At 50.3% G+C, this 96,260-nt stretch carries 65 protein-coding genes and 1 riboswitch; of the genes, 27 read left to right on the plus strand and 38 right to left on the minus strand.

What is annotated here, in order from left to right; translation table 11 throughout:
- Positions 1 to 145: 145 nt before the first annotated feature.
- The 6 genes from IXB28_RS15435 to IXB28_RS15460 all read right to left on the minus strand — a co-directional run bounded on the left by IXB28_RS15435 (position 146) and on the right by IXB28_RS15460 (position 6,020).
- Positions 146 to 955, minus strand: a complete 810-nt coding sequence (locus IXB28_RS15435; RefSeq protein WP_215619506.1) for a DUF3598 family protein — start codon at positions 953 to 955, stop codon at positions 146 to 148.
- Positions 956 to 1,143: 188 nt separating this feature from the next.
- Complete coding sequence (locus IXB28_RS15440; protein ID WP_215619507.1) at positions 1,144 to 2,598, minus strand: tetratricopeptide repeat protein; 1,455 nt, start codon at positions 2,596 to 2,598, stop codon at positions 1,144 to 1,146.
- Positions 2,599 to 2,618: 20 nt separating this feature from the next.
- On the minus strand, positions 2,619 to 3,212 hold the full coding sequence (locus IXB28_RS15445) for a DUF4178 domain-containing protein (protein ID WP_216863057.1): 594 nt from the start codon (positions 3,210 to 3,212) through the stop codon (positions 2,619 to 2,621).
- Positions 3,213 to 3,223: 11 nt separating this feature from the next.
- Entirely contained in the window at positions 3,224 to 4,810 is a 1,587-nt protein-coding gene (locus tag IXB28_RS15450; RefSeq protein WP_215619508.1) for a polyamine aminopropyltransferase, read from the minus strand.
- Positions 4,810 to 5,040, minus strand: a complete 231-nt coding sequence (locus IXB28_RS15455; protein ID WP_215619509.1) for a hypothetical protein — start codon at positions 5,038 to 5,040, stop codon at positions 4,810 to 4,812. The genes IXB28_RS15450 and IXB28_RS15455 overlap by 1 nt, the downstream gene beginning before the upstream one ends.
- A 5-nt stretch (positions 5,041 to 5,045) precedes the next feature.
- Positions 5,046 to 6,020, minus strand: a complete 975-nt coding sequence (locus IXB28_RS15460; RefSeq protein WP_215619510.1) for a hypothetical protein — start codon at positions 6,018 to 6,020, stop codon at positions 5,046 to 5,048.
- Positions 6,021 to 6,065: 45 nt separating this feature from the next.
- Here IXB28_RS15460 and IXB28_RS15465 point away from each other — a divergent pair, with 45 nt between their 5' ends.
- Complete coding sequence (locus tag IXB28_RS15465; protein ID WP_246559819.1) at positions 6,066 to 6,344, plus strand: DUF350 domain-containing protein; 279 nt, start codon at positions 6,066 to 6,068, stop codon at positions 6,342 to 6,344.
- Between the two features lie 510 nt (positions 6,345 to 6,854).
- On the opposite strand, the gene IXB28_RS15470 is transcribed toward IXB28_RS15465, so the two are convergent.
- Positions 6,855 to 8,705: a response regulator gene (locus IXB28_RS15470; RefSeq protein WP_215619511.1), complete on the minus strand. Its 1,851-nt coding sequence runs from the start codon at positions 8,703 to 8,705 to the stop codon at positions 6,855 to 6,857.
- A gap of 288 nt (positions 8,706 to 8,993) precedes the next feature.
- On the opposite strand from IXB28_RS15470, the gene IXB28_RS15475 reads away from it, so the two are divergent.
- The 3 genes from IXB28_RS15475 to IXB28_RS15485 all read left to right on the plus strand — a co-directional run bounded on the left by IXB28_RS15475 (position 8,994) and on the right by IXB28_RS15485 (position 12,463).
- A complete protein-coding gene (locus IXB28_RS15475; protein WP_215619512.1) occupies positions 8,994 to 9,692 on the plus strand; it encodes an MBL fold metallo-hydrolase in 699 nt (232 codons plus the stop codon).
- Positions 9,693 to 9,898: 206 nt separating this feature from the next.
- Positions 9,899 to 10,096, plus strand: coding sequence for a heavy-metal-associated domain-containing protein (locus IXB28_RS15480; protein WP_215619513.1), 198 nt, complete (start codon positions 9,899 to 9,901; stop codon positions 10,094 to 10,096).
- 78 nt (positions 10,097 to 10,174) lie between these two features.
- Positions 10,175 to 12,463: a heavy metal translocating P-type ATPase gene (locus tag IXB28_RS15485; RefSeq protein WP_215619514.1), complete on the plus strand. Its 2,289-nt coding sequence runs from the start codon at positions 10,175 to 10,177 to the stop codon at positions 12,461 to 12,463.
- A gap of 17 nt (positions 12,464 to 12,480) precedes the next feature.
- On the opposite strand, the gene IXB28_RS15490 is transcribed toward IXB28_RS15485, so the two are convergent.
- Positions 12,481 to 12,981, minus strand: a complete 501-nt coding sequence (locus tag IXB28_RS15490; RefSeq protein WP_215619515.1) for a GNAT family N-acetyltransferase — start codon at positions 12,979 to 12,981, stop codon at positions 12,481 to 12,483.
- A 367-nt stretch (positions 12,982 to 13,348) separates the two neighbouring features.
- On the opposite strand from IXB28_RS15490, the gene IXB28_RS15495 reads away from it, so the two are divergent.
- Positions 13,349 to 13,702, plus strand: coding sequence for a hypothetical protein (locus IXB28_RS15495; RefSeq protein WP_215619516.1), 354 nt, complete (start codon positions 13,349 to 13,351; stop codon positions 13,700 to 13,702).
- 122 nt (positions 13,703 to 13,824) lie between these two features.
- On the opposite strand, the gene IXB28_RS15500 is transcribed toward IXB28_RS15495, so the two are convergent.
- The gene (locus IXB28_RS15500; protein WP_215619517.1) at positions 13,825 to 14,649 is read right to left on the minus strand and encodes a 6-phosphogluconolactonase; all 825 of its coding nucleotides are present in this window, start codon (positions 14,647 to 14,649) and stop codon (positions 13,825 to 13,827) included.
- 155 nt (positions 14,650 to 14,804) lie between these two features.
- On the opposite strand from IXB28_RS15500, the gene IXB28_RS15505 reads away from it, so the two are divergent.
- Entirely contained in the window at positions 14,805 to 17,609 is a 2,805-nt protein-coding gene (locus IXB28_RS15505; protein ID WP_215619518.1) for a UPF0182 family membrane protein, read from the plus strand.
- A 181-nt stretch (positions 17,610 to 17,790) separates the two neighbouring features.
- Positions 17,791 to 19,767 (plus strand): sensor histidine kinase, encoded by a 1,977-nt coding sequence (locus IXB28_RS15510; protein ID WP_215619519.1) that lies wholly within the window; start codon positions 17,791 to 17,793, stop codon positions 19,765 to 19,767.
- 92 nt (positions 19,768 to 19,859) lie between these two features.
- Here IXB28_RS15510 and IXB28_RS15515 read toward each other — a convergent pair whose 3' ends face one another.
- From IXB28_RS15515 to dusB, 3 genes are all read right to left on the minus strand, one after another.
- Positions 19,860 to 21,143 carry a glycosyltransferase family 4 protein gene (locus tag IXB28_RS15515; protein WP_215619520.1) on the minus strand — a complete coding sequence of 428 codons (1,284 nt, stop codon included), beginning with the start codon at positions 21,141 to 21,143 and terminating at the stop codon, positions 19,860 to 19,862.
- Between the two features lie 887 nt (positions 21,144 to 22,030).
- Positions 22,031 to 22,678 (minus strand): DUF3318 domain-containing protein, encoded by a 648-nt coding sequence (locus IXB28_RS15520; protein WP_215619521.1) that lies wholly within the window; start codon positions 22,676 to 22,678, stop codon positions 22,031 to 22,033.
- Between the two features lie 34 nt (positions 22,679 to 22,712).
- Positions 22,713 to 23,810 carry a tRNA dihydrouridine synthase DusB gene (gene dusB / locus IXB28_RS15525; RefSeq protein ID WP_215619522.1) on the minus strand — a complete coding sequence of 366 codons (1,098 nt, stop codon included), beginning with the start codon at positions 23,808 to 23,810 and terminating at the stop codon, positions 22,713 to 22,715.
- Between the two features lie 200 nt (positions 23,811 to 24,010).
- Here dusB and IXB28_RS15530 point away from each other — a divergent pair, with 200 nt between their 5' ends.
- Positions 24,011 to 24,889 carry a DMT family transporter gene (locus tag IXB28_RS15530; protein WP_215619523.1) on the plus strand — a complete coding sequence of 293 codons (879 nt, stop codon included), beginning with the start codon at positions 24,011 to 24,013 and terminating at the stop codon, positions 24,887 to 24,889.
- Between the two features lie 13 nt (positions 24,890 to 24,902).
- Here the strand turns inward: IXB28_RS15530 and IXB28_RS15535 are convergent, their stop codons facing one another.
- The 7 genes from IXB28_RS15535 to IXB28_RS15565 form a co-directional block, all read right to left on the minus strand.
- A complete protein-coding gene (locus tag IXB28_RS15535) occupies positions 24,903 to 25,853 on the minus strand; it encodes a hypothetical protein (protein WP_215619524.1) in 951 nt (316 codons plus the stop codon).
- Between the two features lie 89 nt (positions 25,854 to 25,942).
- The gene (locus IXB28_RS15540; RefSeq protein ID WP_215619525.1) at positions 25,943 to 26,890 is read right to left on the minus strand and encodes a lysylphosphatidylglycerol synthase transmembrane domain-containing protein; all 948 of its coding nucleotides are present in this window, start codon (positions 26,888 to 26,890) and stop codon (positions 25,943 to 25,945) included.
- A gap of 65 nt (positions 26,891 to 26,955) precedes the next feature.
- Complete coding sequence (locus tag IXB28_RS15545; protein WP_215619526.1) at positions 26,956 to 28,554, minus strand: hypothetical protein; 1,599 nt, start codon at positions 28,552 to 28,554, stop codon at positions 26,956 to 26,958.
- A gap of 85 nt (positions 28,555 to 28,639) precedes the next feature.
- Complete coding sequence (locus IXB28_RS15550; RefSeq protein ID WP_215619527.1) at positions 28,640 to 29,626, minus strand: glycosyltransferase family 2 protein; 987 nt, start codon at positions 29,624 to 29,626, stop codon at positions 28,640 to 28,642.
- A 126-nt stretch (positions 29,627 to 29,752) separates the two neighbouring features.
- Positions 29,753 to 31,273: a hypothetical protein gene (locus tag IXB28_RS15555; protein ID WP_215619528.1), complete on the minus strand. Its 1,521-nt coding sequence runs from the start codon at positions 31,271 to 31,273 to the stop codon at positions 29,753 to 29,755.
- Positions 31,274 to 31,404: 131 nt separating this feature from the next.
- Entirely contained in the window at positions 31,405 to 32,133 is a 729-nt protein-coding gene (locus IXB28_RS15560; protein ID WP_407659217.1) for an ROK family protein, read from the minus strand.
- 95 nt (positions 32,134 to 32,228) lie between these two features.
- On the minus strand, positions 32,229 to 33,035 hold the full coding sequence (locus tag IXB28_RS15565; protein ID WP_215619530.1) for a creatininase family protein: 807 nt from the start codon (positions 33,033 to 33,035) through the stop codon (positions 32,229 to 32,231).
- A gap of 246 nt (positions 33,036 to 33,281) precedes the next feature.
- Positions 33,282 to 33,386, plus strand: a riboswitch (Glutamine riboswitch).
- A 44-nt stretch (positions 33,387 to 33,430) separates the two neighbouring features.
- Here IXB28_RS15565 and IXB28_RS15570 point away from each other — a divergent pair.
- The 4 genes from IXB28_RS15570 (at position 33,431) to IXB28_RS15585 (ending at position 36,956) form a co-directional block, all read left to right on the plus strand.
- Positions 33,431 to 33,601: a DUF4278 domain-containing protein gene (locus IXB28_RS15570; RefSeq protein ID WP_215619531.1), complete on the plus strand. Its 171-nt coding sequence runs from the start codon at positions 33,431 to 33,433 to the stop codon at positions 33,599 to 33,601.
- Positions 33,602 to 33,956: 355 nt separating this feature from the next.
- Complete coding sequence (locus IXB28_RS15575; RefSeq protein WP_246559821.1) at positions 33,957 to 35,156, plus strand: sensor histidine kinase; 1,200 nt, start codon at positions 33,957 to 33,959, stop codon at positions 35,154 to 35,156.
- Positions 35,157 to 35,337: 181 nt separating this feature from the next.
- The gene (locus IXB28_RS15580; protein WP_246559822.1) at positions 35,338 to 36,090 is read left to right on the plus strand and encodes a pseudouridine synthase; all 753 of its coding nucleotides are present in this window, start codon (positions 35,338 to 35,340) and stop codon (positions 36,088 to 36,090) included.
- Positions 36,091 to 36,164: 74 nt separating this feature from the next.
- Positions 36,165 to 36,956 carry a helix-turn-helix domain-containing protein gene (locus IXB28_RS15585; RefSeq protein ID WP_215619532.1) on the plus strand — a complete coding sequence of 264 codons (792 nt, stop codon included), beginning with the start codon at positions 36,165 to 36,167 and terminating at the stop codon, positions 36,954 to 36,956.
- Between the two features lie 79 nt (positions 36,957 to 37,035).
- Here the strand turns inward: IXB28_RS15585 and IXB28_RS15590 are convergent, their stop codons facing one another.
- The gene (locus tag IXB28_RS15590; protein WP_215619533.1) at positions 37,036 to 38,394 is read right to left on the minus strand and encodes a sensor histidine kinase; all 1,359 of its coding nucleotides are present in this window, start codon (positions 38,392 to 38,394) and stop codon (positions 37,036 to 37,038) included.
- Positions 38,395 to 38,684: 290 nt separating this feature from the next.
- On the opposite strand from IXB28_RS15590, the gene IXB28_RS15595 reads away from it, so the two are divergent.
- Genes IXB28_RS15595 through IXB28_RS15605 form a run of 3 tightly spaced genes read left to right on the plus strand, consistent with a single transcriptional unit; the run spans position 38,685 to position 41,912 of the window.
- A complete protein-coding gene (locus IXB28_RS15595) occupies positions 38,685 to 40,076 on the plus strand; it encodes an aldehyde dehydrogenase (protein ID WP_215619534.1) in 1,392 nt (463 codons plus the stop codon).
- A gap of 51 nt (positions 40,077 to 40,127) precedes the next feature.
- Positions 40,128 to 41,468: a glutathione-disulfide reductase gene (gene gorA, locus IXB28_RS15600; RefSeq protein ID WP_215619535.1), complete on the plus strand. Its 1,341-nt coding sequence runs from the start codon at positions 40,128 to 40,130 to the stop codon at positions 41,466 to 41,468.
- 21 nt (positions 41,469 to 41,489) lie between these two features.
- Positions 41,490 to 41,912 (plus strand): hypothetical protein, encoded by a 423-nt coding sequence (locus IXB28_RS15605; RefSeq protein ID WP_215619536.1) that lies wholly within the window; start codon positions 41,490 to 41,492, stop codon positions 41,910 to 41,912.
- Between the two features lie 37 nt (positions 41,913 to 41,949).
- Here the strand turns inward: IXB28_RS15605 and IXB28_RS15610 are convergent, their stop codons facing one another.
- The 3 genes from IXB28_RS15610 to IXB28_RS15620 form a co-directional block, all read right to left on the minus strand.
- Positions 41,950 to 44,556, minus strand: a complete 2,607-nt coding sequence (locus IXB28_RS15610; protein ID WP_215619537.1) for a CHAT domain-containing protein — start codon at positions 44,554 to 44,556, stop codon at positions 41,950 to 41,952.
- The gene (locus IXB28_RS15615) at positions 44,553 to 48,185 is read right to left on the minus strand and encodes a two-partner secretion domain-containing protein (protein WP_215619538.1); all 3,633 of its coding nucleotides are present in this window, start codon (positions 48,183 to 48,185) and stop codon (positions 44,553 to 44,555) included. The genes IXB28_RS15610 and IXB28_RS15615 overlap by 4 nt, the downstream gene beginning before the upstream one ends.
- 224 nt (positions 48,186 to 48,409) lie before the next feature.
- Entirely contained in the window at positions 48,410 to 49,318 is a 909-nt protein-coding gene (locus tag IXB28_RS15620) for a LysR family transcriptional regulator (protein ID WP_215619539.1), read from the minus strand.
- Positions 49,319 to 49,889: 571 nt separating this feature from the next.
- Here IXB28_RS15620 and IXB28_RS15625 point away from each other — a divergent pair.
- Both IXB28_RS15625 and IXB28_RS15630 read left to right on the plus strand, forming a co-directional pair.
- On the plus strand, positions 49,890 to 51,236 hold the full coding sequence (locus IXB28_RS15625; RefSeq protein ID WP_215619540.1) for an AAA-like domain-containing protein: 1,347 nt from the start codon (positions 49,890 to 49,892) through the stop codon (positions 51,234 to 51,236).
- Between the two features lie 663 nt (positions 51,237 to 51,899).
- Complete coding sequence (locus IXB28_RS15630) at positions 51,900 to 53,168, plus strand: hypothetical protein (protein ID WP_215619541.1); 1,269 nt, start codon at positions 51,900 to 51,902, stop codon at positions 53,166 to 53,168.
- A gap of 191 nt (positions 53,169 to 53,359) precedes the next feature.
- On the opposite strand, the gene IXB28_RS15635 is transcribed toward IXB28_RS15630, so the two are convergent.
- Positions 53,360 to 54,265, minus strand: coding sequence for a calcium-binding protein (locus tag IXB28_RS15635; RefSeq protein WP_215619542.1), 906 nt, complete (start codon positions 54,263 to 54,265; stop codon positions 53,360 to 53,362).
- A gap of 566 nt (positions 54,266 to 54,831) precedes the next feature.
- Entirely contained in the window at positions 54,832 to 55,074 is a 243-nt protein-coding gene (locus IXB28_RS15640; protein WP_215619543.1) for a helix-turn-helix domain-containing protein, read from the minus strand.
- A 1,254-nt stretch (positions 55,075 to 56,328) separates the two neighbouring features.
- On the opposite strand from IXB28_RS15640, the gene IXB28_RS15645 reads away from it, so the two are divergent.
- Complete coding sequence (locus tag IXB28_RS15645) at positions 56,329 to 59,127, plus strand: CHASE2 domain-containing protein (protein WP_215619544.1); 2,799 nt, start codon at positions 56,329 to 56,331, stop codon at positions 59,125 to 59,127.
- Here IXB28_RS15645 and IXB28_RS15650 read toward each other — a convergent pair.
- The gene (locus tag IXB28_RS15650) at positions 59,036 to 59,695 is read right to left on the minus strand and encodes a DUF928 domain-containing protein (protein WP_215619545.1); all 660 of its coding nucleotides are present in this window, start codon (positions 59,693 to 59,695) and stop codon (positions 59,036 to 59,038) included. The two genes, IXB28_RS15645 and IXB28_RS15650, sit on opposite strands and share 92 nt — an antisense overlap.
- A 2,377-nt stretch (positions 59,696 to 62,072) precedes the next feature.
- On the opposite strand from IXB28_RS15650, the gene IXB28_RS15655 reads away from it, so the two are divergent.
- Complete coding sequence (locus IXB28_RS15655; RefSeq protein ID WP_215619546.1) at positions 62,073 to 63,041, plus strand: LysR family transcriptional regulator; 969 nt, start codon at positions 62,073 to 62,075, stop codon at positions 63,039 to 63,041.
- 205 nt (positions 63,042 to 63,246) lie between these two features.
- On the opposite strand, the gene IXB28_RS15660 is transcribed toward IXB28_RS15655, so the two are convergent.
- Both IXB28_RS15660 and IXB28_RS15665 read right to left on the minus strand, forming a co-directional pair.
- Positions 63,247 to 63,570 carry a hypothetical protein gene (locus tag IXB28_RS15660; RefSeq protein ID WP_215619547.1) on the minus strand — a complete coding sequence of 108 codons (324 nt, stop codon included), beginning with the start codon at positions 63,568 to 63,570 and terminating at the stop codon, positions 63,247 to 63,249.
- A 210-nt stretch (positions 63,571 to 63,780) separates the two neighbouring features.
- Positions 63,781 to 65,151: an aminopeptidase P family protein gene (locus tag IXB28_RS15665; RefSeq protein WP_215619548.1), complete on the minus strand. Its 1,371-nt coding sequence runs from the start codon at positions 65,149 to 65,151 to the stop codon at positions 63,781 to 63,783.
- 68 nt (positions 65,152 to 65,219) lie between these two features.
- Here IXB28_RS15665 and IXB28_RS15670 point away from each other — a divergent pair, with 68 nt between their 5' ends.
- Both IXB28_RS15670 and IXB28_RS15675 read left to right on the plus strand, forming a co-directional pair.
- Complete coding sequence (locus IXB28_RS15670; protein WP_215619549.1) at positions 65,220 to 66,452, plus strand: molybdopterin molybdotransferase MoeA; 1,233 nt, start codon at positions 65,220 to 65,222, stop codon at positions 66,450 to 66,452.
- Between the two features lie 264 nt (positions 66,453 to 66,716).
- On the plus strand, positions 66,717 to 68,783 hold the full coding sequence (locus IXB28_RS15675) for a hypothetical protein (protein WP_215619550.1): 2,067 nt from the start codon (positions 66,717 to 66,719) through the stop codon (positions 68,781 to 68,783).
- 83 nt (positions 68,784 to 68,866) lie between these two features.
- Here IXB28_RS15675 and IXB28_RS15680 read toward each other — a convergent pair whose 3' ends face one another.
- The 4 genes from IXB28_RS15680 to IXB28_RS15695 are packed head-to-tail and all read right to left on the minus strand — an operon-like array spanning position 68,867 to position 73,757.
- A complete protein-coding gene (locus IXB28_RS15680) occupies positions 68,867 to 69,664 on the minus strand; it encodes a DUF928 domain-containing protein (RefSeq protein ID WP_215619551.1) in 798 nt (265 codons plus the stop codon).
- On the minus strand, positions 69,661 to 72,069 hold the full coding sequence (locus IXB28_RS15685) for a CHASE2 domain-containing protein (protein ID WP_215619552.1): 2,409 nt from the start codon (positions 72,067 to 72,069) through the stop codon (positions 69,661 to 69,663). The genes IXB28_RS15680 and IXB28_RS15685 overlap by 4 nt, the downstream gene beginning before the upstream one ends.
- Before the next feature lie 9 nt (positions 72,070 to 72,078).
- The gene (locus IXB28_RS15690; RefSeq protein ID WP_215619553.1) at positions 72,079 to 73,077 is read right to left on the minus strand and encodes a DUF1822 family protein; all 999 of its coding nucleotides are present in this window, start codon (positions 73,075 to 73,077) and stop codon (positions 72,079 to 72,081) included.
- Between the two features lie 41 nt (positions 73,078 to 73,118).
- Positions 73,119 to 73,757 carry a sigma-70 family RNA polymerase sigma factor gene (locus IXB28_RS15695; RefSeq protein ID WP_215619554.1) on the minus strand — a complete coding sequence of 213 codons (639 nt, stop codon included), beginning with the start codon at positions 73,755 to 73,757 and terminating at the stop codon, positions 73,119 to 73,121.
- Positions 73,758 to 74,986: 1,229 nt separating this feature from the next.
- Between IXB28_RS15695 and IXB28_RS15700 the strand changes: the two genes are divergently transcribed.
- From IXB28_RS15700 to IXB28_RS15725, 6 genes are all read left to right on the plus strand, one after another.
- Entirely contained in the window at positions 74,987 to 76,084 is a 1,098-nt protein-coding gene (locus IXB28_RS15700; RefSeq protein ID WP_215619555.1) for a pre-peptidase C-terminal domain-containing protein, read from the plus strand.
- A gap of 547 nt (positions 76,085 to 76,631) precedes the next feature.
- Positions 76,632 to 80,090 (plus strand): two-partner secretion domain-containing protein, encoded by a 3,459-nt coding sequence (locus IXB28_RS15705; RefSeq protein ID WP_215619556.1) that lies wholly within the window; start codon positions 76,632 to 76,634, stop codon positions 80,088 to 80,090.
- Positions 80,091 to 80,095: 5 nt separating this feature from the next.
- Entirely contained in the window at positions 80,096 to 82,660 is a 2,565-nt protein-coding gene (locus IXB28_RS15710; RefSeq protein WP_215619557.1) for a CHAT domain-containing protein, read from the plus strand.
- Between the two features lie 254 nt (positions 82,661 to 82,914).
- Entirely contained in the window at positions 82,915 to 85,479 is a 2,565-nt protein-coding gene (gene nirB, locus IXB28_RS15715) for a nitrite reductase large subunit NirB (protein WP_215619558.1), read from the plus strand.
- 67 nt (positions 85,480 to 85,546) lie between these two features.
- Positions 85,547 to 85,918: a nitrite reductase small subunit NirD gene (gene nirD / locus IXB28_RS15720; RefSeq protein ID WP_215619569.1), complete on the plus strand. Its 372-nt coding sequence runs from the start codon at positions 85,547 to 85,549 to the stop codon at positions 85,916 to 85,918.
- A gap of 782 nt (positions 85,919 to 86,700) precedes the next feature.
- Positions 86,701 to 87,000, plus strand: coding sequence for a hypothetical protein (locus tag IXB28_RS15725; RefSeq protein WP_215619559.1), 300 nt, complete (start codon positions 86,701 to 86,703; stop codon positions 86,998 to 87,000).
- A gap of 149 nt (positions 87,001 to 87,149) precedes the next feature.
- Here the strand turns inward: IXB28_RS15725 and IXB28_RS15730 are convergent, their stop codons facing one another.
- The 6 genes from IXB28_RS15730 to IXB28_RS15755 all read right to left on the minus strand — a co-directional run bounded on the left by IXB28_RS15730 (position 87,150) and on the right by IXB28_RS15755 (position 96,130).
- The gene (locus IXB28_RS15730; protein WP_215619560.1) at positions 87,150 to 89,708 is read right to left on the minus strand and encodes a CHAT domain-containing protein; all 2,559 of its coding nucleotides are present in this window, start codon (positions 89,706 to 89,708) and stop codon (positions 87,150 to 87,152) included.
- Positions 89,709 to 89,901: 193 nt separating this feature from the next.
- Positions 89,902 to 91,326 carry a ferredoxin:protochlorophyllide reductase (ATP-dependent) subunit N gene (locus IXB28_RS15735; RefSeq protein WP_215619561.1) on the minus strand — a complete coding sequence of 475 codons (1,425 nt, stop codon included), beginning with the start codon at positions 91,324 to 91,326 and terminating at the stop codon, positions 89,902 to 89,904.
- A gap of 110 nt (positions 91,327 to 91,436) precedes the next feature.
- The gene (locus IXB28_RS15740; protein WP_215619562.1) at positions 91,437 to 91,793 is read right to left on the minus strand and encodes a DUF5331 domain-containing protein; all 357 of its coding nucleotides are present in this window, start codon (positions 91,791 to 91,793) and stop codon (positions 91,437 to 91,439) included.
- A 156-nt stretch (positions 91,794 to 91,949) separates the two neighbouring features.
- The gene (gene bchL / locus IXB28_RS15745; RefSeq protein ID WP_215619563.1) at positions 91,950 to 92,813 is read right to left on the minus strand and encodes a ferredoxin:protochlorophyllide reductase (ATP-dependent) iron-sulfur ATP-binding protein; all 864 of its coding nucleotides are present in this window, start codon (positions 92,811 to 92,813) and stop codon (positions 91,950 to 91,952) included.
- Between the two features lie 762 nt (positions 92,814 to 93,575).
- Positions 93,576 to 95,276, minus strand: a complete 1,701-nt coding sequence (gene leuA, locus IXB28_RS15750) for a 2-isopropylmalate synthase (protein WP_215619564.1) — start codon at positions 95,274 to 95,276, stop codon at positions 93,576 to 93,578.
- Between the two features lie 557 nt (positions 95,277 to 95,833).
- Positions 95,834 to 96,130 carry a pentapeptide repeat-containing protein gene (locus IXB28_RS15755; RefSeq protein WP_215619565.1) on the minus strand — a complete coding sequence of 99 codons (297 nt, stop codon included), beginning with the start codon at positions 96,128 to 96,130 and terminating at the stop codon, positions 95,834 to 95,836.
- Positions 96,131 to 96,260 lie beyond the last annotated feature (130 nt).

The raw sequence follows: 96,260 nt of genomic DNA on the forward strand, positions 1-96,260 counted from the left end.
GGTGACAGGGGTTGAAAAGATACTGACTGGCTTTGGAAAAGAGTTTGTAATTAATTTCGTATAGGTACTTATTATTTGAGTGCAAACGTCTAGGCATGTTTAATGGCTGGAGCTTGCATCCCTTTTGTCTGTCTCCATCGCCAAGTTAGGCAATTTTCTCTTCCCTAATCCAGGTTTGCTGTCCCCAGCTACCATCGGCTTCATATTCACGGGTTAGCCGCAGTCTGATGTTCGGCTCAATTAGCCAGCCGACTTCGCAACGAAAGGCCGTATTACGTTGGATGGTTTGGGGACAAAGGGATGACCCCCCATTGGGTAAACACAACAGCTGATAGCCTGTTTCAAATAGGAGACGCGACCCTTGGACCTTGGCTATGGATTGGCCGGTGGCAGGCCCTGCCCGCCAGGTTTGTAGAACCGTATCCGCCGATTGTTTTGAGACGTTTAGTTCCGTTGTAAAGGGCTGGGACACGGACCAGTCACGGCGGTAGACAATGGCTTGTCCCCGCCAGGTACCGACCAGCTGATCCATGGAAAGTGGGGCGCGGATTCGGTCAGCCTGTCCCTCACGGGTCTCACGGATTAGGATAATGTCCGCCAGTGCACCGCCGGGGTTAAATAATTGCACGAGCCTGAAGCGGGCGTTGGGCAGGGTGAGGCCAAATTCGGTGCCAAACTGGGAAAAGGGACTCCACTGTGTAGAACCTTTGGTAAAAGAACCATCTTCGCAGAAGAGACTGCTTTGGTTGATGCTGGCAAATTCTGTTTTTGTCTCCTGGGGAGGCTGACCCGTTGGGTAGCGGGTCACCTGAAAGCGGGCACTAGTTTCGCTAGTTCTTTCTAGGGTTAAAATCGATGGGACATTACTCACCTCGGTGCCATCGGGGGTGAGCTTGGTAAAGCTCCCTTTCCAGGTGCCTTCATTTTTGAACAGGTTTTCCCATTGATTTGGCATCGGAGCTGTTAAGAAACTACTTCACGGTTTAGGTCTGAAAGGCTTGTTAAGCCATGATTTCAAGCAACAAGGCCATGATTTTAATTTTTAACAAGCCCATAGTCGGTGAGCAAAGCGGCTCTTCTATTGTGGGCCATGGCAGAGAAATTAGCTAAGCCACCCCATGGGCCGCCTAGGGGTTAGGCAACCTAAGGCTCACGGCGGCAGAGTTCGACTTCGTTCGCCAGAATGCGAACATCGTAGTTCGCTAAGAAATCTTGCCCCAGCAGCCCGGCAGAAAAGTTAGCCGCGATCGCAACATGCACATTCATCGCCACCGCTGCCTGTACCCGCATCGACCGCACCCAGCCATTACTAATGGGAATGGCAGACTCCCCAGGAATCCGCAAAAAGCCCCCCGGCGTGCCCTTAATCTCTAGCCGCGCTGCCATAGCCCCTGTGATGATGGTGCGGGGCAAATCCTGTTGCATCACCATGTCAAACGACTGCCGATCGTTAAATCTCACCTCGATCACCGGCATCCCCGACTGCATTGCCTTAATGGGTACCCGCACCACTCGCCCCGCATCGGTCTCCGCCTTTTCCCGGTCCAGCTCTTGCCGAATCGCCTCCGCCCGATCTGCGGCCACCTTCTGGGCCTGCCAATTGCCCTGGTCTAACCACAGCGACGCTGCTTGACGATAGTCTTCTAGGGCTTCTTTGCCAGATTGTACCGAGGCCCGTAACCCATACAGCTCGGCCGTTGGCCCCATGGCAATGGCATTGGAATAGTCTTTGAACGCATTCTCTCCATCGCCCAGTTGTTGATAGGCTTGCCCCCGCAGTGCCAATCGGTCCACGGTTGCTTCTGTTTTAATCAAGGCTGTTAACGCCGTCATGGCTCCGTAGGCATCACCCAATGCCAGTCGAATTTTGGCGCGCTTTACCTGGATCTGTGGATCCTCCGGAGCCAGTTGTTGCACCTTGGCCAAATCCCGTGTTGCGGCTTCATATCGATGCATTTGGGCCTGCACATAGGCGCGATCGCATAGCGCTTCCCCATGCTCTGGCTCCATGCCCAATAGCCAATTTAGATCGTCCAGCGCCTGCCGCAAAAAGCCCTGGGCCACTTTCTCCCTGGCCCGCTGTAAATAGTCTGTGGGCGAGACGAGTCCCCCTGGGCTGGGGGAGACCACGGGTTTATTTAGCTCCGCCTGTAGCTGGTTGGCCTGGGCCAAACAATCCGCCGCATTGGTCTTATCTTTTTGGGCCAGATATAGCTTGGTGGCGGCCTTATAGGCCATCATCGCCTGGTGCTGTTGCCCCATCTGGCGGTGCACCTTGCCCAAGAGTCTCTGGGCTGCGGCCAGGGTTGGGTCTAGTTTCAGGGCCTGTTGGGCATCCAAAATAGCCGACGACGGGGTGGGGGTGGTGACATAGGCCAGGGCCCGAGCGAGATAGGCCAGGGCCGTGGGGTCTCGTTGAATCACTTTGGTGTAGTCTGCGATCGCCCCCGCACTATTCCCAATTTTCAACCGAATGCGCCCCCGCAATTCATAGGCTTCAGGGTGTTGCCCATTGGTCAAAATCACCCGATCCAACAGCGCCAGGGCCGTACTAAACTCGCCCCGTTCCACATAGTCCAATGCCTGTTGATAGCTCATTGTTTCTTTCTGAAATTTCCCTAGCCCATGTCCGCATTGTGCACACTCTGTCCGTCCCCCGGCAGAATGGTAATATCCCGAGGCTGAATGGCTTTACCCACGGTCACCTCAAATTCCCCCGACCAATTTTCAATCGACAACAGTTTCTCATTGGGCCCCTCATACTCAAAGAACCGGCATTGTTCCACCGTGGGTCGCTGGTTTGCTCGAATTCTTGTCATTTGGGCCGTGCCAGACTCAGTACAGCGGTAGGTCTCCCCTTGAAACTCGAGTTCCTTAGGCGGTTCGGGGGTGCTAATGGTCAAGGCCTTAGTCGGTGTCATTAGGGCGACTTCTAGCCAGTCATCTTCTTCCACCGATAGCCACACTCGCGTGCCCCCATCTTGCAACAGATATTCCTGCCACGTAAACCCATCCTGTTCATAGATCAGCTGTCCTTCGACCACCCAATCGTTCCCCTGGTACTGCACAATATCTCCCAGCTGCAGGTCAAACAGGGTGCGCTGTTTCGACGGGGCTCCCGTTTGTGCCGGCACCGCCTGTTGTTGCCGCATAAACAGAAAAATACCGATGCCGACAATAAGAACAATCAGTGCACAATAGACAATAAACATAATAAAATACCTCAGTTGTACCAGGCCCAGCGAGGGTCGGATTGATATTTAACAATAATCGGATTAGCTAAACGGTTGACTTTGACGGTGTTCACCTGAATGTCCTTGGGCAGTGTAAACAGCTTGTGCATCAAGGACGAGGTCAAAAACTGGGTAGATACGGGTAACTCTAATGCGTCTGTATCCACGGGGCGATGCGAGGCCATCACAAATCCCCAAGGGCCAAAGCTAGGCACCGAGACCATGTAGGGCGCCGTCGTCAGGTTTGCGGTTTTTAAGGTTTCGGCAATACAGGCAAATACTTTAGGGGCAAAAAACGGGCTGGATGCCTGGGTCACAAAAATCCCCTGGTCTGCTAACTGTTGTTGAATTTGTTGATAAAACCCTTTGGAATATAATTTGGCAATGACGGCCTGATCGGGATCGGGGAAATCGGCCACAATTACATCAAATTTGTCATGGTCTTGTTCGGAGAGTTGGGAAACAAACTTAAAGGCATCTCCATGTATTATCTGCACCCGCGGATCGCTAAAGGCGGCTTGGTTGGCTTCGACCAGCGCCGGATAACGCTGCGCCAAGTTAACCACCGACGGATCCAACTCGATAACCAGCACCTGTTCTACTTCAGGCCATTTCAAAATCTCTCGCAACGCCATGCCATCCCCGGCCCCCAACAACATGATCCGGTGGCGGTCAGGATTAGCGCTCATCGCTGGGTGGATTAAGGCTTCATGGTAGCGGTATTCATCCCAAGTAGACAGTTGCAGGTCCCCATCCAGGAATAACCGCACATCCTTAGCCTGCCGGGTAACCACAATCCGCTGATAGGCAGACTGGGTGCGCAACATAATGGGGGCACCGTAGAGATTGTCTTCTAAGCGGTTACCCAGGGGTAATGCCACTAGGGAAAATGCACAGAGCCCAATACCCACCAGGCCTCCCCACCGTCGCCAGTGTTTCATCTGGGGGAAATTATTGCCCAGGATAAACACCATGCCCGCTGGCAATGCCCCAATGAGGGCGGCGGCTGGAAACAGCCCCACGGTGGGCAGCAAAATGGCCGGGAAGGCCAAAGACCCCACTAAGGCCCCCACATAGTCCCAGGCTAAAACCTGGGCGATGGCATTGCGCAAATCCTGGTCTAACTCCACCAGTCGGGTCAGCAAAGGCACTTCCATGCCGGCCAACATACCCAGTAGCAAGGTGGCCACCCCCAGGCCAATCCACACCGGACCGCCCGCCACAAATAGGGCAAATAACCCGAGGGGGAGCAGGGCCGTTAGGGGGGCAATTAACAGCTCCACCTTTAGGAAGTTGGTCAGCAGGTAGTGGTGCTGCTGGGTGCGATCGCCCTGGGCAAAAATAAACTGACTCAAATAGGACCCAATCCCCATGGCGGCTAAAAAGCCCCCCACGGCCACACCATAGGCCAGGGCCTGGTTCCCCACCAAATAGCTAGCTAAAGTACCCAGCAACAACTCTGCCGCTAATCCACAGCTAGACGAAACCGCAGCCGTGGCCAGCAGTAACCAAAACTGTTTCCGACTCAAAAACAGCGACTCTGAAAACTCTGGGCGTTGCGCAGCAAATTGTTCCATTATTTACCCGAGGAGTTGCCACCCCCACGAAAACCACCATAGGCAGAGCGAGTTGATAACGGCTCAAACTGCCCACTCCGATAGGAGCCAAAATGCACCATGCGATGTCGAGGTCGATATAATGGCTGGTTCGTTTGCCGCAAATGCAGGGCAGATGCCTGACTGTAGGCACCGACAACAGAAGCCCCAGCCACAACATAGGCCAAAATAGCAAAGACTTTCGTTAGCATAGAATTTAACCTTGAATATGAATAATATCTGGCTCAAGTATGGTGTGGGCGCCCTCTTGCACGGTTAACCGAGTTCGATCGACAGACCGATCAGGCACCACCTCCACATAAAAACGATAGGAATCTTTTGGTTCCAATAGAAAAAACGTCCTTAAACTTTGGCGATAAGATTCATTTATCTTGCTGCCACGGTTTATCTGAAACTGATGGGAATAGACCTCTTCACCATCTTTATCTTGTATCGAAAAATCAATGGTAAATCGACTGGGGGATGTTTCATCTGATACAACGGCCACAGTCGCCCTAATTAAATTGTTAGCGCCCCCCATCACTCCACGACCGCCTAAATCGCTATCCCCAATTGACTTTTGGATGACCCGTTTACCCGAGGTATAGACTGAGTAGGTCGTAAACCCGCTTAAGAGAAAAGTGGCTAGGGTCCCGATAAAAAAATAGCGGGTATCCACCACACCATTTTTTACCACTACATTTAGGGTGGCAGACGAATCCACCTCTTCTCCTGCCGTGGTGCCATATTCCAACACCGACAGCTCAATGGTAATGGGCTCTCCTGTTTTGGAACGAATATCCAATCCACCCTTCACATCCTGTTCCGACCAAGTCCCCGATTCCCCATCTTCTCGCCAGGTACCCGACTCTTTCCAGGCTTGCTTCATGGCTGAAGCCAACAAATTTCCCTGGGAGTCAATTAAAGCAATTTCGTAGGTTATCCAGCGGTTAGAGGGAATGTCAGCAGCAACATCGATACGCAGGGCACCAATGGGACTTTTCTCTAGCTCAATCGGGTCTAGAGCGATAGCTTCTTCTGGAGAAAGATTAATGGCTTGATTGACCAGTGTTTTTTGAAAAAAAACTGAAATAAGACCTGCACATACGATTAAGCCTAGGGCACCTAATGCGATGAGGGGAGAAAAATCACGGAACCGCTTAATTTTTCGAGTTTGCACATCAACAGGCATAGAACCTGGCTTCTATAACTAACTTTACGTAGATGCTGCGACCTGATGGTACTATACCCTTGTTTCGAGCGCCAAGAACAGGTCGCGGAAAGTAACGGAAATTCACGAGAGATTCACACCATGGTAATGCAACAGCTGGCAGCAACGGTTGGATGGTCCTTTGTCGGGGTTGTATTGTTTTACTTGGGCATTCGCCTGTTTGACTTGCTAGATCCCATTGATTATCAGGCCGAAATTCGCAATGGCAATATGGCTGCGGGTGTTATTCTCGCAGCCGTTGTTGTATCTATTGCAACAATCATCATCTCAGTGATTGTCTTTTAGCCATACAAAATTAATCAGGAGACGGAATCTAGCTCTCTCTCCTGCTAGCCCCCAACAGATGCCCAAGCCAATACAGTCCTATTTCGATACATCCAAAAAAGGCTAGATTCTAAAATTATTCTTAGAACGGTAACGTTCACAAAGCCATGGGACAACTAAAGCAAGGCATGGAGTCCCTTACCTAAGATTTGTCTGATGGGGGTAATGGCCACCATGCCTGTGTGCCCGCGGCATTCAACGTTAAGCCGCTAAAAGGGTTCTACAGAGTAGGCCAATCGTTGTTACACAATATAGTAAGCAAAGGCTATTAAACAGCCACATTAGCCCAATCATGGAAAAATTGAGCCATGGATTGGAATTAATCTGAGTCGAAACGTTCATAGAAACAATATCTACTTTGCTCTAGCCATAGTACTGGTGGAATCAAGGTCGGTTCTATATTCACTAAAAAGTTGAGGTTTGTTTAAATTTATTTACCATAGGCCTGCTGAACCGAAACGGTATCCTGATTTAGGGCTGCACATGTTGTAGATAGCTCAAAACCCGCAGGGGCAAATCTGTTACCATCATGGACTTGGGGATAAAATCATCGGCCCCGGCCTTAAACGCGTTTTTTTTGCGGTCCATATCTTCATGGACAGTCAAAAATAGAATGGGCAGCTGTTGCCATCGGGCATCGGCGCGCAGCACCTGACATAGCTCTAGCCCATTGGCCTTGGGCATGTCGATATCTAGCACTAGGACATTGGGTTGAACCCGTTCTAGCTGGGCCAGCAGTTGGGTCGGATCCTCGAGGGTAAATAATTGAATGCCCCAGGGTGAGAATGTGACTTTTAGGAAGTCCAACACCTGGATATCATCATCTACAACCATTACCCTAAAATCACTTCGTTGCTTTTGTAGTAACTGCTGTAGGGTTTTGATAATCTGTTGAGGTGAGGTGTCAGGGGATAAAAAACAATCCACACCCTGTTGCACCCAGGTTAATCGTTGTTGAAAATCTTCCATCTTAGAAACAACTAAAACTGCCACCTTGTCTTTGGCTTTCGTCAACTGGTCTAAGAGCGCCAGGGTACCCGAACTATCAGGTTCTTTGTCCGGACACCAGATAACCAACCCGTCTGGCGTTTTTGATTGAATCTTGTTTTTCGCCTGCAGTAGGTCAGGAACAATTTCAATATTTAGCCCCGCATTATTGCCCAATGGGACCAATGTGGGGCCAAACTCGCTGGACTGGCCCAAAGCTATGATGTGAGGAGATTCCAGTTGCTCTGTGGAGAAGGTGAAATCGCTGTTTGCTTGGTGGAGATGCTGTTTTAGGGTCTCTATTAAAACAACCGCCCTTGTTGTTTCTGCTGGATCTAAAGATGTCTTCTCCTGCAACAATTGCTCTAATTCACGGGCAAGGCGAGAGCCATCGGCAAGACCAAAACAACCAAGGGCACCCACTAGTTTATGGGCTTGGGATTGACCGGCTTGTCTTAGCTCTGGATTTAGCTGACCGCAGTTGAGGGCACCCACGGCGGCATCTAGCACCGTCAGCCGTTCTTGCATGGTGTCTTGGTGGGCGGTCCAAGTCTTGGCAATGGCCGTAGCTATATCGGTTGAGTTAACGGACTCAGAAGGGATTGATGGGGCAGCTGATGGGGCTGGTGTTTGATTGTTTAGGGATTTGAGACGATAGCCAAGGCCATAAATGGTTTCGATAAAATCCTTTGGTGCACCTCCCGCCTTTAGCTTTTGGCGCATTCCCTTGATGTGGGTCCTCACCGCATCGCCGCTGGGCGGATCTTCAAATACCCAGAGGTTTTCAATGATGGCATTGAGGCTAAATACCCGACTGGGATGACGCACCAGCAGTTCTAGAATGGCGTATTCCTTGGGGGTCATGTGGAGCTGATGGTCTCCATAGTGCACATCAAACGTGTCTGGGGTGATCGACAACGGTCCCCAATGTAGTGTTGAGGAGGCCTCTTGGGCATCTCGCCGTAGCAGGGCCCTGATGCGAGCGCACAGTTCATCAAAATCAACGGGTTTGACCATGTAGTCATCGGCCCCGGCATCCAACGCGTGGACTTTATCTTGGCTATTGTCCTTGGCTGTCAGCATCATAATGGGGCAGGTGATTGCCTGCTGCCGAAGCTGCCGGCAAAGGGAAATGCCATCAATATCCGGCAACAGCATGTCGAGGATGATGACATCGTAGGTAAAAAGATCTAGAAAATCTTTGGCTGTGGCTCCATCGGTGGCAATATCGACGGCATAACGCTGTTTGATCAGACGCTCCATCAGCGTCCCCAGCAAAACCTCGTCATCATCAATGAGCAATAGCCGCATGGTAAGCGCTGAGAGCCATGTCATTATCAGAGAATTCCTCAATTTTAAGCCATCCTAGTTAAAGCCCAGGAGAGTTGTTAGAAAACAATATGTTGCAGTGGATCTACGGAGTCTAGGTACACGGAGTCTAGGGACGGCGTTATTGCTCAAATATGGCGACAGCTAAAACTGGCGAGTTGTTGTCAGTGCTACAACATCTAGAACAGATCTGCTTGAAAATCTTTAGGTGGTGCCTATTTCAGTGATTACTAAATAATCCCCTTAAAATTGCGGCATACGGCTATTCATTTTTTATTTCCAGGAATATTAAATATGTTATTTCGGCAGCTCTTCGATCCAGACTCTTGCACCTACACCTATCTAATTGCTGATATTGGGACTAAAGAGGCAATTTTGGTTGATTCGGTGCGTGAACAGGTAGATCGCGATCTGAATCTGCTCAAAGAGTTGGATTTAACCCTGCGCTACTGCGTAGAGACCCATGTCCATGCGGACCATGTGACCGGTGCTGAACGGTTGCGCAGGGCAACGGGCTGTTTGACGGTTGTGCCTGAGTTCGCTCGCGTTAGCTGTGCCAATCGACATATTAAAGACGGTGAGCGTTTACGGCTGGGGCAAGTTTTGGTAGAGGCGATCGCAACCCCCGGCCATACCGACAGCCACATGGCCTACTTGATCAATCAAGACCGCATCCTCACCGGCGATGCCCTATTTATCCGGGGCTGCGGACGCACCGACTTTCAACAGGGGGATGCGGGGCGGCTATACGATTCCGTCACCCAGCGCTTGTTTGCCCTCCCCGAAACGACCCTAGTGTATCCGGGCCATGACTATCGGGGCCATACGGTTTCGAATATTGCTGAGGAAAAACAATGGAACCCTCGCTTTGCCGGTCGCGATCGCACCAGCTTTATTACATTGATGCATGGCTTGAATCTGCCCAATCCTAAAAAGATGATGGAAGCGGTGCCCGCCAACGAAAACTGCGGCAAAACCATGGTGGCTGCCTAGGGCTTTACCGCTTTGCCTCGGCAAAGGCCCCACTAAAATACTATGGGTCTTAACGGGTTGCCCTGTCCTATCCATTAGGGCGGGGCATTGTATTGGGGCCGCCCCATGATCGCCAGGCCCTATTACAATTTATCCCCACCCCCTAGACTCTCTAGCCAACTAGAGGGTTTATCCTGGGCCATATGATGTCTATCGATGCCTGGCCCATGACGCTTCAACTAACGGTTCCCAATATGGCCTGCGATGCCTGCGCCAAAAATATTACCAATGCCATCAAAACCCTTGATGAGCAAGCAACGGTGACCGCTGACCCCAAAACTAAATTGGTCAACATTGAAACAGAAACCGCCGAAGCATCGGTGCGAGATGCCTTAGAAAAAGCGGGGTATCCACCGGCGGCTTAGGCTGCCGCCCCGATGTTCTGCCCCGATGTAAGCAAGTCCTACAATGCCTGATTTGGCCGCTGACCCAAGGAGAATGCCATGACCACCGCCACCCTCACCCTTAGGGGCATGAGCTGTGCTGCCTGCGCCACAAATGTTGAAGCGGTGATTCGCCAGGTGCCAGGGGTGCATGGTGCCCAGGTAAACTTTGCCGCCGAGCAAGCCAGCATTGATTTTGATGAGCGCAGTACGAGCCTCCGACTGATTCAGGCAGCGGTGGTCGATGCGGGGTACCAAGCGATTGATCACCCCATCAGCATGGAGGACGAGCGGCAGCAACATCGGGCGCACCAGCGGCAGCTGCTAACGCGGGTGATGGTGAGCGGTACGGTGGGGGCGATTTTGGTGGTGGGGTCCTTGCCCGCCATGGTAGGGATAGCCATTCCCGGTTGGCCCATGGTGTTCCACAACCCTTGGCTACAGCTGGTGCTGGCCACTCCGGTGTTGTTTTGGTGTGGCCAATCATTTTTTGTGGGAGCTTGGAAAAGTGTGGCCCACCGAGCGGCCAACATGAATACCCTGGTGGCCTTGGGCACCGGCACGGCCTATCTCTATTCCTTATTTATCACCGTATTTCCCCAAGTTTTATTAGATCGGGGGATGTCGCCTGATGTGTATTACGAAGCTGCCGTCGTGATCATCGCGTTGTTGTTGCTGGGGCGATATCTCGAAAATCGCGCCAGGGGACAAACATCGGATGCAATTCGACAGTTGATGGGGCTACAGCCCCAGGTGGCCCAGGTGATCCGTCAGGACACAGCGATGACGATTCCCATCGATCAGGTGGTGGTGGACGATATTGTGGTGGTTCGCCCGGGGGAGAAGATTCCGGTGGATGGCACCGTGGTATCTGGGGGGTCCACCGTGGATGAGGCCATGGTCACCGGAGAACCCATGCCGGTGGAAAAACACCCCGGCGATACAGTTATTGGGGCCACCCTGAATAAGACGGGCAGCTTTCGATTTCGGGCCACTCGCGTTGGCCAAGAGACCATGCTGGCCCAGATTGTTCAGCTGGTGCAGGCGGCCCAAGGGTCAAAGGCACCGATTCAAAAGCTGGCGGATCAGGTGACCGGCTGGTTTGTGCCGGTGGTGATGGCGATCGCACTGCTTACATTTCTGCTGTGGTTTGGTTTCACCGGCAACATTACCCTCGCGTTACTCACCACCGTGGGCGTGTTGATTATTGCTTGTCCCTGCGCCCTGGGGCTAGCCACCCCCACATCCATTATGGTGGGCACGGGCAAGGGGGCAGAGCGAGGCATTTTAATCAAAGATGCCGAGAGTTTAGAACAGGCCCATCGGCTGCAAACCATTGTGTTAGATAAAACCGGCACCCTCACCCAGGGGCAGCCTGCGGTCACCGACTGGGTGCCGGTAAACCCCAAGCGCGCTCACCCCGTTGCGGTGGCCCCATCTAGCCCTCGATTTAGCCCCGTCAGCCCAGGGGTTAACATGGGCAAGATCCTTGAGCTGGCGGCGGCTGTGGAAAATTGCTCAGAACATCCCCTGGCCACCGCCGTGGTTAGCTATGCCCAGGTCCATGGGGTCACCACCCTGCCCGAGGTAGAAAAATTTGAGGCGGTTGTTGGCCAGGGCGTGCAAGGTATTGTCCAGGAGCAACAGGTATACATTGGTACTGAAAGCTGGATGCAGTCCCTAGGTGTGAACACCCAGGCCCTCCAAAGCCAGCGCCAGGCCTTGGAAAATGCGGCCAAAACCACCATCTGGATTGCCATTAACCACCAAGCCGTGGCCCTGCTCGGCATTGCGGATCAGATTAAGCCCACGTCGCCAGCCACCGTTTTAGCCCTACAGCGCATGGGCTTAGATGTGGTGATGCTCACCGGCGATAACCCGCAAACCGCAGCGGCCATTGCAAAATCCGTCGGCATTCAGCGATATTTTGCCAGCGTCCGCCCCGCCGAAAAGGCGACCTACATACAACAGCTACAGTCCGAAGGGAAACGGGTGGCCATGGTGGGGGATGGCATTAACGACGCCCCAGCCCTAGCCCAGGCCGATGTGGGCATGGCCATTGGCACCGGCACCGATGTTGCGATCGCAGCCAGCGATATCACCCTAATTTCTGGCGATCTCCAGGGGGTGGTCACAGCCATTCGCCTAAGCAAAGCCACCATGGCCAACATTCGCCAAAATTTGTTCTTTGCCTTTATCTACAACACCGTGGGGATTCCCATCGCCGCAGGCATTCTCTATCCCCTCTGGGGCTGGCTGCTAAATCCCATGATTGCTGGGGCTGCCATGGCCTTTAGCTCGGTCTCTGTGGTCACCAACGCCCTGCGTCTTAGAAACTGTCGTTGTTAGACCAGGGTGCCATTGCACTAAAGAGATTTTTCAAGCCATTCCACATCCCAGTATTGGCCAAATTTGCGGCCCACTTCCCCATAGCGACCAACGCTATGGAAGCCAAATTTGTGATGCAGGGCAATGGATTCAGGATTGGGCAACGTAATGGCCGCATAGGCCCGGTGCACATCCTCATCCGCTAAGGAATCCAACAATTTTGCGTATAGCTGCGTGCCGATGCCCAGCCCCTGGGCATCGGGACTCAAATAGATGCTCGTCTCCACCGATGTGTCATAGGCGGCCTTATCCCGCAGCTTGCTACTGGTGGCATAGCCCACAACCTGCTGATCTTTTTCAGCCACCCACATTCGGTGACGTCCGTCGGTCCCATAGTGGCGCCACCACCGTTCCCGCCGTTGATCAACGGTGTAGGGTTCAATGTCAAATGTGATCACCGTGTTCAAAATATAGTGGTTATAAAGCTGGGTGAGAGGAAAAAGGTCGCTGGCCTTAGGCAGGCGAATACTAGTAACCATAAGGGATCTACCCGTTGAATCTGGCGACAATCAGTGTTCAGAATACCATCAGGAAATAGGGAGCATTCATAAATGTATGGCCATTGGAATCCGTATTTTTACGGAATTGGCCATGTATTTCTGTATTTTTTTCCTGTCCACAGGTGCTTCGACAGAATGCTGAACTATGTCAAGGTCAACAGCCCATAGGAGTTCCACTTTGCAGCTCGTTAATCAATGGTTCACTCGAATGTTTTGGATGAACAACCCTATCGCCGACGATGGAGTTGGGTCATATCAGTATGGTCGTGGCCCGTGGGAAATACTCTTCCAAGCAATAACCCATGCCTGGAATATGCTCGTCCGTTTTACCTGGGAGCCCTTCACCATGGTTAGTCAGTCTTCTGTTCAGGATTATGCGCCCCTTGAAGTCTTACCAGATTATTATCTCAACTGTGATAGTGCCAAGCGACTTTGGCAAGATTGGCGGGTGCTAAGGCGATTGTTTACACGTCGCGACCACAGTCGTGATTTGTTGCTTCAAGGTGAATCTGGCTGGTTGCCAATCCATGGAATGGCGCTGCAGCGACAGCTACTCACCGTGACAACAGATGAGGGCGAAACAGTATTAGATCTCAGTGAGCCTGTGGTTTGGCTTAGCCGCGCCAACCCTGCGAACACTCAAATTTCCCAAGAACCAACATCCACTGCGGGCAAAACCCTGCTGTGGAATCCAGTTTAGTCACCCTGAACTCTGGTGGGTTAGGCCCCTAAATCAACAGTGGAACCCAGTTTAGTCACCCTGAACTTTGGTGGGTTAGGCCCCTAAATCAACAACGGCATCTTTTTGAATCTGGCAGTCAGTCAATGGGGGAAATGTTTCTCTTCAAGGCTGGCTGCTTTCTGTGCTAGTTGGTACGTGGCCTCATCCGTGAGCAGACGATGGTGACCGCCGAGTCTTAGCATTGAAGCGGGGCAGGTGGCTGCAGGGACCATGGTTAAGAGCTGGTGTAGGATCGCGGCTTTGGATTGTCCAAATACGCAACAAAGTGTATGTCGGGCACTGCTAATGGCGCTGAGGGTGAGGGTGAGGGCGTGGGTGGGCACATCTTGGAGTTGCTCAAAGTGTTCAGAGGTGAGCTGCTGTTGGCGATTGGGATGATCTAAACGCACCAGCTTGACCCAACGGGGATCGTTGAAGTTGGCAACGGCTGGATCGTTAAAGGCTAAATGGCCATTGTTGCCCACACCCAATAGACAGAGGTCAATGGGGGCCTGGGTGAGCAAACGGGTGTAGCGATCGCATTCTGCCATGGGTTCCAACGCATCCCCATGGAGATAGTGGAAGGCCTTAAACGGTAGCCATTGGGCGATGTGCTGCCGCAAATAGTAGCCAAAACTAGCGGGATGTTCGGACGGTAGCCCCAAAAACTCATCCAGGTGTAACCCCACAACCCGCGACCAGTCGACGGTGCGGTCCTGGCGTAGATAATTCAACAGCCCCAGCTGGGAACGGCCTGTGGCAAAGACAACGGTGGCCGTCGCCTGCTGCTGCAAGGTGTGGGTTAGCTGGGCAATGATCTGCTGAGCGGCCGCTTGGGCCAACATATCTGGATCAAGACAAATCTGTACCTGGAGATTATCAACCTGCTTGATGCGACAGACCGTCGGGGTTTGAATCGTTCTCATGGTGGTAGACGCCCAAAACTCAGCGCCATAAAAGTTAAAACTTGATCATAGGTCAAACCCTTGCCCCTATTGGTTTTCCTGTGGCGACTTAAAATAACACTCTGGGATTCGTTAGCTTGCGCTAAGCTTTTTAGCGTTACCTGACAGGCTAAAGCATGAGTGCAAAGTGGTTGTGGCTAATTCTCGGGGGATTTATTGCGATTATTTTCTCCGGTTCGATTGTGCACTTGACGACGGAGATATGGTGGTTTGACTCCGTTGGCTTTGCCGATGTGCTGTGGACTCGACTGCGTTGGCAAGCTGCGATCGCACTGCTCGCCTTTATCCTGTGGTGGTTAGTCCTGTTTATCAACTATGCCGTTGCCCAACGCCTCACCCGCGATCGGCCCCTGCGGGTCATTCAAAATTCCCAATGGGATCCCTATTTACCAGGCATCATCCGCTACACCAGCCTCGGTCTAATTACCCTATTGGCCCTAACGGCCGCCATCAACGGCGTTGAAACCTGGCAGGATGTCCTCAAATTCCTCAACCCCGTGGCCTTTGGCACCCAAGAGCCTCTGTACGGACGGGATGTTAGTTTTTACATTTTTCGACTGCCGCTATTTGAAATTTTGCATCGCGCAGCCACCGAGCTACTCATATGGAGCCTGGTGCTATCCGCCTGTATCTATGGCGTAAAAGGAGAGATTCGGCCCGAACGCGGTTGGAAATATTTTCTCACCGGGGAAGTTAAAACCCACTTTTGTGTTCTACTGGCAGCCTTAGCCGTTATCTTTGCCCTAGGCTTTTGGCTGGCCCGCTATGAATTGCTCTATTCACCTACAGGCGTAGTGTTCGGTGCTGGCTACACCGACGTCAATGCCCGCATGCAGGCCTATGGCATCATGGGCTTTATCACCATTGCCGTTGGCATTTTATTTGTTGCCTCCCTATGGCGCAGCGGTTTTCTCCTACCCATCACCGCCATTAGTCTCTACACCATCGTCTTTTTGTTGATAACAGGCCTATACCCCTGGGGCCAACAAAAATTTATTGTAGAACCCAACGAGCTACGCAAAGAATCCCCCTACATTGCCGATAACATTGAGCTGACGCGCCAGGCCTATGGTCTGTCAACGGTGCAGCAAGAATCCTTTGAGGTGAAAAACCAGCTCGATGGTGCGGCCCTAGCTCGCAATAGCAGCACCATCGACAATATTCGGCTGTGGGACTATCGCCCGCTGCGAAGTACCTATGGCAGTTTACAAACCCTGCGCCCCTACTACCGGTTTCAAGATATCGACATCGATCGCTACACCTTTGGCGATGACTATCGCCAGGTGATGCTCTCCCCCCGAGAACTGGTGGATGACGCCCTGCCCGCCCAAGCCCAAACCTGGGTGAACCAACACCTGATCTACACCCACGGCTACGGGTTGGCCATGAGCCCGGTGAACAAAGTCACCGAAGACGGTTTGCCGGAATTGTTTATCAAGGATTTGCCCCCCAAAAGCTCCGTCGATCTCACCGTGGAACAACCTCGAATTTACTACGGTGAGGCCACCGACCGATATGTTCTCACCGGCACCGATCAAGCAGAATTTGACTATCCCCTGGGCAACGACAATGCCCAATATAACTACACCGGTGTTGGGGGGGTGGCCATTGGGTCATCCCTAAAGCGGCTGGCCTACGCCTACAACCTGGGAGACTGGCAGCTGCTGTTATCCAACTCCCTCGGCGAAAATTCTCGCATTCACTACCATCGACTGATCCAAGATCGCATTCGCCAGCTCGCCCCCTTTCTTTCTTTAGATAGCGATCCCTACCTAGCCGTCATTAACGGTCGGCTGCAGTGGATTGTGGATGCCTACACCCTCAGCAACCGCTATCCCTATTCTGAACCCCTGTGGCGAAGCAACGGCATCCAGTCCGTGATTCAAAGCCGGGCCATGAACACCATTGTTCAAAATCGCACCAACTACATCCGCAACCCGGTCAAAGCCGTTGTAGATGCCTACGACGGCACCTTAAAACTCTATGTTGTTGATGACACCGATCCAATTTTGGCGTCATTCCAAAAGAGTTTTCCCAGTTTATTTGAGCCCTTAGAAAATGTCCCCGATGGCCTACAGGCCCATTTTCGCTATCCCCAAATGTTGTTTAAAATCCAGGCTCAGATCTATCGCGCTTACCATATGGATCGGCCAGATGTATTTTACAACCAGGAAGATCTCTGGGACTTTCCCACCCAGATTACCCGGGAAGAGAATTCGGAAACCCTAGAACCCTACTATGTGATCATGAAGCTTCCCGAGGCCGAGGAAGAAGAGTTCATGTTGATTGTGCCCTTTACTCCGGTGGGCAAAAACAACATGGTGGCTTGGATGGCCGCTCGCTGCGATGGGGCCAACTATGGCAAGCTGCTGGTCTATGAATTTTCTCGTCAGGCCCTGCTCTATGGCCCACGACAAATTGACTCCCGCATTGATCAAGATACGGAAATCTCTCAGCAGCTCACCCTATGGAATCAGGAGGGGTCCGAAGTCTTTCGTGGGGACCTACTGGTGATTCCCATAGAGCAGTCTCTGCTCTATGTGGAGCCCGTTTACCTACAGGCGCGGGGGCAAAACGATAATAGTAATGCCATCCCTGAACTGAAGCGGGTAATTCTGGCCTATAAAGATTCCATTGTGATGGAAAAAACATTGGAAGATAGCCTGACGAAACTGTTTGGGCAACGTCCGGCCGCCCCACCCCCGGCAAAGGCAGAGGCAGAGGCCGGAACAGCGGCCCCGGCCCCACCCACCATCTCTACTAATCAACAAACTTTGATAAATTCGGCGTTAGAAGCCTACACCCAAGGCCAGCAGGCGCTACAAAAAGGAGATTGGCAAGCCTATGGAGCGGCCCAAAAGCGCTTGGGGACGTTGTTAGAACAATTGAATAAGATAGACGAGACTAAGGCAGAAGAGTAGAGCAGGCAATGTCTGAGGCCGCAATTATCAACATTTCATAAACTGAGCTTCACCAAACCTTAGCAACGCCAAAGTTTTAACCCTGTCCTCCTGACGCCCCTGGGATGGTCTGGAAAATGAGTCATGTCCACTATTTTCCAACACCAGCTCCTCATCACCCAGTCAGGGAAGCCAAATAAGCGTGAAACGTCGATCTAAAAGCCTGCTGCTACGACTCATTACTCCCCTTTCGTTACTATCGGCTGCTACGGTGCTGGCGATTTCTGTCAGCACGTATTTCTCAGCTCGAGAAGCGTTGAAGCAGTCCTTATACGATCGCCTGAATGTGGCAATTACCCTGAAAGAAGAGGAATTGACACAGTGGTTCGAAGCCCAACGCAGCGATATTTTGCTGTTGGCTCGGTTGCCTGAAATTCAAGTTCAAACTGCCGTCCTTTTATCCAGTTTGGAAACCAAGGATGACGAAGTCGATGAGGGTTTTGCGGTCCCTGCGGATGGTGCCCTCAGGGAGATTGCTAAGCAACAGCTGAGTAACTATCTGCGAGATATCCTAGGCCTCAAACCTGATTTAGCTGAGGTCTCCATTGCCACTGACACTGGCAAGGTGCTGTTTTCCACCAATCAGGCTTTAGAAAATTCCCAACAGTCCCTCAGCGATAATACGGTCACCTACTTTGCCGATGCATCGGTAAAAATTCAGCCGGTTCTATATACATCTGAGGTCACTAATGCCACGGCCATTACCTTGGCAACACCCATTTTGGATGGGGAAAACAACCGCATTGGTGTGTTGCTGGTCACCTTAGACCTACAGGATGTGGATTCCCTGATTCAGGATCGTACGGGGTTAGGTAAGACGGGGACCACCTATTTAGTAGGACAGGTGGAAAATAAGAATCGCTTTTTGGCGTCGGAAGAGGCAAAGACCGTAACGGGCAATATTAATAGTTTTGCCATTGATGCTGCGATCGCAGGCGAAAGTGGATCCGGACTCTATCAAAACTACGCCGGCAAACCTGTGATTGGTGTTTACCGATGGTTGGATGGCCAAAGTCTGGCCCTCTTAGCCGAAATCAATCAGCGCGAGGCATTTGCCCCCGCCCAGGCCCTGGCTCGCAACATTATATTGATCGGAGTTGTTGCCACCGGGCTATTGCTATCGGGCATTTACATCCTGTCTCGGCGCATTACCGAACCCATTAGCGAAATTACCGAGGCCACCATTAATGTACAAAACGGAGAGCTTGAACAGTCCCTAACGGTGATGGGCCAAGATGAAATTGGAGCCCTTGCCCAAGCCTTCAACCACATGTCCCGCAAGCTAAAGCAATCATTTACCAAGCTAGAAGATAAAAATCAGACCCTAGAACTGCAAGTACACCAGCGCACGGTGGAACTAAAAGATGCCAGGGCCGAGGCCGAGGCTGCGACCCGCACCAAAAGTGCCTTTTTAGCCAACATGAGCCACGAACTGCGCACCCCCCTCAACAGCATTATTGGCTATGGCGAAATGCTCGAAGAAGACATGGAAATGATGGGGGACCTGAGCCTTTTACCTGATCTACGTAAAATCCAGGGTTCCAGCCGACATTTGCTCAGTCTGATCAACAGTGTTTTAGATCTAGCCAAAATTGAGACCGGCCGCATGGAACTCCACCTAGAGTCCGTGGATATTGCAGATCTCGTAGATGAGGTGATCACCGCCATTAGCCCTGCCGTGGACAAAAAAGCTAACTTTCTCACCCTCAAAAATCAAAGTGCCATTGCATCGATTGAAACCGATGCCAACAAGCTGCGCCAGTGTTTACTAAATTTACTGGGCAATGCCAATAAGTTCACCGACAAAGGACGCATTAACCTAATTGTGTCCACCCCTCACTATGAGGATGAAACCTATCTTGAATTCACCGTTGAAGATACCGGCATTGGGATCGATCCAGACCAGTTAGAACACGTGTTTGAAGCCTTTAACCAGGCAGATGTCTCCTCCACTCGCCGTTACGATGGCACTGGCCTCGGGTTAACCATCACCCGTGAGTTCGCCTACATGCTGGGCGGTGCAGTCACGGCCAAAAATCGGCCTAGCGGTGGCGCTATTTTCACCATCCGCATTCCCCAGGTGATACCAACGGTTCAGCGTCAACCCGTCACGGTTTAGTCAGCCATTACCAAACCAAAAAAGGTCCAAGGAAGCTGCCACGCATTCCTTGGACCTTTTCGCACCGTAGGCTTGCTGAGGGCAGCAGGTTGCTAAGACTTAATAGAAATATTTTTAGGTTGCAAAACCGGTGGAATAGCGACATCCACATCATCCACAAGGCTGGCTAGCAGAGACTCATAGCCTTCCAAAGCTTGCTCAAAGGAATAGTTAGCAACAGCATAGGCACGACCCCGCTTACCCAGTTCCGCACACCGTTCCGGATGTTCATAGAGTTGCTGAATGGCGTTGGCTAAGGCCCTTGGTTTTTCCGGTTCCACAACGATGCCGCCGTTGCTTTCCCGGACCGCTTCAGCCGCTGAGCCAGTTTCAGGCACAGAAGCCACAATCGGGCGACCGCTGGCCATCAGTACCATGGTTTTAGATGGCATATTAAAGCCCACAACACTGGCTTTTTGCATAATCAAAGAAACATCTGCCGCCGCCAACATCGTGGGCAACATTTCCCGAGGCGTAAACGGCAATAGGGTGACATTTTTCACATCCAATTCAATCTGCAAATCGCGCAGATCGTAGAGCTGCCGCTGCTCTCCCACAATGACAAACTCAATATTGGGGATATGCTCCAGCATTTCGGCGGCATAGATAATTGCCCGGGCCCCTTGGGTCCGGGCAATATTGCCTGAATACAGAACAATAAACTTATCCTCTAAACCATTGTCCCGGCGAAACTGATTGTCGTGTTTGGCGAGAGGGCTAATAAAGTGCACATCCACCCAGTTGGAAATGCGCTTCATCTTGCTGGGGGGAACGCCCTTAGTAATTAGATTTTTGGAAAAACTATCCGTAATCACCCCAATCCGTGTAGCACTGGCGTAGGCAAACTTTTCTAGCACCTCAAAGATGCGAATCGCCATGCGGTTGCTAATCAGTCCGGTGCGCACCGCCGCCTCAGGCAAAATATCCTGCAGGCTCAGCACCGTGGGGCAACCGTAAATGAGCTTGAGTAAAGCGACCGGAATACAGGCCGGTAAAGAGGGGCTGGTAAATAAAATGATGTCCGGTCGCCATCCCTTCAGGGCCTGGAAAAAACTCAGCAACGCAAAACTGCCGTCCAGCAAAATGCGAGTCAGTACACCGGGGTTGGGATGGATGGCCACATAGCAACGCTGAATCTTAACGCCGTTGCGTTCTTCCTCGCGATAAAGCTGACCACGGTAATCAGGATAAATCTTGCGTTCAGGATAGTTAGGCATGGCCGTCACCACCCGGACCTCATGCCCCTTGGCCACCAATCCTTCTGCCAGCTCGGTCATTAAGGGGGCAATCCCAATGGGCTCAGGATGGTAATTGTACGAATATAAAAGTATACGCATGGAAATCGCTCTGACTACTGATGTCGCGGTCAACAAATAAGCAACAAGCGCAAGAAAGGCTCAAATTTAAGAGGACCAGACTTCGAAGCTTTGGCTAGCTTCATTAACACAGTTCTACAGTGTGCCCAAGGTGTCTTTCGCAAATATGCCCGATGGGCAGCACGCTTCTGATGGAAATGGATACGCTAAGGATTCCCCAAAGGACTTTTAAAGATCCAAAAGGTTAGTAGACAGCACCTAATAATAAATAATGGAGCCTAGTCACCCTAAGCAGCATCAGCAGATTCCCCGTAGCTAACTTAAAGACACGAAAGAGCTAGTAACGTTGCAGGATTTATGGTTTGCAACAATGCTACGGAACGGTAGATATCAAAGACATATCAAAGCAGTCATTACCTCAACAAGATAAGGAACAAGTGATACATCTACGGAATTACTTCAATATTAATTTATGAAAATCGTGAAAGATTTTACACAACGTTTAGATTGCCAAATCAGACAGGGCGTTTAACTCTACGAAAGCGTTAGTTTTGAATTGCATTTAACAGTAACCACATGTTTTACAAGAACCTAATAAATGCATCAAAGTTCCTTTAAGCAATGATTCATGGTGCAAAGACAATCCATCAATAACTCTTCATATAGTAGAACTTCAAAAGTTGACTGCACATACCCTGTAGTCATCTTTACGATACCAGAGTAAAAATCTCTAGAAAAGTAGATAAATTCTTCACAAAAAAATGGATTTAATCTACGCAGAGTTTAAACTCTAACTGCATATTTTTTTAATGTATGGGGCACTACAATAAACCACCCCCGGGATTAGGGCTGAGCGGCTAATCACGGGGGTGGTTTGTAGTTATGATATTGAGCTGCTGGTCAGGGCCTTAATAGGCGCGGGATGTATCTCGATCCGAACGGATCCGATCCTTCGCTCGATTAGCACTACGCTTTAGGGCTTCAAGGCGTTTCACGTAGCGATCGCGCTGCTTTTTCTTCGGTGTTTGCTCAATCAATGTTTTGAGGGCACTGCCCAAACTCTTGTAGGCATTGGGGAGGGAATAGCCAAACCGAGTTGCCAGGGCAATGGCCTTCTCATCAGCATCCATCGACTCGCGCAAGGTTTTTTCAGCGTTATTGCGCTTATACAAGCGCCAGCCCGAAATACTACACAGACCTAGCGCCAGCATTAACAACAGACCGTCCTGGACCCACAGTTCGCCCACGGCACCGCCCAGACCAATGGCTAAGGCTGCCATTTCCCAGCCATCGCGGGGAATCGTATCGTTCTGCACCCGGGCAACCTCGTGCCAAAACAACAGGTTTCGCTGATCGATGGCAAGCTGTTCCCATTTGGGCAGGTCGATTTGCACTTCCACCTGGTCCTTACCTAGCTCTTCAGAAGTAATCAACGGTGGGCCAACATCCATAGCGGGTTCTACCGTAACCCAGCTTTGCAGTTCTGGAGGCAGCAAACTACGTAGGCGACGAAGTTCACCCATATCTGCTCTGGAACTGTAAGTGGCGTATGACATACTGATGATTGACTCGGAAACGCTCAGAAAATGCTTATACTATAGCGGGCTTTCGGGGGCTATGGTGGCAAACTTCTGGAGAGATTACCGTAATTGCCCCGTCGAGTAATCCGCAGCCTTCCTCTACTGATTCAATCCGACACAGACGTTCCCGGAGTTCTGCGGCACCATCAAAGCCTTTGGCATACCAGGCCATGTGTTTGCGGGCCTGGCGAATGCCGCTTTTACCCTTGTATTCCGCCAGCATAATCAGGTGTTCCTGGGCGCAGCGCAGCCGTTCTACTACGGTGGGTGGCGCTAACCGCTTGCCCGTTTTCAAGAAATGGTCAATCTCCCCGACCAAAAAGGGATAGCCCAGGGTGCCACGGGAGCACATCACCCCATCGGTTTGGGTTTGCTCTAGGCAATCGATGGCCGCATCCACCGAAAAAATATCGCCATTGGCAATCACGGGGATCGATACCGCCTGTTTGACCTTGGCAATCCAATGCCAGTCGGCGGTGCCGTTGTAGCCCTGGGAGCGGGTGCGGCCATGGAGGGTGATCATCTGGGCCCCGGCCGCTTCTAGGCGGCGACCAAACTCCACCGCGTTAATGTCATCCTCTGACCAGCCAATGCGGGTTTTGGCAGTGACCGGCACCGCCACCGCCGCGCTGACGGTTTCAATGATGCGGGCGGCGGTATCCGGATCCCGCAATAGGGATGAGCCACCGCCATTTTTAGTGATTTTATTCACCGGACAGCCCATGTTGATGTCGATGGTGTCTGCCCCCTGGTCCACCGCTTTTTTGGCTGCCTCTGCCAAAAACTCAGGCCGTCGATCAAACAGCTGAATGCTAATGGGGCGCTCGTCCGGGTCCACTTCCATCACCTTTGGCAGTTTGCGCACGTGGTGCAGTTCAGCGGCGCTGACCATTTCGGTGTACATCATGGACTGGGGCGCATAGCGACGCACCAGCCGACGAAATACCAAATCAGTGACGCCAGACAAGGGGGACTGGAGTACTCGACTATGCACATCGACGGTGCCGATTTGTAGGGGAGTGGCCAGGCGAGCTTTGAGGGTCGGGGATAGCCCGTTACTTTGACGCTGTGGCTGAGCCGTCTGATCCAGATTGAGGGCAACTGACATAGGTTTTGTCTAGGCCATATATGGAGGTCAGCCTTTAGCAGGCAGAGGCTATCTCCTTGCTAAAGGCTGACCCTTAGATTCTACATTCCTATCTATGCGCCATCTTTCCGCACACCCAATCCGGCCAAACTTCTAACCGGCAGGCAGTTGTGTAGGATGCCATTAATTTAGGACCGACCACATAACCAATAACTTAACCAATGTTTCAAGGGGAAATTGCGGCGCTGAGTGCGGCCGGATTGTGGGCATTTGCCACATTGATGTTTGGCCGATTGGGGAAGCAGCTGCCCCCACTGGTGTTGAACTTAGTTAAAGGGGCCATGGCCATTGGGTTGATTGTGCTCACCCTGGCGGTGCGGCAGCAGCTATTGGCGTCATTGCCCATTAGGTCGGTGGTGCTGCTGCTAGTCAGTGGTGTGGTGGGGATTGGGTTGGGGGATACGGCCTACTTTGCCACGGTCAACGCCCTGGGGGCACGGCGGGCGCTGCTGTTGGAAATGTTGGCCCCGCCCATGGCGGCGCTGATGTCGCTTATTTTTTTGCAAGAGCAGCTGGCGGTGGTGGCCTGGGTGGGCATGGCCCTGACCATAGGGGGCATTGTTTGGGTGGTGAGTGAGCGCAGCCCAAAAGCTGAAGGTACGGGCTCACCCATGGGGGTTATTTTTGGCATTATGGCCGCCCTGGGGCAGTCCATTGGCAGCGTACTGTCGCGGGCGGCGTTGGCCGATACGGTTGTGGATCCGCTGTGGAGTAGTTTGTTGCGACTCTCGGCGGGGCTGGTGTGTATTGGTGGACTATTGCTGTGGCGTAGGCAGACGGTTGCCCCCAATGGGATCCGGTTCTCTAGTCGGTTGCTGGGGGGCGTTGCGATCGCAGCCTTTTTCGGCACCTATTTAGCCATCTGGCTCCAACAGATTGCCCTCAAACATTCCCCCGCTGGCATCGCCCAGTCCCTACTGGCCACCAGCCCCATTATGGTATTGCCCATGGCCCTCATCATCGGAGAACGGGTTACCCCACGTGCCATCTGCGGCGCAGTTGTTGCCCTCCTAGGCATCTGGTTATTGTTTAGCCATTAGGTCTGTTTTGTGACTACTCCACAGAGCCATCTTTAGCCACAACATCTCCTGCCCAAGTCAGTCTCTTGCCAGTGGCCACCAATCCATTCGCCCTAAACAAAGAACTACCCACAGAGAGCTCACCATCCCACACCGGCTTCGCCACATCTACTACCCAGGGTCGATACTTCGCCTGGAAGGCCACAATCGTTTGGTTAACTTGCGCTTTAATTTTGGGGTCGATGTGAGTCGCTGTGGCAGGTGAGAGTTGCAGCTGAAAGCAAACAACCTCAGCTAGTTCAGCTAGCGCTTCATGGGCACCCTGAACCATTTCACTGTGGTCCAACTGGGCCAAAATTAGCTCTGGGCTTAATGCCTGGGCGGGTTTCCCTACAAACTGTTGAGCGATGGTGTCAACCGCCGCCTTTACACCGTCAACACGGCTTAGCCTTTGATATCGCACCAAACGCGTAATTAGCCGTTTAACTGGTTGATTAATTCTCTCCCCAATGGCTGGAATTGGTTGCGATAGGTGATCGCCAAACGTTTCTAGGGCATGGCACAACAAATATTTGCGTTCAGGCAAGCTAAGAACGTGTCTCGGCTGTTCCTTATCCAATAAAACAACCGCCGCTTGCACCATGGCGGTAAACTCTTGCGCCGATAGTTTCGACGATATTCTTTGCAGATAGGTGCGAACAAATGCAACTAGAGTCTTTTCTGCCTTGGTTAAACGCCCCTTGGCCCTTTGGACAATGGCCTGCAACTCTGAGGTCGGTTCTAATGGCGGTTCTAATGGCTGACTTTGCTGGGCATCGAAGGCGACCTGTGGGCGCACATCGTCGCCTTCGATGTCCATGACAGCCCTCAACGCTGATAGGGTGGCCTGGAGCTCCACCTCAGACTTGCAGGGACCCAGTGTCTGTTCAAAAAGCTGTATTGCCTGGAGCAGCTGATCAGAGTTCGGCTTGAACTGGGTTGCCATAATGGTTGAGCGCGGGACCACACCCCAAGACTATACCGACCCACTAGCCAAAAGTTCAATAGATTAGGCAGGGCGGTAGTCTAACTAATTCATGCTTTCTTGAATTGTTTAACCGTGCTCAAATACTGATTGAGAAAGGGTAAACCACCGATGGCGGGCAAGAAATAGCGCGATGTGCAGAGCACGCCCAAGGCAGCTCCGGTGGCGGCACTAAAGTAGGGGGCATAGAGGGCCACCAAGGCGGCGTCGCGGGTGCCGACACCAGCAAATGTGAGGGGGAGCAGACCGGCCAAAATTGCGAGGGGGGCCAGGGCAAAACTAATCACCGGGGGAGCCCAGGCATTGAGGGCCAATATAAATAGCCAGATTTGCAACAGGTGCAAAAACCACACAAAAATGGACATGCCAGCAATGCGGGATAGCTGGGCCGGATTGCCCCAGAAATAATCGTGCATTTCATCCCAGGAATCCTGAAACGAAGCCAGCTTTTTGCCAATTTTGCCCGGAGCAATTTTGCGCATGGTGGTAAACCCCAGGCGGGCAAACCCTTTAGACCCCAGCATCAATAGTCCAAAGACCAGTCCCCCTAGAATACCCACGGTCATGGTCCAAAAAAAGACATCTTTTTGGGGATATAGCAACAGACCAAAGGCACACCACAGCAGCAGCGACAGCATATCGCAGGCTTTTTCAAAGATCACGATGGATAGGGACAGGGTGCCGCTGAGGTTGCCTCGCTCCTTCATAAAGTAGGACTTGGCAATGTCTCCCATTTTGGAGGGCAGCACCATATTTAATACGCTGGCGGCCAAAATCAGTTTGTTGGCTTCCCAGATATTTAGCTTGGCCTGCACCGGAATGAGCTGCTTGAGTCGCCAGCCAGTGAAAAAGGTAATGGGGATAACCATGCCCAAACTAACCACCATCCAAAAAGGGTTGCAGTCTCGAAAGACTTTTAACAGTTCTGGAAAGTTAACCTTGTTGTACAAGATCACCAAAATCAGCGTACTAACGGCGATGGAGATAAAGCGTTTCATTGGAAATTAGGGAATGGGGGTAGGGTGGGCACGGTCCACCGAGCAGGGGAGAATGGGGAATGGCGCTACAGCTGTCGCTCCACCTCCAATGGCTGGCCCGAGGCAAGCGCCGTCATTTCACCGGTGAGATCTTTCCAGGGCTGCAGTTGCCCTGTTTGGAATGTACGGCTCATGACAACATAAATTGAGGTTTGGTCGCTACCGATGCCAGCGGCCAGCACATTTTTCCAACCGCTGGTGGCCACTAAGCGATCCTTTAGCTGCCAGTGGTCACCCTGCCATTGGAAGCTGCGCTGGAACCGGAAAGGAGCATCGTTCTTGCCGGTGATCAACATTTTCTGCAACAGCTTGCGGATCAGGTTGGGGAAGAATCGCCCCACCGTTAACATCACCACCCGCAAAATCATTAAATTCAAGGGCGTCATTTGTTTTTGTTTGGCCCAGCCCAACGGCCCTTCGATGGTGATGGCGTCGTCTTGAATGTCGTATTGGTAATCGCCCACCAGGTGACCAACGGCGTTTTTGACTTTGCCGCTGTCTTTTACCTGCAGTGAGAACTGGGTGTCGGAAAGGACGAGTTTGTTCTGGCGGAAGAACTTAAAGGCCCCGCCTTTGTTGAGGGCCAGGTAGAGTTTGGTGTCGCCTCGCTGGTCGATGAGGATGCGGGCATTGGGAAACCACACGCGGCCCTCGTGGGGGGGCTTTGTGGGGGGACGCACATCGACAAAGTCCTGCCAGGTGAGTAGGTAGTTCCAGGTGTGGTGGCCGACAATGTGGTCGTCGGCATAGCAAGAGCCGCAGCCATTGGCCAACCCTTTGAGAAACCGATCGTTGATGCTGAGGGCTTCGGGCATCCAGCGGCCCACTAGCTCAAACCCGTGGGGGAAATAGTTGTAGGTGTTGCGGCTGGTGTATTCGCCGCCGTAGGAACCGTCGGGGTGGACAAAGTGACTGGCCAATCGCACGCCGTTTGCGATCGCATCCCGCAATCGGTCGTCTTTGCGATCGCCCAGGTCATACACCCGCGCCAAACAGGCAATGGTTAAGGTGTGGTACCCCGGATCGCAGCCCTCATACTCCTGGAACCAGCCTTCCGAATTTTGCCAGGACAGCACCTGTTCCAACCGTTGTTGAATCGCCCCCTGCCACTTTTGGGTATTGAGCACCCGCGAGGCCATTTCTAAACAGAGCACAATCAAGGCCTGGTGGTTGGTTAAGCGACCGCTTTCCTGGTGATGGGCCAACCAATCTGCCCGGGTTTCAAAGAATTTTAGGGCCCGCTGATTGTCTAGCTTAAGGAGACGGTAGCTTTCCAAACAGGCCAACAGTGAAAACGCCGCCGCCCCGCCCGCCCGCTCAAAGGGAAAATAATCGTCGCAGGAGCCATCGGGGTGGGCGCTTTTCGCCGCAAACTCAATGCCCGCCTCGACCCAGGCCTTAATATTGGGCTGCTGGTGATAGGGATTGTCCGGCAGGGGCATGGCATATACCAGGGCCAGGGGCCACACAAACTCCTGGGACATGCCGCTGGGAAAATCAATGATTTTGTACTGCCAATAGTTGCGGTCAAAGCAGCCGTAGTTGGGACTGTGGGGGTTGCGGTCCTGCAGCGTCAGAATTTTAGGAATCTGATCTAGGGCGGCTTTGGCAAATAGGTCTTTCATTGGTAGAGGGAATGGGGGGTAGGGTGGGCACGGCCCACTAGCTGGAAGACTCGGGCTATCGGGCAGGTATGGCCCGCCCCAAGAATTACGACCGCATCTCTTTTTTGCGGGTCATTTTCACATGGTCCTCAATTTCGGCACGGCGCAGCCGCAGTTGAATATCTTCTAGCAATTTACGGTTCGCCGACATTAAATCGGCCATCAGCCCAAAGATCCAGCACTGCACCCCAATCAAAATTAGGATGGCGGACAAAATCAAACTGGGCACGTGGCTGCGGCCGGTTTGTTCAAACGTTGTCACGTACAGCCAAATCCATCGCACCCCGATTAAGGTGCCGAAGCTGAGGGGAATCGCTCCCAAAATTGTGAAAAAGGATAGCGGACGATAGGTGACAAAAATGCGCAAAATGGTGAACAACGACCGCTGCACATAGGACGCAATACTTTTGACCAGCCGGGAGGGCCGTAGATAGCCGTTGGTGCGAATGGGCACCGATGCCACCGCCATGCCCTTTTGGCCCGCTTGAATAATGGTTTCTAGGGTGTAGGTGTATTCGTTAAAGACATTTAGCTGCATGGCGGCGTCGCGGCTGATGGCGCGAAACCCGCTGGGGGCATCGGCAACGGGGGTTTTGCTGGCCATTCGTACGGCCCAGCTCCCCAGCCGCTGCAGCATTTTTTTAATGGGCGAAAAGTGCTTGATTTCCATGATGGGGCGTTCTCCCACCACAATTTCGGCACTGCCATTGACGATGGGCTCAATCAGTTTGGGGATATCTGCCGCACAGTACTGATTGTCCGCATCGGTATTGACAATGATGTCGGCACCGGCCTTGAGGCAGGCGTCTAAACCGGCCATGAACCCCCGCGCTAGACCTTGATTGTGGTCAAAGTTGACGATGTGGTCCACGCCCCATTCCTTGGCCACATCCACCGTGCGATCCATGCTGCCGTCGTTGATGATTAACCACTCTACGGTGTCCACACCGGCTACTTGGCGCGGCAGTTCCGAAAGGGTGACCCCCAGGGTGTTTTCTTCGTTGTAACAGGGAATTTGAATAATCAGTTTCATGGAAGTTTGTATGGGCCGGGGCGAGGGTTAGGTGTTTATATAGCGAGGGTTTGGGCGATGGCTAAGAGCTATCAGGTCGGCAGCTTAGCGTTAGCGACATGCCGCAGATTGGCAATGCCGATTACATTAAAAGTCAATTTGGGTTGATTTTAGCCGAATGGGTGGATTCAACCCGGTCTGCCAGCTGTAGCGCAGTAGCCACAACCCCAGGCTGACCATCAATAGCGCGATCGCAATACCAATCCAGGTGGGAATGCCCGCCACCGGCAAAAACCACCACCACACCGCCACAATTCGCAGCAGTTCTGACGTAACCAACTGCCCCGGCGGCGGCGGCGCCCCCACATTGCTAAAAATCTCCTGCACTGGCGTACTAAAGGCATCCGCCAGCTGCCGTCCCGCCGCCGCCCAGAGATTAAAAATCGGCGCCTGGGCCGGTGGGGCATCCCACAGGGACACGGTTTGCATCAAAATAGCCGTGCTCTCGTCGGCAAGTTCGGCAAAATACCGTTGGTAGTACACCACCAGGGTGGGGGCATTCACTAAAAATCCCAGAATAATTAACCCCACAGCGGGCATGTGCCAGCGTTTACCCAGCAGCCCCACCGCCACCATCAAAGCGGGAATAATCGGCACCAAAAAACGCGGACCCCAATTCCAACCATTGAAGGCCCAGCCGCTATGGAGTAGCCAAAAGGCCGCCACAATGCCCCCCAGGGCGACAAATTCTAGTTTGCGCCGCTGCCACAGTACCCACAGCCCCCCTAGGGCCAAAAGCGTGGGGGGGCAATACCAAAACATACCGCCGCCGCTGCCGGGGCTAATCCACTGGCCCAAGGCCCGCAGCAAAAAGCCATCAAACCCGAGCTGCGACGTATCTTGCCCCGAGGACGTAAAGCTGCCAAACCGCACATAGTTATAGGCCAGGTAGAGGCCAACGCCCACCACCGTACCGATGCATGGCGCCAGGACCCGCTCCCAGCTGTAGCGCTTGAGTAAAAAATAAAAGGCCACAATCGGCCCCAAAAGAATGCCGGCCGGTTTGGCCGCAATGGCTAACGCAGCCAATAGCCCGGTGCACCAGTGCTCCCAGCGGGTGGTGCCAAAGGCCACATAAAGACAAAGGGTAATGATAAAGCCGAGCAGCGGTTCGGCGAAAAATTCCCTGGCATAGACCAAGGCCGTGGTGCCAAAGGCATAGCCCAACGCCGCCACAAAAGCACCGCGCCGCTGCCCCCCCAGCCGTAGGGTCAAACCATAGACCAAAACCGCCGTTGCTGCCGTCAGCAAAATGTTTAGCACCAACCCACAGGTACCTGCGGTGTATTGCAGCGGTAAGTTTAAGGCATTGCCTACGGTCAGGCCGACCCAGACGAAGGGGGTCGCCATCACCGGCAACAGCGGATAGCGGATGGAATAGAACTGCCCATCGGGGCCCTGTATGCCACCCGCGCCCTCCGGGATGGAAAAATTTCCTTTTTCGATCAATGAGCGGGACATGTGGAGCATGTCGGTGCCGTCTAAGCCCCAAATCCCCGGTTTTAGAAAGGCTAGATAGATCAAGCAAACTGCCAGAAACAAGGCAATGGCCGGCAGTCCAAAAATCGGACGCAGCTCTTTCGATGGGTCCTGTCCCTGGACATTCATACTCAGTTTTATCAACGGCGACTTGTCTATCCCATAGTGCCCGCTGCCTTCGTGCTAAACAGCAGTTTCCCCTCCGTTTTTATTAAATTCAATTGATACTGTGAAGGAATGCGATGCTGCCAGGGGGATTCCTACTGGTCTTGCCAAAGCGCAATGCCCCCCAGTAGCCCCAATCGATTGGACACGATTTGGGCATTTTCCGGGAGCTTGAAGGTGATGTTTTTGGTTTCACCGCCGCCGATGTAGAGGCGATCGTAGTTAAACAGATGGTCCAAGGATTCCATGGCCTTTTCCAGGCGTCGGTTCCACTTTTCTTTGCCCGCTTTTTCTAGGGCGGCACGGCCGAGCTGCTCTTCGTAGGTTTGGTTCTTGCGGAAGCGGTGGTGGGCCATTTCCAAATTGGGGACTAAATGGCCGTTGACAAACAGGGCAGAGCCAAAGCCGGTGCCCAGGGTCACCACCATTTCCACCCCCTCACCAGAAATAGCCCCAAAGCCTTGAATGTCGGCATCATTTGCCGCTTTCACCGGGCAGTTGAGCTGCTGGGCCAAGGTGTCAGCCAGGGGATAGCCAATCCATTTTTTGTCGAGGTTGACGGCGGTGTGGGTAATGCCGTGGCGCACCACCCCCGGAAACCCTACGGAAACTCGGTCAAAGGCGGGCTGGGTGGTGGCCAGCTTTGCGATCGCATCGATGACGGCTTCTGGGGTGGCAGGCTTAGGCGTTTTCAGCCGTTCCCGCTCCCCTAAGGGCTGCCCCTGGGCGTCCAGCAGCATGACCTTAATGCCGCTGCCGCCGATGTCAACCGCTAACGTCGTCACGGTTTGGGTGTGCTCAGACTGGTTTTGAGAATTATCCATGGGCTGAGTGGCAGGTTGCTTCGCAGTCAGCATAAAAGCTCCTTAGGTCGTGTAAACCGGATCACAAAAGGATATCTTCCCCATTCTGCCTGTCATTATTCTTGCCAGCGCTGGGGTGGTTCGAACCGATAAATTTCTTCCAAAACTGTTACCCAACCCGCCGCCACCTGGGCCAAGATTTTTTTGCCCTTTTCCGCTGTAGCCACGGTGGCATCCCCCACAACGCCACTTTTAGAAATGTCACGGGTGCTCCAGCCAAACGGCAGGGCCCCTTCCAAACTCAATAGTCCATCCTTTTGTTTAGGCGGATACTCCTTCAGAGCCTTATCCATCTTGACCTGGTCTGGCAAAATAGCCAGCATGGCGCTGGTTTCCGCATCTCCAGCATGGATGCCGTGGTCCCGCTCTTGAGGACTGAGCAGCTCTCCCACCTGGTGGGGGACATTCCACACAAAATGGGGAAATAGCCAAAAATCGGGGCGCTGCTGGTGCATGTCCCGAGCGGCAATCTCCAACACCTGGGGTTGCCCGCCGTGGGAATTTAACAGCACCAGCTTACGAAATCCAGCCCGATAGACACTTTCCGCCACATCCATCAGCACCGTCACCAAGGTGGTTGCCGATAGGGTAATCGTGCCTGGAAACCCCCAATGTTCATTGGATTTGCCATAGTACAGAGGGGGCAAACAGTAGACCGGAATTGAGGGGTCTAGCTGCTCCAATGCCTGTCCAATCACCGCCATACCCAGGGCTGCATCCACCGCTAGGGGCAAGTGGGGACCATGTTGCTCAATGGCACCCACCGGTTGCACAATGACCACCTTGTTCTTGTCGACCATTTGGTCAATATCCTGCCAGGTGAGGTAAGGATAAAACCGCTGGGGGGGAATCGTTTGATGCATAGTTATGCCTAGGTACCGATTGAAGAGCGAAACCTAATAAGATTGCAGGCGATTAACCATACATCTCCTAGCCACATCGCTCAGTATCGCTCAATTAAATATCTGTAGCTGTTTTTTTAGACAGGTATTTGTCAGAATACCCGTCATTCTTAAATTAGGACGCGCTCAATGTCCAATCTCAAAAAAAAGAACCATAAACTGTTGACAGTCCAAAATAGTTTCTGTATATTTAGATACAGAAATGAAAACGTTCATTCCTCTCCGGATTAATTGCATCTACCGGTTGCCATTGGTCCAGTCAGGAACGGAAGTAGGAAGGGGGGCTGTGCCTCCGGACCGAAGGAACGCGCCTCATCTTAACTCTCTACGCTACTGAATTTAAGGAGGCGAAATCCATGCAACTGTCTTACCGTGGAGTTAAATATACTGTTCCCCAGCGCAACGTAACTGTGGAAGATGGCGATACTGCTTGCTATCGCGGCGCATCTTACCGAGTCAAAAAAGCTGTGGGAGCTGCCCATAGCACCATTAGTGGTTTAAGATATCGCGGCGCTCAAGTTCGCTAAGATTCTATTTAATGTCTAGATCAATAGATTAGGCGTAAGCCTCTTTTGGTCCGCATGTCTTTTTATTAGCCCCCTTTCTTCGGTAAGGGGGCTTTTTTGTGGGAATCCCCCCGGCCTCATTTCGTTGACGCGCTTGCCTTATTCCCTGGAATCAGCAACAGATTTTATTATTTTGAACGCGCTACAACATTCTAAAAAACCTATCCTGTAGCAGTTCTGCGGTTTTTGCTTTGCTGGGGTATTATTCTGAGAGCAGTCATTCTTGTACTTTGTGCTCTCTTTTTTGGCAGGTTTATCAATCGGATTATTCTGTCTGTTGGTTACCCGTCTGCGCTCCGGTGCAAGGCGTAAGGCTTTGCTTGAGCGATTTAGCATTGAACCAGAAGCCCAATTTTTTTCCTACGAGGCTCAGATTGCCAGCGCAATCTCCAGCCAGTCGTCTACTCTGAACGACTTACAGGCCGAGGTAAATGACATTAATGGGGTACTACAGCGGGCCCCCATGGGGTATCTGAAGGTAGATCAAGAAAATCGGTTGTTATGGTGTAATGCGAAGGCCAGGTACCTACTGGGCATTGAACAGGTAGATTACGATGCCCCCAGGCTGCTATTGGCCATTGCCCGTTCCTATGAATTAGATCAGCTGGTAGAACAAACTCGCACCACCCAAACGGACTGTAAAAAAGATTGGACATTTCGTTCTATTTCGCCCGATCCGGCCCACGCATTGGAGCGTCCGGCCTATCCCCTCAGTGGCTATGGCATTCCTCTGCGCCAGGGAAATGTGGGTGTGTTTTTAGAAAATCGACAGGAAGCCGTGATGTTAGCGCAGCAGCGCGATCGCTGGACCTCTGATGTCGCCCACGAACTAAAAACCCCCCTCACCTCTATTCGACTGGTGGGGGAAACCCTGCGCAACCGTATCGATCCCGCCCTGGTCACCTGGGCGGATCGGCTCCTGCGGGAGGTCAATCGGCTCAGTGCCTTGGTGGATGACATGCTCAGCCTGAGTCATTTAGAACAGCAGCCACCCCAGCGCTTGGAAGATACGGATCTCGTCAAGCTGATTTACCAGGCTTGGCAGAGTTTGGAGCCCCAGGCCAAACTACACGATAAAAATCTGGAGTATCTCGGACCAGACTGTGCCATTGCCGCTTTAAATCGGGGGTTGGCCTATCGCATGGTGCTCAACCTGTTGGATAACGCCCTCAAATATAGCCCTGCCAATCAGACCATCTATGCCAAAATCCAGACGGCATCCCAAGGGACGATGGCCGGTCTACAGTTGGATGTATTTGACTGTGGTTCGGGGTTTTTAGAAAAGGACTTGCCCTTTGTCTTTGACCGTTTTTATCGTTCTGATAAATCCCGTACTCGGTCGGATACAAACGAAAATGGCACGGGGCTGGGCCTATCCATAGTGCATAAAATCGTTGAGTTTCATCGGGGCACAGTCCAAGCCCAAAACCACCCTGACACTGGTGGCGCTTGGTTAAAAATATGGCTACCCAAAAAACTCACCACATCAGATATGGACTATAGTGTGTCAGAGTAACGAGTTTCCTACGTAGAATTGCGGAAACTATATTTAAATTGCCTGATTTGTAGGTGCGAGGTTGTGTATAGGTAAGTGTAAAAATTGATATGGCATGCACCATTGATATGGCGTTCACCATTGATATGACATTCACCTAAAGTTTATTGTTCACGGTTTGAATTTGTAGGTTAATTAGCGTTTGTCTAAGCAATCATTACCCCAACCATCTTCCGATGAAAAGCTGCAAAAGCTCCTGTCCCAATGGGGGGTGGCTTCCAGGCGACAGGCCGAGCAGCTGATCATGGATGGGCATATCACCGTTAATGGGGTTAAGGCCCATATTGGTCAACGGGCTAATCCAGCGATAGATGATATTCGCATTGATGGTCGTTCCCTCAAACTCGAAAATCGGCCTGGCAAATGTTATCTACTGCTCAATAAGCCTCGGGGGGTGATGTCTACCTGTGACGACCCGCAGGGGCGTAAAACCGTGCTTGATTTACTGCCAGCTGAATTTGGAGATGTTCGTCTCCATCCTGTCGGTCGTTTGGACGCCGACTCAACCGGGGCCCTATTGCTCACCAACCATGGTCAGTTAACCCAAACCTTGACCCATCCCCGCCACCATATTGCCAAGACCTATCGAGTCACCGTAGAGGGGTGCCCAGCGGCTAAAACTGTTGAACAATGGTGTCAAGGGGTTAGTTTAGGCGGGCGTATGACTGCGCCTGCTAAGGTTAAGATATTGAATCGCAAACCACCCGCTCTTGTGGAAGTGATTTTGCGAGAGGGACGTAATCGTCAGATTCGTCGTGTGGCAGAGCAATTGGGCCATCCGGTGCTGAGGCTGCACCGCACCGCCATCGGCGATATCCATGTGGGGGATTTGCCCGTGGGCACCTGTCGAGAACTGACACCAGAAGAAGTTGAAAAACTCCTGGATCTTCTCTGACATTGGCTTCAAAGCCTCGTATGCTGGAACCACGCTGGCAATGTGCTTAAATTATTGAGATATATATCGATCCTATGAAACGCCAAGGCTACACGAGTAATTCGCAGCAAGAGCAACTGCTTGCCCTTGGCACCGTGCTGCGTGATGCCCGTGAATCCAGTGGTCAAAGTTTAGACGAGCTAGCGGCGAAGGTGTTGGTACGACCTCGGTTGTTGTTGGCTTTGGAAGAGGCTTACACCCATGAATTACCAGAGCCGATCTATGTACGGGGTATTATTCGACGCTACGGTGATGCCTTGGGTCTAGACGGGGAAACCCTGGCTAGAAACTATGTGGCCCCTCAGTCTGTCAAAGGTGGGTCTGGTGGGTGGTCGCAAGAGTCTGTTCAACTGCGCCCTTACCACCTGTATGGGGCCTATGTGGCGCTGATTGCTATTTCGGTGAGTGGGTTGTCCTATTTGATGCAGCGGGCAATTCCCCAAAATGCGGCGGAGCCAATTATTGATCCGGTGGCGGTGGAGCAGCTGACCCTACAGCCTAAAACCCCGAGCCCAGACAAAACGATCGCGGCCAAACCTGAGGAAAAGCCGGCACCGGAAGCACCGATTGTGATCAGTGCTGAGGTGGTGCAGCAATCTTGGGTCCGGGTGACCGCCGATGGGAGTCAGACCTATGAAGGGATTTTGCAGCAGGGAACGGAACGGTCTTGGACTGCGAAGGAATCTTTGACCATTCGGGCGGGCAATGCTGGGGGTGTGGTGATTACCTATAACCAGGGCAAGGCAGAGCCCATGGGTAAGCCTGGAACAGTGGTTGAGCAAACCTTTAAGCCCGGTGATGGGGAAGTGGCCGCATTGGCCCAGTAATTCACCGTTTTCTTGATGCTTTGGCCCCTATGCCCCTAGGGCTATGGGGCCAGGAGTTGTTTGACCTTTGACTCTGCACTTAGCCTAGGGGTTCTCCTTTTTTGATGGGCAAGGTGGCGGTTATGGTGGTGCCTGCGTTGGGCTGGCTGGCTAGTTGGATTTGTCCTTGATGGTTGGTGATGATGGCTTTTGCGATCGCTAATCCCAACCCAGAGCCTGCCCCATCTCGTCGACTGCGGGCCTTATCCACCCGATAAAACCGATCGAATACCTGCGCCTGCAGTTCCTGGGGAATGCCAATGCCCGTGTCCTGGACCGCAATGCTATGGGCCGTTTGCCCCTGGGCGTGGGTGACCGTCACTTGCCCTTGGGGGGTGTACTGGATGGCATTGCTAATCAGGTTGGTAAACAGCCGAATCAGCTGGTCCCGATCCCCCAAGAGATCCGGCGGGGGGGCTGGCAACGGATCCGGCGCTGTTGTCGCCGCTGGGCGATAGACCAAATCCAGCCCCTGGCGTTGGGCCACCAGGGTTTGTTCTTCGATCACGTCCGTGAGCAGCTGGTGCAGGTTCAACTCCTCTCGCTGCATGGGAATCAGCCCCCCATCCTGGCGGGCTAAAAATAAAAGATTGTCCACCAGTCGCCCCAGCCGTCGAGTTAGCCGTTCTACCACCTGGAGCTGACTGTGTTGAAAGTCTGCATCCGAATCGGCCAGGGCCACCTGCACATTGGTTTGGATCACCGCGATCGGGTTGCGCAATTCGTGGGAGGCATCGGCGGTAAACTGCTTGAGCTGTTGATAGGATTGGCGCACCGGAGCCATGGCCAGCCCCGATAGCAGCCAGCCAATGGTGCCCGTGGCCACAATTCCTAACCCGGACCAAAGACTCAGATCCATCACCAGCTGACGGCTGGGTTTACTCACCTCAAACCAGGGATGGCTCACCCGCAAATAGCCCAGCACCTGATTGTTGATCTGCACCCGGCGACTGATTTGCCGCAATACTTGGTCGTCGTTGTCAGTCTGACCGTGGTGAATATGGACGGTTTCTCCTGCCGCATTTACCTGCAACGGTAGCCCGGTGGGCACCGAGAGGGTGCTCCACTGGAGTTCACCATTGGGGGAAAACCATTCAATATCGATGTGGTCGTCTTCCAGGTTGGGGGCATTGTCTCGAAAACTATCGTCCACGTTGACCCTTAACGGAGCCCGGCCCGTGACGCCCGTGGATGTGAGCACCCGACTCGTAGACGGAGCGGCCGTTTCAATCACCAAAGAGCGCTGCACCACTTCCACCACATGGTTTAGGGTGTCGTCCACTCGCTCCACCAGGGTATTGCGCACATAGAAATAAACACCGCTGGCAAAAATTAGTAGCAGCACCGCCGTGACGCTGGTGTACCAAAGGGCCAGCCGTCGACGGGTGGTCTGAAACATGGGGGACTGGGCCAAGTGTAAAGTCTCCGCTAACTGGGCAATAGGGTTGGCCGTTGGGCCAAGCGTAAAGTCTCCGATAATTGGTCAATGGTGTTGGCCGTTGGGCCAAGTGTAAGGTCTCCGAAAAATGGGCAATGGTTTTGCTAATTGGGCTAAGTGTAGAGTCTTCGAAAAATGGGCAATGGTTTTGGCAATCGGGGGTAAGACTAGTCAGATCCTTAAGTTCGCGACATCATAGGATATGGAATACGCTTAATTGTCCTATCAATTTACCCCTGCCCCTCTGCACTATGACGGCTCAGCTAACAAAATCTTCTGCCATTCCTTCCGCCATTGAACATCAGCGTCAGTTCTTTGGGGCAGGCCACACTAAATCGGTCGAATTTCGTTTAGCTCAGCTGACTAGGTTAAAACAGGCGATTATTGATCGCCAGGCGGATATTGTGGCAGCGGTGAAGGCCGATTTGGGGCGGCCTGAATTTGAAGCGTATTTTGAAATTGCCACCATTTCGGAAATTAATCTGGCAATTAAAAAGCTGAAAACCTGGACGAAACCCAAACGGGTAAAGTCCACGTTGGAGAATTTTCCGTCATCGGCCTGGATTCAGCCGGAACCGCTGGGGGTGGTGCTTATTATTGGCCCTTGGAACTATCCGTTTCAGCTGATGATGTCGCCGTTGGTGGGTGCGATCGCAGCCGGTAACTGTGCCATCCTGAAACCGTCGGAACATGCCCCCGCCACCGCTAAGGTGGTGTCCGACCTCATTGCCGCCACCTATGAGCCAGGCTACATCACCGTATTTGAAGGGGATGCCGACACCAGCCAGCAGCTCTTAGCCGAAAAATTTGACCACATCTTTTTTACCGGTGGCACCGCCATTGGCCGCATCGTCATGGCCGCCGCCGCCAAACACCTCACCCCCGTCACCCTAGAGCTAGGCGGCAAGAGCCCCTGCATCATCGATGCCGACATTAACCTAGACCACGCTGCCCGGCGCATCGCCTGGGGTAAATTTATCAATGCGGGCCAAACCTGCATTGCCCCAGACTATTTACTCATTGACCACACCATCAAAGAGGCGTTTCTGGCCAAGCTCAAATCGGCCATTCACCATTTCTTTGGCCATAATCCAGCCCAGAGCCCGGATTTCAGCCGCATTATTAATCAACGACAGTTTGATCGATTAACCGCCCTACTGAACAGCGGCACTACGATTGTCGGTGGCGAAACCGACGCCAGTACCCGCTACATTGCCCCCACGGTGTTAGACAACGTCACCTGGGATTCGGCGGTGATGGCAGATGAAATCTTTGGCCCAATTTTGCCCGCATTAACCTACGAGACTCTGGACCAGGCCATCGCCCAAATCAATGGCCGCCCGAAGCCCCTGGCCCTGTATTTCTTTTCACGGGATCACGGAAAACAGCAACAGGTGCTCACGGAAACATCTTCTGGTGGGGTGTGTCTAAACGATACAGTGCTGCACATTGGGGTAAACGGTTTACCCTTTGGCGGGGTGGGGCAAAGCGGCATGGGCAGCTACCATGGCAAGGCCACATTTGACACCTTTTCCCACCACAAGAGTGTGCTTAAGAAGACATTTTGGTTTGACTTAGACTGGCGATATGCCCCCTATAATGCGTCTAAACTAGCGCAAATTAAAAAGCTAGTGGTGCGTTGACGACATCAGAGAATCAACCGTTTTGGCTGTGAGTGAGTGAGCAAGAAAATAATGGCCTACGATTTTAATCTGTTTGTCATCGGTGCAGGATCGGGGGGAATTGCAACGGCTAGGCGGGCGGCCCAATATGGCGCGAAGGTGGCAGTGGCGGAGGTGGATCGCCTGGGGGGAACCTGTGTTAACCGGGGCTGTGTGCCGAAAAAGCTCATGGTTTACGCCTCCCATTTTGCTAGCCATGTCCAGGAAGCCGCAGGCTACGGTTGGACCTTTGAGCCCGGTCAGTTTGACTGGAACCACATGATTCAGGCGGTTAACAACGAGGTCACTCGTCTGAACGGCATTTATCAACAGATGATTGACAATGCGGAAGTTGCCCTCTACCAGGGGCATGCCCGCTTTGTGGACGCCCACACCATCGATGTGGCTGGCAAAACGGTTACCGCTGAAAAGATTTTGATTGCGGTGGGGGGTAAGCCCCATCGACCAGAGATTCCAGGGATTGAGTTAGCCATTACGTCCGACGAGATTTTTCACCTGGCCCAGCAGCCTAAGCGCATGGTGATTTTTGGTGGCGGGTACATTGGCTGTGAATTTGCCTGCATTTTAAATGCCTTGGGCACAGAGGTGACCCAAATCATCCGTCGCGATAAAGTTTTGCGGGGATTTGATGACGATATTCGCACTGAGGTGCAAACGGCCATGGAGCGCCACGGCATTCGCATTGTCACCGATGAGCTGGTGAGCCTAGAGAAAACAGACTCTGGCCTGCAGGTGAATCTGAAAAATAACAATATGGTACTGGTCGATGTGGTGGGGCTGTCGGCCCTGGGGCGCAAACCCCGCCTCGATAATTTGGGGTTGAAAAATACCCGCGTAGAGGTGACCAATGGGGCCATTGCGGTGGATGCCCACAGTCAAACGACGGAATCGAATATCTATGCCGTCGGCGACTGCACCAATCGCATTAATCTCACACCGGTGGCCATCAGTGAAGGACGGGCCTTTGCCGATACTCTCTACGGTGGGCAACGCCGGGTGATGAACTACGACAATGTGCCTTCGGCGGTATTTACCACACCGGAAGTGGCCACCGTCGGGATAACGGAAGCGGAAGCCATTGAGAAGTATGGTGAAGTGGCCATCCGGGTCTATCGGTCTCGATTTCGACCGATGTACTACACATTGCCCCAGCTAGAAGAGAAAACGCTGATGAAGCTGATTGTGTATGTGCAAAACGATCGCATCCTGGGCGCCCACATGGTGGGTGATGGGGCGGCGGAAATTATTCAGGGTGTAGCGATCGCAATAAAAATGGGAGCAACCAAGGCTGACTTTGATGCCACGATTGGTATCCATCCCAGCTCTGCGGAAGAATTTGTCACGATGCGGTAGGTACGGATGCGAGTTAACCCAATGAAATCTATTTCCGGTGCATGGTTACTGTTGATCCTAATCACCACCGTTGGATGTATCCCTTATCCCATCGAAAAAAAGCTGCAACCAGAAACTAAAGCCACGATCTTGGATGAGAAAAACAAACCGGTCGAAGGGGCGCAGGTGAGTTTAATTGCCAGCTCATATCCCAACGGCATCGCCCAAGGCTATGAGCTCAAATTCACCAACAATGAAGGTCTGGTACAGTTTGACTCGAAATATCAGTGGCGCATAGAACTGCTAAGGCTTAATGGCGCCGAGATCTTTTTCTGGAACTGGTGTGTGTATAAAACAGGCTACGAAACCTATATGACCACATACCGCAGTGCCGATGACTGGCAAGATGCCTTTACCGTGCGGCTCAAACCCGGCGCTACCAGTGAGTGCAACTATCAACAATAGGTTGAGGCACCGGCCCATGGGCCTCACTGCCCGTCGCCTATTGCCAGTTGCCGACCATGACAAAGGGGGCCCAATAATAGGGATGGCTGTAGGCTGGATCGCTGCGTAGAGAGAGTTGGGCCCGTTGCAACGCCTGGGCGCGGGGTAGATTTTCTTCGGTGAGTAGGCGATAGAAGGTTTGCATCAGCCTTGCCGTGGCTTCATCATTGGCCGACCATAGGGTGGCCACGGTGGTGCGTGCCCCAGATCGGACGGCGACTCCGGCCATGCCTAGGGCCGCACGATCATCACCACTGGCCGTTTGACAGGCACTCAGCACCAGTAGCTCAATCGGTTCTTGATCGCCGCTGGGAAACAATTGATTTAACTCTCGCAACCCAATGCGCTGGTCCCAGGCCAATAGAAACGTTTTGTCTGGAGAGGAGCTAAACTGCCCGTGGGTGGCGAGGTGAACAATATTGGCGGAGGTTTTGTGGATGGTGTCAAAGAAGTTGGCTTTGGTAAAGGTTTCGTTGAGTAGGCTATCGGTTTCGATGAGGTTATCAATGTAGGTCAATTCTTGTTTCACCGCCGGGAGAGCCGAGAAAATGTCACGGGCTTCGGATAGCCCTGCGGTGAATGCCGTGAGGGAGTTCATGGTTTCAAACGGCTGGGAGTTGAGCAGCTGCATCCCTGGGGTAAGGGAGATGCGATATTTGTCGACTAGGTATTGTTTCCCATCGTGCAAAATGGCCATGGGCAAACTGCGCAAAAATTTGTCGGGCACAAAGACCAGGGTGGTAATTTTTTGTTGTTCTAGTTCATTTTCTATGGGTCGCACTAGCCAGTCATAAAGGTCTTGGGCTAGGGGCAAACTGGCTGTGGCCCGTTGACTGGGGTGCAGCTTGAAGAAAATGGATTCAAAAAATTGTTGCTGTTCTGTTTCTGGAAAATCTTGGCTGTAGTGGTATAACGGCTGACCGGGTAGAGAGGCAATCACCTCCAGGCGTTGATCTAGCAGGATGGGGTAGATGATGGTGGCCTGGGGGTCAATTTTTTCGATGGGGCGGGTTTGGTAGGTGAGGCAGGCTTCTCGAAAATAGTTTTGTAGTTCTGCCAGCTGAAATGATTCGATGACGTTTCTGGCCTGGACTAAATGTTGTTGCTGTTGTGGTTGTGGCTGTTGGTCCACGTCTGTCAATAAGAGATCCACCAGCTGACGGTACACCGGTTCCACTTGCTCGCGGAAGGAGAATTGGACTTCCGGGTTCATGGTCACCAGGTCTTGTTGGATCGCCTCTAGGGCGTTGACGGCTTCGGTGTAGGCGAGAATGGCCTGGTCTGATTGTCCTTGGGCCACCTGCAGTCGGCCCTGCTGCCATTGCCATTTGGCCGCCATATCTAGGGATCGGGTCTGCTGCGCCAGTTGCAGGGCCTCTCGAGTAAGGGAACTGGCCTCGGACCAGCGTTCTGCGATTTCGTACAGGTGCCCCAGTTGGCCCAAGGCATAGGATTTGGCTCGCTGATCGGCCAGGGTCTCGGCGGTCTGTACGGCATGGGCCAGGAGCTGGGCCGTGGCGGTAAGTTGGGCTGCGTTATCGGTGGCCTGGGCGGCTGCGATCGCAATGTTGGCGGCATTCACCTGGGCATACACCCCCCAACGGCTGGGGGGCTGGGCCTGTAGCCGCTGTTCTAGGTCCGGCAGGGCCGGGATGAGCGTAGCCCACTGGCTTTGCTGTTGCCAAAGGCTAAATTGCAAAAGGCTTGCTTCTAGCTGGGTGCGGGCATTGGCCTGGGGGGAGAGAGTCTGGAGCAGGGCTGTGGCGGCATCGTTTTCGCCTAAGGCCGCCTGGGTTTTTGCCAAACTAAGCTGTAATTCTGCCATGGTCTGGGGATTGGCCGGCAGGGATTGGGCCGTATCCATAGCCTGATTGAGTAACGCTTTAGCCTCGGCCAGGTCGCCCACGGTGCGTAAAATAACGGCCAGGCTTTGTTGCGATCGCACCTGTAGCCAGGAAGGCTCCAAACTAGCCAAATCCCCATTCAACTGTTCTAGCTGTTGGCGTGCCCGCCGATAGTAGCCCAGACTACGCAGGGCCTGGGCCTGGTTGATCTGCGTTCTCACCAAAGGTTGGGTCGCCTTTTGCTGACGGTAAATTTGTTCCGCTTGTTTCCACGTATCCAGCGCCGCTTCCGCCTGGCCAATCTGGAGCTGAAGGCTGCCTTGGGTGTTAAGCACCTGGGCGCGAAGAAACTGGGTCTGTCCAGCGGTCGGCTCCATTGCTGCTAACTGCGCCATGGCCTGTTCAATTTCCAGGGCGGCAGCCTCCCATTGCCCCAAAGCCTGATGACCAATGGCTAAATAGTTGTGGGCAACGGCTCGTTGCCCCAGGGACTCTCCCTGCGTTGCCTGTTGCCACTGGGTAATGGCGGCACTAAATTGGCCCTCATCGTAATATTGTTTCCCCAGCTCTAGGGCCGTTAAATTTGGCGCAGATGATCTCGCACTTGTTTGGGCCATGGAGGGGGCTGTCCCCAGGTGGCTCAATACTAAACACCCGCAGATCAGCATCCCTAACCCGGCATAAACCCAAGGCTTGAGCCACTGGTAGACCAAGGCTCTCCTAAAAGCACCGACTATTCGGTTCATCGCTTGAGTTTTCATTCCGATCCCCCTCCCAAACAGGCCGTGGTCGAAGCAGTTGTGTTAATGGGTGCCGTGAGCATCACCTCCCCTGCGCGATTACGGCTCCACAGGGTGGCCTCAACGGGGGGGTGAGGTGCAATCGGCGCCAACGGGGAGGCCATCGTGGAACGCTCCATCGGACTCTCCTCATTGTTATGGGTAGGGCTCAGTTCAAAGGCCTGGAGCAAAATATCTTCTGCGATAGACTGGTCCGGGCCGATGGGGACACCGCCCCGCCCCGTAGCGACAAAGTGGGCGGTTGTATCCGCCATACATCCCGCAACAATTTGACTAGATGGGTCTACTAAGTCAGTAGGCAGGGCCGTTAAACCAGCTTCTGGATTTAGCACCAGAGGGCGAATATTGACCGCACCATTTAAGCCAAACTCAGAGCTGGCAGAAATATCGTTTTTAGGGGTGAGATAGTCGCGAAGCTCCAGGCCCAATAGTCCTTGGGTTGCAATATTAATGTTCCCGCCATTGCCCCGCATGGCATTAGCCGTAATGTCGCTGTTGCCGTTGCCTAGCAAAATAGGCGCAGCAATGCGAATGTTGCCCCCCGTAGCCCTGTCAGTGGCATTGGTGGTGATATGACTATGGTTATTCAGCACAATATAACGATCTGTCGTGATATCAATATTTCCCCGATTACCTGCTGCGACCTGGGCCGTAATCATGGCATCATTCGACATTAGTAAACTATCAGCAACTAGATTAATGTTACCTGCGGTGCCGCTGGCGCCACTGTTTACGGTCAATTGGCCGCCGTCTCTCAGTTCCAAGGCACCTTGGGCATAGATATTGATGGTGCCGGCATCAAATTCACCGATGGACTGAGCACTAATTTCACTGACGATTTGGCTGCCGTCGGCACTGCGTCCCTGAATCTGGAGGGTGTTAACCGTTGCATTAATCTTTCCAGCATTGCCCTGTCCTGCGGTTTGGCTGTTGAACTGTCCACCTGCCTGCAAGGCAACAGTATCTGCATTTATGTTGATATTGCCCCCATTGCCGATGCCATTGGAGTCAACAGAGGTGGAAATTTTTGCGACAGTAGGTTCTGAATGATCGTTCACCACCGCTCCGGAGAGATTAATATCGACCGCATCAATAGTGATGTCCCCAGCACTTCCGATGCCATTGGTGGAACTCATAATTTGACCACCATGGAGAACGCTCAGATGTCCTGTGGTAATACCAATGTTACCGCCGTTGCCAATGCCCGTACGTTCGACAGATGTGGTGATACCTGTTGGGAAATCATTCATAGATGACACTCCAGAGCCATCGATAATGGCCTCATCTGCTACTTGTAATTGAATATTGCCCCCGTTGCCATGGCTAAGTGTATTGGCTAAAATTTGCCCCCCCTGGCGTAGCTGAAGCTGCTCAGATTGAATATTAATATCTCCCGCTGAACCCATGGCGTCGAAATCAACGGTTGTGTATATCGCTGAACCGTGGGTTGGCCTGTATCTTCGTTCTTCTAAAGACGTGGGCAGTGGGGAACTGCCCCTAATATCTATATTTTCCGCTTGGATGGTGATATTGCCAGTATTACCGATATCGTCGGTTTGAGAATATATTTGCCCACCATTAATAAGATGTAGGGACGCTGTTTCTATGGAAATATCGCCTGCTATATTTTCGATGCCGTCTATATTTTGTTGAGTAAACGAAGATGCTGTCGTTTCGTAAGCAGGATCAATAAACGTACGGATACCAGCGCTACTGGTAAACGTGGCGACGCCGCTTGCCCATGGATTGATTGGATTTAGCTCTCCCTCGATGATGATTTCGTTCGTAGCCCTTAGGGTAATATCTCCGCTATTACCTCTTTCGAACGCAATCCCTGAAATACTAGCTCCCCCACGGATAACTAACCGCTCTGTATCAACGGTGATATTACCAGCGTTGCCTGCAGCGGAAGGTTCTAAAAAAGTGCTTAAATTAGCTCCAAAATATTCTCCTAGGCCGTCCATAATAATTTCTTCTGTTGCGCTTAAAGAGATATTTCCGCCAGCGTCTACATTTCTTGAGTCATTATCTGCTGAAATAAATGCGCTTTCACTAATATAAGCTCGATCAAACTGAAGGTTAATATCTCCACCGGTGGCAGCACCTATCCACACATCGGTGTAAATATCGCTGAAATCACCCATGTTCAGAGAACTGCCCTGTAGAGTTATATTGCCAATGGTATTGCTATCACCCATGTAGCTGCTTATTGCAATGTCTCCCATCCCTTGAATAGAGATATTATTTGCATTGATAAAAATATCCCCTCCATGTATCTCCTGTCCGAAATCAATCAGGCTCAAGATGGCACCTTTATCTTGGATGAGGACATTACTTGCATGAATAATAATGTTGCCTCCGTCCACATTTTCCCCTTCTATCAAATCACTACTGATTAATCCATTCTCATTAACGAGAACAGTATTTGCGTCGATGACAATATCCCCTCCCGTAACCCCTTCGCCAAGCTCCACTTGACTGTAAATTTCTGCTTCAGCTTGAACCAGAACAGTGTGGGCTTCTATACGAATATCAGCTCCGGTTACATGCTCATCAGCCACCATGAGGCTAGCTATTTCGCTTGGCAGGTAGATGTCATTGTCGCTATCACCTCGAACGGTCAGAGCATCCGTGGCTTGGATGTGCAAAGAGCGATCGCCCGATGTGTGATCTTGAATGGATAGACTGGAACCCCCTAACACGCTTATATTTTGCCCAACCAGCTGGGCACTGGAGGCGCGAGATACTTCAGACCCTTGGTCAATTGAAATATCATTAAATGTATCGATATTACTGTAATCAAAAGACCACCCAGACCCATGGGGCAATAGGTTAACGGTGCCACTCTGGGCCACACTGCCTAGGGCGTTGTGGCCCCCAGCCTTAATATCAGCACCATTCAGGTTGATAGCTCCCCCTACTAAGGCAGCTGTGCCATGGTCTCCTGAAACCGCGATGGTTCCTCGATGTGCAATGGGGTTGGGCGTAGCGCCAAAATTTAGACCGATGGGAGCACTCATGGTCAACAGTGGAACCCGATCTGGCGCTGTGGCACTAAAGGCAAAACCATCTTGAAAGAGAAGACTATCAGCCGTGCTAGCGACAAAGGACCCTGGCAAAAAGATGGAAGCATTTTCACCAAACGTGATGCCGTTTGGATTGATTAAAAAGACATCGGGGGCAGGGGTGCCTGGGTCTTGGAAAATTCCAATCCTGCCATCAATGAATGAATTGGATGTGCCTGTGACACGATTGACAATTATCTCAACAGAGCGGGTATCAATTGAGTGGTTAAGGCTGTCCCTGAGGTTGAAGTAAACGTTCTGTGTGCCAGGGGAAAATGCTTCAAAGCTGTGAAATAAAACTGCCCCATCATTCGAGCTATGGCGCAGCGTTCCTTCGGTAATGAGTAAGTTGCCCGCTGCGTTGACACCTAGAGCAGTGTCCGTAGTGCCATCGATAGAGACCTGTGCATGGCTTGGTAAACAATGCCCGAAGACGTTGGTAACCGCTGTTGTTAAGAAGACTGCAGAGGAACCCCAGCATTTTTTCCACCTTCTACGACTAGGCACATGTGAAATATCGTTCATGCTGGGGGAACATTCTGGGATTTTGATGGCTGAGTGATTCTACAGACTCAGTTATCAGTAATTTAAACCAGATTATTCCTCTCTTCTTTAAAGACTTATCCCATCTGTTCGGTATATTATAAATTTTGTCATACTAAAACTCAGAGGCCGACTAGAGTTCAAAAAATATTGATATATCGCATTTTCCCCCTACCTTGGCGGCCCCAAAGCCTGGATCAACTTGCCTATAGCTGACGAGAACCGGCGCTTAGAAAGTCAATAAATGGAGCGATTGTTGACTTGGGATATTGATGCCACACGGCGGCTAATGAGACAACCTGGATGTTGGGCACAATGGGGCGAAACGCAATGTCGGGTCGGGAATGGCTGTGGCTAATGGAAATAGGCACAACTGATAGGCCTAACCCGGATGCGACTAGGCTCATTAACAAACGACTATCTGAAATAGTCTGTTTAATTTGACTTTGAAGGTCAGCATATTGCCCATGGGCCATGAGAATTTGAGAATGATGGTCGTTCATTACCAGTGGGCTTTGGGAAATGTCGGCCAGGGTAATTTGTGGTTGGGCGGCGAGGGGGTGTTCTGCGGGTAACGCGATCACCAGGGATTCTTCTACTAGGGTCTGGGCCTTGATGTCTTTGGGGATTGTGGGGGGAACAAGAAACCCCATGTCGATGTGGCCTAGCCTTAATGCTGTTAACTGTTGAGAACCGCTCAGTTCGTGGATTTTGAACTCAATATCTGTGTATTGTCTTTGGTATGAGCTAATTAACTGAACGGCGCGATCGCACGCTGGAGCGGCGCTATCAATACCAATGGATAAGTGCCCCACCAACCCTTGTTCAACCAGCTGCACAGCCTGCATACTATTTTCCATTTGCTGCAAAATGCTCTTTGCAGTTTCTGCAAAAATCTGCCCCGCATCCGTCAGCCGAATCCTAGGACGAGTACGCTCAAACAACTTCACATTCAATTGAGACTCCAAACGCTGCACCTGTCGGCTCAGGGGAGGTTGGGCGATACCCAAGCGTTCAGCCGCCTGACTAAAGCTCATCTCCTCGGCAATAATCAAAAATGTCTGGAGATTTCTAAAACTTAACGAAGTATCCTGTAAAAACTGAGAAGATTTCATGTTGCCAAAAATAACCACAAGCGCGTTGCTAGAGATCTTTACAGGTCCTGAAAATACCCCCAGCGGTATACTTGCGATCATATTCTGAGCTACCAGAAATACCTGTATGGAACTGTATGTTTAAAGCCGCTTATATGTATGATCCTTGGTCACTATTGTGTGATTTTACGGTTTCAAAGCAGTCCGTAGCCATGTCGAAAATTATTCATAGCTGCCAAGCCTAAGTATATTTTGGTGAATCTTAAGGGCATCCTAATAACCAAGGGGGACATAGCTGTGCTTAAAAAGAAGACATCAGCCCATTGGATGGCCATGGCCAATTAGTAACGATGCGCTCGTCTACCTAGCTATGCTGAATGGCAGAAAGCCTTAACTTGAAAGGATAATAGCTACGAGCAACATCTATGGACCCAGACAAAACTAGCTTAGAGCAGCCCTACTAATGCTTCCCAATGGACCACCATTGAGTGGCTTAAGGCTACAGTGATTGTACGGAAACATCCGTACAAACCTATATGTCTAGTCAATCAGTTTGTATGATTGTCCTTAAGTTGTGATTTGATTGCGTGAAGTGCGTGTACGTGATGATTCTCAAGCTCCTTTAGAAAGCATACCTACAGCGGCCCTGAATCAGGTTCAAAAGCTTTTAGACCCCCATCAGCTCACAACGATCCAAAAGCAACTGATTGAGCATTGCTGGATCGGCGTTACTTATCAAGAAATTGCCACAGTTACTGGTTATGAAGATAACTATGTACGCGCAGTGGGGGCTCAGCTTTGGCAAGCGCTATCCCAATCTTTAGATATCAAAGTTACAAAATCCAATTTTCGTTCTGTTGTGCAACAGCACCTAACTGCTGTCAGCAGTCATCCCCCCGACGCCTTAGAATTTCCCCAAGGGCAGGTTCCCCTGGGTTCTAAGGCCTATATTGTGCGGGGAGACCTAGAATCTATTTGCAATGAAAGCGTTACTAAGCCTGGGGCACTGATTCGGATTCGAGCCCCGAAGCAAATGGGTAAAACATCCTTGATGGCTCGGATTCTAGATTTTGCCAGACAGCAAGACTATGCCACGGTCACCCTGAATTTAGAGCTGGCTAGCACAGATGTTTTAAATCAAAATAGCGATTTCTTGCGCTGGTTTTGCGTGATTGTTGGTAGGGCTCTGCGCTTGCCTAACCGTTTAGACGACTATTGGGAACCCGTATGTGGCAGTCGCTCGAACTGCACTGAATATTTTGAAGCCTATCTGCTACCAGAGTTATCTCGCCCCTTAGTGTTGGCATTAGATAACATTGATGCTGTTTTTAACTACCCGACCATTGCAACCGAGCTATTTGGCATGTTGCGAGCCTGGTATGAAAGTGCCCGATACGGTGGTCCTGAAAGTGAAATTTGGCAACAGCTACGTTTGGTTACGGTCTATTCAACTGAAGTTTATATTCCTTTAGACATTCACCAATCTCCCTTTAATGTAGGCTTGCCTATTAAGTTGCCACCATTCACCCTTGAACAAGTGCAGGATTTGGTGCAACGCCATCAGCTTAATTGGACAATTAACGATATCGAAAAGCTGATGAACCTGGTAGGAGGGCATCCTTATCTAATTCGGATAACGCTATACCATGCAAAAAAACAATCTCTTTCTATGGATGAGATTGTTGAAACAGCCCTAAGTACTGCAGGCATATATAGTAATCATCTTGAGAAGAAGTTTTGGGCAATACAAAGCTGCCCAAAACTATTAGCGGCAATGACTCAGTTGATTATTGAGAACGACATTTCCTTATTTACACCCGTCACTCGTTTAAAGCTCTCTGGCATGGGACTGATCGACATTCAGGACAACAAAATAACAGTTATATGTAATCTCTATCGTCAATACTTTCAAGTCATGTTAAGTAAAAAAAACACATAGAATAGATGTAAATGCATATACGAGTTGTTTAACTTAGGAGCTGTTAAGGAACTACTTTACGGTTTAAGCCTGAAAAGCCTGTTAAGTCCTGATTTAAATGCACAGGGCCACGATTTTAATTTTTGACAAGCCCTTACCTCAACTCTTAGTCTAATAGACTTGCTACATTGGCAGCATTTTAATGCTGTCTATAACTGAATGCCGCTCAATATCTATTTAGGCCCAAGGCTTTTCATGTTGCCAATTTAAGTCTAAAGAGAGTCTCCTATGGTATTTGAATGGGGACTGACCTTATGCAAAATTTAAGTTAGCTCAAATGGAAGAGTCTCCCCTATAGATATTGTTGCTTGGCACCCTAAACGATTACTAAAATGTTGCATCAATATATAAAGTGTCGAGTTAAATCAATATAGTCTTCGGTATTACATATACCTGATTTGCATGACAGAAGTCTAATAGGTGAACATTAAGCAAGCCGGAACTCTCAATTCATAGAACCTTCAGCTCCTGAGTTCACTTTTGAAAATTAATGAAAAGGTTAGGACAACTTACAGACAACAATAGAACTCATACATTTTCATACAGTAATTACCATGGCACAAACTATATCATTCAGCTCGGAATTGATTTAACAAGTAAGTACATTTCGGAGAACGTTAAATAATGGTTGAACTAACAGGAAACTTTCAAGGCACTGGTAAAAAAGATTCCTATATGGGGAAAATCAAAAACATTAGTCAGTTAGATATCAGTGGTTTCGATGGAGATTTTTTTACAGGCATTGCAGCTGATGATCTCACCATCAGAAGTCGTGGTGGCAATGATTTCATTAAAGCAGTCACCAATTTCACCGTAGATTTCGATACATATTCGGGGCCATCACTGAGTGTCGGTTCCATTGGCATTGGCATGCAATCGGCTGACATTAAAATGGGTAAGGGAAGAGATAATCTCTCCATAGCCAGTAAAGTGGCATCGATAAATAGATCCAACGCAATTGGGCTTTCGGAGTCTTCGATTGATATGGGGTCGGGTCGGGATATTGTTGACATTAAAGCATTTTCTACCAACCTTGGGTTTGTCTATTTCCCTAATGTGAAAGCCTCTGGTGTAGCCAATAGTACCCTAGACGCTGGTAAAGGAGATGATACTGTTAACATCAACACAAAGGTTCTAGGTAAGTCCCTGAGAGGGAACAGCTATAGGTTGAGCGAATTATCTGCTTATGGTGTAGATCAAGGCACTATATTAGGTGGCGAAGGTAGCGATGTTATAAACATTTCTACCGTGGTAAATCTCGACCCTGAAGTAGCAACAGACGAAGTTCAGTCAGGAGTTAGGACGATAGCTGTTGGCATTGGTAATGGGTCAACTGTCAATGGTGGAGACAATGACGATACGATCAACATTAAGGTTTCTGTTGATCGTCTAACTGCCCCATCTGGAGGATCTGTTCCAGGAATTCGAGAGCGTTTTATAGGTGTCTATGGTGGCTCCAAAGTATATGGTGGAGCCGGTAATGACTCCATTTCCATTGAGGTTACAAGAGACGCATCGCAAACAATAGCAGTGGGGGTGAACAACTCCAGAGTGTCAGGCGGTAGTGGTGACGACCGTCTTTATATTCGTGGGGTCAACTTGGACTTGGACGACGCTTTGATTACCGGTGGGAAGGGCAAGGATATTTTTAACACTGGCATTGGCGAAGCAACTATTTCTGGCGGGAAGGGTACTGATTTGATCAAGCTCAACTTTTTTGATAGTGACACCATGTCCATTGAACTATTGGGAGAAAATAGTATTCAAATCACCGGCACCCAGGATAAGTTAGGTAATAGCGATAGTTGGACCCAAACGATTAACGATGTTGAACAATATTCTATTGGCGGTAAGACTTACAATGCAGCTAAGGTAGTGAATGTTCTCAGCTAATGCAATTGCTGATTGTTTTTAATAGTACTCAATGAGTATCAAACACTGTCTCGAAAGTAGTGCGATAAGGCTGCCTGATTCTGGGTAAGCAATCCTACGAATCTAGGGAGGCAGTCTGTAAGATTGCCTCCCTAAGCTAGCTTTCCTCTAAATTAGTTAGCTTGATATGGAATGTTGTCTACGGTCTGTTTTTACGCAAAGGTAAAGTCAGTCACATTAAATGCCCCTCCTGTAAAGCGCGCTACTAAATCATGGGTATTGCTAGTGTAAAGCTCTGTTTTCTCATCATTGTAGTAATAATCACTAATGCCACCGGTGAGCTGAATCGTATCGACACCACTCTTGAAATCAGCAATTTCAGCAAAATCATATTCACCGGAAATAGAGTAGAAGACCTTTCCAGATTCCCCTAAAACAAATGTGTCTCTACCACGACCACCAATCAAATGATCGGTTTCATAGGCCCCAGGATGAGAATCAGACCGATTAACACCAATCAAGGTATCTCGACCACCGCCCCCCACAAGGCAGTCATGTCCAGCACCACCTTCCAGGTAGTTAGCTTTGTTATTACCGATAAGGTGATCGCCATTATCAGTACCAATGACATCTACAAAATTTTTGACATTAAAATTTAGTTCACCTAAACCGGGAACATTTCGTACAGTCAGACTCTTGTTGGAAAGATCAACATAAAAAGACGTAACACCACTGATACTCGTAGAACCATCAATTGTGTTGTTAAGCCCAGCAGCGCCAATAATAGTTTCAACACCAAAGATCTGATCCGTGCCGATGGAGCCTTTTTGAACAATGCCAGCAGCCTTTAGCGTGATTTTTTGGCCCAGGTCACTGTAATCGGCTGTATCTAGGCCTTTACCGCCTTGAAAAATATCATTGCCCTTGCTACCGATAAGCGTATCAGCACCCCGACCACCGTTTAAAGTGTCGTTCCCTTTGCCTCCGTCAAGATAATCACGGCCTTTCCCCCCAAAAAGACTGTCGTCACCACGTTTTCCAAATAATGTATCATTTCCACTTCGACCTTTTAAACTGTCGTTACCGTTAGTACCTTTAATCGTTTGATTATCAGACATTGCTTATTTAAAGTAACATTGAGTTAAATTGTTTGCAGCACATAGCGATGTGCAATAGGCAGGCCATTGCATGACAAAGCTCTAAAAGAAAAAAGATGTAATACGACAACATCTAAGGAATCTAGCTAGAGCAATTTAGGCCTATGCCAGAAAAAGTCCCCCTTAGATAGCCTTAGTCAATACAGAGTAGTTTTGACTAACAACAAAAATATAGAGCGTAGCGCATGTTCTTTTCTGTAGGAAAATGTATGGTTACCCTAAGTTTTTTGTATGCACAACAAACTAAAAAAACGATAAAAAATATGTTCCTAGGGCTGAGGGCTTATAATTAATAAAGATTTCAATATGATTAATAGGTAAATATAAACCGTTTTCAAAAATCTCCCAAAGAGTTTTCAGTGGTTGGTAATTTCGGGAACAATATAAAATATTCCACAATAAAAAGCATTGAAAAAACTCTTCAATGCTTTCATTCGGTGAATAAATTATCTTTGCAGATATTAAATATCTAATTAAATATTGACATACGACTTTCTCGGAATGCAGCTATCGGAGTTGCTATTGTATCAAGCATCCTGCGTTGTTTTAGAGGGCTGTAGATACATGCTCAAAAAGACATAGGCGGCTGTGAGGTTTAATGTTTCTAGGGCAGCTAAAATTTCTGGTACGGAGTCTGCCCATGGGTCTTGACTTTCATCCACCCATTGATTGACTGTTGAACAGTCTATTCCCATGGTCTCTGCTAGGTGCGTTTGGGTAATGGCATACTGGGCCATTACATGTTTCAAGGCTTCTCCTGCTTTTGTCATAGCGATTTAAAATTCTCGAAAAACAATATGGGCGTTATTTATTGATGCTCTTAGCTGTGATTCTTCATCAATGGAAATAACAAGGTCGCAGAGGGTCAAGGCAACCTTGTTATGCTCGTGGTGATCGTTTACGTCCCAATTTTCCTAGGTACTTTCTATGTCGATCGCATCTGGCCATTTTTCAATAAATAATGTCTATTAGAAATAGTTTTAGGTAATCTCTTTAAACAGTTATCAAAGGCTACCCTTGAAAATATTGTTGCCAGTACGATGGGATTTCCTTAGGGGATGTTTTGGGAATATTCTAAGAACGATCAAGGTTGTCCCCCATGTGTTTTCTATCGTGGCATACTGACGGGAGGTTGTCTAATGTTATTCAGGGTATAACAGGGGGGAGCACTATGCCCATGGGGGTAAAGTAAGGTGGTGCCCAATAAGTCTTTATGGACATTCCTGTCGGTTTTGGTGAAATCTTCTCATGGGCTTAAAGAAAAGTCTCTGCTGCCTAGTTTTCTTTGCAAAGTCTTTTTGTGTTGATTGTAGTAAAAGGTTGGTAATGCTTACCCTTTGGGGCAGTGCCCTCGCGGATAGTTAACATAAGGCTCTCTATGCAATTGGTCTGAATATACCAAATTAAATTGGTCCAAGCATTGGTAAAACTAAGGGCTGGTTAAAATTAAAAGCAGGGTCTTTTTCTTGAAATCATGGCTTAACAAGCCTTTTGGGATTAAACCGTGGAGTCGTTGCTTAACGGCTCCTAAGATTAGGAATGGCGATTAAATAAATTCCAATTTTGCCGGACTAACCCCGAGGGAGACGTTGCCCGTTAGGCTTGCCCATGCTGCTCGGGCTATACGACTCCGCTCAGGCTTCTGTGACTAGCTGTGAAAACTATGGATTTAAAGGGTTTCGCTGTCCTTAGGGGAATGCACATAAATAAATTCCTAATCACAGAATATGTCGTAGGACCTCCTCCCCTTAAGAAGGGGAGGTGCCGTAGGCGGAGGGGTCTGGACCGATAGCGCTAACTGTCGATAACCCCCTGTAAGTCCCCCTTACGAAGGGGGACAACACACCTCGAACATGTCTCAAAGAGGTAGATTATTTTCATGCAGACGCCTTAGTGGATTGCCTAGTCGAATGGTTTGTAGGTCGAAGCCCGTACATGACTAATTACGTGTGAGGGCCTATCTGTTGTTTTTGATGGGTAAAATATGGGTATGTCTAAGTGCCGTCAATTAGGTATTTCAGTCCATGTATCAAGTTGGTGGGAGCTTATCTTCCGATGCCCAGAGTTATGTCTGTCGTGCTGCCGATGATGAACTCTACAATGCTTTGATTCAGCGACAATTTTGCTATATTTTAACGGCTCGACAGATGGGGAAATCGAGCTTGCGAGTGCGCACCATGGCTCGTCTCCAGCAGGCAGGTATCCGCTGCGGTCTGTTGGATATGACCATGCTAGGTACCCATGAAATTAGTCAAGATCAGTGGTATGCCAGTTTGGTGCGGCGACTGATTCGCACCTTTCGACTGCCCACCCAGTTTCGGGCTTGGTGGCAGGAACGCCAATGCCTGTCTCCTGTGCAGCGACTGGCGGAATTTTTAGACGACGAACTGCTGGGGCATATTGAAGCACCGATTGTTCTGTTTATGGATGAAATCGATGTGCTGCTGCAGCTAGGGTTTGTGACGGATGACTTTTTTGCGCTGCTGCGAGCCTGCTACAACAACCGTGCCGATAACCCAGCGTACAAGCGATTGACGATTGCTTTGGTGGGTGTGGCGGTGCCTGGGGATTTGATTAAGGATCCGGTGACTACGCCGTTTAATGTTGGTCGTGCGGTTACGTTACATGGACTGCAACGGGAGGATTGTTGCCCTCTGGTGCAGGGCCTACAGACATTGGTGAATAACCCTGATGAAACGGTTCACCATATTTTGGCTTGGACCGGGGGGCAACCTTTTTTGACTCAGAAGCTGTGTCAGCTGGTGGGGCGATCTGCGGCAAATCTGGGGGAGGCGATCACCGTTGATTTGTTGGTGCAAAAACATATTATTGACAATTGGGAAGCCCAGGATCAGCCTGAACATTTAGGAACTATTCGCGATCGCATCTTATATAACCCCGTATTGGCCGGTCGTGTGCTGGGGATCTATCAACAACTGCTCCAAGGGGAAGACATTGCCACCGACGACAGCGAACCCCAACTGGTGCTGCGGTTGTCGGGGTTAGTCATCGATGCCCAGGGGCGTTTGGCCATTGCCAACCCCATTTACCAAGCGGTCTTTGATCAGCGCTGGGTGGCTCAACAGTTAGACGCCCTGCGCCCCTATGGCCCCACCTTTGAACAATGGCTGGCCGCGGGGGGGCAGACCCAGGAACATTTGCTTAAAGGGTTGGAGCTACAAGCCGCCCTAGCCTGGGCTGACACCAAACAACTGAGCGATGCCGACTATCGCTTTTTAGCAGCCAGCCAGGCGGCAGAAAAAAACCAGGTGGAAGCCACCCTGGCCCAGGAAATAGAGGAGCGAGAACGGGCAGAATTTGCCCTGGCTGCCGCCACCGAAGCCACCCAAGTCTTGGCCCACAGCCGACGGCAGGCAAGAAAGCACGCGACGCGGCCGCGCAACATGGCGGGGTGGATTGCGGGGGCCGCCATGGGAGCGACGGCACTGGTGGGAGCCGTGCGCATATTCGGCGGATTACAAAACCTAGAGCTAGCGATGTTAGATCGCTATTTTCGTTGGCGACCCACTGAAACCATTGAACCGAGGGTGGTGGTGGTGACCATTGATGAACCAGATATCCAAACCATTGGTCAGTTTCCGATCCCCGATGCCATCTTGGCCAAAGCGTTGAAAACAATCGACAGCTATGGCCCCCGCCTGATTGGATTGGATATGTATCGCGACCTGCCGGTGGAACCTGGCCACGGTGACCTGCTCGCCACCTTGGAACAGCTCCCCAATCTGATGGCTATTGAAAAAGTTATGGGCACCCCCATTGCTGGGCCACCGGTCCTACAAGGTAGCGAGCGCCTAGGGTTTGCCGATCAGACGTTAGATAATGATGGCACCGTCCGCCGCGCCCTATTAAGCATGAGCGCCGATGGGGTGACAGCGGCGGATGATGGCAGTGACGTTATCTTTAGCTTTCCCCTCAAACTCAGTTTGGCCTATTTGGCGGCTGACGGAATCAATTCTGTTGCGTTGCCAGAAAACCCCAGCTATCAGCAACTGGGGCGAACGGTGATCAAACCCCTGATCCGCAACCATGGGGGCTATACCAGGGCTGAAATGGGGGGATATCAAGTTCTGTTGAATTATGCCGGCAACTTACCTACGGTGTCTATTACCGATGTGTTGACTGACCAGGTCGATCCAGATACGATTCGCGATCGCATCGTACTTGTGGGCTCCAGTGCGTCCACCGTCAATGATCTGTTACTCACCCCCTACACCCAAACCGACAATGGCTACATGCCGGGGGTTACGGTTCATGCCCACACCATTACCATGGTGCTCAGTGCGGCCCTCGACGGTCGTCCCCTGATTCGCACATACCGACGGCAGTGGGATTGGCTGTGGATTTTGTTGTGGGCCACCGGGGGAGCCTTGGTCGCCGCCCGGTGGCAGCATCAACCAGGTATTGTGTTAGCCCTAACAACAATTTCAGTGGGGGGGCTGGTGGCGGTGACCTATGGTGCCTTCCTGTGGGGCTGGTGGGTGGCGGTGGTGCCCCCGGCCCTAGGCTACATTATGGGCGTAGTTGCCATTCCGGTGGTGACGGCCCGTCAGCTAGATCGGCGCATTTTGCGCCAGGTGATGGCCGACTTGGTAACGGTTGCCCAAGAAAAACCGGCGGTGGGAAAAATTGCGATCGCATATCTAAAGCAGGCAGAAAATACAGAAACCCAAACTCTGATTAATACCTACGAACACGAAATCCTCAGTTCTTTTACCTCACGGCACGAGAATAATGGGCGCGATCAACAACTAAATCCACCAGGTCATACCAGTAACCATTCTCGCTCAACCACTGAGCCATAGCTTCGGGGGTATGGACAACAGACTGGCTGGTTTCCAATTCTGTACGGTGCACCCAACCGGTTAATATCGGATCGTTTAGGGTCATAAAATTACCGCACACCAGGGTTAAGGACCATTCGTAGGTGACGCCAGGCGTTAGGGCCGGAGCATCGTCGGGTAAGCCAAACCCAACCCATCCGGTTTGGGGGGAAATTGGCACCATGGCTTGGCGATAGTCCTCTGGCGACTCACCACGAAATGTTAAAAAAACTTGTTTTGCAGATGTTGCTGGCATATCAACAAAGATCTGGGGATGATCTTTTAAGGTAAGGCCAAAGCGATCGGCGGGGAGTAAAGGTGCGATTACGGCTTCGTCAGGAGAACAACTGAGGGGACGACGGGAGCTGCCATTACCCGCTGTTTCAGGGCGACCAATATCCGGTGGCTTAAATTCCGTTAGCCACTGGTCTAACAGGTCAGGCGTGGAGGCTGATGCGCCAGTTGCCATGCCCAATAGAGAGCCCAGGGCCACCATGCCACTGGCAAGACATCGACGTAAGGGTGCTTTTTTCTGAAGAAGGTAGTACACAGTTAACGATATTGAGATTTTAAAAAGGATGTTGCCGATCCTCAGAATGACTTTATCTGGTAAATCCAGCCTATGCGGCCACGTTCAAGATCTTTTTATTCCCCAAATCAGCAACGGTAAACAAGAAAGCTACGACACCAACCACCAGCAACCAATGAAACCAGGTCTTATTTGAAGAGACTTCGCCAATTTCTACGTTGCTGAACTCACACATGGATCAGGGCATGTGTGTTTTAATCACACAAAACTCAACGCGGGATCACACATTTTTATACAGAAACAAACAATACTTTTATTATATGATTTCTTGGCCTATATAACGTTGGCATATTGGTAAAGGGGTTTAAAGTTTTCATTATTGCCAATGCCCTCCAATCAAAGGGTTTAAAGTTTTTATTATTGTCAGTGCCCTTCAATCAAAGGGTTTAAAGTTTTCATTATTGCCAATGCCCTCCAATCAAAGGGGTTTAAAGTTTTCATCATTATTGTCAGCACCCTTCAACCAAAGTTGTTTGGACAATCGTGATACAGACAACCGTGGGCTGAGCACTTCCAATCTACGGTTGCTTGTTTGCTGTCCATAGTGGCCCTATGCCCCTTGGATTAACATACATACTCTTCGAGGAAAGCACACAAATTCATACAGCAAGATGTATGGATACTTAGATATTGTTTGCATGGTTAATAGTCATAACCATAGGTCCTTTAGTCAGGGTAGTCATGGCACAGCAGACAATAACAACAATGATGACGTCAAATGACTGGGTATTCATCGCAATATCGATTTATACCATCGCTACGGTGACGTCGATTTACATAGCGGTAAGCTTGATGCTGGAGTTTAGACAAATGTTCATTCAAGAATCGAGACTTGATTATTTTGAAAGCCTGAATATACAAAAGCCTTCCCATCAGTTAGTAGGAAATCCTAGGGCTGTTTGGATGGTTTTGCGCAGGGTTTGCTCTGGGGCGGTTTTCCCCACATCCCTTCAAAAGTCCTCCCAATGCGAAGAAACATCCAAAATGAATGCCTAAAATCCTATGCAAAAATGGCTATAAAGCCTGATCAGCAAGCTTAGGAGCTGTTAAGAAATTAATTCATGGGGTAAGCCTGAAAGGCTTATTAAGTCATGATTTAACCCAAAAAGGCCATGATTTTAATTTTTAACCAGCCCTTAGCTGAAAGCCCTTGAGATTTTGGGCTGAGATCGCAAATGGATATCTGCATGCCTTTTTAGGTATGGCTAAGATCGCAAAAAACAATCCCAGCGCTTACCATCCAAGCCAATGTTGAATCCCCCATAGCTTTTAACGGCTCAAACTTTGAGTGCTGCTAATCCTGAAGATAACTCCAATGGGCTTGATGTAGCCTGAAATCTTACATAAATCCTTCATCTTCTAACAGCAGACGTTGTGCTGCCAAATAGGTCCTTAGCCCCATGTCAGGCCTCAATGTTGTTAGCTACCATCAAGAGGGATTTAGTTCTTTAGCTGTATTATGGTCATAACTAATCGAAACGGTCAACAAACGTCCATCCTAAGCCCTGTCAGGGGAGCCGTAGAGGTGATGACTGTCTATTTGGTAGGGATGGTGATAGTTTTTTTGCTACTTTCAGAACGATATTTGCTGGATTAACAAGCCCTACAGGTCGTTAAGAAATTACTTCACGGTTTAATCCGAAAAGGCTTGTGCAGCCATGTTTTGAAGGAACAAGGCCATGATTTTAATTTTTAACAAGCCCTAACGGGTCGTTAAGAAATTACTTCACGGTTTAATCCGAAAAGGCTTGTGCAGCCATGTTTTCAAGGAACAAGGCGATGATTTTAATTTTCAAAAAGCCCTAACTCCCTTGAAATTAATCGTCAGAATGTTTTGTCGATCGTCACAATGTACAAGAACAACGTCCCTAGTTTGGGTCAAGCTATGACTGACCCAGAGCAAGCTTTAGTCGTGGCGAAGGGCCACCACCAAGCTACCAAACAAATTGAAGCCATGGAATAAAGAAAAAAAGGTTCAAAAAATTAGCCTAGGCAAATCACCCAGAAAAACAGTCGCTGTAATTTGTCCCATGACTTTAGTCATGGTCAATTTTTATGGCTTTAGGGAGACCATAGAGGTGACGGATGGCAGATGTCGAAATCTTTTTCCATGCCTAGATTAATAAGGCGTGTTCGTAACACAAGTTATCTGATTTTTCGTGAATCTTCTGGATAAACTATCTGGAACGTATTACCCATAAAGGGTTGAAGCCCATGGTTATCTGATGTGGCAGGCCATATTACAGAGTATAGTTAACCCCCATACACTGTGGCCGACAGCATGACACATTTTCATACAGCAACTTTAAGTGAGTGGGCATAGGATATTTCTAAGAGAGTGACTTTAACAAACAGCTATTTTATGTTTCCTGAATCTTCTGCGCGGGTGTCCCTAGATCTACGGCACTTACAAACATTTTTAATTGTTGCAGAGGAAATGAGCTTTAGCCGAGCGGCCAAGCGATTAGGCATTTCCCAGCCACCCCTCAGTCGTCAGATCAGTCGATTGGAGGCAAACCTTGGCATTAAGTTGTTTGAACGTACGCGCCCCCAGATCAAGCTAACGGCTGCCGGTAAAGTTTTCGCGGAACATGCAAGTGGGCTTTTGCAACAGTTTGAACATAGTGTTCAATTGGCAAAACGTATTGCCAACGGTAATCAGGGAGAACTTAAGATTGCCATTGATAGTGCTGTACCGGCCTGCGATCGCGCCGTCTCCTTAACTAAAAATCTGGGCAAGAATGCGATCATCCAAGAGATGGCCCATGGGGAGCAATGCAAAGCAATCCAGGCTCACCAGATGGACATTGGGTTTATGGCGCCCCAGCGGGTACCAGGGGATTTGATTATACATGTGCTCAAATATGAGCCTTTGGTGGTTATCTTGCCGAGCCATCACCCCTTGGCCATTAAATCGCAACTGTCGTTTTACGACTTAGCCGATGAACCGTTTGTTATGCATAAGGACTATGCTGATATCGTCACCCTAAATATGCGCTACAGCCTGCAGCTATCGCAATTTCAGCCCCCGGTGGTGCAAACGGCCTCAGACCGCCATCTGATTATGAGCTTTGTGGCGGCGGGGCTAGGCATATCGCTATTGCCCGCATCCACCATTGCCAGCTGCCCCCGCAACGATATTGTTCATCTTCCGTTAGAACAAAACATAGAAATCATTTCCCTAGCGGCGGTATGGCATCGCAACAATACCAATCCAGATTTGACCACATTTATCGATTTGATTAAACAACAGATGCCCGACATGCGCTTAAATCGAATCAGTGAGCCGGTAAGCCTATCTGTTTGAAGTACCGCTGAACGGCCAGGGCCAGGGGAGGATATTTATGCCAGCGCCAATGACGAAATGGCAATAGGGAATGCGGGAAACATGGAGATCGCCACCGGCTTACTCTAACTAAGCGAAGATTTTAATCACCCCTATTTTTGGTTGTCATTTGTGGTGGTGGGCAATTGGCAGTAGCCATTGGCTTAATTAAAACAACATCTAGCCGTTAGAACGTGTTTAACAGTGCCAGGATGACCCCAATCATAAAAAAGGTACAGATTGGCGTTGGACCCAGATCAAATTCTTCACGCACATAGGAGAAAAATGCCTGGACAGCGGCAATGACAACAGTAACGCCAGCGGCTATACAGCAAACTTTGAAGAGCCAGGGGAAGAATGCTGCTCCGGCAGTTGTGTTTGTCCAGGGTAAAATTGGGGGGAGCTGGGTTAACAACCATCCTCCAGCCAGGAGTGCCACTGCACTCAAGATGAATGTCTTTAAAGTATGATTTTGTAGCGTTTTATTGCCTTTAAAGAGAACGGAAGACATGGGCTGTCACTCCACTAGTGAATCTTACCTCCAAGTGTATGGGGCTAGTTTGGAGGTATCTAGGGATAAATTGCTGACTAATGAACCTGTTTAATCCAACAATTTGCAGATTCGGCTTCATCAAAGTAATGGGCAGATTCAACGTTGGGAATGTTAATATTCTGCTCCCGTTTATAGTCTGAGCTCAGGAGAGAGCTGCAAAGTCCCAACTTATTCTGGCTCAGGGACCATGGTTTCAATGTCGTCAGCTTCGGTGGGTAACTCCGCCGTTAGCACATCGCAGCCACTGTCTGTAATCAGCACGTCGTCTTCAATGCGGATGCCCCGCACATCGGCAAACTGGGCCAGCCGGTCCCAATTGACAAGATTTTTGTAGAGATCGCAATTTCCCTTATCCTGCAAAATCCCCGGCACCTGGTAAAATCCGGGCTCAATGGTCACCACCATGCCCGCCTGCAGAGGCCGATCCAACCGCAAGAATCCCAACCCAAAGCGATCGCTGCGGCTGCGGCCAGGGGCATAGCCCGCCAAGTCCCCCAGATCCTCCATATCGTGCACATCCAGCCCCAACAGGTGCCCCACCCCATGGGGAAAGAACAGCGCATGGGCATCTTGGGCCACCAAATCATCCGGCTGACCCACCAAAATGCCTAAATCCACCAGGCCCGCCGCCAGGACACGACTAGCCAACAAATGCAGGTGCCGGTACTCCACCCCCGGCTTAGCCGCTGCAATACAGGCATCGTGGGCGGCGAGAACAATGTCATAAATCTCTCGCTGGGTGGACGAGAACTGGCCACTCACCGGCCAGGTGCGGGTAATGTCCGCTGCCCAGCCCGTCTCCGTTTCCGCCCCCACATCCGCCAAAATTAAATCATTCTCTCCTAATCCATGGTGATAGTGGTTGTTGTGCAGCACTTCCCCATGCACCGTCACAATGCTGTTATAGGCGCAGGTCATCCCCTGGGCCATAATCACCTGTTCCATGGCCGCCCGCACCTGGGCCTCGGTCAGGCCGGGTTGGGTGGCCGCCATGCCCGCTTTGTGGGCCGATACCGACACCGCCGCCGCCCGGCGCATTTCTTCGAGGGCGTAGTGATCGTGGCGCGATCGCAGTTGCACAATCGCCTGCAGCAGCTGCAAATCCTGGTGTTCAGCCCGTTTCGCCACCGGCAGAGACCGCCCCAACAGCTGTTCCTGGTGGGCGGCGGTGGCACTGTCCTGCACCTTCAGGGTGGCCACCGCATCACCAACAAACCGTTCCAGCTCCTTTAACGGAAATGCCTGTTCCGCCCCCATTTTATCCGCCAGCTCTTCGCGGCTGGGGCTGGGGCCGTGCCATAGGGCCTGGGCCGGTGTGGCCTCATCCATAAACAAGGCCAGCTCCCCATCCGCCAGGCGAATCACCGCATTTTCCAGGGGTAACCCGGCAAAGTATAAAAAATGGCTACTGGGGCGAAAGGGATGGGTATTGGCCGGAAAATTGCGCGGGGTGGCGCACCCGGACCATAGCAGTGCCGGGGCATTGAAGTGGCTAGCCAGGCGCTGGCGACGTTGTTTAAGCGTTGGGGCAAGGGGCATGGCGGGCGACCATGGGAATATGGCCGAGAATAACGTATGATTCCTTGAATTTAACCCCAATTCAGACTATGGTGCCTGCCAGTGACGCGGAAAAACTCATATTAGACTTGGTTACCCCCCTGGATGAAACCGAGATGGTGCCCGTGGGGGACTGCCTCGGCCGGGTACTGGGGGATACCATCCGCAGCCAGCTAGATTTTCCCCATTGGGATAATTCCGCCATGGATGGCTACGCCGTGCGCCATGGGGATGTGGCCACGGTGCCAGCCCAGCTGACGGTAATCGAAGAAATTCCCGCCGGGCAGGTGCCCCAGAAAACCCTGCAACCCGGCGAAACCGCCCGCATCTTCACCGGCAGCATGCTACCGGCCGGGGCAGACACGATTGTGATGCAGGAAAATACCCAGCGCCAGGGAGTCCAGGTCACCGTTTTAGAATCTCCCAAGGCCCAGGCCTTTGTGCGTAAGCGGGGAAGTTTTTACCAGGCTGGGGCAGAGCTGCTAACGCCGGGAGTTTGTGTCGGTGCGGCTGAAGTTGCCGTGTTGGCAGCGGCCCAATGTGAGATGGTGCCGGTCCGTCGGCGTCCTCGGGTGGCCATCCTGTCCACAGGGGATGAGCTGGTGACGGTGGATCAACCCCTGGGGCCAGGGCAAATTGTCGATTCTAACCGCTATGCCCTGGCGGCCCTGATTGCCCAGACGGGGGCCATCCCCGTGCCCCTGGGCATTGTGCCCGACCAAAAAGCCGCCACCCGCGAGGCCATTGCCGAGGCCCTAGCCCAGGCAGATATGGTGATTTCCTCCGGCGGTGTATCGGTGGGGGACTACGACTATGTGGATCAGATTCTGGCGGAACTGGGGGCCACGATCCATATTCGTGCGGTGGCGGTAAAACCGGGTAAGCCGCTGACGGTGGCCACCTTTGATGCTGAGGAGCAACGCCAGCTCTATTTTGGTTTACCGGGGAATCCGGTTTCTTCGCTGGTGAGCTTTTGGCGGTTTGTGCAACCGGCCCTACGCAAGCTCTCGGGGCTGGCCAGTGGCTGGGCCCCCACCTTTGTCAGCGCCACCACCGACAGCGACCTGAGGGCCGGGGGCAAACGAGAAACCTTCCTGTGGGGCCGGTTGTGCCTCGGTAATGATGGTTATCGCTTTACACTGGCGGCCGGTGGCCACAGTTCTGGCAATTTGGTCAACCTAACTCGCACCAATGGGTTAGCCCAGGTACCCCTGGGAGAAACCACAATCTCGGCTGGGAGCCAGATCCGGGCATTGGTGGTGGGGCAGGTATTCAATAGTTAGGGTGTCAGTAGAGACGAAATTGAGAGAGCGGGTTACCATGGGCGATGATTTCTTTCGTAGCCCAAACAGCCAATAACGTTTTGGCTGTTGCTGAACTTTAGGATGATTTTATCTGTCATAGCTAGCCATTGGCTGGTTTCGCAGCTCGTTTCATCCCCGCCATCAGCAATGGCTATTTTTAGCTAAATGGCTGTATGCAGTGCTGATTCAGTGCGCTAAAGTAACGCCATATTCAGCATTCATTTTCCTCTGGCTGATACGTTTATGACCCCCAAACGTCCCTTTAATCGTCACTCTAAACCTGTCCGTGTGCCCCGCCGTCAGTCCCCCACGGATGGGAGGGGCAGGCCAGAACCGTCCTATGCGGGGGTGGCGGCTGGCGACACGGCTGCCCCAGACACAGAGGCACCCATGCCTACAGAGGCACCCATGCCTGAGTCGAGCAAGCTGGGCGGTGTGGCGCTGCTGCGGTGGATCGGTAGCTGGCAGTTTTTGTTGCTGACCACCCTGGTGCTGCTGACGGGGACGGTGTCCCTGGCGATGTCGAGTTTGCTGCGCATGTCGAGTGTGCCCAACTGTCGGGCTATTTTCTGGCCGACGGCCTCGGCCGCCATGCGTTTGCAATGTGCAGAGTCCTATGCGGACCAGGGCAACGTTGACTTTTTGCTAGAGGCTATTTCCCTGGTGGAAAAGCTGCCGGACGATCATCCCCTGCGGGCTGAAATTAATGCGAAGGTAGAACGTTGGTCCAGTGAAATTTTGGATCTAGCCGACAATAAGTTTCATGAGGGGGATTTGGAAGCTGCGATCGCAACCGCCAACAAAATCCCCACCCACACCGCAGCAGCCGATAAAGTAGAGAGCACCGTTCGCCGCTGGCAGCGGATATGGGGAGACGCCTCAGAAATTTTTGAACAGGCCCAGACCAAGCTAGTGGAGGGCAACTTTAAGGATGCCTTTGGCCTGTCGGTGCGGCTGTTGGACGTCAGCAATGACCACTGGTCGAAAACCAAGTATGCCGAGCTCACCAAGCTGATTGGCATGGCCCGTGAAGACAGCCGCAAGCTGGGCAAGGTGAAACGGCTAGTCAATGCAGGCTCGATCAAAAGCTTTAAAGAAGCCCTTAAGCTGATTAACTCCATTAGTACCGAGAGCGTACTACACGGCGATGCTAAGGAACTAAAAGCCTCCATTGCCAAGGATATGCTGCGGGAGGCCGAACGATTTCTCGCTCGGCGGCAGGTGCCCCAGGCCGAAGAATTTTTGGCCGCCATCCCCCGCAATGAAGGTCTAGATGAAGAAATTGCGGATTTCCAGGTGTTTACCGATGCCTATCGCCGCGCCTGGAGCGGCGATGCCTTGGGGTTGGATTCTGCCATCACCCGCCTCCAAAGCATGGGCCCCGATCGGCCCCTCTATGGCCGTGCCCAGGAGTTAATGGGGCAGTGGCGGGCTGAAATTAAGGCCCTGGCCCAGCTGGATCGGGCACGGCAAATTGCGGCCCCTGGCAATGTTAACGATCTGCGCTCTGCCATTATTCAGGCCCGCCAGGTGAGCCGAAAAAACCCCCGTTGGGATGAGGTGTCTACCCAAATTAACCAGTGGGAAGAACGGGTGGAAACGACGGAAGATTTGCCGATTTTGAATAAGGCGGATCAGCTGGCTGGGGTGGGCACCCCCCAGTCCCTAAAGCTGGCCATCCGGGAAGCGCGGCGGATTCGTTCCGGTCGGGCGTTGTCACCGCAGGCGGAAACGCGCATTGATCGCTGGCAGAAGAAGCTCGAAGCAATTGAGGATCGGCCCTTGCTGGATGAAGCACGCCGGTTGGCCACCACTGGGGATTTAGGCGCTGCGATCGCGGCAGCCTCCCGCATTTCCCCCGAACGCGCCCTGTATAGCGAAGCCAAAAACGATTTAGATAGCTGGCGCGATCAGCAACAAAACCAGACCCGTTTGCTAGAAGCCAACAACATTGCCCGCTCTGGCGGCGCCAACGATCTGGCCCGAGCCATTGTCACCGCCAATCAAATTCCCGCCACCAGTAGTCAGCATAGAACGGCCCTAACCCGGATTAATCAATGGAGTTGGGATCTGCTTAGCCTGGCGGAAAGTGAGTCCAATAACAACCTGCAACGTGCCATTAGCCTGGCACAACAGATTCCATCCCAGGCCACCGCCTATTCCAATGCCCAAAACCGTATTCAAGACTGGCAGCGTGTTGTAGACCAACGGCAAGTGCCGGAAACCATAGAACTGACCAGCCCGGAGGCGCAGGAAGAACAAGCCGAGCCAGCCGATCAGGAAGACCAAGAACAGCCCTTACTGAATTAATCAAGGAGCTGCCATGGGCGCTTCCTCTTACAGATCGCTTGGTAAGAGAAAGACTTAAAAGATTAGACCGAGGTCTATCCCTTCTACTGGGTGCAACAGTTAGGCATGGGTTGTTCAGCAACCTCCGCCAGGTTCACTGACGATAGAAGATTCGTCCAAGCATTGGCAATATCTGGATCATTCGGCGCACTTTGATAAAGTTCCCCCAATAGAGTGATGGCGTCTTGCCAAAGACCATTACTAGCGTAGATGGCGGCTTGCTCTTTGGGGGTAGCCTCTGCTAGCGATAGATCTACGCTTGGGTCTACGGTCACCCGAGCAATGGAGCCATAGACAAAGGGTGGATTTACAGGGTCACAATTAGCAACTAGGGACCATGTATATAATTTATTTACCTGTATAGGGACATCCCCAGGCAAGGTGAACTGTATGATCCCTTCAGTGCTAGTAGCTAGAGTACTTTCATAAAGGGTATTTTCCTGGTCATCCTGTAGAACAAATTCGAAGGAAACAGAATCTGGAAAATTAGGCACATAAAACCAAAACCTAGGGCTTTCCTGGGTAGTGACGCTCAGCACCGATTCATAGTCTTTATTATTCAATTGCCCCAATGTGTCACTAACAAGAGGCTCTCGAGTTCGTGGCACCAACGCAGTTAAGTCTAATGGGGTGGATGGGACACAAGCGGGGGGAGTCTCATTGCGAGTTGCCGAGCCCCGTCGCCCAGGGGGGGAGCCTAAGCTAGCCAAAATGGGGGCGCTGTAGTTATAGCTGGGGGTGTCAATGGTGCTCTGTTGAGCTTGGGCAACCGACAATGGTGATAGACATGGGCATAACAGCACACTGCTCCATAGGGCAAAGATGACTGGAGATAGTTTCATAAAGCCTCCTGTACGTTAGTTTTTTCACGGAACAACAAACGAGATAATGACGGATAATCAGAAATAGGAACACTCGCCATAATGACTAACAGTAAAATTGCTGCGGGCACCCAAGGCACCCAATAATAGGACTTTACCAATAGCAACCCACACATACCTAAAAGACCTAATTCCGTGCCCATTAAAATCAGGGCCCAATAGTTGAAAAAGTGTTTTGCTTTATCCCTACGTCTAAATAAGAGCACTTCAATGAGTAAGCTCCCCCCACATCCCCAGGCAACAATCCAAAGGGTCTCCCCCCATTCTGGCCAGGTTTTTAGCAGTGGACGATCATCTAAAACCGCGCTAATTAAGTGACTGGTCATTTGGGCCTGCATAAACACCCCCTTGGTTTGGTGCTCTATCCGGGGGCTCTTGCTATAGGGCGTCATCCAGTAATCGCCAAAACTGTTGGCGGTAGTGCCAATTAGGACGATGCGATCGCGAATTGCCTCTGGATTTACGTTTCCTGTTCTTAATTGTGTCAATGTAATCTGATTAGCAATTTGTTTAGGACTATCTAAACTGCGATAGTTTAGCAATAATTGGTGCCCCCAGGCTTCGATGCCTCGGTAGCCCCCCGCATTGGACCCAATGGGCTTAAAGGTAACGTCTTCAATTTGTAAATAGCCTTCAGGGGAAGCCTGGATTGTCATCCCTTCCTTGGAGAGATAATGCAAAGCCAATTGAGCACCTAAGCTATAGGTAGCTAAACAAGGAGATGTCGGTTGTGGCGTTATCGCCAATAGCTGTCGTCGCAATACACCGTCAGCATCGGCGATGGAGTCACTAAAGCCAATCCGATTGGTCGGCACTTCCGGCGGTGGCGCAATGCCAGGATTGTTGGTTTCAGCCTCACTACTCTTACAAACGGCAATAAACTTGTCATTCTCGGTCAGCTGTTGAGCTAACTCAGGTAACCCTGGTGGCGCTGAAAAGTCTCTATAAATATCCAGGCCAATTACCCGAGGCTGCATCTGTTCTAACTGCTTTAAACTATCCAGTAAGGCCTGGTCAGATAAAGATCCTCGAGGGTTTTCATGGCGCTGATTTTGAATGTCCTCTTCTGTAATGGTTACCACCACCAAACGCTCATCCGGGAGTTCCTTGGCCCGCAGACCGATGAAGCCATCAAACGCTTTTAATTCCCATCCCTGGAAAATCCCCATGTAGCGAAGGGCAATGACCATGATCGTCATTACCGCATGGGTGAGTAACCTCAACCCCAGTGGCAATGACGGTGGAGGTACTTTTTTTTGTAACAAACCACTCCACAAAAGAGGCCTATTTGCCGGATTTTGGTAAATGGTAGGAAGCCAAGAAGCGCAGGGATAATCATTTTCTAGGCCTTGTAATTTCTTGCGCGCTTCGCGCACAGCTAGAGAAAAATATTCTCCCCGAGCAAAGGCTTCTAAAAAGGCTTTCAGGAAAACATGGGCAACCGGATCTGGCACCACTTCCTGCATCACAAGAATGTGGGGGATTTGTAAATCGGCTAAGGATTGGGCTAGCCTTAGCCCGTCACAGGAGTTAAAAATAGCGATTTGCAACCCTCGTTGCACAGCGGTTTGCAATGCATTTTTGAGCTTGGGAACAGTAATGGTTTCGGTTGGGTTAATTTGAAAATGGCCAACTAATTGTTCTGTATTATCGTCGTCTTGCCTGACCTCAGTAAAGCTATGGCCTGCAAAAAAGATAAGGTCCCACCCTTGGACATCCCAAAGATATTGATCCAGGGTTGGTCGGTCGGGTTCAGTCAGGCAATGTACATCGGCTTCGGATAGGTGGTTTAATAGGGCCAAATCTGTATCGATATCTAGCCCCTGGCTATCCCCTAGGATGGCTAAAATTCTAACTTTTTTTCGATTTTTGGTGATGCTAGACAGATGTTTTTCGTAAATCAGCGCACTAAGGGAAATTTCTAATTTGGGGTAGCGATCGCAGATATCCCATAGGTGCCATGGTAATCGCTGCACCCTAATCTGTTGGGTCTGCACAATTAACTGCACTTTATCCTGTGGGTTCAGCTGCTCTAAAAACTTCTCTTGCACAGGGCGAAAAGACTTAGCCTTTAACCACTCATTAAAACGATGCTGGAGCTCTTCCGCCAAGTCGTGACAATCATCTAGATATGAGATATTACTCGCAAACCCATCCTGACTAATGCCTAACCGCAATGCAGCACTACCCAACTGGCGATAGCTAGTTTGCCATTTCTGATACATATCATCCAAGTCAGGTGCAGCCGGCAAAGCACCTAAAAGTTCAGTAGATGGAACTTCGCCTTCATTCCCGATTTGTAAGCTTACCGAAAAGCCCGTCGCTAACGTTCCATTATGTAGTTTTAAGGTAACTCGCTTATCCATCGATCGCCCCTAAACAATCAACTGTTCTGAATGCTCAATACCTTCCAAATTAAGCTGTGTGGTGACCGGTTCACCCGGCTGACCAATAAACTGTAGCTGAATGTAATTATCCGCCTGCCTTGCCTGGGCCTGCATAAACACCTGGCCCGACATCTCGAGAATGCGTAATTCTAAATTCGGTGGCAAATAGGGACGGCTCACCGGATAAACTTGTACACCAATATGGATTTCATCCACTGTTTTAGATTGTAATTGAATCAAAAGCAGTAACTGTTCCCGCCCTAGTCGTAACGACAGATCAATCAGCTTACCTTTGCGAACGCCAATTTCCGGTTCCTGTTTCAGTTGACGAAATAAGCTGTTTCTAACAGTAAACGCTGGCGTTAGCTGTGTTGTTTCAAACAACATATCCACTGTTTGCCAACCAGCCTCGATCCAACCAGGTTCAAAAATTTTGTCAAACCACTGACTTAGAGGGGCCATAACCTCTGATAGCCGTTCACCTACCGTAACAGTTTCAGATTGATTGCACCTATGGAGATGGTCAATCATTGCTTCTGGAGTGCTTAACTCTCGAAGTGCTAATGTTTCCTTTTCTACTACGGGCACGAAACCCAGCAATCGAGCGGTCTGAAAATTGTCACTCAATTCCACCACGCCATAGCCAATGCGGAGGGTCCAAGTCTCAGCAGGAAAAGAACAATGGGTGGCGTTTGCTAATACCGGACGACATTCCAACCTACCTATACCCGGCAGCACCAAATCTGCCACATTCGCCATCAAACGAGTCGTTTTATTCCAACTATCACTATTTTTCAGGTCAGTCTCAATACCAAGAATATTACAATAATCATGCATTACCCAAACAGCTAACGTATTGTGACGAACCTGGTTAGCTTTTTCCATCGACGGCTGTTCTGCTGCAAATTTATCAGCCATTTGTCTTGCAGCTTTTGGAATTGGCAGCGGCACCGCCACGTCATAACTAATATCAAAATCTTGTCGCATGATGTTTACCCTTAGAAACTGGATTGTTTAGATATCGTCTTTTACAGATAGCCTTGTTGTTGTCCAAACTCTCGTAGAATAGGCATACATTGTCGCTGGTAAAAGCTAGCCAATGTCCCGATCGAGATATTTAACTCTGCTGATAGATCTTTCCAAGGCACTTCCGGGGGCAACCGTTTTAGGATTAGTAAACGGCCGGTAATTTCAGGACGTCCCTTAATATGAATTTTCTCAAGACGCGGATCTGTTGCCGCCCACTGCTGCACTTCATCTAATATGGGTGGAATATCTGGCTGAGCTTCTAATCTGTCGATCGGATCAGTGGGTTTATCCATACTTCCCTTTGGATTTTTTGACTTATCAATATTTCTATGTTTTTCCGCTTGCCGAGCTATGTATTTATCCTTTAGCCGAAATTTCAAATAATTATTTAGCCAAGTAACAACACTGGCTTTCTCCGGATCATATGTACAACCTGTGTTTGATTCGCACAGGTTTTGGCAAAAATAAATCCAGGTTTGCTGTAACGCATCTTGATAGTACGGCACCTGTTCGTTCCAAAGCTGATCAGCAACCAACCGAATAATCTGCGTTAGTCGTTTTTGACGTATGGCACTACCCACGGGATGACGACACGCTTCAGCAACTAGGTCTTGGATTTGTTTCTGCGTTTTTTTCATCAAGAGTATCGCTCTGTAAAGGAACGATGGCTATTGGCTTCTATAAAGCTATCAGGCACAACCATATTTTTTTTGCAGCAGCCCTTCAAAAAAATACGGCTGATCCTTCAGTGTTACTGCGAACCGACATCAGATAATATTTTGCCGATGGCGTCATTGTAAAGATTTTTAATAAACGGAAGGTCCTGCTAATTCTCAAATCAGCATTAGTAAAAAAAATCACTGATTGAGACAATCTAGCCATCTATGCCGCAGATTATCCATCTTATTTAAAGAGAAAGGACCTCTCTCGAGCAAAATGCCATTTCAAATTAGTTAGATTTATGCAAAAAAACTAATAATCAACCCGATAAATGAATATGCGTTGAAAAATTGTTGTTGACTAAATCTAATCTCAGACAGTTCAACATTTTTAATGGTCGCTTTTACATTTTTTATTTAAAGCAGACACGCCATCCCAAGGGCTACATGAAATGCCCTGATAGCAAACATTCGTTTTCTCTGAACAGTCTTTAACCTCGATTAAGAGTGTTGACTGAACAGCCCCCTACAAAGTCGAATTCTCATCCATCCAGGTGCTAAGCAATGAAGAATACTGTAGCTAAAATCAATAGATTACCCGCATGCCAGGTAAAAAACGACTTACAACGCCTGAACTTAGGAAATATTCTGACTGTTTCAGATGTTTACTATTACGCAAACTTTTTCGAGCTAAAACAACTTTTTGAGTGTGACCATAAAACTCCTATATAAATAGGAATACTAATCATGAGCTGCGGTCAGCATTATCATTTTTGTCAATGTCATCAACAAATGATGCTTCTAGATAGCACAACGATATGACAACAGACATAAACGCATTGCTTCCATGTCACTCTCGATATCCCTTGATGAACCTTATCTCCTTCTTCAGATAGGGAGGGTAGTTTTCTATTGAGGTGTTGACTGACTACTTTTAAGTTTAGATTCTGCCTTATCAATCTTGACCAAGTCTTGTGAAGACACTCAGGCAAGAGGCGAGAGAACAACTCAAAGAAAATTCGAGATGATTGCAAAAAAGCTAAAATCTCACCTGATAGGTGAGTAAGGCAGCTAAAAAGAAAACCATCCAAGCTACCTATGTATTGCTTCTAAGTCATGAAGAAAATGAGATAAAAATCTTTTTCTTAAAAGACTATAGCCCAATGAAGGCAGTACCTTAACACACATCAAACTCAAAGGAGTAAATTATGGCTGAATTTGATCTAGAAAGAATACAGAGCACTCCTGTTTCCCAAAATGAAAATACTCTCAACAACTCCGAAAGTAGCGATATCTTCGAATTTGATGTTTATGGATACCGAAGCAACATCGGTCTTTATTTACATAATGTGAACGGTGGTGATGCTGATCTGAATCTTTATTACGACAGTAATAACAATGGCTTTTTAGATAGCAATGATGAGTTGGTTATCTCTTCAACCAATGGAGGTAATAGTTCAGAGACTATTGATTATGCAGCTCCAACAACGCAAGGGACTTATTTTGCTGAGGTATTTCTTTACAGCCTTAACTCTGGTTCCTCTGAGATCTCTTACGATCTCGATCTTTCTTTTATTTATAGTAATGAAGAGAGGGGATTAGGTCTAATTGATGAAACACCTGTTTCACTCAATAGATATTCTGTCAGTGAGGCATCTCCAACTGATGTATTTGAGTTTAGTGTCGACGGCACTCAAAATCTCAACCTGAGTCTGCATAATATTAGCTCTGGCGATGATGCAGATTTGTATCTCTATGAAGATACAAATAATAACGGCATCTTTGATAATGATGATGTGCAGATCCAGTATTCTTGGAATAGTGGCAATAGTGATGACAGCATTAGCTTACAAGCTGATAGTGGCACCTATTTTGCCCAAGTAAGGCGTTATGAGTATGACAGTCAGGGTTCAGTCTATTATGATCTAGATATTTCGACTACTGACAACGCTAGCAATTTGCTTGGAACTGATGTTGAGCTAGGCAACATCGACGACGATCTGGTTTTACAAGGAAATGTTGGAGACCTAAAGACAACTGTCACCTATGAGTTTTCATTGGGGGCCAATGAAGGAGTTAACCTTTTGTTAGAGGGGCTGAGTGATGATGCTGATATACGGGTAGTTCGCGACAACAATAACAATGGCATTGTTGACTCAGATGAAGTGCTAGGTATATCCCAAAATTGGAATAATGCTAATGAAGTAATCTCAGGCATTGAGCAGGCAGGTAACTACTTTATCCAGGTGTACCAGTATACGGGTAATACTTCATACAACCTAAATGTAGAACACTATAGTTTATAGTCTTCTATCCAGTCTTAAGGGATAATTCTAGGTTCATAAAAGTTCACGAGCCTAGAATTTTAGTTTCAGTGATATCGCTCTTCAACGACTTCAGCGAGATAAAAATTAGGATAGGAAGGGTGATTGGAGCGAGACTTATTTCTTCTGTTAGTGTTTTGGGCACTTACCTTTGCACTGTCTAGGGTTGAAAACTGGACAGTGTATTTTGTGTGTAATCATTAAAGATTTTAGGCTGATTTTAAGGACAAGATAAAGCAGCTAGCCACGATAAAAAAATTGGAATAATTGCAAAAAAGTTGAAATCTCTCCAGATAAGTAAATGTGGTGTTTGAAGCACCCAGGGCATAGCCCCGCCGAACATAACGAATGCCATAAGAGCCCCTATGATTTGGAGAGCCATGATTCTAAACTTTATCGAAAGCAGTGTAGGCGAAATAAGTAGTCATTTATCTTTATTAGATAAATGACTACTTAACCGATCGTTATAAGTGAGTTTCTTTATTGACACTCATAAGCTTCCACTTTGTACTGCCCCATAGGAAAAACGATGGTGTTATTTTCGTGCTACCTGCAAGTAAAGAAAAGCCAGCTATTTCAAATTGTAGGCTTATTTTCTTTGATGTTTGGTGGAATTCCTAGTAGTGTTAATGCTCTACCCATTGTTCCTGATACCTCTTTAGGAAGTGAGTCGTCTATCCTGACACCCGAGAACAGAAACTCGCGTTCTGTGGAAGGTGGTGCCATAAGAGGTGGTAACCTGTTTCATAGTTTTGCCGAGTTTAATATTAATCTTGGTCAACAGATTGAATTTTCTTCTGATTCTACTGTCGAATCTATTTTTACACGTGTCACGGGAGTTAACGACTCTCAGATATTAGGTGCATTAAGAGTTTCTGGAGATGCTAACTTCTTTTTAATTAATCCAAACGGTATCTTTTTTGGTCCTGACGCTGAACTTAAACTGGATGGTTCTTTTCTTGCAACAACAGCGGATAGTGTCGCATTTGGGGACTACTTTAACTTTAATACAATGTCTCAAAATGTTCCACCTGAGACATTGCTAACGATTCAACCCTCTGCGTTAATTTACAGTCGTCCTAGCTCAGGATCAATTGTTAGTGAGGCTCGCTTAAGAGTTGATAATGGTGAACAGTTGCAATTAGTAGGCGGCACTGTTGATATTAAGAAAAATACCGATGCTCGTCTCAATTCTTTGATTAGAGCTCGTGAGGGACTGATTGAGTTAGGAGGAGTATCAGAGCCCGGTCAAGTCGGATTATCCGCTGATGGCAATCTCTTATTTTCACAGAATGTTAATCGAGCAGCTATATCTATCTCCAATACGGAAGTAGATGCCAGACTGGATAATAGATTGAATGGTGATAGCTCTATTACTCAGGGTGGTGATATCAATCTTTATGGAGACACTATTAGCTTAGATGGCATTAAGTTGTTCTCTGGATTTCGAGAACGTCGTGGCACCTCTAGCAGCCAGGCAGGTGATATTACCTTTGATGCAACGGGAGATATCATCATGATTAGAAGCCTGATTGAGAATAATTTATCTAAATTTTCAGTGGGCGTAAGTGGTCAAATTAGTTTGATTGCTAGCGGTGATATTCACCTAGATCGAACACGGATCACGAGTGAACTTAGTGGTACTGGCGGTAGTAGGAATATTCTTGTTAGGGCCGGGGGAGACTTAGTCCTCGATACATCTAAAATACTCAATACTGTAAACCGACGGGGAAACGGTGATGCTGGTAATATCGATATCCAAGCTGTTTCGCTGTATATGGAAACCGATGACGGTACTCGAAAATCGGAGCAATCGCAGATTAGCACTGGGACTGAAGGTCAAGGTAATGGTGGTGATATCAGTATTGCGGTTGATCGAATCAATATGATTGGTCCAGGCATATCAGGTTCTAGTGGGATTACAGCAAATTCCAGTGAACAAGATACTAGCGGTAATGCAGGTAGTATTGTTATTACCGTTGATGGTCCCATCTTTATGACTCAACGTGGCAAAATTGAATCAGCTATACAACGTAGAGCCATAGGCAATGGCGGTAATATTGAAATCAATGCCCAATCTCTTACGCTAGAAGAAACTAGTTTTATTCAAGCTCAGAGTAGAAGCGGTGCTGACGGACTGCCTGGTAATATTACTCTCAATCTTGAAGGTGGTGACTTAGAGGTTTTAAGTGAAAGCTTTATTACGGCTTCTATTTCTAGTAACAATGCCGAGTCAAGTGGTAATTCTGAGAATTATGGCAATATTACAATTATTGCTGACGATATACTCTTGGGTAATCGGGGAGAGCTAGAGAACCGTAGCTTTATTGAAGTTTCCACATTTGGTAGCGTAGATGCAGGCCGTATCGATGTTACGGCTAACTCGATTGATATTGATCATATATACGTTTTCGAAGAAACATCTACTGAATCAAGTGGCTTCTTTAGTCGTAGTCGTCCAAATGCAGAGGGCGACGGTGGTGAGATAATTATAGATACAAAATCCCTCCGTTTAGCCGGGAACTCAGTGATCAATGCTGTTACAGAAGGCCGTTCCTCTGGAGGAGATCTGGATATTACAGCTGACCGCATTGAGCTAGTTGGTGGTGGACAAATTATTGCATCTACCTTTGGTGAAGGAGATGCTGGCAATGTAACTATTAACACCTTTGAACAAATACTTATCTCTGGGGAAGATCCCAGTTATGCATTACAAGTCGAAAAGGCAGAAAGGTTGGTAACAGAAGATACTGATATCCTTGATTTAAGGCAAGTGATTAATCGAGAGAGCCCAAGAGGCTTGATTACTACAGAGAATCCAGCACCTAGTGGTATTTTTGTGTCTTCACAGCCGGTTGAATTGAGTGGTGCTGATGATAGTTTGAGTGGTAATGCAGGTGAATTAAGTATTTCCACAGATATTTTACTGATTGAAGATGGTGGGCAAATATCTGCCAACACGTTCGGTTCTGGTAATGGTCTCACTTCAGAAATTAACGTGCGACGGTTATATATCCAAGATGGAGGTACTGTTGGAGCTGGCTCCCTGCTAATTCCTCAGGGTTCTTTGCTAGCTCCTAATATTGAGGCATCACAGTTAGGGGCTGGTGGAAACTTAATTATCAACGCTGTTGAAAAGATAGAAATCTCAGATACTGGTAGTCGACTCTTTACAAGTGCAGAGGGCAATGGGGCGGCGGGTAATATCCGTATCAATGAAACTGTTGATGGCAACCTTATTGTTGTCGTGCGTGATAAAGCAGAAATCAGTGCTCGTACGGAAAGTAGCACTGGTGGTAATATTGAGTTTAACAACCCTGATGCTGTATTACTTCGTAACGGAGGGCGCATTAATGTCGAATCTGGTGCCTCTCAATCCACTGTCAGAAGCGGTAATATTAACCTCAATATGCCGGATGGATTTGTAATTACTGTTCCTGAAGAAGACAGTGACATTATAGCCAGAGCAGTTACCGGCAATGGCGGAAACATTAATATTACCGCCCAGGGTATTTTCAACCTGGTGGAACGTCCTGCAGTTGACGGTAACGGTACCAATGACATCGATGCCAGTTCCCAATTTGGCCAAAGTGGTACCGTTCTCATCAACGATCCAGAACTGGACCCCACCGACGATCTTACCGAACTCCCTGTCGACACCACAGCACCGACCGTAGCCCAACGTTGCCTGGCCGATAGCCAAGGCCAAAGCGCCTTTGTCGTCACTGGACAGGGCGGTACTTCTCCCTCACCAGGTGATATCGTCCGCAACGAATCAGCAGGCCTAGTTGACCTGGGCAACACAATAGTAGGCAACAGTCCAGCCCCCTCGACCGTCAGCAATGCCGCACCTGAACCATCTGAACCTATCGTCGAAGCCCAAGGATGGCAACGTAACGAAACTGGCAACGTTGTACTGACCGCCCCACCAAACCATGCCTATGCCTCGGCTCAATACACAGCCGTTTGCTCGGTAGTCAGGAGGTAGTAACCATGTTGAAATCTTGCCGCCCCCTCACTGTCCTAGTCTGTTTCTTTCTTTCTTTTACCTTAACCATTAGTCCAATGGTGTTGCCACTGTCTATTGCTGTGGCAACAGATAGCCCCCTTGCCCAAACTAACTTAGAGCAAGGCAACCAACTTTACGGAACAGGCCAACTCGACGCTGCCATTGCTGCCTGGGAGCAAGTGGCCCAAAACCTAGCTGCTCAAGGCGATACCCTAAACCAAGCCAGTGCCTTAGCTAATTTAGCCTTGGCCTATCAACAGCTCAACAACTGGGAAAAGGCCCAGGCAGCCATTACCCAAAGTATCGACCTGTTAAGGGCGCTAGAATCCAGCATTTCGACTGAAACAGCCCAAATCTTTGGCCGCGTCTGGAATACCCAGGGCAATCTGGCACTAACGCGTTCTCAGCTCACCCAGGCGCTAGAATCTTTTGAAAAAGCCGAGGACTATTACGGTCAAGCTAAGGATAATAACGGTACTCTGCTCAGTCAAATTAACCAAGCTAAGACATTGCAATCCCTTGGGTTTTATCGTCGTGCTATTACCCTGCTAAATAAGACAGCCTTAAGCGATCAACCTGATTCCTTAACTAAAGCCACCGGACTCAAACTACTGGGAGACTTGCAAAGAGCTACAGGCGATTTAGAACCCGCTCAACAAACGTTAGAAATTGCCCTAACAACAGCGCAGTCTGTGAATGACGTAGAGACTATTGCTGATATTCAGTTGAGCTTAGGGCATATAGCCAAATCCCAAGAGCAATTTGTAGTAGCCCTAGAGGCTTATCAGCGTGCAGCAGCTACGGCACATACAGCTCAGCTAAGGCTGCAAGCCCAGGTTAGCCAATGGTCTCTTTTGATGCAAATGGGTGATGTAGCCCAAGCAGATAGGCTATATCAGCAGATTCGGACGGCGTTGGCATCGTTACCGGTTAATCGAACCACGGTGAATGCTTATTTAGAGCTGGCGCGCCAGCAGTTAGATCAATCTATTAATCTGGAGCAGGTAGGACAGGAACTTGCGATCGCACAGCAACAAGCCATTGACCTAAACGATGTCAGAGCTGAATCCTACGCCTTAGGATATCTGGGTGAACTGTATAGCCAACAACAACAATGGCAAAAAGCAAAAAAACAATTTAGCCAAGCCTTGGCCCTATTAGAACAGCTCAATGCACCGGACTTAGCTTATCAATGGCACTGGCATCTAGGGCAATTGCAACAACAAACAGGGCAAATCCGCCAGGCCAGCAACAGCTACGAACAAGCCGTCAATAACTTACAGGATCTGCGTAGCAACCTAATCGCCGTTGCACCCGATTTACGTTTTAACTTTCGAAAACAAGTGGAACCCGTTTATCGCGAATGGGTAGACCTTCTGCTTAAAGCCCCCCAAAGCTCGCCATCATTACAACAAAACCAGCTGAGCAAAGCCCGCCAAGCTATCGAAGCATTACAGCTAGCCGAATTAGAAAACTTTTTCCAAGAGCCCTGCGTTCCCATTAGTCAAAATATTGATCAAATTATCGACAACGCAACCTCACCTACCGCTGTTGTTTACCCCATTATCCTACCGGATCGGTTAGAAGTTATCATCAAGCTGCCACAGCAGCCGCTGCAACAATATACTGTCCCTGTTCCTGAGGATAAGCTCACATCCTTACTCAAGGATTTACAACGTGACTTGCTGCGCCCCTTTAAGATTAAAGATTTTAAGGCTGAATCAGCCCAGCTTTATGAGTGGTTAATTCAACCCATAGAGGCCACCTTAGGAACAAATCAAATCGACACCTTAGTATTTGTCTTAGACGGCTTTTTGCGGAATATTCCCATGGCCGCCTTATATGACGGACAACAGTACCTGGTTGAAAAGTACAGCGTTGCCCTTGCACCGGGCTTACAGCTGGTCGATCCTCAGCCATTACAACGAAAAGATTTAGCTGTGGTGATTGCGGGGCTGAGTAAAGCTCGCGATGATTTTTCTGAATTACCCTCCGTTGAAAAGGAAGTTGAGCAAGTGAAAGAGAACCTCCCAAGTCGTGTTCTCTTAAATGAAACATTTACAACGGAAAATTTAGAATCGGCCATCAATAGTACCCCCTTTCCCCTGGTCCATTTAGCTACCCATGGTCAATTTAGCTCCAACCCTGATGAAACATTTGTGTTGGCCTGGGATCAACGAATTGCCATGAATGCGTTGAACCGCTTGCTCCGGCAGGGGGAACAACTACGCCAAAATGCCATTGAGTTGCTGATTTTAAGTGCCTGTCAAACAGCGGCAGGTGATGAACGCGCAACCCTAGGTTTAGCAGGCATAGCGGTACAAGCAGGCGCTCGCAGCACCCTGGCATCTCTATGGAACCTAGACGACGAGTCGGGAGCCGTCTTTTCTGATCTTTTCTATCGGGAGTTAAAAAAATCGAATATTTCTAAAGCTCAAGCCCTTAGAAATACTCAACTAAGATTGCTAAGGGATTTCAAATACCCCAATCCGATCTATGCACATCCTCAATATTGGGCGCCTTATGTGCTGCTAGGCAATTGGTTGTAGGGGGGTAAACCAGGCCTTGCTGGATAAATCACTATGGCCGACTGCTATGAAAAGCCATAGTGTTGTTATGTTGCATCAATTGTCAATTTCGTTGCATTTTGTCGTAAATGTTGACTTCGCAATGGACTAAGCTGTGATTTTTGTCGGTTTATGCGATTAACGCATCAATTCTGGGCAAAACCTGGATAGGTGGCTAGTCTTTTTTAAAGGGATCGATCACTGTATGGAACAGTGAGTTAAAAAATAGATTCAGTATGCCGAGCAGCAAGCAAACTCTCATCGTTGTTGGCAATGGTATGGTCGGGCATCGGTTGCTTGAACTGATGGTCGCCAAGGGTGCCCTAGAGCATTGGAACCTGATTACATTTTGCGAAGAACCGCGAGTTGCCTACGATCGAGTCCATTTAAGTGAATACTTTGTCGATAAAACAGCCGCGGACCTGACGCTGGTAACCCCTGGGTTTTATCAAGACAATGGGATTCGGATTTATGTGGGCGATCGCATTGTTGAAATTGATCGAGGGCAGCAGCGGGTAAAATCGGCCAACGGTGTTGAAATTGCCTACGACCGGCTGGTATTGGCGACGGGCTCCTACCCATTTGTGCCGCCGATCAAGGGCAATGACGCCACGGGCACCTTTGTGTATCGTACCATTGAAGATTTGGACGCGATTAAGGCCTATGCCGCCCAGTCACAGGTGGGGGTTGTCGTAGGCGGTGGCTTGCTGGGGCTGGAATGTGCCAATGCCCTCAAGTCCCTGGGTTTAGAGACCCATGTGGTGGAGTTTGCCCCCCGCTTGATGCCGGTGCAGCTTGACGAGGCCGCCGGTGAGGTGCTGAAGGAGAAAATCGAAGCCCTCGAGGTGCAGGTGCACACCAGCAAAGCCACCACGGATATTGTCAGCGACGGGGGCAGGCTGGTCTCGATGCAGTTTGCCGACGAGACATCGCTCCAGACCGATATGATTGTCTTCTCGGCGGGCATTCGCCCCAGGGATGAGCTAGCGCGGGATTGCGGGCTGCAGCTGGGGGATCGGGGCGGTATTGTCATTGATGACGCCTGCCAAACCTCTGACCCGAATATCTATGCCATTGGAGAATGTGCCCTGTACCAAGGGCGTATCTTTGGTTTGGTGGCACCGGGCTATCACATGGCGGAGGTGGCCAGCGATCAGCTGTTAGAGGTGGCGGCAGCGCAACAGTTTGTCGGGGCGGATATGTCCACCAAGCTAAAGCTGCTGGGGGTGGATGTGGCCAGCTTTGGCGATAACTTTGCTAAAACAACTGGGGCAAAAGAACTAACGGTAGCCGACACGGTGGCTGGCACCTACAAAAAGCTGGTGGTAAACGCCGACGGCGATCGGTTGCTGGGGGGAATCTTGGTGGGGGATGCGGAGGCCTATGGCACCCTGCTACAGCTAATGCAGAACCAGATTGCCCTGCCGGACAATCCCCTCGGGCTGTTGTTGCCTGCGGGCGATGGCGCTGCGGCCCTCACCATGGACAACCTGCCCGATACGGCCCAGGTGTGTTCTTGTAACAATGTTACCAAGGGGCAGCTGTGTGAGGCGATCCAAGCAGACGGCATCACCGACTTGCCAACATTGAAAAAATGCACCACCGCAGGCACGGGCTGCGGTGGCTGTGTGCCCCTGGTCAAAGATATTCTCAAAACAGAATTGAAAAAGGCTGGGATCGAGGTCAAAAACCATATTTGCGAACATTTCCCCTATTCTCGCCAGGAGCTATATCATCTGTTGCGGGTGGGAGAGATTCGGTCTTTTGATGCGCTGTTGGCCCAATATGGCAGTGGCTATGGCTGTGAGGTTTGTAAGCCGACGGTGGCCTCTATGCTGGCCTCGTCCTGGAACGACTATGTGTTGAACACCCCCCACGTGGGTTTGCAAGATACGAACGATTCGTTCCTGGCCAATATTCAAAAGGATGGCACCTATTCTGTTATTCCCAGAATCCCAGGTGGGGAGATTACGCCAGAACGGTTAATTGTGTTGGGACAAATCGCCCAGGAATTTGATCTATATACCAAAATTACCGGTGGACAACGGGTGGTGCTATTTGGGGCACGGGTGGACCAGCTGCCGATTATTTGGCAGAAGCTAGTGGCCCATGGGTTTGAGTCGGGCCATGCCTATGGTAAGGCGCTGCGCACGGTGAAGTCCTGTGTGGGCAGTACCTGGTGCAGGTTTGGGGTGCAGGACTCCACCAGTTTGGCCATTGAGGTGGAACTGCGCTATCGGGGGCTGCGATCGCCCCACAAACTGAAGTCGGCGGTGTCTGGCTGTACGCGGGAATGTGCCGAGGCCCAGGGCAAAGACTTTGGCATTATTGCCACGGAAAATGGTTGGAATTTGTATGTGTGTGGCAACGGTGGCATGAAGCCCCAGCACGCGCTACTGCTGGCAACGGACCTGGATAAAGAGACTCTGATTAAATACCTTGACCGGTTCTTGGTGTTCTACATTCGCACCGCCGATAAGCTAGAGCGCACCTCCACTTGGTTTAACAAGCTGGAGGGGGGCCTGGACTACCTCAAACAGGTGATTATTGAAGATTCTTTGGGCATTGCCCATGAGTTAGAGGCCCAGATGCAGCACCATGTGGACACCTACCAGTGCGAGTGGAAAACCACCATTGAAACTCCGGAGAAGGTGCAGCGGTTTAATCACTTTGTGAATACGGATGCGGCCGATCCATCCCTGGCCTATGTGCAGGAGCGGGGGCAAAAGCGTCCGGCCACCGAGGCGGAACGGGTGGTGCTAAATCAGAGCCACGACGCGATGATTACCCCCGCCCAGTAGGCGACGGCTGGTTTAGAGAATTTTGAGCAAGTACTTTTGGGAGATTTTGAAACCGATGGAACGTTCCATGGTGCAGTCCACGACGACCGCTGATGTAAAAAATTGGATAACAATTTGCCCGCTGGATGCGATCGCACCCAACACAGGGGTTAATGCCCTGGTGGGTACACAACAGGTGGCCATATTTCGCATTGGTGCCACCGATGAAGTCTATGCCACCGGAAATTTTGACCCATTTAGTAAAGCCTTTGTGATGTCGCGGGGCATCCTGGGGGATCGCCAGGGGATATTAAAGGTGGCCTCCCCCATTTATAAGCAGAACTTTAACCTCAAAACCGGTGCCTGTTTAGATGATGCGACGGTAACCATTCCAGTGTATCCGGCCCGCGTTGTTGATGGCCAGGTGCAGGTGGGGACGAGCTGCCAGGTGAAACAGTAGGGCCAGACAGGGGGCAATAGATTGCATGGGGCAATAGATTGCAGGGGGCAATGGTTGTTCCGGTTTGCCAGCAATGGACTGCTCCCTGGGGGCAGTCCATTGTCGTGTTTGGCCGTCATCAAAGCCACGGAGCGGGGCCTTACCCATTTAATTTGTCACCACAACAATTCAGGCTTAGGTTGGGTGAGTAGGTGATCCTAATTAATTTTCAGATATCGAGGCCCCCTCTTCCCAATTCTGGGGGAGGCCAGACTCAAAGCCCCCAGAATTGGGGGGTTGGGGGCAGAACCCAAGCAGCTTAACAGCTTGTTTGTATCTTACAAAAGATTGAGTTCACCCACTTAGAACGAAGCAAAACCCAATGAAACCTGAATAAGGGGGGTGGGAGAGTTTGATCGGTGCCATCGCCCCAGCAGGGGCGTTTAAAGTGCAGTGAACTACGGACAATTGGAAATCTGGACTCTATTCACAAAGACTTGAAAAAGACTCTAAAAGAGAATTTAAAGATCGATGATGAAAATGGCGGTGGACATTGCAGTAGCAGGTTTTCCCCTACAATCGATTCCTGTTCTAAAGAAGATAGTAAAGTAACAATGAACACCCTTAACTTTCCTCGAGTAAGTGTTAGGTTGAATAAGGGGATTAAAAAATTGACGTCTTAACTATCGTTACGCAACAGTTAACGAGTCACAATATTAAACTGCAGTGGAGGCAACGGTTCTAGACAAGTTGCTCTACTGTATTGTGACGTTTTGTTTATATCAGAGCTATGATTCAAGTCAGTGGAACAATTATTTGCGCGGGTCAATCGACTGCTCCAGGTCGATATTAAATCGCTTGTCCGTACCGTTGAAGACCCCCAAGGCACCTTACTTCAGATGATTATGGAGATGTCTGAAGGAATAGAACAATTTCGACAAGAGATTGATATCCGTATTGCTAACCAGCAAACCTTGGAAGCCGAAGACAATTTGCAACACCATACCCATAAAATAGGCGTGCTCAGATCTGCCCTACTCAGACTAGATACTAAGCTCACTGAAGCGAAATGGCTTCTGTCTAACTTGGAAGGGGACGCCTAGGCGCTCACGTTTGCCCCCACCCCACCCCAAAAAAGTGCCTGGATACCAGGGTTTCGGGCACCCCGCCGCATCTCCCCAGGGGGTATTTGTTATCCCGTTTGACTCAAGGAAAATCAAGATAGGGCATCTCCGACCACAGCCCGATCAAATTACAGCCCAATTAAAAAGAAGGCTGCCCAGTCGCGGGGTTCAGGATGGGCGGCCCGGGTCGTTAACATCGCCTGCCGCAGGGCAACGGCTTTGTCTGGCTCGGTTTGGAGCTGTTGGTAAAATTCCGTCATTAGCAGTGCCGTGGCTTCGTCGGGTACCGCCCACAGGGAGGCCACCAGGTTGTTGGCCCCGGCGGCTAAAAAAGATCGCGATAGCCCCACTACGCCATCCCCCGTAATGCGCCCGCGCCCAGTATTGCAGGCGCTCAAGACCACTAGATCTGCCTTCAGATTTAGCTGCATCACTTCCTGGGCCGTTAGCAACCCGTCATCCAAGGAATTTTGCGCACTCACGGGGGTGAGGGCAATGGCACTGCTTAGTCCCTGGCGTTCATCCAATAATCCATGGGTGGCCAGGTGAATAATATCGGCATCGGCCAGGCGATCGCGCACGGTGGATTCGGTGGCGGCTGCCCCCAGTAGGGGATTGGCATTGAGCAGGGGGGCGATCGCAACGGCTTCGGCCTCTGCCCCCGGCAAGGGCGTTAGGGGCATGGGCGGCCCACCGGGCCTAAAGGGCACCGAGGGCATGTGCGGGTTGCCCACAATGACGGCGGCCTGGTTACGGTCAATGCCAACGACCAAGGATTGTCCTGAGCGGTTTTGCGATCGCTGCTGCAACACATTCAGCGTTTGCATCGAAGGCGCCGTCACCAGGGTGTGGTTTTCAATCAAATACTGGCCGTCCGCACTTTGCAAGGCGGGAAATGGCACCAAAAACAATTCCCGATGGGGCACCACCATCACCTTTTCATCCGCAGAGTCCGGCAAATACTGGGCAATGGGCTCAATCAACAACCCATGGAGCCGCCGTAGATCGCCCTCGTCCCCAACGGTTTGGGCCAATGGCGTGCCACTGCCCCAAGCATTAAATCCCCGTACCCCCAAATTTGCCTGACTCGCCTGTAGCAGGGTTTTTAGGGCAATTGACTGCTGGGCCAAATCCACCTGTTCAAAATGTACGGTGCCCTGGGGGCGGATCACCCACATAAATAGGGTTTTATCCTCAAATCGACTGCGCCCCAGGGACGGCTGGCGAATAATGGAATATTGCACCAGGGTGGTGCCCTGGTTTTTTGCCAGGGCCTGCATCTGGCCAATGCTCACATGGTCTAGCACCACCGGGGCACTGGTTTCCAACGATTGGTCGGCCAACAGCTCCGCAAAGGCTCTGGCCCGCCCCCGTTCTGCAACTTCCAGGGCCGCCGCCACCTTGTTTTGCTCAATTAAAACCTGTTGCAGCTGATCGTAAAGATAGGACTGGGTCTCGAACAGGGAAACCTTATTCACATCCTGGAGACCGGGCTGCAGCGATTCAAATTTCTCCAATGCCTGGTATAGGGTCTGTTCGGCTTGGCCGTAATCTGCTTGGCTGCGTTCAATATCAGACAGGCCGCTGAGGGCCGTGATTTGCCCCACTTCATCAGAGTTGTTTCTGGCCCAGCCATAGGCATCGGTGTAATACTCTCGGGCGGTTTCGTAGTCCTGGCGCACCAGGTATAGCTGCCCCAAATGACTCAGGGTGCGACTATATTCCGGCCCCACATACTTGTCCCGATAGCCCAGGGCTTCCGTAAAGGTGTTCAAGGCTTTGTTCACCTGTCCCTGTTCGGCGTATAGCTCCCCCAAACTGTTCAAAATACTGGCTAGCTCGTGCCACTGGGCCAGGGAAATGGCCATGTCTTTCGCTTCTAAATAAGCATCCAGCGCCTGGTCATAGGTTTGCCGCTGTAAATAAACATGGCCTAGGCCATTGAGATAGCGGGGAACACCCCGCCAATAGCCCACGGACTTGGCGGCGGCTAAGGCCTCACCATAGGCGGTTTCTGCCTGGTCGTAGTCCCCCAGGGTGTAGTGGATGTTGCCCATTTCCCCCAGGGCCCGAGCCCGATCCACCCGGTCGTTCCCCTGGGATAGGGCGACCTGCAACCGGGTGAGGGCGCGGCTGTACTGCCCGGTGTGGCGATAGATTTCCCCCAGGGCCAGGTTGACCCGATTTCGCGCCCTAAAATTGGGCAGCAGCCCCGGCTGTACCTGCCGCAGTCGCTGCCAGCTGCGGGTAATGGCTCCCTGTTCTAGCCAGATCAGCGACTGCATCAGAAATACTCGATTGCGCTGGCGCACGACGGAGTGGGGCAGCGATAGTTGTTCTGCTTTATTTAAGATGTTTTGGGCGCGGTTGTAGTCACCCAGGCGATAGTGGGCAAAACTGAGCTCAACCAGGCTATTGTGTTCGCCGATGGCATCGCCCCCCCGGCCATAGAGTGTCGCCGCTGTTTCTAGGGAGCGAATGGCCGCCTGGCTATTGCCCAACTGCAAAAATGACTGGCCGTGGCGATAGTGCGCTTGGGCCTCGGCGGTGGGCGGTACCTGGGGGATGGCGGGGGCGGCATTGGCGGACCAGGTGCCCAGGAATAACCCCATGCTCAACATCCAGCTAAATGTGCGAAACCCGGCCATAAACGCCCAACTCTGTGACAATACGATTTTTGCGGTCAATACATGTCACCCCAGGGAGCCGTAATATGGCAGCCCACCTATTTCTACAACTGTAAACGGCCTATTTAGGGAAAATCCTTGGGTGTAGATGACGCTGTTCCCCATGGGCCAACAAAAATTAGGCAAAACTCAAAGCCCCCAACCTTAAGAGGTTGGGGGCCCTACATAACCTTTAGCTTAGGGAAAAAACCGCCTAAACCTTAGCATCCTCCTTCACCAATTTATCCCAGCCCAGTTCCTTCAAATTACTATTCCGTCGCAACGGACGAGTTACCAATTCCAAAATATCCCGTGTGTTACCAAACCCATGAATCTGGGCAAAGGTAAACTCCACGGACCACTTCGTATTAATTCCCCTAGCCTCTAAAGGATTTGCGTGGGCCATGCCCGTAATGACTAGATCTGGCTCAATCTCTAGAATGCGCTGGATTTGATTGTAATTGTCGGGCTTTTCTGTGATTTTTGGCTTGGGTACGCCCATTTCTTCGCAGGTGCGCTCTAGGAACTGTAGTTCAGCCCCCTGGAACCGCTTATCCATATAGGGAATACCAATTTCTGGTACCGTCATGCCGCAACGGATCAAGAAGCGGGCCATGGCAATCTCCAATAGGTTGTCCCCCATGAAGTAAACGGACTTGCCCCGGATCAGGCTGACGTAATCTTCAACGGATTCCCAAATCTTGGCTTCCCGTTCGTCTAAGCCTTTGGGTTCAATATCCAAGACGGAGCAGATTTTCTCAACCCAGGCCCGGGTACCGTCGGGACCAATGGGGAAGGGGGCTCCGATAACTTTTGCCTTTTTCCGGCGCATGAGGGTAGATGCGGTCCGTGACAAGAAAGGATTCACGCCAGAGGCAAAGTACCCTTCTTTGATTACCGGTAGATCGGTGTAGCGATTTTCCGGTAGCCAGCCCGACACCTTAACCCCTTGTTTTTTGAGTTCTAAATTTAGCTGGGTAACCACGGGATTGGGTACCGAGCCAAACAGGATTAGGGGCGTATGGTCGTAGTATTCATCGGCTGCTGGGGCCTCATCGGGGGCCGCAGCTTCGGTTTTGCGACCGAGGGATAGGAGTTTGCCGATGCCGTTACGCTCTTGCTTTTCGGGTTCAACGGCGGGTGTCGCAGGCTCCTCGGTGGGGCAGCGCTGGGCCATGGCCGCGAGCACCGTGTCTTCACCCTGGGTAAAGGCGTAGTCTAGGCCGTTGGCGCGGGCGACGACGATGGGAATGCCGATTTCTCCCTCTAGCTTGGGCGCAATGCCTTCTAGGTCGGTTTTGATGATTTCGGTGGTGCAGGTGCCAATCCAAACAATGACGCTGGGGTTGCGATCGCGCTTAATCTGCAAACATAGGCGCTTTAGTTCCTCATAGTCATTGAGTTTGGCAGAAATATCACCTTCTTCCAGCTCAGCCATAGCGTAGCGCGGCTCAGCAAAAATCATTACACCCATGGCATTTTGCAAAAAATAGCCACAGGTCTTGGTGCCAATTACCAAAAAGAAACTATCTTCAATCTTTTGGTAGAGCCATGCCACACAGCTAATGGGGCAAAACGTATGATAATTGCCCGTGTCGCAATCAAACTCAAGGGCTGAAGTATTGGCAGTTGTTGTCATCGTGATTAAAGTCCTTGGAACAGTATCGACACTTGCTGAAAGAGTCTGTTAAGGGGGATGATCTCTTTAGCGATTGTTATGCTCCGGAAAATAATCGATGGGTAGGCTATCTATAGACCCTCTAACCCTTCTAGCAGAGGTGTATCCTCCCCAGAAGACGCGTCCAGGGTAGGACCTAACTCACTCTTACCATCCAATACCATTTCAGGGTCGAAATTTAGTCCTAAGACCTCGATCAGTGCATCCTCATCAGAGTTGAGTTTATAAAACGGCACCATTAGATTCGATAGCTTAGGCTCTATGGCATTAATCACACCTAAAATCAGTAGCGAAGATGGTCTACGGCCGCCATCAGGGGTCCTGACGGAGACGTTATTCATCTGTAGCTCTAACCAGGCACGATTGTCTTGCACATAGTTCAACCACTTATCGCGGATAGATGTGGTGAAATTCTCAAAAAAGGCCATATCTTGAGACTGTTACAAAAACTAACTAGGCACGCAGCAATTTAGCACCTCAGCGTCAGAATGGCCAGCCTTTTGAGAAAGTTAAAACAAATAGATAGCTAATACCCATCGGGTTAACCGGGAAATCGTTGACCCAAGCTGGGTCAAATCGATGGGTTAAACCATCATCAGATCCATTTCATTTTGCTGAGCGGGCACTTCTTCCGGTGGATTTAGATAGAAGTCGGACAGCAGGGCAAACAGCTCGCGATCCGCCGCATCCTTAGGCACTACACCTTCTGGCTGGGCGATCAGCTGGTCGGCAATATTCAGATAGTACTGACACACCGGCTCTAGGGAGGGATCGGTCTCAGCCATCTCAAACATGGTCTTGCCCTTTACCCGCGAGACGCGAATGTCTTCGATCAGGGGCAAAATTTCTAGCACCGGCATGGGCACCGCTTCAATGTACTTATCAATCAGGTCTCGCTTCGAGGTGCGATTACCAATCAGACCCGCCAGCTTCAAGGGGTGGGTACGGGCTTTTTCCCGCACCGATGCAGCAATGCGGTTTGCCGCAAACAACGCATCAAAGCCGTTGTCCGTAACGATCATGCAATAGTCGGAATAGTTTAGCGGCGCGGCGAACCCACCACAAACCACGTCGCCCAGCACATCAAACAAAATGACATCGTATTCATCGAAGGCATTCAGCTCTTTGAGCAGCTTCACGGTTTCACCTACTACATAGCCACCGCAGCCTGCCCCCGCCGGAGGGCCACCCGCTTCAACGCAGCTAACACCACCATAGCCCTTGTAGATCACATCTTCGGGCCAAATGTTTTCGTAGTGATAGTCCCGTTCCTGTAGGGTATCGATAATCGTCGGAATCAGAAAACCTGTCAGGGTAAAGGTGCTGTCATGCTTGGGATCACAGCCAATTTGCAACACTTTCTTCCCGCGTTTAGCGAGGGCGACGGAGATATTACAGCTAGTAGTGGACTTACCAATACCGCCTTTGCCATAGACCGAGAGTTTCACGCTCGTTGTCTCCTAATTAGGTGGGTGGTCGCAAGGACCTGATCTGTGGAGCCATTGTGAGCAATAAATAGAAAATTGAATAGCGTATAGAAAATGAAAATACTGCGTAAATTCGATCCTAATTATCTAAAGGGTATATTTTCATTCCCTAAACCCTGAATATCCCTAAAAAAAGCTATTTGAGTATTAAAAATAGATTTGCCTATCTTAAAATCGGTATATCAGATCAAAAAGCAAATTTTTTCAGGCTTTCCGTATCAATTAGGAAAAGGGTTTCGCCATGGCCTTCCCCCTTCCCCCCTTGGATCTTGACCATGCTTGCATTGGATGACCGGGGGCGGCGGCGTAGCTTTTTACAGCTGCCTTTGGTTTGACCAATGTTCTGTAGTTTGGCGGCAAGACCCAGGGTGATTGACTTTCGAAAAAGTAAATCAGATAGCCCATGCTCAGCATCTTGTTAAGAATGTTTTCTTTGGTGATATATAAAACAAAATGATAAGCCTTTGTTTTTGTTCTTTAAGTTTCAAGGCTTTTTATGGGGGCTGCGGTCTTTGTGGAGAATTTCGGTTCGGCCCCAGTCAGTCGTTATTGGCTTGGGATGATGTGTTGCTGGGGCTAGGTGCCAAAGCGGGTCCATGGGGCCATGGCACTGCTTTGGCTTTGCTGGCTGATCGAAGCCAGCGGCACTGCCACTGCTGAAAGATGACCCGTAGGCGTTCCCTGGGCGGAGTCGAAGGGAACGCCTCAACTATTCCATGGGTGCTACCCACATAGGCTTACAGATCGTCGTGATTCGTCACGGCTTTTTGCCTGCAACAAACGATTGAGGCCGTTAATCACCGCCAAAATGGACGCCGTTGTAATGTTGTTGTGGATGCCCACCCCGTAGTATTGATGGTCCGTTGCCACATCCGAGACCGCCACCATGGCGATGGCGTCGGCACCGCTGCCCGCATTCAGGGCCCGCTCCTCATAGTTGGCAATTTCAATGGCAAACCCACCCTGGCCCAGCGCCGTTACCAGGGCATCAATGGGGCCGTTCCCCGAAGCTTGGAAATGGTGCTGTTTTTCAGTGTCCTGGAGCCACAGCTGCAGCAGATTATGGTCCCCCGTTGTTTCCAAATGGTGGGATTCGTAGACCAGTGGCCCCGAGGCTGGGCCGTAGGTTTGTTGAAACAGTTGCCAGATAGCTGCGGCTGTCACTTCCTGCCCCGTGCTATCCATCACCCGCTGCACCACCTGGCTAAATTCCACCTGCAGCCGTTTTGGCAACACCACGCCAAAATCGCGCTCCAGTAAGAAGGCGATGCCGCCCTTCCCCGACTGGCTGTTCACCCGCACAATGGCCTCATAGGAACGACCCACATCCGCTGGGTCCATAGGCAAATAGGGAATCTCCCAAATATCCTGGGGCTGCCTTTGGGCAAAGCCTTTTTTGATGGCATCCTGGTGGGAGCCGGAAAATGCTGTGAACACCAGTTCGCCAATATAGGGATGGCGGGGATGGATGGGGAGCTGGGTGCAATGTTTCACCACCTCCGCCACCTGATCAATTTGGGAGAAATCTAAGCCAGGATGAATCCCTTGGGTATAGAGATTCATCGCCAGGGTAACCAAATCCACATTGCCCGTGCGTTCTCCATTGCCAAACAGACAGCCCTCCACCCGGTCGGCCCCGGCCATTTGGGCCAGTTCTGCGGCGGCCACACTACAGCCGCGATCGTTGTGGGGGTGCACACTCAGGGCCACCGCATGGCGATAGGCTAAATGGCGGTGCATCCACTCCACCTGGTCGGCAAAGATATTGGGGGTGGCCACCTCCACACTGGCGGGCAAATTAATCACAGCCTTGGCATCCGGTGTGGGCTGCCACACGGCCAAAACCGCGTTGCAAATATCTCGGGCAAAGGGTAGCTCGGTGGAGGTGAACACCTCAGGGGAATATTGAAAGCGCCAGGCTGTTTCGGGGTGTTGGTCCGCTAGCTGTCGGATCAGCGTAGCGGCGGCAACTGCTAGTTCAATGGTTTCGGTTTTGTTCTTGCCAAATACCACCCGACGAAAGACAGGGGCCGTGGCGTTATAAACATGGACAATGGCTTGTTTGGCTCCCTGTAAGGATTCAAAGGTGCGATGGATAAGAGTTTCCCGAGCCTGGGTGAGCGCCTGGATAGTCACATCGTTAGGGATATGGTCCTCTTCAATTAGCCGTCGTACAAATTCAAATTCTGTTGCGGAGGCGGAGGGAAATCCCACCTCGATTTCTTTGAAGCCGATTTGCACCAACAGTTTAAAGAATCTCAACTTTTGGTCGATGGACATGGGCTGGGCTAGGGCCTGGTTGCCATCGCGCAGGTCGGTGCTGAGCCATACGGGGGGCTGGGTGATGGTGTGGTTGGGCCAGGTGCGATCGCGTAAATCAATGGGCTGAACGGGACGGTATTTTTGAGCAGGAGTTTGCAACATGATGTGATTGGGAAGACAGGACAATCTGAATCCAACACTTCGGGAGCGTGGAATTGGGTATGGGCAGGCTGAAGGTAAACAGAAAAAATTGTTGTCGCCCCGGCTCTATCCGTGGCTGACGAACAACTTGCCTGTGGGCCAACGCTGAATGCTGTTAGTTTTCAAGCTTGCTTAGAAAGCATGCCTAACAAGCGCCACAGGCGATTTGAGCCTTTTCAACAAGTCTGCCGATATATTGATTTGGGTAAATTGATGTTGGGTAAAATCTAATGAGTATGCGCCAGGCGCAGCAGCAGCAGACCCAGCCCTTTGGGGCTAGTCTGACTGTGTAGCGATAGCTGCTGGTTGGCGTTCATGACAGGGGAGATTTATGAAAATACTCGATGAGGCAATGCTAGCGTACGGACTTTGAAAGCGTCAACCATGGCTGATGTTTTTTCTTGTTTGTATCAGTTTTTTGCTTGTGCTAGGATTACTGACCCTAGCAACGCCCATAGTCAAGCCCATGTTGTTACGGACTTGTTCTGGACGATTGGCATGTTCAGCAAGAACACCCACTATTGCAAGAGATTCATATTGTGTTCCGATGGATTAAACCCATCAGGAAAGAGAGTTGGGCAGGTGGAGGTCCCACTTGGTAACAATAAATGGTTTTCGCAGATCTCTTTGGAGGTGTTGGTATCTGTATAGGTCGCGGCCTCTAGATCAGCCCCGCTGAGATTGGCCCCGCTGAGATTGGCTCCGCTGATGTCGGCCCCGCTGAGGTCGGCCCCGCTGAGGTCGGCACGCGCTAAATTGGTATCGGTCAAATCCCCACCCGACATGTAGGTTTTGGACAGGTCGATATCAGGCATAAACGCAGCATTTAGATCAATAACAGATTGCCGACGGAATCGACGTAGGCGTTCACTGACTGGAGTTTAGACAAATATTGTTTCAAAGTTCACAGGAGAGAGTTCTCAACCGATTGACAGGATTGAGCGA

It is taken from the genome of Leptothoe kymatousa TAU-MAC 1615 (assembly GCF_018739865.1).
GTDB classification, from domain to species: Bacteria; Cyanobacteriota; Cyanobacteriia; order Phormidesmidales; family Phormidesmidaceae; genus Leptothoe; species Leptothoe kymatousa.

What these genes read in the sequence shown, in the direction of transcription:
- IXB28_RS15530 (WP_215619523.1), top strand. Translation starts at nt 24,011, where the DNA reads ATGTTTCAAGGGGAAATTGCGGCGCTGAGTGCGGCCGGATTGTGGGCA.
- nirB (WP_215619558.1), top strand. Translation starts at nt 82,915, where the DNA reads ATGCCGAGCAGCAAGCAAACTCTCATCGTTGTTGGCAATGGTATGGTC.
- IXB28_RS15480 (WP_215619513.1), top strand. Translation starts at nt 9,899, where the DNA reads ATGACGCTTCAACTAACGGTTCCCAATATGGCCTGCGATGCCTGCGCC.
- IXB28_RS15435 (WP_215619506.1), bottom strand. Translation starts at nt 955, where the DNA reads ATGCCAAATCAATGGGAAAACCTGTTCAAAAATGAAGGCACCTGGAAA.
- IXB28_RS15460 (WP_215619510.1), bottom strand. Translation starts at nt 6,020, where the DNA reads ATGCCTGTTGATGTGCAAACTCGAAAAATTAAGCGGTTCCGTGATTTT.
- IXB28_RS15590 (WP_215619533.1), bottom strand. Translation starts at nt 38,394, where the DNA reads ATGTTTCAGACCACCCGTCGACGGCTGGCCCTTTGGTACACCAGCGTC.
- IXB28_RS15635 (WP_215619542.1), bottom strand. Translation starts at nt 54,265, where the DNA reads ATGTCTGATAATCAAACGATTAAAGGTACTAACGGTAACGACAGTTTA.
- IXB28_RS15690 (WP_215619553.1), bottom strand. Translation starts at nt 73,077, where the DNA reads ATGCGACAAGATTTTGATATTAGTTATGACGTGGCGGTGCCGCTGCCA.
- IXB28_RS15545 (WP_215619526.1), bottom strand. Translation starts at nt 28,554, where the DNA reads ATGAAAGACCTATTTGCCAAAGCCGCCCTAGATCAGATTCCTAAAATT.
- IXB28_RS15515 (WP_215619520.1), bottom strand. Translation starts at nt 21,143, where the DNA reads ATGCGTATACTTTTATATTCGTACAATTACCATCCTGAGCCCATTGGG.
- IXB28_RS15505 (WP_215619518.1), top strand. Translation starts at nt 14,805, where the DNA reads ATGAGTGCAAAGTGGTTGTGGCTAATTCTCGGGGGATTTATTGCGATT.
- IXB28_RS15640 (WP_215619543.1), bottom strand. Translation starts at nt 55,074, where the DNA reads ATGACAAAAGCAGGAGAAGCCTTGAAACATGTAATGGCCCAGTATGCC.
- IXB28_RS15500 (WP_215619517.1), bottom strand. Translation starts at nt 14,649, where the DNA reads ATGAGAACGATTCAAACCCCGACGGTCTGTCGCATCAAGCAGGTTGAT.
- IXB28_RS15485 (WP_215619514.1), top strand. Translation starts at nt 10,175, where the DNA reads ATGACCACCGCCACCCTCACCCTTAGGGGCATGAGCTGTGCTGCCTGC.
- IXB28_RS15615 (WP_215619538.1), bottom strand. Translation starts at nt 48,185, where the DNA reads ATGAACGATATTTCACATGTGCCTAGTCGTAGAAGGTGGAAAAAATGC.
- IXB28_RS15495 (WP_215619516.1), top strand. Translation starts at nt 13,349, where the DNA reads ATGGTTAGTCAGTCTTCTGTTCAGGATTATGCGCCCCTTGAAGTCTTA.
- dusB (WP_215619522.1), bottom strand. Translation starts at nt 23,810, where the DNA reads ATGTCAGTTGCCCTCAATCTGGATCAGACGGCTCAGCCACAGCGTCAA.
- IXB28_RS15565 (WP_215619530.1), bottom strand. Translation starts at nt 33,035, where the DNA reads ATGCATCAAACGATTCCCCCCCAGCGGTTTTATCCTTACCTCACCTGG.
- IXB28_RS15755 (WP_215619565.1), bottom strand. Translation starts at nt 96,130, where the DNA reads ATGCCTGATATCGACCTGTCCAAAACCTACATGTCGGGTGGGGATTTG.
- IXB28_RS15550 (WP_215619527.1), bottom strand. Translation starts at nt 29,626, where the DNA reads ATGAAACTGATTATTCAAATTCCCTGTTACAACGAAGAAAACACCCTG.
- IXB28_RS15710 (WP_215619557.1), top strand. Translation starts at nt 80,096, where the DNA reads ATGTTGAAATCTTGCCGCCCCCTCACTGTCCTAGTCTGTTTCTTTCTT.
- gorA (WP_215619535.1), top strand. Translation starts at nt 40,128, where the DNA reads ATGGCCTACGATTTTAATCTGTTTGTCATCGGTGCAGGATCGGGGGGA.
- IXB28_RS15675 (WP_215619550.1), top strand. Translation starts at nt 66,717, where the DNA reads ATGACCCCCAAACGTCCCTTTAATCGTCACTCTAAACCTGTCCGTGTG.
- IXB28_RS15700 (WP_215619555.1), top strand. Translation starts at nt 74,987, where the DNA reads ATGGCTGAATTTGATCTAGAAAGAATACAGAGCACTCCTGTTTCCCAA.
- IXB28_RS15520 (WP_215619521.1), bottom strand. Translation starts at nt 22,678, where the DNA reads ATGTCATACGCCACTTACAGTTCCAGAGCAGATATGGGTGAACTTCGT.
- IXB28_RS15680 (WP_215619551.1), bottom strand. Translation starts at nt 69,664, where the DNA reads ATGAAACTATCTCCAGTCATCTTTGCCCTATGGAGCAGTGTGCTGTTA.
- IXB28_RS15740 (WP_215619562.1), bottom strand. Translation starts at nt 91,793, where the DNA reads ATGGCCTTTTTTGAGAATTTCACCACATCTATCCGCGATAAGTGGTTG.
- IXB28_RS15620 (WP_215619539.1), bottom strand. Translation starts at nt 49,318, where the DNA reads ATGAAATCTTCTCAGTTTTTACAGGATACTTCGTTAAGTTTTAGAAAT.
- IXB28_RS15540 (WP_215619525.1), bottom strand. Translation starts at nt 26,890, where the DNA reads ATGAAACGCTTTATCTCCATCGCCGTTAGTACGCTGATTTTGGTGATC.
- IXB28_RS15695 (WP_215619554.1), bottom strand. Translation starts at nt 73,757, where the DNA reads ATGAAAAAAACGCAGAAACAAATCCAAGACCTAGTTGCTGAAGCGTGT.
- IXB28_RS15605 (WP_215619536.1), top strand. Translation starts at nt 41,490, where the DNA reads ATGAAATCTATTTCCGGTGCATGGTTACTGTTGATCCTAATCACCACC.
- IXB28_RS15535 (WP_215619524.1), bottom strand. Translation starts at nt 25,853, where the DNA reads ATGGCAACCCAGTTCAAGCCGAACTCTGATCAGCTGCTCCAGGCAATA.
- IXB28_RS15470 (WP_215619511.1), bottom strand. Translation starts at nt 8,705, where the DNA reads ATGACATGGCTCTCAGCGCTTACCATGCGGCTATTGCTCATTGATGAT.
- IXB28_RS15450 (WP_215619508.1), bottom strand. Translation starts at nt 4,810, where the DNA reads ATGGAACAATTTGCTGCGCAACGCCCAGAGTTTTCAGAGTCGCTGTTT.
- nirD (WP_215619569.1), top strand. Translation starts at nt 85,547, where the DNA reads ATGGTGCAGTCCACGACGACCGCTGATGTAAAAAATTGGATAACAATT.
- IXB28_RS15685 (WP_215619552.1), bottom strand. Translation starts at nt 72,069, where the DNA reads ATGGATAAGCGAGTTACCTTAAAACTACATAATGGAACGTTAGCGACG.
- IXB28_RS15445 (WP_216863057.1), bottom strand. Translation starts at nt 3,212, where the DNA reads ATGTTTATTGTCTATTGTGCACTGATTGTTCTTATTGTCGGCATCGGT.
- IXB28_RS15630 (WP_215619541.1), top strand. Translation starts at nt 51,900, where the DNA reads ATGGTTGAACTAACAGGAAACTTTCAAGGCACTGGTAAAAAAGATTCC.
- IXB28_RS15490 (WP_215619515.1), bottom strand. Translation starts at nt 12,981, where the DNA reads ATGGTTACTAGTATTCGCCTGCCTAAGGCCAGCGACCTTTTTCCTCTC.
- IXB28_RS15440 (WP_215619507.1), bottom strand. Translation starts at nt 2,598, where the DNA reads ATGAGCTATCAACAGGCATTGGACTATGTGGAACGGGGCGAGTTTAGT.
- IXB28_RS15560 (WP_407659217.1), bottom strand. Translation starts at nt 32,133, where the DNA reads ATGGATAATTCTCAAAACCAGTCTGAGCACACCCAAACCGTGACGACG.
- IXB28_RS15670 (WP_215619549.1), top strand. Translation starts at nt 65,220, where the DNA reads ATGGTGCCTGCCAGTGACGCGGAAAAACTCATATTAGACTTGGTTACC.
- IXB28_RS15585 (WP_215619532.1), top strand. Translation starts at nt 36,165, where the DNA reads ATGAAACGCCAAGGCTACACGAGTAATTCGCAGCAAGAGCAACTGCTT.
- IXB28_RS15665 (WP_215619548.1), bottom strand. Translation starts at nt 65,151, where the DNA reads ATGCCCCTTGCCCCAACGCTTAAACAACGTCGCCAGCGCCTGGCTAGC.
- IXB28_RS15555 (WP_215619528.1), bottom strand. Translation starts at nt 31,273, where the DNA reads ATGAATGTCCAGGGACAGGACCCATCGAAAGAGCTGCGTCCGATTTTT.
- IXB28_RS15570 (WP_215619531.1), top strand. Translation starts at nt 33,431, where the DNA reads ATGCAACTGTCTTACCGTGGAGTTAAATATACTGTTCCCCAGCGCAAC.
- IXB28_RS15705 (WP_215619556.1), top strand. Translation starts at nt 76,632, where the DNA reads ATGGTGTTATTTTCGTGCTACCTGCAAGTAAAGAAAAGCCAGCTATTT.
- IXB28_RS15735 (WP_215619561.1), bottom strand. Translation starts at nt 91,326, where the DNA reads ATGACAACAACTGCCAATACTTCAGCCCTTGAGTTTGATTGCGACACG.
- IXB28_RS15610 (WP_215619537.1), bottom strand. Translation starts at nt 44,556, where the DNA reads ATGAAAACTCAAGCGATGAACCGAATAGTCGGTGCTTTTAGGAGAGCC.
- IXB28_RS15645 (WP_215619544.1), top strand. Translation starts at nt 56,329, where the DNA reads ATGTATCAAGTTGGTGGGAGCTTATCTTCCGATGCCCAGAGTTATGTC.
- IXB28_RS15455 (WP_215619509.1), bottom strand. Translation starts at nt 5,040, where the DNA reads ATGCTAACGAAAGTCTTTGCTATTTTGGCCTATGTTGTGGCTGGGGCT.
- IXB28_RS15475 (WP_215619512.1), top strand. Translation starts at nt 8,994, where the DNA reads ATGTTATTTCGGCAGCTCTTCGATCCAGACTCTTGCACCTACACCTAT.
- leuA (WP_215619564.1), bottom strand. Translation starts at nt 95,276, where the DNA reads ATGTTGCAAACTCCTGCTCAAAAATACCGTCCCGTTCAGCCCATTGAT.
- IXB28_RS15595 (WP_215619534.1), top strand. Translation starts at nt 38,685, where the DNA reads ATGACGGCTCAGCTAACAAAATCTTCTGCCATTCCTTCCGCCATTGAA.
- IXB28_RS15465 (WP_246559819.1), top strand. Translation starts at nt 6,066, where the DNA reads ATGGTACTATACCCTTGTTTCGAGCGCCAAGAACAGGTCGCGGAAAGT.
- IXB28_RS15660 (WP_215619547.1), bottom strand. Translation starts at nt 63,570, where the DNA reads ATGTCTTCCGTTCTCTTTAAAGGCAATAAAACGCTACAAAATCATACT.